This is a genomic window from Shewanella saliphila, from assembly GCF_014648295.1.
GTDB lineage: Bacteria > Pseudomonadota > Gammaproteobacteria > Enterobacterales > Shewanellaceae > Shewanella > Shewanella saliphila.
This window is the reverse complement of sequence record NZ_BMQV01000001.1, coordinates 115,344-230,686: the sequence shown is the minus strand read 5'-3', so window position 1 is coordinate 230,686 and position 115,343 is coordinate 115,344. Positions and strand designations below refer to the sequence as shown.

At 42.2% G+C, this 115,343-nt stretch carries 83 protein-coding genes, 7 tRNA genes and 1 riboswitch (1 of these 91 only partly in view); of the genes, 49 read left to right on the top strand and 41 right to left on the bottom strand.

Annotated features, from left to right (window positions below; all coding sequences use genetic code 11):
• The 3 genes from IEY48_RS00940 to IEY48_RS00930 all read right to left on the bottom strand — a co-directional run.
• Positions 1-1,643, bottom strand: the 5' portion of a protein-coding gene (locus IEY48_RS00940) for an MlaD family protein (RefSeq protein WP_188916457.1). 1,000 nt of this gene lie to the left of the window's left edge; 1,643 of the gene's 2,643 nt are visible here — the first part of the coding sequence; the start codon lies at positions 1,641-1,643; its stop codon lies beyond the left edge, outside the window.
• Positions 1,630-2,247 (bottom strand): paraquat-inducible protein A, encoded by a 618-nt coding sequence (locus IEY48_RS00935; RefSeq protein ID WP_188916612.1) that lies wholly within the window; start codon positions 2,245-2,247, stop codon positions 1,630-1,632. The genes IEY48_RS00940 and IEY48_RS00935 overlap by 14 nt, the downstream gene beginning before the upstream one ends.
• A 64-nt stretch (positions 2,248-2,311) precedes the next feature.
• Entirely contained in the window at positions 2,312-2,941 is a 630-nt protein-coding gene (locus IEY48_RS00930) for a paraquat-inducible protein A (RefSeq protein WP_188916610.1), read from the bottom strand.
• 212 nt (positions 2,942-3,153) lie between these two features.
• Between IEY48_RS00930 and IEY48_RS00925 the strand changes: the two genes are divergently transcribed.
• The 14 genes from IEY48_RS00925 to IEY48_RS00860 all read left to right on the top strand — a co-directional run bounded on the left by IEY48_RS00925 (position 3,154) and on the right by IEY48_RS00860 (position 27,004).
• Entirely contained in the window at positions 3,154-3,447 is a 294-nt protein-coding gene (locus IEY48_RS00925; protein ID WP_188916456.1) for a YebG family protein, read from the top strand.
• Between the two features lie 50 nt (positions 3,448-3,497).
• A complete protein-coding gene (msrC, locus tag IEY48_RS00920; RefSeq protein ID WP_188916455.1) occupies positions 3,498-3,956 on the top strand; it encodes a free L-methionine (R)-S-oxide reductase MsrC in 459 nt (152 codons plus the stop codon).
• A 275-nt stretch (positions 3,957-4,231) separates the two neighbouring features.
• Entirely contained in the window at positions 4,232-4,852 is a 621-nt protein-coding gene (gene proQ, locus IEY48_RS00915; protein WP_188916454.1) for an RNA chaperone ProQ, read from the top strand.
• Positions 4,853-4,873: 21 nt separating this feature from the next.
• A complete protein-coding gene (prc, locus tag IEY48_RS00910) occupies positions 4,874-6,925 on the top strand; it encodes a carboxy terminal-processing peptidase (protein ID WP_188916453.1) in 2,052 nt (683 codons plus the stop codon).
• 122 nt (positions 6,926-7,047) lie between these two features.
• Positions 7,048-9,609: an aminopeptidase N gene (gene pepN / locus IEY48_RS00905; RefSeq protein WP_188916452.1), complete on the top strand. Its 2,562-nt coding sequence runs from the start codon at positions 7,048-7,050 to the stop codon at positions 9,607-9,609.
• A 92-nt stretch (positions 9,610-9,701) separates the two neighbouring features.
• Positions 9,702-9,917, top strand: coding sequence for a DUF2835 domain-containing protein (locus IEY48_RS00900; protein ID WP_188916451.1), 216 nt, complete (start codon positions 9,702-9,704; stop codon positions 9,915-9,917).
• A gap of 316 nt (positions 9,918-10,233) precedes the next feature.
• On the top strand, positions 10,234-12,282 hold the full coding sequence (locus IEY48_RS00895) for a DUF1302 domain-containing protein (protein ID WP_188916450.1): 2,049 nt from the start codon (positions 10,234-10,236) through the stop codon (positions 12,280-12,282).
• A 13-nt stretch (positions 12,283-12,295) separates the two neighbouring features.
• A complete protein-coding gene (locus IEY48_RS00890) occupies positions 12,296-13,660 on the top strand; it encodes a DUF1329 domain-containing protein (protein WP_188916449.1) in 1,365 nt (454 codons plus the stop codon).
• 49 nt (positions 13,661-13,709) lie between these two features.
• Positions 13,710-14,720 (top strand): WD40/YVTN/BNR-like repeat-containing protein, encoded by a 1,011-nt coding sequence (locus IEY48_RS00885; RefSeq protein WP_188916448.1) that lies wholly within the window; start codon positions 13,710-13,712, stop codon positions 14,718-14,720.
• 49 nt (positions 14,721-14,769) lie between these two features.
• On the top strand, positions 14,770-17,076 hold the full coding sequence (locus tag IEY48_RS00880) for an efflux RND transporter permease subunit (protein WP_188916447.1): 2,307 nt from the start codon (positions 14,770-14,772) through the stop codon (positions 17,074-17,076).
• 328 nt (positions 17,077-17,404) lie between these two features.
• Positions 17,405-22,249, top strand: a complete 4,845-nt coding sequence (locus IEY48_RS00875; RefSeq protein ID WP_188916446.1) for an NAD-glutamate dehydrogenase — start codon at positions 17,405-17,407, stop codon at positions 22,247-22,249.
• Positions 22,250-22,572: 323 nt separating this feature from the next.
• Positions 22,573-23,592: a quinone-dependent dihydroorotate dehydrogenase gene (pyrD, locus tag IEY48_RS00870; protein ID WP_188916445.1), complete on the top strand. Its 1,020-nt coding sequence runs from the start codon at positions 22,573-22,575 to the stop codon at positions 23,590-23,592.
• A 171-nt stretch (positions 23,593-23,763) separates the two neighbouring features.
• Positions 23,764-24,297 carry a cell division protein ZapC gene (locus IEY48_RS00865; RefSeq protein ID WP_188916444.1) on the top strand — a complete coding sequence of 178 codons (534 nt, stop codon included), beginning with the start codon at positions 23,764-23,766 and terminating at the stop codon, positions 24,295-24,297.
• Positions 24,298-24,682: 385 nt separating this feature from the next.
• Complete coding sequence (locus tag IEY48_RS00860) at positions 24,683-27,004, top strand: putative bifunctional diguanylate cyclase/phosphodiesterase (RefSeq protein WP_229786277.1); 2,322 nt, start codon at positions 24,683-24,685, stop codon at positions 27,002-27,004.
• Positions 27,005-27,120: 116 nt separating this feature from the next.
• Here IEY48_RS00860 and IEY48_RS00855 read toward each other — a convergent pair whose 3' ends face one another.
• The 5 genes from IEY48_RS00855 to IEY48_RS00835 form a co-directional block, all read right to left on the bottom strand.
• Entirely contained in the window at positions 27,121-27,870 is a 750-nt protein-coding gene (locus IEY48_RS00855; RefSeq protein WP_188916443.1) for an SDR family oxidoreductase, read from the bottom strand.
• 74 nt (positions 27,871-27,944) lie between these two features.
• Entirely contained in the window at positions 27,945-28,646 is a 702-nt protein-coding gene (locus tag IEY48_RS00850; protein ID WP_188916442.1) for a histidine phosphatase family protein, read from the bottom strand.
• A 2-nt stretch (positions 28,647-28,648) separates the two neighbouring features.
• Entirely contained in the window at positions 28,649-29,716 is a 1,068-nt protein-coding gene (locus IEY48_RS00845; RefSeq protein WP_188916441.1) for a phosphotransferase family protein, read from the bottom strand.
• Positions 29,716-30,543, bottom strand: coding sequence for an SDR family oxidoreductase (locus IEY48_RS00840; protein WP_188916440.1), 828 nt, complete (start codon positions 30,541-30,543; stop codon positions 29,716-29,718). The genes IEY48_RS00845 and IEY48_RS00840 overlap by 1 nt, the downstream gene beginning before the upstream one ends.
• Positions 30,544-30,552: 9 nt before the next feature.
• On the bottom strand, positions 30,553-31,773 hold the full coding sequence (locus IEY48_RS00835) for an acyl-CoA dehydrogenase family protein (protein ID WP_188916439.1): 1,221 nt from the start codon (positions 31,771-31,773) through the stop codon (positions 30,553-30,555).
• A gap of 173 nt (positions 31,774-31,946) precedes the next feature.
• On the opposite strand from IEY48_RS00835, the gene IEY48_RS00830 reads away from it, so the two are divergent.
• Both IEY48_RS00830 and IEY48_RS00825 read left to right on the top strand, forming a co-directional pair.
• A complete protein-coding gene (locus tag IEY48_RS00830) occupies positions 31,947-32,882 on the top strand; it encodes a LysR family transcriptional regulator (RefSeq protein ID WP_188916438.1) in 936 nt (311 codons plus the stop codon).
• Between the two features lie 51 nt (positions 32,883-32,933).
• Positions 32,934-34,067 (top strand): sensor domain-containing diguanylate cyclase, encoded by a 1,134-nt coding sequence (locus tag IEY48_RS00825; protein WP_188916437.1) that lies wholly within the window; start codon positions 32,934-32,936, stop codon positions 34,065-34,067.
• 142 nt (positions 34,068-34,209) lie between these two features.
• Here the strand turns inward: IEY48_RS00825 and IEY48_RS00820 are convergent, their stop codons facing one another.
• A complete protein-coding gene (locus IEY48_RS00820) occupies positions 34,210-34,524 on the bottom strand; it encodes a hypothetical protein (RefSeq protein ID WP_188916436.1) in 315 nt (104 codons plus the stop codon).
• 201 nt (positions 34,525-34,725) lie between these two features.
• On the opposite strand from IEY48_RS00820, the gene IEY48_RS00815 reads away from it, so the two are divergent.
• Both IEY48_RS00815 and IEY48_RS00810 read left to right on the top strand, forming a co-directional pair.
• On the top strand, positions 34,726-35,220 hold the full coding sequence (locus IEY48_RS00815) for a putative 4-hydroxy-4-methyl-2-oxoglutarate aldolase (protein ID WP_188916435.1): 495 nt from the start codon (positions 34,726-34,728) through the stop codon (positions 35,218-35,220).
• A gap of 25 nt (positions 35,221-35,245) precedes the next feature.
• Positions 35,246-37,090, top strand: coding sequence for an AsmA family protein (locus IEY48_RS00810; RefSeq protein ID WP_188916434.1), 1,845 nt, complete (start codon positions 35,246-35,248; stop codon positions 37,088-37,090).
• 72 nt (positions 37,091-37,162) lie between these two features.
• Here IEY48_RS00810 and IEY48_RS00805 read toward each other — a convergent pair whose 3' ends face one another.
• Positions 37,163-38,716 carry a lytic transglycosylase gene (locus tag IEY48_RS00805; RefSeq protein ID WP_188916433.1) on the bottom strand — a complete coding sequence of 518 codons (1,554 nt, stop codon included), beginning with the start codon at positions 38,714-38,716 and terminating at the stop codon, positions 37,163-37,165.
• 149 nt (positions 38,717-38,865) lie between these two features.
• A complete protein-coding gene (gene gloB / locus IEY48_RS00800; RefSeq protein ID WP_188916432.1) occupies positions 38,866-39,645 on the bottom strand; it encodes a hydroxyacylglutathione hydrolase in 780 nt (259 codons plus the stop codon).
• A gap of 98 nt (positions 39,646-39,743) precedes the next feature.
• Between gloB and IEY48_RS00795 the strand changes: the two genes are divergently transcribed.
• Positions 39,744-40,475 carry a class I SAM-dependent methyltransferase gene (locus IEY48_RS00795; protein WP_188916431.1) on the top strand — a complete coding sequence of 244 codons (732 nt, stop codon included), beginning with the start codon at positions 39,744-39,746 and terminating at the stop codon, positions 40,473-40,475.
• 54 nt (positions 40,476-40,529) lie between these two features.
• On the opposite strand, the gene rnhA is transcribed toward IEY48_RS00795, so the two are convergent.
• Positions 40,530-41,003, bottom strand: coding sequence for a ribonuclease HI (rnhA, locus tag IEY48_RS00790; RefSeq protein WP_188916430.1), 474 nt, complete (start codon positions 41,001-41,003; stop codon positions 40,530-40,532).
• A gap of 77 nt (positions 41,004-41,080) precedes the next feature.
• Here rnhA and dnaQ point away from each other — a divergent pair, with 77 nt between their 5' ends.
• The 4 genes from dnaQ to IEY48_RS00770 all read left to right on the top strand — a co-directional run bounded on the left by dnaQ (position 41,081) and on the right by IEY48_RS00770 (position 43,547).
• Entirely contained in the window at positions 41,081-41,809 is a 729-nt protein-coding gene (dnaQ, locus tag IEY48_RS00785; RefSeq protein ID WP_188916429.1) for a DNA polymerase III subunit epsilon, read from the top strand.
• Positions 41,810-41,819: 10 nt separating this feature from the next.
• Entirely contained in the window at positions 41,820-43,154 is a 1,335-nt protein-coding gene (locus tag IEY48_RS00780; RefSeq protein ID WP_188916428.1) for a TIGR03503 family protein, read from the top strand.
• A gap of 151 nt (positions 43,155-43,305) precedes the next feature.
• Positions 43,306-43,382, top strand: a tRNA-Asp gene (locus IEY48_RS00775).
• An 88-nt stretch (positions 43,383-43,470) separates the two neighbouring features.
• Positions 43,471-43,547 (top strand) — tRNA-Asp (locus IEY48_RS00770).
• A 299-nt stretch (positions 43,548-43,846) separates the two neighbouring features.
• Here IEY48_RS00770 and IEY48_RS00765 read toward each other — a convergent pair.
• On the bottom strand, positions 43,847-45,913 hold the full coding sequence (locus IEY48_RS00765) for a TonB-dependent receptor plug domain-containing protein (protein ID WP_373293681.1): 2,067 nt from the start codon (positions 45,911-45,913) through the stop codon (positions 43,847-43,849).
• 297 nt (positions 45,914-46,210) lie between these two features.
• Positions 46,211-46,310, top strand: a riboswitch (TPP riboswitch).
• A 218-nt stretch (positions 46,311-46,528) separates the two neighbouring features.
• On the opposite strand from IEY48_RS00765, the gene thiC reads away from it, so the two are divergent.
• The 8 genes from thiC to IEY48_RS00725 all read left to right on the top strand — a co-directional run bounded on the left by thiC (position 46,529) and on the right by IEY48_RS00725 (position 54,958).
• The gene (gene thiC, locus IEY48_RS00760; RefSeq protein ID WP_188916427.1) at positions 46,529-48,493 is read left to right on the top strand and encodes a phosphomethylpyrimidine synthase ThiC; all 1,965 of its coding nucleotides are present in this window, start codon (positions 46,529-46,531) and stop codon (positions 48,491-48,493) included.
• Positions 48,493-50,151: a thiamine phosphate synthase gene (thiE, locus tag IEY48_RS00755; protein WP_188916426.1), complete on the top strand. Its 1,659-nt coding sequence runs from the start codon at positions 48,493-48,495 to the stop codon at positions 50,149-50,151. The genes thiC and thiE overlap by 1 nt, the downstream gene beginning before the upstream one ends.
• On the top strand, positions 50,148-50,975 hold the full coding sequence (locus tag IEY48_RS00750; protein ID WP_188916425.1) for a HesA/MoeB/ThiF family protein: 828 nt from the start codon (positions 50,148-50,150) through the stop codon (positions 50,973-50,975). Before thiE ends, IEY48_RS00750 begins: the two co-directional genes overlap by 4 nt.
• Positions 50,962-51,210: a sulfur carrier protein ThiS gene (gene thiS / locus IEY48_RS00745; protein ID WP_188916424.1), complete on the top strand. Its 249-nt coding sequence runs from the start codon at positions 50,962-50,964 to the stop codon at positions 51,208-51,210. Before IEY48_RS00750 ends, thiS begins: the two co-directional genes overlap by 14 nt.
• A 3-nt stretch (positions 51,211-51,213) precedes the next feature.
• A complete protein-coding gene (locus IEY48_RS00740) occupies positions 51,214-51,984 on the top strand; it encodes a thiazole synthase (protein WP_188916423.1) in 771 nt (256 codons plus the stop codon).
• The gene (gene thiH / locus IEY48_RS00735) at positions 51,981-53,099 is read left to right on the top strand and encodes a 2-iminoacetate synthase ThiH (protein ID WP_188916422.1); all 1,119 of its coding nucleotides are present in this window, start codon (positions 51,981-51,983) and stop codon (positions 53,097-53,099) included. The genes IEY48_RS00740 and thiH overlap by 4 nt, the downstream gene beginning before the upstream one ends.
• Before the next feature lie 147 nt (positions 53,100-53,246).
• Entirely contained in the window at positions 53,247-53,531 is a 285-nt protein-coding gene (locus tag IEY48_RS00730; RefSeq protein WP_188916421.1) for a chemotaxis protein, read from the top strand.
• A gap of 2 nt (positions 53,532-53,533) precedes the next feature.
• On the top strand, positions 53,534-54,958 hold the full coding sequence (locus IEY48_RS00725) for a putative metalloprotease CJM1_0395 family protein (RefSeq protein WP_188916420.1): 1,425 nt from the start codon (positions 53,534-53,536) through the stop codon (positions 54,956-54,958).
• 76 nt (positions 54,959-55,034) lie between these two features.
• Here the strand turns inward: IEY48_RS00725 and IEY48_RS00720 are convergent, their stop codons facing one another.
• The 8 genes from IEY48_RS00720 to cmoA all read right to left on the bottom strand — a co-directional run bounded on the left by IEY48_RS00720 (position 55,035) and on the right by cmoA (position 63,917).
• Positions 55,035-55,925 carry a LysR family transcriptional regulator gene (locus IEY48_RS00720; RefSeq protein WP_188916419.1) on the bottom strand — a complete coding sequence of 297 codons (891 nt, stop codon included), beginning with the start codon at positions 55,923-55,925 and terminating at the stop codon, positions 55,035-55,037.
• A 162-nt stretch (positions 55,926-56,087) separates the two neighbouring features.
• Positions 56,088-57,218, bottom strand: coding sequence for a DUF3541 domain-containing protein (locus tag IEY48_RS00715; RefSeq protein WP_188916418.1), 1,131 nt, complete (start codon positions 57,216-57,218; stop codon positions 56,088-56,090).
• Complete coding sequence (locus IEY48_RS00710; protein ID WP_188916417.1) at positions 57,196-58,962, bottom strand: hypothetical protein; 1,767 nt, start codon at positions 58,960-58,962, stop codon at positions 57,196-57,198. The genes IEY48_RS00715 and IEY48_RS00710 overlap by 23 nt, the downstream gene beginning before the upstream one ends.
• The gene (locus IEY48_RS00705; protein ID WP_188916416.1) at positions 58,925-59,881 is read right to left on the bottom strand and encodes an alpha-L-glutamate ligase-like protein; all 957 of its coding nucleotides are present in this window, start codon (positions 59,879-59,881) and stop codon (positions 58,925-58,927) included. Before IEY48_RS00705 ends, IEY48_RS00710 begins: the two co-directional genes overlap by 38 nt.
• Positions 59,881-61,389, bottom strand: a complete 1,509-nt coding sequence (locus tag IEY48_RS00700; RefSeq protein WP_188916415.1) for a UUP1 family membrane protein — start codon at positions 61,387-61,389, stop codon at positions 59,881-59,883. The genes IEY48_RS00705 and IEY48_RS00700 overlap by 1 nt, the downstream gene beginning before the upstream one ends.
• A gap of 8 nt (positions 61,390-61,397) precedes the next feature.
• A complete protein-coding gene (locus tag IEY48_RS00695; protein ID WP_188916414.1) occupies positions 61,398-62,171 on the bottom strand; it encodes an ATP-dependent zinc protease family protein in 774 nt (257 codons plus the stop codon).
• A 25-nt stretch (positions 62,172-62,196) separates the two neighbouring features.
• Positions 62,197-63,189, bottom strand: coding sequence for a tRNA 5-methoxyuridine(34)/uridine 5-oxyacetic acid(34) synthase CmoB (cmoB, locus tag IEY48_RS00690; protein ID WP_188916413.1), 993 nt, complete (start codon positions 63,187-63,189; stop codon positions 62,197-62,199).
• Positions 63,186-63,917: a carboxy-S-adenosyl-L-methionine synthase CmoA gene (gene cmoA / locus IEY48_RS00685; protein WP_188916412.1), complete on the bottom strand. Its 732-nt coding sequence runs from the start codon at positions 63,915-63,917 to the stop codon at positions 63,186-63,188. The genes cmoB and cmoA overlap by 4 nt, the downstream gene beginning before the upstream one ends.
• Before the next feature lie 449 nt (positions 63,918-64,366).
• Here cmoA and IEY48_RS00680 point away from each other — a divergent pair, with 449 nt between their 5' ends.
• The 6 genes from IEY48_RS00680 (at position 64,367) to ruvB (ending at position 72,163) form a co-directional block, all read left to right on the top strand.
• The gene (locus IEY48_RS00680; protein ID WP_229786276.1) at positions 64,367-67,189 is read left to right on the top strand and encodes a transporter substrate-binding domain-containing protein; all 2,823 of its coding nucleotides are present in this window, start codon (positions 64,367-64,369) and stop codon (positions 67,187-67,189) included.
• Positions 67,190-67,358: 169 nt separating this feature from the next.
• Positions 67,359-69,134: an aspartate--tRNA ligase gene (aspS, locus tag IEY48_RS00675; protein WP_188916411.1), complete on the top strand. Its 1,776-nt coding sequence runs from the start codon at positions 67,359-67,361 to the stop codon at positions 69,132-69,134.
• A 110-nt stretch (positions 69,135-69,244) separates the two neighbouring features.
• Positions 69,245-69,997, top strand: a complete 753-nt coding sequence (locus IEY48_RS00670; RefSeq protein ID WP_188916410.1) for a YebC/PmpR family DNA-binding transcriptional regulator — start codon at positions 69,245-69,247, stop codon at positions 69,995-69,997.
• On the top strand, positions 69,994-70,512 hold the full coding sequence (ruvC, locus tag IEY48_RS00665; protein WP_188916409.1) for a crossover junction endodeoxyribonuclease RuvC: 519 nt from the start codon (positions 69,994-69,996) through the stop codon (positions 70,510-70,512). The genes IEY48_RS00670 and ruvC overlap by 4 nt, the downstream gene beginning before the upstream one ends.
• Positions 70,509-71,126, top strand: a complete 618-nt coding sequence (gene ruvA / locus IEY48_RS00660) for a Holliday junction branch migration protein RuvA (RefSeq protein ID WP_188916408.1) — start codon at positions 70,509-70,511, stop codon at positions 71,124-71,126. Before ruvC ends, ruvA begins: the two co-directional genes overlap by 4 nt.
• 32 nt (positions 71,127-71,158) lie before the next feature.
• The gene (gene ruvB / locus IEY48_RS00655; protein WP_188916407.1) at positions 71,159-72,163 is read left to right on the top strand and encodes a Holliday junction branch migration DNA helicase RuvB; all 1,005 of its coding nucleotides are present in this window, start codon (positions 71,159-71,161) and stop codon (positions 72,161-72,163) included.
• Positions 72,164-72,231: 68 nt separating this feature from the next.
• Here ruvB and gloA read toward each other — a convergent pair whose 3' ends face one another.
• From gloA to IEY48_RS00585, 14 genes are all read right to left on the bottom strand, one after another.
• Positions 72,232-72,642: a lactoylglutathione lyase gene (gene gloA, locus IEY48_RS00650; RefSeq protein WP_188916406.1), complete on the bottom strand. Its 411-nt coding sequence runs from the start codon at positions 72,640-72,642 to the stop codon at positions 72,232-72,234.
• Between the two features lie 441 nt (positions 72,643-73,083).
• A complete protein-coding gene (nth, locus tag IEY48_RS00645; RefSeq protein WP_188916405.1) occupies positions 73,084-73,725 on the bottom strand; it encodes an endonuclease III in 642 nt (213 codons plus the stop codon).
• 10 nt (positions 73,726-73,735) lie between these two features.
• A complete protein-coding gene (locus IEY48_RS00640) occupies positions 73,736-74,431 on the bottom strand; it encodes an electron transport complex subunit E (RefSeq protein ID WP_188916404.1) in 696 nt (231 codons plus the stop codon).
• Complete coding sequence (gene rsxG / locus IEY48_RS00635) at positions 74,424-75,068, bottom strand: electron transport complex subunit RsxG (protein WP_487250739.1); 645 nt, start codon at positions 75,066-75,068, stop codon at positions 74,424-74,426. The genes IEY48_RS00640 and rsxG overlap by 8 nt, the downstream gene beginning before the upstream one ends.
• 2 nt (positions 75,069-75,070) lie before the next feature.
• Entirely contained in the window at positions 75,071-76,123 is a 1,053-nt protein-coding gene (gene rsxD, locus IEY48_RS00630; RefSeq protein WP_188916403.1) for an electron transport complex subunit RsxD, read from the bottom strand.
• A 2-nt stretch (positions 76,124-76,125) separates the two neighbouring features.
• A complete protein-coding gene (gene rsxC / locus IEY48_RS00625) occupies positions 76,126-78,711 on the bottom strand; it encodes an electron transport complex subunit RsxC (protein ID WP_188916402.1) in 2,586 nt (861 codons plus the stop codon).
• Positions 78,705-79,283 carry an electron transport complex subunit RsxB gene (gene rsxB, locus IEY48_RS00620; RefSeq protein WP_188916401.1) on the bottom strand — a complete coding sequence of 193 codons (579 nt, stop codon included), beginning with the start codon at positions 79,281-79,283 and terminating at the stop codon, positions 78,705-78,707. The genes rsxC and rsxB overlap by 7 nt, the downstream gene beginning before the upstream one ends.
• A 1-nt stretch (position 79,284) precedes the next feature.
• Positions 79,285-79,863, bottom strand: a complete 579-nt coding sequence (gene rsxA / locus IEY48_RS00615; RefSeq protein WP_188916400.1) for an electron transport complex subunit RsxA — start codon at positions 79,861-79,863, stop codon at positions 79,285-79,287.
• 139 nt (positions 79,864-80,002) lie between these two features.
• The gene (locus IEY48_RS00610; RefSeq protein ID WP_188916399.1) at positions 80,003-81,901 is read right to left on the bottom strand and encodes an EAL domain-containing protein; all 1,899 of its coding nucleotides are present in this window, start codon (positions 81,899-81,901) and stop codon (positions 80,003-80,005) included.
• 416 nt (positions 81,902-82,317) lie between these two features.
• Positions 82,318-82,393, bottom strand: a tRNA-Asn gene (locus IEY48_RS00605).
• A 29-nt stretch (positions 82,394-82,422) separates the two neighbouring features.
• Positions 82,423-82,498, bottom strand: a tRNA-Asn gene (locus IEY48_RS00600).
• A gap of 28 nt (positions 82,499-82,526) precedes the next feature.
• A tRNA-Asn gene (locus IEY48_RS00595) sits at positions 82,527-82,602 on the bottom strand.
• A 21-nt stretch (positions 82,603-82,623) separates the two neighbouring features.
• Positions 82,624-82,699, bottom strand: a tRNA-Asn gene (locus IEY48_RS00590).
• A gap of 32 nt (positions 82,700-82,731) precedes the next feature.
• Positions 82,732-82,807: transfer RNA gene (locus IEY48_RS00585), tRNA-Asn, on the bottom strand.
• 1,712 nt (positions 82,808-84,519) lie between these two features.
• Between IEY48_RS00585 and uvrB the strand changes: the two genes are divergently transcribed.
• Together uvrB and IEY48_RS00575 are read left to right on the top strand one after the other, a co-directional pair.
• Complete coding sequence (uvrB, locus tag IEY48_RS00580; protein ID WP_188916398.1) at positions 84,520-86,541, top strand: excinuclease ABC subunit UvrB; 2,022 nt, start codon at positions 84,520-84,522, stop codon at positions 86,539-86,541.
• A 96-nt stretch (positions 86,542-86,637) separates the two neighbouring features.
• Positions 86,638-87,411 carry an EAL domain-containing protein gene (locus IEY48_RS00575; RefSeq protein WP_188916397.1) on the top strand — a complete coding sequence of 258 codons (774 nt, stop codon included), beginning with the start codon at positions 86,638-86,640 and terminating at the stop codon, positions 87,409-87,411.
• 65 nt (positions 87,412-87,476) lie between these two features.
• On the opposite strand, the gene asnS is transcribed toward IEY48_RS00575, so the two are convergent.
• A complete protein-coding gene (gene asnS / locus IEY48_RS00570; RefSeq protein ID WP_188916396.1) occupies positions 87,477-88,877 on the bottom strand; it encodes an asparagine--tRNA ligase in 1,401 nt (466 codons plus the stop codon).
• 300 nt (positions 88,878-89,177) lie between these two features.
• Here asnS and IEY48_RS00565 point away from each other — a divergent pair, with 300 nt between their 5' ends.
• The gene (locus tag IEY48_RS00565; RefSeq protein WP_188916395.1) at positions 89,178-89,513 is read left to right on the top strand and encodes a hypothetical protein; all 336 of its coding nucleotides are present in this window, start codon (positions 89,178-89,180) and stop codon (positions 89,511-89,513) included.
• A 14-nt stretch (positions 89,514-89,527) separates the two neighbouring features.
• Here IEY48_RS00565 and IEY48_RS00560 read toward each other — a convergent pair whose 3' ends face one another.
• Positions 89,528-90,103, bottom strand: a complete 576-nt coding sequence (locus IEY48_RS00560) for a CoA pyrophosphatase (RefSeq protein ID WP_188916394.1) — start codon at positions 90,101-90,103, stop codon at positions 89,528-89,530.
• Positions 90,104-90,523: 420 nt separating this feature from the next.
• Between IEY48_RS00560 and malQ the strand changes: the two genes are divergently transcribed.
• The 6 genes from malQ to IEY48_RS00530 all read left to right on the top strand — a co-directional run bounded on the left by malQ (position 90,524) and on the right by IEY48_RS00530 (position 102,714).
• On the top strand, positions 90,524-92,713 hold the full coding sequence (malQ, locus tag IEY48_RS00555; RefSeq protein WP_188916393.1) for a 4-alpha-glucanotransferase: 2,190 nt from the start codon (positions 90,524-90,526) through the stop codon (positions 92,711-92,713).
• Positions 92,714-92,726: 13 nt separating this feature from the next.
• Positions 92,727-94,952: a 1,4-alpha-glucan branching protein GlgB gene (gene glgB, locus IEY48_RS00550; RefSeq protein WP_188916392.1), complete on the top strand. Its 2,226-nt coding sequence runs from the start codon at positions 92,727-92,729 to the stop codon at positions 94,950-94,952.
• Positions 94,953-95,000: 48 nt separating this feature from the next.
• Positions 95,001-97,100 (top strand): glycogen debranching protein GlgX, encoded by a 2,100-nt coding sequence (gene glgX, locus IEY48_RS00545; protein WP_188916391.1) that lies wholly within the window; start codon positions 95,001-95,003, stop codon positions 97,098-97,100.
• Between the two features lie 3 nt (positions 97,101-97,103).
• Complete coding sequence (locus IEY48_RS00540) at positions 97,104-99,638, top strand: glycogen/starch/alpha-glucan phosphorylase (protein WP_188916390.1); 2,535 nt, start codon at positions 97,104-97,106, stop codon at positions 99,636-99,638.
• Between the two features lie 102 nt (positions 99,639-99,740).
• Complete coding sequence (gene glgC, locus IEY48_RS00535) at positions 99,741-101,000, top strand: glucose-1-phosphate adenylyltransferase (RefSeq protein WP_188916389.1); 1,260 nt, start codon at positions 99,741-99,743, stop codon at positions 100,998-101,000.
• A gap of 13 nt (positions 101,001-101,013) precedes the next feature.
• Positions 101,014-102,714 carry a glycogen synthase gene (locus tag IEY48_RS00530; protein ID WP_188916388.1) on the top strand — a complete coding sequence of 567 codons (1,701 nt, stop codon included), beginning with the start codon at positions 101,014-101,016 and terminating at the stop codon, positions 102,712-102,714.
• Positions 102,715-103,075: 361 nt separating this feature from the next.
• Here the strand turns inward: IEY48_RS00530 and IEY48_RS00525 are convergent, their stop codons facing one another.
• From IEY48_RS00525 to IEY48_RS00515, 3 genes are all read right to left on the bottom strand, one after another.
• Entirely contained in the window at positions 103,076-105,469 is a 2,394-nt protein-coding gene (locus IEY48_RS00525; protein WP_188916387.1) for a TonB-dependent receptor plug domain-containing protein, read from the bottom strand.
• 242 nt (positions 105,470-105,711) lie between these two features.
• Complete coding sequence (locus IEY48_RS00520) at positions 105,712-107,433, bottom strand: phospho-sugar mutase (protein ID WP_188916386.1); 1,722 nt, start codon at positions 107,431-107,433, stop codon at positions 105,712-105,714.
• A gap of 497 nt (positions 107,434-107,930) precedes the next feature.
• Entirely contained in the window at positions 107,931-108,608 is a 678-nt protein-coding gene (locus tag IEY48_RS00515) for a glutathione S-transferase family protein (protein WP_188916385.1), read from the bottom strand.
• Between the two features lie 207 nt (positions 108,609-108,815).
• Here IEY48_RS00515 and IEY48_RS00510 point away from each other — a divergent pair, with 207 nt between their 5' ends.
• Entirely contained in the window at positions 108,816-109,442 is a 627-nt protein-coding gene (locus tag IEY48_RS00510; RefSeq protein ID WP_188916384.1) for an HD domain-containing protein, read from the top strand.
• 25 nt (positions 109,443-109,467) lie between these two features.
• Here IEY48_RS00510 and pabB read toward each other — a convergent pair whose 3' ends face one another.
• Positions 109,468-110,901: an aminodeoxychorismate synthase component I gene (gene pabB / locus IEY48_RS00505; RefSeq protein ID WP_188916383.1), complete on the bottom strand. Its 1,434-nt coding sequence runs from the start codon at positions 110,899-110,901 to the stop codon at positions 109,468-109,470.
• 198 nt (positions 110,902-111,099) lie between these two features.
• Between pabB and IEY48_RS00500 the strand changes: the two genes are divergently transcribed.
• A complete protein-coding gene (locus tag IEY48_RS00500; RefSeq protein WP_188916382.1) occupies positions 111,100-112,656 on the top strand; it encodes a fumarate hydratase in 1,557 nt (518 codons plus the stop codon).
• A 197-nt stretch (positions 112,657-112,853) separates the two neighbouring features.
• Positions 112,854-114,905 carry a dipeptidyl-peptidase 5 gene (locus tag IEY48_RS00495; RefSeq protein WP_188916381.1) on the top strand — a complete coding sequence of 684 codons (2,052 nt, stop codon included), beginning with the start codon at positions 112,854-112,856 and terminating at the stop codon, positions 114,903-114,905.
• Positions 114,906-115,343 lie beyond the last annotated feature (438 nt).

Sequence of the window (115,343 nt, the reverse complement as noted above, 5' to 3'; positions counted from 1 at the left end):
GCCTGCCAATTGACTTTACTGACGGCGCCAATTTGCATTTTTTTATAGTAAATAGGTGAGCCTTCAGCTAAGTCTGCGCCATCGATACTGGTTAATGTCATTGTGCGCATTTGTTGCTTAGCAAACATGCTTTTCGCCGCTTCAATTGACTCATATAAGGTTAATGTGTCATTGGCCGTCACTAATGTTTTACTTTTAGCTGGCACTAAACTGATAGCCCCTTCAAGCATGGTGGTGAGATCGCGTGTGGCGACACTCACACCATCAAGTGACGCGTTAATGGCGAGGGCGCTTTCTGGTACAAAAAAGCTTCCTTGAGTCACTAAACGGGTGAACTCAGGCAAGATTTCGATTTGATATTCAACCTTAGCAAAGTCTTCACTGAGGTTAACGTTAATGATTTGACCAATCGGCAATTGTTTATAGCGCACTTGTGCACCATTACTGACGCCGGTATGAGTATTTGCCTCAACGGTCAATGCTAATTTGTCTGCAGTGAGTAAATCCGGTGCTTGCGGGGCTATCTCAAATTGCATTGACTCAGTGGCAATTTGGCTACCGGGTAATACACTGATGACACTGCCGGTAACTAATCGGCCGATATTTTTCATCGCTTTAAGTGAAAGCTCAGCCCCACTTAACCAAAAACGGCTGTCAGGGGTGATTAAGTCTTTGTATTTATGATTAACTTGTGCGGTAAATTGAACACCATCATCAGTTAATTGTTTACTATCTACCTGACCAATTTTAATGCCGCGATACTCGAGCGCAGTTCCTTCACTGATATCATCAGCATTGGCGGCCGTTAAGGTGACGTTAATCCCTCCAATGGCCGATTGCTCGTCATGAAATAACGGATAACTATCGCCATTTTTAGCGAGCTCGGTTTCTGAACCACTATCGAAGCTAATTCCGCCGGCTAGAATTGAGGCAATACTTTCAGTGTTGATTTTAACGCCACTTAATGAAGCATCTATTTTTAACCCTGAGACATTCCAAAAACGCGAATCTTTATGCACTAAATGGGTGTATTGTTCTTGGACAAATGCACTGATAATAATTTGTTTTTTACCGTCTAAACGGTAACTCACGACACTGCCGACAGGTACTTGGCGGAAAAAAACCGGAGACCCAACATCAATTGATCCGAGTTTAGGTGCTTTAAGTTCTACCATAATCCCTTCGCTACCAGGCAAAATTGCTGGTGCTTCACGCTGCGCTTCAAACTCTGTGGTCGAGCGGCCTTCGCCGGGTTGAATCGCAATATAGTTACCAGAGAAGAGAGTGTCTAAGCCTTCAACACCAGTGATACTGGCTTTGGGTTTCACTAACCAAAATAGGGTGTTTTGGTTTAAAAATGGGTCTGCGCGATAATCCATAATCACTTTGACGTTAACCCCTTTAAGATCATCGTCAATGCCAATATCAGACACTTTACCCACAGTTAGCCCTTGGTATTTCACGAGGGTTTTTCCAATGTCGATACCGGCAGCACTAGGAAAGTGGATCATAATTTCGATACCAGATTCTTTGATACTTTTTACCCCAAGCCAAGCGCCTAAAATCAACGCGACTACAGGCAATAACCAAATTGGCGAGAATAATTTTTTCTTCACAACTTTAGGTGATTCAATTTGTGTCATGTGTTTTTTCCAAGCGGTCCCAGAGTAAACGAGTATCAAGCACTTTGGCGGCTAATTGAGTGAGTAAAATCACCAAGGCAAAAGCCGTCGCTGCAGGTGCGGGTTTAGCGTCAAGTAATTGCCCCATATTAACCAGGGCAACCGTCAACGAAATAACAAATAAATCAAGCATCGACCAGCGACCAATCCATTCAATGACATGGAAGCCCACCATGAGTTTTCTTTTTGATATGGGTAAATTAAAACTAATCGCTGCCAAATAAGTCGCGAGGCCAAAAATCTTTAACCATGGCACTAAAATACTGGCGGTGAATACAATAATGGCAATCGGGAACATGCCTGTTTGCACCAAGTGGCTAATGCCACTAAAAATGGTGTCGTTAGTCACGACCCCGCGATTGGTGAGTAGGGTAATAGGATACACATTAGCCAAAACTAATAAAATAGTTGCCGTGACCAATAAAGCCCAGCTTTGTTGCACACTGGCATAATTGCGAGTAGCTAATTTACTGTAGCAACGTCGGCAATTACTGTTTGTAGTTCGATTGAGTTTTTTACACACAGGGCATAAGCATAAGCCCATTTGGTTTCCCTGGATATGCACAGGGGCTGCATCAGTATGGCTTAGCACAGGGGGTAGGTTGCTGATAATGTCCTCGGTAGTGTGTTTAGTTGTCATCAACAAAACTCCACATATGTTCGAGATTATATTCGCGCTGTAAAAATAAAATAATCACAAATAACATCGTAAAACTGAATGTGCCCATACCAAAGTAAACGTCTGAGAAATCAGAAAGTTGAAATGCAGACACTAAAAAACTAATCACATATATTTCTAACATGGTCATTTGAGCAATTAGTCCCTGGTTTTTAAGTAAGGTTGTATAAGTGCGTTGCCAAAACGATTGTTGCAGCTTTAATTTTACAATTAAGACTTGTGTCAAAATTGATAAAATCAATACTGCTGGGGCAATCACTGCCGCTACCATTACAGCCAGTCCAACAACCCAATAACCTTGTGCCCACACCGCAATGGCCGCCTCAAAAACAGTGGTGGTTCTAATGCTGCCTAAAAAATGAATTTCAAGAACGGGTAATAAATTGGCAGGAATAAAAATAATCAATGCGGCTACACACAGCGCCAGCATGCCATTAATAGAACAATAAGGTGCATCATATAATGCGGTATCGCAACGAGGACAGAGCGCTCGTGCACTAGAAGGAAGCGCACGTTTTCTTACTGCCAAATCACATGAACGGCATAAAATTATTGAATCATGATCATCAAGTTCATGCATCAAAAGTGGTTTAATCCATATCAAAAGCGCTGAGTAAAAATAAGGCTATAACGGCTGCCTTGTTATCTGTTTGCTTGAATAATTGTCGTTAATACTCACCTGACAAAAATTCCAATGCTGCTTGATAATATCAGAATAATCAGAACACTTGCATCATAAGTTAACTCTGTGAGATTCTATGCACTGTATATAAAAACAGTGAGGATTATATCATGGCAGTGATTACCCAATTTGTCGTGGTCAGAGAAGGGGTGGAAAAGATGACATTCACATCGAAGAAGGAGGCCGATGCCTACGATAAGATGCTTGATATTGCCGACAATCTGCTACCTTTTTTAGCCCAAGCAGACATCGAACTTGATGAAAATAAGTGCGAACAGCTCGCATTTTACATGGCAAACAATAAAGATGAGCTTTCTAACTTGCTAAAAGGCACAGTAAAGGTTAAAACCCCTCCTGCAGCCAAAGTCAAAAAGACCGCTGCGAAAAATACGCCAACAGAATAACGACGTTAATTCTATCAGCCAGCATTAACGTCAGTGTCAAAGGAACGAAAATGAAAACCGAATTTTACCAAACATTAAATCGTCAAGCCCAAGCATTACTTGAAGGTGAGGACGACTTAATTGCGGCAATGGCTAACTTTTCAGCATTACTCAATGATAACCTTGCTGATTTAAACTGGGCTGGCTTTTACATTAAACGTGGTGATCAATTAGTATTAGGCCCGTTTCAAGGTAAAGTTGCGTGTACTCGAATTGCTATGGGCAAAGGTGTATGTGGCACGGCTGCCGCATTAAATACAACTCAACGTGTCGCTGATGTACATGCATTCGATGGTCACATTGCATGCGATTCGGCCAGTAATTCTGAAATAGTTATCCCAGTTCGCCAAGGTGAAGAAGTGGTTGCCGTTTTAGACATTGACAGTCCTTTATTGAATCGTTTTGATGAAGATGATCAAATTGGCCTAGAAATGATGGTAAAAAGTTTCGAATCTGGCTTATTTGCTTAAATAGCGAACAAATAAGGCTAAATCATAGTCGCATTCGCTGCTGTGAGCTTTATAATACGCAGCAATACGCATTTGTACTGGATTTCAGTGTCAGCGATGATTTAAGCTGATTACAAGTTTGGTTAAATTGTTAAGGTTTGTTTCAATGACTTTAGCAAACAGGCGGATAGTGATAATTTGTACGTTAAGCTTTAAATACAAAGCTTAGCGAAAGATGAACGACTGTATGGCATACTCTGCCGTAGAACAGTCCCTTTATTAACGTGGAAGTAAAAATGGAATCAACAGACAAGTTGACCGACACCAACGCAATATTAGCGTATTTATATGAAACCTTTCCTTTATGCTTTATTGCTGAAGGTGAAACTAAACCATTAAAAATTGGTCTATTTCAAGACTTGGCTGAACGGTTAGCTGATGATTCTAAAGTCAGTAAGACACAATTACGTGTTGCACTACGTCGTTACACAAGCAGCTGGCGCTACCTTAAAGGTGTTAAAGCCGGTGCCCAGCGTATCGATCTTGATGGCAATGAATGCGGTGAATTAGAGCAAGAGCACATTGATCACGCTCAAGTAACGTTAAAAGAAAGCCAAGAAAAGGCTAAAGCTAAACGTCAAGCTCAGGCACCAAAAAATGCAGCTAAAAAGCCTGCAAAGAAAGCCGCACCTAAACGTGCACCAGTGAAAAAAGAACGTCCAGCACCTGTCGCTGCGCCTGTTGTTAAATTAGAGCCTGCAAAGCTTGAAGAGTTAAAACAAAAGCAACGAGTCAATGTTAAATTAGGCGCCACACCAGTACCGGGTGTCGTTACCGACATTAACAAAGAAGATGTGCTTGTTCAGTTAGACACTGGCTTGACCATCAAAGTACGTGTAGAGCACATACTATTATAGAAATTTAAGGAGTACTTGTTGATGCGAAAACTTACCTTGGCCGTGTCGATTGCCAGCTTATTTGTCGGCTTTTCGGCGTGGGCAATATCACCAACGATTCAAATCAGCGAGTTACCCAAGCTAGCACAAGAGCCGCAACACAAAGTGGCTAGCAAGCGAGTAACCACATTGTTTACTCGCTCGCACTATCATCGCTTTAACCTAGATGATGCCTTCTCAGAGCAAATCTACTCACGTTTTCTTGAGCAATTAGACTATCGCCGTAATGTGCTAACCGCAGAAGACATTGCCAGCTTTGATCAGTATAAAAATCAATTTGATGACATGGTGACCAGTGGCGATATTAGCCCAGCGTTTACTATGTATGATTTAGTACAAAAGCGCCGTTATGAACGTTTTGCTTATGCGTTAACTTTACTCGACAAAGAGTTTGATTTCACCAAAGCCGGTGATGCCTACGAGTTCGACCGCGAAGATGCCGTATGGCCAAAAGATCTTGCTGAAGTTAACGAGTTATGGCGACAACGCGTTAAATACGATGCGTTAAACCTTAAGTTAACCGGTAAAAAATGGCCTGAAATTGTTGAAGTGTTAGAGAAACGCTACAACAACGCCATTAAACGTTTAAGCCAAACCCAAAGCGAAGATGTGTTTCAAAGCGTCATGAACGCTTTTGCCCGCAGCGTTGAACCACACACCAGTTATTTGTCGCCACGTAATGCAGAACGTTTCCAAATGGAGATGAACCTAAGCCTTGAGGGTATTGGTGCTGTGTTGCAAATGGACGATGATTATACCGTGATTAAAAGCCTGGTTGCTGGAGGCCCAGCGGCTAACAGCGAAAAGTTATCGCCAGAAGATAAAATCGTCGGTGTAGGACAAAAAGACAATGACATTGTCGATGTTATTGGCTGGCGTTTAGACGATGTTGTTGATTTGATTAAAGGGCCAAAAGGCAGTGAAGTTGTACTGCAAATTTTGCCTAAAAAAGGTGGCGCTAACGCAAAAACGTTTGAAGTGACCATCACTCGTGACAAAATTCGTTTAGAAGACAGAGCCGCAACTTCAAAAGTGGTTGAGCCAACAGAAGGCCAATACGCTAACCGTAAAGTCGGTGTGATTCAAATTCCTGGTTTTTATATGAATTTGTCACAAGACGTTGCTAAAGAAATTACTAAGCTTGAACAAGATAACGTTGAAGGGATTATTATCGACCTTCGTGGTAATGGCGGCGGGGCATTAACTGAAGCAACCTTGTTAACAGGCTTATTTATTGATATGGGCCCAGTTGTACAAATACGCGATGCCAATGGCGGGGTTAATGAAAACCGTGATAACGACGGCAAGAGTGCATACACCGGTCCATTAACCGTCATGGTTGACCGTTACAGTGCTTCGGCCTCGGAGATTTTTGCAGCGGCCTTACAAGACTACGACCGTGCGTTAATTGTTGGTGAGTCAACCTTTGGTAAAGGTACCGTGCAGCAACATAAAAGCTTAGGTCGAATTTATGACATGTACGAAAAGCCTATTGGCCATGTACAGTACACGATTGCTAAGTTTTACCGCATCAATGGCGGCAGTACCCAGTTAAAAGGTGTCACTCCAGATTTGCGTTTCCCAAGTGCTTTAGAGCCAGGTGAATACGGCGAGTCTGAAGAGAAAAACGCACTACCTTGGGATAAAGTACCTGTGGCGCAATACAACACGCTAGGTAATATCAGCCCAAGTTTAATCAGTAATCTTGATGCAAAACACAAAGCGCGTATTAGCACTGATACTGAGTTCAGTTATATTTACGAAGACATTAATGAGTTTAAAAAGCATCACAAAGATAAGACCATTTCATTGGTTGAAAGTGAGCGTGTTGCATCTAGCGAGTCAGATGATAAACGTGCCCTAGACCGTGCCAATGCACGTCGAGTGCAACAAGGTCTTGAAGTGGTTAAATCACTTGATGACATTGAAACCACTGACGACAGCAAATTACCTGATGCATTTTTAGATGAAACCGCCTATATCACTCTTGATATGGCAGATGCAGAAAAAATGGCGAAAGCTACTGCTAAGTAAGCAGTAATATGACAAAAAAAACGCGCTTAAGGCGCGTTTTTTCTTAATATTATCAAGATGCTAAGTTATATTGACAATCAATGTTACTAAGTAAAAATGAGTTTGTTTGAAAAGGATCGAGTATGAGTCAAGCACAAGAAAAACATTTAAAAGATTACGCAAAGCCTGCCTTCACGATTACCCATGTTGATTTAAATGTCATCTTAGATGGCAAAAACACCAAAGTGACGACTACCAGTAAAGTGATCCGTAATGGTGAGCACCAACACGAACTTGTGTTAGATGGCGAGCAAATATCGTTAGGTTCAGTCAAGCTTAATGGCAGTTCAGCTGATTATCGTCAACATGACAATCAATTATTCATTGCCACAGAACTTAATGAATTTGATTTAGAAGTAGTGAGCTTGCTCGACCCAGAAGCAAACTCTAGTCTTGAAGGCTTATACATGTCAGACGGAGCCTACTGTACACAATGTGAGGCAGAAGGTTTTCGCCGTATTACCTACTTTTTAGACCGTCCAGATGTACTGGCCATTTATACCGTTCGTATTGAAGCCGATAAAGCGGCATTTCCATTTTTATTAAGTAACGGTAACTTAATCGATAAAGGTGAAATGCCACGTTCAGGCCGTCATTTTGTTAAATGGCATGACCCATTCCCAAAACCGAGCTATTTATTTGCGCTAGTCGCGGGCGATTTTGATTTACTTAACGACAGCTTTACCACGCAATCAGGCCGCCAAGTTAAACTGCAAGTGTTTGTCGATAAAGGCAACTTGCATAAAGCCGATCATGCGATGGCCTCATTGAAAAAATCAATGAAATGGGATGAAACCCGCTTTGGTTTAGAGTACGACTTAGATATTTATATGATCGTCGCTGTCGACTTTTTCAATATGGGTGCGATGGAGAACAAAGGCTTAAACGTCTTTAACACTAAATACGTATTAGCGGACAAAGCCAGTGCCACAGATGATGACTATCACGGTATTGAGTCGGTAGTAGGGCATGAGTACTTCCATAACTGGACCGGTAACCGTGTCACTTGTCGTGACTGGTTTCAATTAAGCTTAAAAGAAGGCTTAACCGTTTTTCGAGATCAAGAATTTAGCTCAGACGTTGGCTCTCGCGCCGTTAATCGTATTCAAGCGATCCGCGTGATGAAAAACCAACAGTTTGCTGAAGATGCAGGGCCAATGTCGCATCCGATCCGTCCTGAAAGCGTAATAGAAATGAACAACTTCTACACAGTGACCGTTTATGACAAAGGCGCTGAAGTCATCCGTATGATGCACACCATCTTGGGTGAGGAAGGCTTTCAGGCTGGAATGAAGTGTTACTTTGAACGTCATGACGGTCAAGCGGTGACCTGTGATGATTTTGTCAATGCGATGCAAGATGCCAGTGGCAAAGATTTAACTTTGTTCCGTCGTTGGTACAGCCAGGCTGGTACCCCTGTTGTGACCGTCACAGATAAGTATGATGCCGACAATGGCGAGTATCACTTAACGGTGAGTCAGCAAGTTGTCTCTAAAGGCGTTAAGGGGCAAACCTTACATATTCCGTTCAGTCTTGAACTACTGGACAATGCCGGAGAATCGATAGTCAATAAAGTACTTGATGTCACGAAAGCGAGTCAAACCTTTGTATTTGATGGCCTTAGCAGTGCCCCAACGGCTTCGTTGTTACAAGACTTTTCAGCTCCAGTAAAATTGGTTTATGATTTCTCTATCGATCAGCTGGTTCACTTAATGCGTCATGCCTCGAGCGAAGTCGCGCGCTGGGAAGCTTCAGTGCAATTAATTAGTCAAACCATTTGGCACAACATCGCTCAATTGCAACAGCAACAAGTGATGACCGTTGACAGCCGCGTCATTGAAGCTTTCAGAGGTATCATACTTGATGTCAATCTTGACCAAGCATTGGTAGCTGAGATCTTGTCTATTCCATCAGCCTCGGCATTGATCGAACAGGTTGATAGCGTTGATTTAGATGCTTTAGCAAAAGCCAGAGAGTTTGTGGTTGAAGAATTAGCCAGTGCTTGTGAAGATGAGTTACTCGCTCGTTATCGTGAGCTCAGTACTCTTGATGCTGCAGGAGCGCGTGCATTTAAAAATATCGCGTTAAGTTTGCTATGCCAGGTGTCTGATGTCCATGAGAGTGTTGTTGAGAAACAATACTACAATGCGCAAAATATGACAGATTGTCTTGGTGCATTAAAAGCGGCCACAAGCGCACAATTAACTTGTTTACCGGCATTATTGAGTGACTTTGAATCTAAGTGGCATTCAACACCTTTAGTTATGGATAAGTGGCTAACATTGCAGGCGTTGATCAATACAGATGATGTGATTGAGCAAATTAAACAGTTAACTAAACATAACAGCTTTAGTTTTTCAAACCCCAACAGAGTGCGCTCATTAATTGGGGCATTTGCTTCGGCAAACACATATCAGTTCCACCGTGCTGATGGTGAAGGTTATCGCTACTTAACTCAAATTTTGATTAAGTTAAACAAGAGTAACCCACAAGTGGCTTCGCGGATGATTACCCCATTAATTCAATTTGCGAAATTTGATGCCTCTCGCCAACAATTAATGAAGCAGTGTTTGCAAGAGCTGCAAAACCTACCCGATTTATCAAAAGATTTATACGAAAAAGTCACAAAATCATTGGCCGAATAATCGTATTGTCATGGCCACTTTTTTAGCAAAATAAAGTGGTCGTGTTAACAGGTAAAAAGGAGAGCTTGCTCTCCTTTTTTGTGGAGAATACTGTGGAATTATTTTTTTCATTAAATGTCAGTTATGAGGCTTTTTTACCTTACTACCAAGGAGTTGCAGAAAAAGTCCAAGTGCGTGATCAATATGCAAGGGTGTTACACATCAATGGTAAATATTTTAGACCATTTTTAACCTCTCAAGGTATACAAGGAAAGTTTAAATTGGTGTTAAATCCCGATGGTAGTTTCAAATCTCTCAATAAATTATAGAGTATTTACTTCAAACGTTTGATTGATTAATGTAACAGTAAAGTTAACAAGATGAAAATCTATAAGTGCATGAAAATAAACTTTTTTCGATAATAGTTCGTTTTTGGGATGGTTGTTCTTAGAATTAATTCAAATATCACTGTAAAAAATTCCTATCTTTTTCGTTAGACATCGTTAATTTTCTTAAACATTTTCTGTTTTTTGACCTTGCTCAATATAGTTAAATGCTGTAACAATGGTGTTGCCTGTGGGCTAACAAGATGTTGGTTTTAATTCCTATAACAACTAATCCAACAGGTTACGGAGATTAACTAAAATGAATATTGTTAACAAAAGATTTAACAAATCGGCACTCGCTTTGGGGGTGGTGTCGGCACTATGTTTCGGTATGAGCGCTCCTGCATCAGCGGTGTCATTTGATTGGGGTGAAGTACGAGGCACATTCGATTCTACATGGACAGCAGGTGCTAGCTGGCGCGTGTCTGACCGTGACTGGGATGGTCAAATTGGTAAGGTGAATCAGCCACAATTTGATTGGTCTGGTTACTCAGCGTTTGGCGGCGCATTTGGCTCAACTAAATACACTTCGGCTGAGATTTGGGAACAGCCGGGTTCTTACTCAAGTAACAATGACTTGAGTAATTTATTGTATGCCAAAGGTGATACCACATCTGAAATCGTCAAAGGTTTGCATGAGCTGTCATTAAAATACAAAAATTACGGTTTATTTTTGCGTGGTATGTATTTTTACGACCGCAAATTAAACGACGCTGATTATGATTTTAATGATCCACTCACTGGTCAAGAATTTGATCCTTGTGAAGACAGCAAAGCGTCTGAAGTGCAGTGTAAAGATATCCGTTTACTTGACGCATTCGTTTATGCCAACTGGGATTTAAACGATGGCGCGAACCCATTAAGCGTTCGTGTCGGTAATCAAGTTGTGTCATGGGGTGAAAGCGCACTTATCTCTCATGGTATTGCGGTAATTAACGCTGTAGATTTAAATATTCTAAACGCACCAGGTGCTGAACTTAAAGAAGCATTTCGTCCTCAGGGCATGGTGTGGGCTTCTTTAGGGTTAACAGATAACCTTAACGTTGAAGCGTTTTACCAATATGATTGGCAAGAAATTTGGGTACCTACGCCAGGTTCTAACTTTGCAACCAATGACTTTGCCGGTTATGGCGGGTATAACCAGAATGCTCAGTTAGGCTTTAACGCTAACCCAGATATCAATCAAGACTTCTTAATTTCAGAATACTCACGTTTATATGAAGCTGCTGCTGCGAGTGGTTTTGACCCCGCTTATGCTGCGTACATGACGGCATATTCTACTAAAGTGGCCTTAACTCAAGATTCAGCAAAAGCTAGTGATGATGGCCAGTATGGTATTAAGCTCGGTTATTACTCACCAGAGTTGGGTGAAACTGAATTTGGCTTTTACTATATGAACTACCATAGCCGCCGTCCAATTATCAGTGGTACAGCGTCTAATTTTACCTCTGAAGCCATTGGCCGTGATTATGGCCGATTAGCAGCAAGTGGCGGGAATATTGACCGTGATTTATTGCTAAGCATGGAAACCTTCACTAAAGCGCAAATTGTGTATCCTGAAGACATCCAATTATATGGTTTCAGTTTTAACACCTTAGTCGGTGACACATCTGTTGCGGGTGAAATTGCTCACCGTGTAGATGAGCCTTTACAGATCGATGATGTCGAATTACTGTTTGCCGCAATGCCTCAGCAGTTAGCCAATGCAGGCCTTCGCCCAGATCTTGATGGCATTTCACAAATGGATGTTTACGATCCAGGTGAAACGGTTGACGGGTATATCACCCGTGATACCACTCAGGCGCAAATGACATTCACTCATTTATTTGGCCCAACGTTAGGCTTAGATAACTTAACCATGCTTGCTGAAGTGGGTGGTGTTTGGATCCACGATATGCCTGGTTTTGATGAATTACGTCTAAGCGGTCCTGGCACAGCACGTTCTGGTGGTAATCCAGATATGCCAGGGATCATTGAAGCATTACACAATGGTCCAGAAACGAATCCATTCCCAACAGATTTTGCATGGGGATATCGTATCGTTGCTAAAGCTGACTTCAACAACGTGTTTGCTGGGGTGAACATGTATCCGCGAGTCATTTTCTCACACGACGTTGATGGTATTACACCTGATCCAATGTTCTTATTTACTGAGGGCAGAAAATCGGTTGCGATTGGTTTGAACTTTGATTATCAAAGTCGTTGGGGCGCGGACCTTTCTTACAACAACTTTTTTGGTGGTGTAGGAACAACAAATGCTATGGCTGACAGAGATTATGTCTCTTTCAACGTCAAGTATTCGATCTAAAAGGATAATTATAATGAAGAAACTGACGATATTATCGGCAGCAGTGATTATGGCACTTGGTGCACCTGCTGCGCTGGCGAAAGTATCACAAGCTGACGCTGACAAATTAGGTACAAGCTTAACCCCATTAGGAGCTGAAAAAGCGGCTAATGCCGATGGTTCTATTCCTGCATGGGATGGTGGTATCACTGAACCTGTTGCCGGCTACACTAAGGGAATGCATCACCCTGATCCGTTTCCAGAAGATAAAGTATTATTTACCATTACCAATGCAAATAAAGCGCAGTACGCTGAGTTTTTAACGCCAGGGCAAAACAAGTTATTTGAGCTTTACCCAGACAGTTACAAAATGAACGTGTATCAAACTCGTCGAAGTGCATCAGTCCCTCAGTACGTATACGATGCAACGAAGAGCAATGCGCTCAATGCAGATTTAGTTTCTCAAGGAAACGGTATTACGGGTGCAACAATAGGCACACCTTTCCCTATTCCTGCTTCTGGTTTAGAAGTGATTTGGAACCACATTTTACGCTATCGTGGTGTTGATGTAGAAACTTATCGTAGCCAGGCTGCACCAACGTCTGGAGGGTCATATACCTTAGTTGAAAATGCTGAAGAGATCCGTTTCGAATATACTCGCCCAGAGATCACTTTAGACAAACTGAAAGAAACAAATACATTATTTTACTTTAAGCAGGTTGTTACGCAGCCAGCTCGATTAGCAGGTACAGCACTGTTAGTAAAAGAAACCATGGACCAAGAGGCTTTGCCTCGCCAAGCATGGACTTATAACACTGGACAGCGCCGCGTTCGTAAAGCGCCTAACGTCGCATTTGATACGCCAGGCACAGTATCTGATGGCTTAAGAACCACAGATGACTTTGACATGTTCAACGGTTCGCCTTCGCGCTATAACTGGGAACTTGTTGGTAAAAAAGAAGTTTATATTCCTTACAATGATTACAAGCTGCATTCAGACCAGTTAAAGTATGACCAAATTTTGCAACCTGGTCATATTAACCCTGAATATGCTCGTTATGAAAAACATCGCGTATGGGAAGTGAAAGCGACGTTGAAAGACGGCATGCGTCACATCTATAAAACCCGTGTTTTCTATATTGACGAAGATTCATGGCAGGTATCATTAACGGATATGTACGACAACCGTGACGAGTTATATCGCGTTGGTGTTGCACATACCATTAACTACTATGATGTATTAACAAATTGGAGTACGTTAGAAGTATTCCATGACTTACAATCACGTCGTTACTTGGCAATGGGATTAGACAACGAAGGCCGCATGTATAACTTTGATGCGTCACTTTCAGAATCTAACTTTACGCCTGATGCATTAAGACGTGCAGGTATTCGTTAATAGCCATAAATGGGGCGCTTAGCGCCCCTTCATTGTTAAGGAAGTTTGTATGACGTTTAGCATGCTTCGCAGTGCAGTGGCGATTGGGATTAGTGCATGTTTATATACTGCTTCAGTAGATGCCCAACTCGATCCACTTACTGTTCAAATTCAACCTTTAGCTCAATCCTCTTTATTGCTTGATATTGCTAATGCCGGTGACAATCTGGTTGCTGTAGGGCAGCGTGGTAATGTTTTACTTTATAAAAACGAGCAATGGCAACAAGTCGCGACACCGGTAATAACACATCTCACCAAGGTGTTCTTTTTTGATGACTTAAATGGCTGGGCCGTTGGTCATGATGCCACCATTATTCACACAAAAGATGGCGGTGAAACCTGGTCAGTGCAAATGCAATCGACAAAAATAGAAAAGCCATTTATGGATATTCGTTTTTATAGCGAAAATGACGGTATTGCGGTTGGGGCTTATGGATTGTTTTATCGCACCGCTGATGGTGGGAAAACCTGGACTGATGAATTTCATCAAGAGTTACTATTTGAAGAAGATATCGGTTATCTAAACGACTTAAAAGCGGAAGATGAAGCACTTTATTTGTCTGAGCGCGCTGCATTATTACCACACTTTAATCGCTTAATCCGTCTTGCTGATAGCCGTCTACTGTTGGTCGGCGAATTAGGTATGGTTGCCGTATCTGATGATAATGGCCAAACATTTACTAAAGTGGATTTTGGCTATGAGGGGTCGATGTTTAATGCGATTCAAGTTGCTGACGACATCTATGTCATGGGGTTACGTGGTAATGTATTTAAGTCAGATTTAAGTTTATCCGATTGGCAACAGGTCGATTTACCTGTTGAATCATCAATCAATGGTGCATTGGTAACACAAAATAATGATCTTTACCTTGTGGGGAATGCTGGGGTTGTATTGTCTGTTGATGATACCAAGGCAGAAATTATTACCCGACGTCAAGGTGAAAACATTGTGGCAGTTGCTAAGGACAGTAAAGGCCAGTTATGGTTTGCCGGTTCTAAAGGACTGTTCCAGCTTAACTAACCTTAAGGTTAGATTGGATAATTAAAACAACAATAATAGGGCCGATAAGATGTTAGAAAAACTGGTCAATGGATTTGAATCTCATTTATTCCGCAATCGGAAGTGGGTCATCATTTCGTTTATTTTTATTACGATTTTTTTAGGCTATCAAGCTAGCCAATTAAAAATGGATGCGGCATTTAGTAAAAATATCCCGCTTAATCATTCGTATATGCAAACCTACACCAAACACCAAAAAGACTTTGGTGGTGCGAACAGCATCATGGTGGCGGTAGAAGACACGAGCGGCAATATTTTTAACCCGGTATTTTTTGACGCACTGAAAAATGTGCATGATCAATTATTTTTTATTCCTGGTGTTGAACGCTCACAAGTTAAATCTTTGTTTTCACCTTCAACTCGGTTTACCGAGGTGGTCGAAGATGGCTTTGCCGGTGGCCCCGTTATTCCGGCAGACTTTCGCAACGATGATTACAGTTTGCAGATTGTGCGCGATAACATCGAAAAAGCAGGTATCGTAGGGCGGTTAATTGGCAACGATTACACCTCAGCGATGGTCTCTGCACAGTTAATGGAGTTTGACCCGCAAACCGGTAAACCAATTGATACTATTGCGTTTGCTAATCAGTTAGAGCAAGAGCTTCGCGGGAAGTTTGAAAACGATAAGATTAAGATTCATATTATCGGCTTTGCCAAAATGGCAGGTGATGTTGCAGAAGGCGCTAAAGGCGTATTGCTGTTTTTCTTAATCGCGATAGCTATTACTGCAGTCATGGTTTATCTGTTTTCTAAATCCATTATGTTAACCATTTTGCCGTTAACTTGCAGCTTAGTGGCTGTATGTTGGCAACTGGGTTTATTGACCGTTGTTGGCTTTGGCTTAGACCCTATGTCTATTTTGGTGCCATTTTTGGTGTTCGCCATCGGCGTGAGTCACGGGGTACAGATGATTAACGCTGTGCGCCGTCGTGTACTTGATGGACAAACCACCAAAGCGGCTTCGGCTTCAGCATTTCGCAGTTTATTAGTTCCTGGTGGTGTGGCGCTATTGTCTGACACGGTAGGGTTTTTAACCTTGCTAGCCATTGATATTGGGATTATTCGTGAACTGGCTATTTCAGCTTCGCTGGGTGTAGCGGTCATTATTCTCACTAACCTTATCTTGTTACCTTTGGTTATTTCATATTTTGAATTACCTAAAAAACCGGATAACCCACAAAAAACGCAGCAAATTGAAAATCTATGGCGTTGGCTCTCTAATTTTGCGACGCCAAAATATGCCATAATTGTATTAATTTCAACGGCAGTGCTTTATGGGATCGGATTTCAACAGTCTTCTAAGATGAAAATTGGTGACTTACAGGGTGGGGCGCCGGCATTACATCAAGACTCACGTTATAACCAAGATACGTTCTTTATTACTGATCATTTCTCTATCACAACCGATGTGATGACAGTGATTGTTGAAGCAACGCCTGAAGCCTGTACTTACCATTCGGTATTAACGCAAATTGACCAATTTGAGTGGATGGTGGCAAATACTCCGGGTGTTGAGTCAACGGCGAGTCTTGCCTCGGTGGCTAAAAAAGTGAATGCAGGCTTTAACGAGGGTAATCCACGTTGGGAAATTCTACCGCGCACGACAGCCAGTTTAGTCCAAGCGGTAGGACAGGTGCCAACTACTTCCGGCTTGCTCAACGGTAACTGTTCAGTGATGCCTGTGTATTTGTTCTTAAAAGATCACAAAGCAGAAACCATTGAAGTGGTTGTCAAAAAAGTGAAAGCTGTGGCCGCTCAATTAAACAGTGACAGTTTGCAGTTTAAACTGGCTTCAGGTCCTGTAGGTGTAATGGCCGCGACGAACGAAGCAGTAAGTGAAGCACAGTTACCTATGATGCTTTACGTGTATGGAGCAGTGTTTGTATTGTGTTTAATTAGCTTTAAATCACTTAAAGCGACTGTTGCTGTGATTATTCCTTTATATGTGGTGTCAACATTAGCCCAGGCATTAATGACATTACTGGATATTGGCCTTGCTGTAAGCACGTTGCCAGTAATTGCATTAGGTGTAGGGATTGGTGTCGATTATGGTATTTATATCTTATCGACCATGTCTAATAAGCTGACGAACGGTATGCCAGTGCAGCAAGCCTACTTTGAAGCATTGGTTGAGCGCGGAAGTGCGGTTATCTTTACCGGGTTAACATTAGCCATTGGGGTGAGTACTTGGTTTTTCTCAGACCTTAAATTCCAAATGGACATGGGAATTTTGCTTACCTTTATGTTTTTAGTGAATATGTTAGGTGCAATTATTATTCTGCCTGCACTGTCGGCGATGTTTTGGCGTAAAAAGTAACTAAAACAGAGCATTAAATAAAAAAGGGAGCTTAGCTCCCTTTTTTATTTTGCATAGTTAGTCTCTACAAACGATTTTATTGTCATTTAAAACGAAAAACTATACGTTGAGCGACATTCTTACAGGGTCTACCACTAAAATTTTCCTCGATATAGCAGCAATTTAGTAATAAACTTTGCTGCAGATCTCAAATATGAGTTTCTATTGTTAAACATAAAACAGTTGTATACGTGATAATTAAAAAATGACTCGGACCGACTGAATCAACAAGCCGAAGCATCCATATAATGATAAGAGCGCTGCCATAGACGCTTAAGGAATCTGCAACATGGCCTTGAAAGATGCAATGCCTTCAGTACTACTTGAAAATGTAGTTAGCCTAATTCACACCAAAATCCCTCATTCTCAAGCCAAACAAGTTGAGCAACTCGCTAATTGTCTCTACACCCATATGTCAAAAGACGATCTTAATGCTCGTAATGACAGCGATTTATATGGTGCTGTAGTAAGCCTTTGGAATGCGCTTAATAAAACTGCACCGGATGACACCCACATTCGCGTGTTTAACCCAAGCCAGGCAAAACATGGTTGGCAGTCAACTCACAGTATTATCGAGATTATTCAACCCGATATGCCGTTTTTAGTTGACTCTTTATCCATGGCGTTAAATCGGATGGGTATTACAGCTCATGTGATGTTACATACGCCGTTGGCTGTAAGCCGTGAAAGCAATATTGTTTCTGGCGTGTCTTTTTTAAATGACGCGACTGAGGACAGTGGCAGTATTGCCGTATTTTTGATTGAAATTGATAAGCAAAATAGCGATGCCGACATTAAAACGATAGAAAAAGAAATACAGTCGGTACTTGCAGATGTTGCCGCGTCGGTTCACGACTGGCAATTAATGACAGACAGATTAACGGATACTATCGCACAATTACCTTCACGCCCTTTTCCTGGTGCAAAAGCTGAATTACAAGAGTCTGTTGATTTTTTAAATTACTTAAACGCACATCACTTCACGTTATTAGGTTACCGTTACTACGAACTTAAGCGTGTAGAAGGCGATGTTGAACTTGTGCCCGATCTTGAATCAAGCCTTGGGTTAATGAACCGTTCTAAACACTCGCATTCAGAGCGTGGGTTATTATTATCGACGTTATCCGATACCGCCCGTAAAGAAGCGTTAAATGATAGCCTATTAGTATTAACCAAAAGTTCTGCTAAAAGCCGCGTACATCGTCCGGCTTATGTCGATTACGTGGGCGTTAAGCGTTTTGACAAAAAAGGCAACGTGATTGGTGAAGATCGCTTTATTGGTTTATATGCATCGAATCTTTATAACCGTAGCCCACGCGAAATACCGCTATTAGGTGAAAAGGTTCAACGTATCCTTGATAACTCTGGGTTAACACCGCGCTCGCACGATTACAAAGCGTTAATGAATATTCTTGAAAACTTGCCTCGCGATGAGTTAATTCAAGCCAAAGATCATGAGCTGGCTGCTATGGCTCATGGCGTTTTGGAAATGCAAGACCGTGATAAATTAAAACTATTTGTTCGCAAAGATGGTTTTGGTCGTTTCTTATCGTGTTTAGTTTATGTGTCGAAAGATCGTTACAACACTAAGTTGCGTCAAGATACCCAACGCATTTTGGCTCAACATTTCAATAGTAATGAAGACGTTGAGTTCACAACCTACTTTTCTGAGTCAACGTTGGCTCGAACTCATTACATTATCAAAGTTGATAATAACAATATGGATGTTGATGTGGCTGCAATTGAAAAAAATCTCATCGAAGCCGCTCGCTCATGGGAAGACAAGTTACACACAGCGTTAAATAATGAAGTGGGTGAGCAAGCGGGTACCGGGTTAACTAAACGCTATTTAAATGCGTTCCCGCAAAGCTATAAAGACGATGTACTGCCAAGTTCTGCCGTAGTCGATATGCAACACTTAGAAGCATTAGACGACGGCCATAAACTGGGTATGTTGTTCTATCAGCCACAAGAAACAACGTTAAACGACAATAAAGTCCGCTTAAAGCTATTCCATAAAGATGAACCGATCCATTTGTCTGACGTGTTACCTATGCTTGAAAACTTTGGTTTGCGCGTAATTAACGAACGTCCGTACGAAGTAAAAACCAATGACGGTGCGACGTTCTGGATTTTAGATTTCTTAATGACAGTGCAAGGTGCAGCCACAGAGAATCTTGCAGACAGCCAAGATCGTTTCCAAACCGCATTACTACAAGTGTGGCAAAAGAAACTTGAAGATGATGGTTTTAACCGCATGGTGTTGTCTACTGGATTAAGCGGTCGTGAAGTGTCTATTTTACGCGCCTATGCCAAGTATATGCGTCAAATTGATGCAACCTTCAGTCAGTCTTATATCGAAGAAACGTTCAGCCGTTATCCTAAATTGGCTGATTTACTGGTGAAAATGTTCATCCGTAAGTTTAATCCTAAGCTTAAAACGCGCACGTTGAGTAAGTTTCTAGAACAAATCGATATTCAACTCGATGACGTGTCAAGTCTTGATGATGACCGTATTATTCGTCGCTACCTCGATTTAATTAACGCGACCTTACGGACTAACTTCTATCAAACTGCTGTTGGCGGGTTAGCAAAAGATTATATTTCATTTAAGTTTGCGCCAGGTTTAATCCCTGAAATGCCTAAGCCATTGCCTAAATTTGAAATTTTCGTGTATTCACCGCGTGTTGAAGGTGTACATTTACGCGGCGGAAAAGTGGCTCGTGGTGGTTTACGTTGGTCAGATCGTCGCGAAGACTTCCGTACAGAAGTATTAGGTTTAGTAAAAGCACAACAAGTTAAAAACACCGTGATTGTGCCTGTTGGTGCAAAAGGTGGTTTTGTGTGTAAACAACTGCCAACAGAAGGCGGACGCGAAGCATTTTTCACTGAAGGGCAAGAATGTTACCGCATCTTTATCCGTGCGTTATTAGATATTTCTGACAATATTATTAATGGTGAAGTCGTTCCTCCTGTTGATGTGGTGCGTCACGATGAAGACGATGCCTACCTTGTTGTTGCCGCAGATAAAGGTACCGCAACGTTCTCTGACATTGCCAACGCCATTGCGATTGAATACAACTTCTGGTTAGGTGATGCGTTTGCCTCTGGTGGCAGTAACGGTTATGACCACAAGAAGATGGGGATCACGGCGCGCGGTGCATGGGAATCAGTTAAACGTCATTTCCGTGAAATTGGTGTAGATTGTCAAACAAGCCCCTTTACTGCTTTAGCCATTGGTGACATGGCCGGAGACGTATTTGGTAATGGTATGTTGTTATCTGAGCAAACTCAGTTAGTGGCAGCCTTTAACCATATGCATATCTTTATTGATCCCACGCCAAATATTGAACAAAGTTATATTGAGCGTCAGCGTTTATTTGCATTACCTCGTTCAAGTTGGGAAGACTACAATGCCAAACTGATTTCTAAAGGCGGCGGCATTTTCTTGCGTTCTGCTAAGTCAATTAAATTGACGCCAGAAATTAAAAAGATGCTGGCAACTGAAAAAGACAGCATGAATCCAACAGAGCTGTTAAAAGAGCTACTGAAAATGCCAGTGGATCTCATTTGGAACGGTGGTATTGGTACTTATGTTAAGTCGAGCAAAGAAACTCATGCCGAAGTGGGTGACCGTGCAAACGACGCATTACGTGTTAACGGCAAAGAAGTTCGCGCTAAAATCATCGGCGAAGGTGGCAACCTAGGTTGTACCCAGTTAGGCCGTATTGAATACTGTGCTAACGGTGGCCGCATGAACACAGATTTCGTCGATAACGTCGGCGGGGTTGATTGTTCTGATAACGAAGTAAACATCAAGATTTTCTTGAACACGCTAGTCGCTGAAGGCGAGTTAACGGTTAAACAACGTAACCGTTTACTTGAAGATATGACCGATGAAGTAAGCGACATTGTCATTCAAGACTGTAAAGACCAAACTCGCACCATTTCGGTAACGCAAGTACATGGTGTTTCACAGCTTAAAGAGCAAATCCGCTTTATTCAGTACCTTGAAAAAGATGGAAAACTAGACCGTGCCCTCGAGTTTTTACCAAACGATGATGACTTAGCTGAACGTTTAGCGAATGGCCGTGCATTAACGCGTCCAGAACTGTCAGTATTAGTGGCTTACGCTAAGATGGTACTTAAAGAGCAATTAGTGACGCCAGAAATCACTGAAGATGCATTTTTAAGTAAATTGTTAGTGGCTTATTTCCCGAAAAAGTTACAAGCCAAATATGCCGATAGAATGACTGCACATCCACTGCGTGGTGAAATTATTGCCACTTCATTAGCTAATGAGTTAGTGAATGATATGGGCTTTAATTTTGTACAACGTATGCAAGATGAGACCGGTGCAACAGTTGCCGAAGCCGCAATTTGTTATACTATGGCTCGAGAAGTGTTTGGACTTGATGAGTTAACCACTTCAATTACGGATTTAAATGGTGTCGTACCTGCCCATGTGCAAGGTGAAATGTTACACCAATTGCGCCGTAATATGCGCCGTGCATGTCGCTGGTTTATTCGTCACCGTAATCGTGCCCATGATATTGAGCAAACCGTCGCATTCTTTAAGCCTGTATTTGAACAGCTTAAAGCTAACGTTGAACAGTACATGATTGAAGCCGAAGTGACTGCCATTTCTGCTGAGATTACTGCACTAACCAACGAAAATGTACCAGAGTCAGTAGCGCAAATTGTCTCAAAAATGAGCACGTTATTCTCTGCGTTAGACATTGCCCAAATCGCGCAACTTGAAGACAAAACGCTTGAGTTAGTGTCTGAAACATACTTTAAACTCGGCGCCAAAGTTGAACTGCATTGGTTCTTAGAACAAATCAGTGCGCAACCGGTTGCGAATCATTGGCAAGCGCTTGCCCGTGCAGCATTTAGAGAAGAGTTAGATTGGCAACAACGTGCGTTAAGTTCTGCTGTATTACGTACGTGTTCTGATAACTGCGATGCAGACAGTGTCATTAATGAATGGATAACACTCAATAAGCCATTGCTGGAGCGTTGGTATCATATGCTTGCTGATTTTAAAGTTTCTCAAAATCATGAATTTGCTAAGTTCTCAGTCGCCCTAAGAGAACTGAACTTACTGATTTTACATTGCGAAGGTCAGAAGTAATTGATACCCAAACAACCTGAAGATGTTAGATTTCAGCAAGAATTTACACACGTTTAGGCAAGGCATTGATTGCGGGTAATGGTTATTCCCTTTCCAAAATCAATAACGCAGCATAAACGCGTGTAAAACTTGCCCCTTGGGAGTTTCACCGTGTTTCCACTACGTTGTTGCGTTAATTTATAAGGTACCTACATTACCGCATTAACGCGCCTAGTATTGAAAACACGGTGAAGCTCTGAAACACGTATCTTCAAGTAGTTTGGGTATATAATGTAAACAAGCCCTGGCGATTGCCGGGGCTTTTTTTAGGTCTAGGAGAAACCATGTTTTACACACTCGCACAAAAAGTCATGTTTCAGATGGACCCAGAGCTAGCGCATAACGTCGCGATTGGCAGCTTGAAAATGACCGGAAACACACCGTTAAACTGTTTTTATCGTCAACACGTTAAATCCGCACCTGTAACGTGCATGGGGCTAACATTTCCTAATCCTGTTGGGCTTGCTGCCGGTATGGACAAAGATGGCGAGTCGATGGATGCGTTTCACGCGATGGGATTTGGCCATATTGAAGTCGGTACAGTAACGCCTCGTCCACAGCCTGGTAATGACCAACCTCGTTTGTTTAGATTAAAGCCAGCGAAAGGCATTATTAATCGCATGGGCTTTAACAATAAAGGCGTAGATAATTTAGTGCGCAATCTGATGGCAAAAAAATCAGATATTATGGTGGGAGTTAATATTGGTAAAAATAAAGACACGCCTGTAGAGCAGGGTAAAGATGACTACCTTATTTGCATGGAAAAAGTGTATCAATACGCCAGTTATATCGCAGTGAATATTTCATCGCCCAATACGCCTGGTTTACGTGCAATGCAATACGGTGAATTATTAGATGATTTACTGAGTTCAATTAAACATAAACAAAAAGAATTAGCCGACAAACACGGCAAATATGTCCCTGTAGCGTTAAAAATTGCCCCTGATTTAACTGGTGATGAAATCCAAGCCATTGCTGACTCGTTAATTAATAATCAAATTGATGGCGTTATTGCAACCAATACCACATTAAATCGTGATGCTGTAACAGGATTGTTGCATGCTGAAGAAACTGGCGGCTTAAGCGGTAAACCTTTGACTGATTTATCGACTCAAGTGATCAAACAATTGTCGATCTGTTTGCAAGGTAAGATCCCGATCATTGGTGTCGGTGGGATCAATAGTGCTGAAGATGCACTGGCTAAATTTGATGCTGGCTCTACGATGGTACAAATTTACTCTGGTTTTATTTACCAGGGTCCCAAATTAATTGATCAGATCGTTAATGCCTATTGTGCGAAATAGCATCTAAATTGCTAAGTCATTGATCAAAAATCATGCCGCGATCGAACTTTTGATCGTTCGATCGCGCTAACATCCTGATACTTATGTTATAATTTATAATTAAATTTTGATATTGCGTGAAAATTCATCTATTATGCTCTGGTGTTCATTTTTATTTAGGTGCAGACGGCCATGTTATTAATGCCAAATAAGGACTGGCATTGGGAATACAATGAGACTTGCAAGCAGCTGAGTATTTCATTGGGTTCCGAGATGGAGTTCTTAACCCCATACAAATCAAAAATCCTCATTCCAGATGCATTAAGTGCAGCTGAATTCAGCATAGAACACGCAAAATTTTATATTAAAATGCTCGAAACTCTGCCTAAAGTTCTGCATGTCTCTGATGCGGGTATTGTGCAAACAGCGTTAAATGCCACAGCCGCCCATTTTTTATTACAATCACAAATGCCTAAATCTTGGTTTTTTGATGAAAGTGATGAATGCGTATTTTGCGACGTCGGCAAATTATTTCAGTTAAAGTGCGGTTATTCTAAAGTGTTAGCGCTTGTAATCGATAATGGTTTACAGGCTGCCACCGTGATGATTTTATCTCAGCAATGCCAGTTATCAGACAGTAAATCATTATCTCAGTTTGATACCATTAAAGTGATGCATAATCGTTTACATCCATTACGTAAAGCCCGGCAAGTTGTTGCAGCATAGCGGATAATTGACGACCACAATTGACCATTTTGACTTAACACCACCCTGAAATGCTGAACATTAAGTTCAGCATTTTTGTATTCTGTTGCATAACGACTAAGCTTCACAACACTTTAATCAATTTAGTTAACCTGAGCTCAGGTTAGTTAATGTACGAGTTGATGTATTCGTTGTACAAGTTTGTACCGACTTTATCCCTTTTGGACTATGGTTAATAGACGAATATATGTGATAAAACAACTTGACTACATTACAGAAGTATTTGTATAACATAGTAAATTATAACATTTAGTTGAAAAATGTTAACTCGGTACAAGTATGTTTTTTCATATGTGCTAATGTAGCATATTTAGTTGTTTGGACTCTCGTGGGACGCCCTTCAAATATGACCGTGAAAATGGAAAACCGCTCGATAGAAGAAAAAATATTACTTGGTGTGACCGCAGCAGCAATATTCATTCTATCGCCATTTTTGATTAAAAGTATATTAGAACACAATAAGTTACGGATTCTTGTTGATCTTGTTGCTGTAGGCGGCATTTCCATCATTTTTATTGGTGTCTGGTTTACCAGCAAAGTTAAACTCTTTAGCGGCCTTTTTGCCATTATTGCTTATGTAAATATTTTATTCGGTATTTATATTGTGGGCAGCGATTTAATTTTTTGGCTGTTTCCTATTATTATCGCAAGTTTTTATTTATTACCGACAGTAATCGCATGTGTGCTTAATGGCTTATTAATCTCCATTGCTGGAGTATTAACTTACCAACATTTTGAGCATTTTTCCTTGCCTCTCATCATGGCGTCGTTTGTGGTTACCGGGATTTTTTCATTAATCTTTTCGATATTTATGCAGCGTAAAAACCGCCAACTTTTAGAAAAAGATAAAATAAACCAACTTCGTAATAATATTTTGGAATTAATAGCCAGTTCGAGCAAATTATCTAAAGTGTTATCCGCTGTGGTGGAAGGCATTGAAAATGAACTGCCAGGGACAATGTGCAGTATTTCTTTAATGGACGATAAAGGCTCACAATTACGTTTAGCTGCCGCTCCCAGTTTGCCTGAATTTTATATAGAGGCTGTAGACGTTATTCCCATCGCAACGGGAGTCGGTTCGTGCGGGGAGGCGGCATCGCTCGGAAAAAGAGTCCTTGTAACCGATATTGCAACACACCCTAACTGGGCACCGTGGGCAAACTTAGCCCATAAAGCTCAACTGGTGTCGTGTTGGTCAGAACCGATTATTAGCCATCATGGCACTATCATAGGCACAATTGCGATCTATTTTAAAACGCTAGCGACTCCCACCGAAAATGAATTTGATTTGGTTGAACAATTTGTCAATCTGACTCGCATAGCCATAGAACGTGACAAAGCGGATACCATTATTTGGCATCAGGCTAACTTTGATAATTTAACCAAATTACCTAATCGACATTTATTACATGAACACTTATCTATCGCGATTGATAATGCCGAGCGTGACAAAAAACAATTGGTAATAGCGATGCTTGATTTGGATAATTTTAAAGATGTGAATGATTCTTTAGGTCATACTGCCGGCGATAGCGTGCTTATTGAGTGCGCTAGCCGAATTAAAAACAGCATCCGAAAAAACGATATTGTCGCACGTTTAGGTGGTGATGAATTTATCATCGCTTTTGTGGGGACAACGTCAGCAGAAGATATCGATAAAATTGGCCAAAAATTGTTAACCACACTGGCACAACCTTATGTAATAGAACATAAAAACTTTTATTGCACAGCCAGTATAGGTCTGGCTTGTTACCCTAATGATGGTTTAACCATTGACGCTTTAATGACTAACGCAGACCAAGCGATGTATCGAGCCAAAACACGTGGTCGTAATAGCATTCATTATTTTACCGAAAATATGAGTACTGACTTTCTAAAAAGAATGGCGCTCATCGACGATTTACGCATCGCGGTTGAACAAAAACAATTTCATTTGGTTTACCAGCCTATTGTTGATTTACATACTCATCGTATTGCAAAAGCTGAAGCATTAATCCGTTGGCAACACCCACAAAAAGGGTTGATTTCTCCGATGGAGTTTATTCCGATAGCTGAAGAGATTGGCCTTATTGTAGAGATCAGTGAATGGATATTCACCCAGGTGTCACAACAGGTGCATGAGTGGCGTCAGCGGTATTGTGCAGATTTATCCATCAGTATTAACACTTCTCCAGTGCAATACCGAAATGATGGCAAACTGGTTAAAGCTTGGGCTGACTCTCTACTTGCACAAGGGATACCCTATGAAGCCATATCGATTGAAATTACCGAACATTTGCTCATGGATAATCAGGTTGAAGTGGTCGAAGCGCTTGAAACATTACGCCAACAGGGGATAACCATATCGATCGATGACTTTGGTACAGGATATTGTTCTTTTTCTTATTTAAAGAATTTTGCCTTTGATTACTTAAAAATTGATCAAAGTTTTGTGCAAAATATGTCTATCGATAATAAAGATGCAGCACTGTGCGAAGCGATTATTGTCATGGCGGGTAAGCTTAATATGCAAGTCATTGCCGAGGGGATTGAAACTGAAGAGCAAAAACAATTACTTATTGATGCTGGTTGCACACTAGGCCAAGGTTACTTGTTAGCAAAACCACTTTCTGTAAGTGATTTTGAGCAACTTCTCATTAAACAAAATCAATCAGACTCTACGACATAAAAACTACCGCAGGCTCACTCACCATTTTTACTCCATTGAATGACGCTTATTACATCGATATGTTTAAGATGTAATAAGCGTTTTGCCATTCATTAACCTTATAACTTATCGTGCGGTTAACTCATTTTACGAATGGTGCTTATTGGTGCAATACGTAATACCCAATGTAACAGGGCCCATGGATAACTAGGGACATAGGCGGTCGCTTTTTCTTTTTGAATTGCGCTGACCATCGCTTTACACCCCGTTTCGGTATCGACAATAAACGGAACCGTTTTCACTTTTTCATTAATTTCGGTACGAATAAAGCCTGGGTGAATACAACTGACTTTAATGGGGGTTCCCATCACATCAATACGGATACCTTCTGTGAGTGATGTTAACGCAGCCTTTGTTGCGGCATAGACTGTCATTGCGCGTCTAAAGCCACGGACGGCACTGATTGAAGAAATGGTGACTAGGTGACCGTTGTTTTGTTCACGAAAAATAGCCATTGCGGCTTCACATTGGGCTATCGCGGCGATAAAGTTAGTTTGCGCTGTTTGTAGGTTAGCCTCAAAATACCCGGTGCCAATCGAAGCCCCTTTGCCCATGCCCGCATTAACAATGACGCGATCTAACTGACCAAACTCTTGTTTAAATTGGCTGAACACGTCAAAAACTTGTGGGTGGTCGTTAACGTCTAGTGCTTTAATTAACACAGTGATATTAGGGTTTACGCTAAGTAACTCTTGTTTTAATTCTTCTAAGCGATCTATACGACGCGCGCACAATGCTAAATTATGGTTTTGTTTAGCAAACTCAATCGCCATGCCACGCCCTAAACCCGAACTTGCTCCAGTTATTAGTATGTTTGTCCGTTTCATATTATGCTCTTTTTTATTGTTTTGATTGGATTATTTATCATGACTTATGCATTGTTGGCAGTATCTTTTATTGCCTACAGTAAACTGTATAAATGACGGTTATCACCGTCAAAATAACCATGTTCGTTCATGGTAATCACACTTAAACGTTGATGTTTAACTTGTAATTGAGTGACGCTAGCATTAACCACTTGTTTGTTAATGTTGAAAAACTGGCTTTCAGGTATCGATAATATTTGCATTATTACCGTGCTAATGACACCGCCTGAAGTAAATACAAATAAGGTTTTACCATTATCAGCTTGTTGCACCAACTGGGTTAATCCTTGGCTAACGCGTTGGCTAAAATGCAGCCAAGATTCGGTGTATTGGGCAATATTATCAGTGTGCTGCCATTGTTGAATCGCTTGGCTAAACAGAGTAATAAAGGCCTTAGCAGGTGAAGGTTGCTGGCTTAGGTAGTGTTTCATCGCTTCTGGATTCGCTAAATCTGGGCGGTAAACGGCAATCACTTGTTCGTGATCAAATTCATTCCATGCACGGTTTATTTGCATGTCACGATGAATTAAAGGTGGCGACAAGCTGGCTAAACACGCATCCCGGGTTTGTTGATGACGTGCCATATCACCACAAATAATCTGATCGGGGCGAATATTACGTTGATTAAAATGCTTAGCCAAATGTTGCGCTTGGCTTTGACCTAATGGCGACAAGTTATCGTAATTGTCACTGCCAAAACTTGCCTGACCGTGGCGGATTAAATAGATGTTTGCCATGGTTATCCTTGTTGTTTCATCGCGCGGTGACAGCGCCACATTAAGTAATGCGAAAAAATCCAAAACTGTTTAAAAGCTGGGTTTCGGGTTTGCTTATGGTGATAACGATAATATATTTGTTGCACAATCCCTGCTAAGCGGAATAAACCGAAGACTTCGTAAAATCGAAAATCATCAATGGTGATATTCATTTTATTGCAATAATATTCAACCACTTGTTTACGCGTTAACATGCCTTGTAAGTGGGTAGGTTGGCGACGAGTCATTTGCGCAAGAAAGTCATCATCAGCTTCAACCCAGTAGGCAAGGGTGTTACCTAAATCCATTAATGGATTACCTAAGGTCGCCAGCTCCCAATCAAGTACGCCATTCACTTTGCTGATGTTATCAGGGTCGAGTACTACGTTATCAAATCTAAAGTCATTGTGAGTTAAGCAAATGGTTTCTTGTTCGGGCTTATGTTGCTGCAACCAAGCCATAACTTTTTTACCCGAGGGCACATTCCAGGTTTTAGCCTGGGTGTAACGTTGGCTCCATCCATCGATTTGGCGTTGTGTGTAACCTTCACCTTTGCCGATGTGATTGAGGTTGGCGGCATCTACGTCTACTTTGTGTAACTCTATTAAACAATCAATGACATTGGTACACAGTGTTTGAGCTTGTTGTTTATCAACGTTTAAGCCTTTGGGTAGATTTTGTCTTGGAATGATGCCATTCAATTTTTCCATCACATAAAATTCAGTACCTAACACCGTCTCGTCTTCGCAATGAGCAAGCATAGCTGGTACATAAGGATAAACAGGCTTGAGTGCTTGCTGTAAACGATACTCTCGCCCCATATCGTGGGCGCCTTTGGCTTTAGTCCCCATTGGCGCTCGGCGCAATATAAGCTCACAATTGTCATAAGTGAGGCAATAAGTCCAGTTTGAAGCCCCACCGGTGTATTGGGTTATTGTTAGCTCGCCTTCAAGCCCGCCGATATGTTGTTTTAACCATGGGTTGATTATGTCTGGGTCAAGCTCTTCACCAGAGCGAACAGACTTGGCTTTATCTAAATATTGTTGGTTCATTAAGCTTGCTCCTCCCTTAGCAATTGGCGTAAGCGCAATGTTTGCTTTAGGACAATAGTAAAGTACCAGCGTAGTGGTAACAATCGCTTGAGTTGGTATAAACGTTTGCCTTGTTGATGGGTTAGCAGCAAAAATTGTTTATTGGCCTCACCTTGGTAAGCAATATTAGCCACTTGGGTGGCATCGATTGGCGACTTATCAAACAATTTGCCTAAGAGCTTTTCCATTGTCGGTAATTGAGTGCGTAAACTTGTGCCGAGGTTGGTTTTAAAAAAGCCGGGGCACAATACACTCACATTAATATTGTCGTCAGCGAGTTCAAGCCTGAGAGTTTCAGATAACGACACTACCGCGGCTTTTGAAGCGTTATAACTGGCCATAAATGGAATAGGGGTTAAGCCCGCTTGTGATGCCACGTTAACAATACTGCCGAAACCTTGCTGCTGAAAAATAGGCACAAATTGTTGGCACATATTCACGATACCAAACAGATTGATTTCCATTACCCAGTGCCATTGCGAAATAGGTTCGGCGGCAATTTTATCTGCAGATGCCACGCCGGCATTATTAATTAATAAATCAATTTGCGGCCAACGAGATTGCAGGTCATGCGTCAATGCTTTGATACTGGTGGGGTCGGTGATATCGCATGCGCTAAAAAATGCCTTACCGCCTTGGGCAATAATTTGCTCGCACACTTGCTCACCCGCTTGCTGATTAATATCGGCAACACACACTTCAGCATTCATAGCTGACCATTTGAGAGCTAATGCTTTACCTAAGCCAGAAGCGGCACCGGTAATCACCACATGTTGTTTCGATTTCATTGGTTTACCTTATTTGTATTTAGCCAACTCAAGACGAGATACCATCGCCATGTGCACTTCATCTGGACCGTCTGCTAGGCGTAAGCTACGCGCCATTGTGGCAAAACCGGCTAATGGCGTATCGTGATTCATGCCCGCACCACCATACAATTGAATAGCCATATCAACCACTTGAGTTAACATGTTAGGCACTGCAACCTTAATCGCAGAAATATCAGTCATAGCATGCTTAACACCAAGGTTATCGATTTTCCATGCAGCATTGAGGGTTAACAGTCTTGCTTGTTCGATAGCTATTCTCGCTTGTGCTATACGCTCAAGGTTACCACCGAGTTTGATAATAGGTTGACCAAATGCAACCCGTGATTGGCCACGTTCAATGGCCAACGACAACGCCCGTTCAGCAGCGCCGATAGCTCGCATACAATGGTGAATACGACCAGGCCCTAAGCGACCTTGGGCAATTTCAAACCCTTTGCCGAGCCCCATAATGACATTCCCCTTAGGCACTCGTACATTAACGAGCTCCATTTCACCATGGCCATAAGGTGCATCGTAGTCACCATAAGCGGTTAACATGCGCGTGATATTGACACCTGGTGTATCAAGCGGCACTAATACCATGCTGTGACGTTGATGTTTTGCTGCATCAAGGTGAGACAACCCCATAAATATCATGACCTTACAGTTTGGATGGCCTAAACCCGTAGACCACCATTTACGGCCATTAACGATGACATCATCTCCGTCTTCAATAATGGTGGCTTGCATGTTAGTGGCATCTGATGAAGCGACATCAGGCTCTGTCATGGCAAACACAGAGCGGATATCACCAGAAAGGAGTGGTGAAAGCCATTGGGCCTTTTGTTGTTCATTGCCAAAATGATAGAGCACTTCCATGTTGCCGGTATCAGGTGCATTACAATTAAAAATCTCTGGAGCCAGGATTGAGCGGCCCATTTCTTCTGCTAAACAAGCGTATTCAACACACGTTAAGCCTTGAGCTAGAGTGGCATCAGGCAAAAACAAATTCCATAATCCGTCGGCTTTAGCTTGTGCTTTAAGGGCTTCTATTTGTTGTGATAATTGCCATTGAGTCCAATCACTGCTGTGATTAAGCCGTCTATTTTCAGCGAGAATATCGGCTTCGATAGGTAGAATGTGTTGATCAATAAACGATTTTACTCTGGTTAAATATTGTTGTGATTTTTCTGTGGTGTAAATGTTCATTCGATCGTCCTGTGTGATCTAAAGTGTAAAAAGCTGAATAACGTGATCAAAGCCTGTTTATGTTGTCAGCATAACGTAGTATTCTAAGTGAACGAAATGAAATAACTTGCTAGCAATTAATGAATGTAATTCATAGTTGTTTAAGCGCAGTTAAGCTGCACATTGAGAGAAGCATGGCCGATACCAAAGCAATTCAGCAACTTGACTTAAATTTATTAAAAATTTTTGAAGCCTTGTATTTTGAACAAAATATGACGTTAGCAGCAAAGTCGTTATTTATTACGCCTTCGGCGGTCAGTCATGCCATAAAACGACTTCGTTTAGTGTTAAATGACCCACTATTTGTGCGTCAAGGTCAGCAAATGCAAGCCACTGCCGCGTGTCAACGTATGGCGCCACAATTGATTAATGCCCTCAATCGTATTAGGCAAGTATTGCAACAGTGTGGTGAGTTTGACCCACTCACCACCGAACAAACCTTCAACATTGCCATTCATGAAGCATTAGAAAGTCAGTTGATGCCTGCGTTGATCACTCACGTAGCAAAATTGATCCCACATGCTAAAATTTGCAGTATGGCTTTATCTCGTGAACATATATCGCGTCAACTTTCTAATGGGGAGGTTGATTTAGCGATTGATGTGGCAAGGGCCGTCAATGCGCCTTTAATGCATATGCCGCTTTTATCGGATCCATTTTGTGTGTTGATTGATGCAAGTCAGCAACCTGAGCTTGCCAACAACTTTAACCAACAGGCTTATTTATCGGCAGAGCATGTTGCTGTTTCTAGTCGGCCTATTGGGCGGGTTATGGAGGATTTATTGTTGCAGCAGCAAGGGATAAATCGGTTAATAAAATACCGTTGCCAAAGTTATCAAACAGCGGCCAAGATGGTGCTAGGTTCTCGATTGATACTGACACTGCCTCGCTCAATTGCTGAACAATTTATTGATCCCAATTTATTGGTTTGTGCAATGCCATTTAGCTTAACTGACATCGATACGCACCTTTATTGGCACAGTAACACAGAAACTGATCAAGCCTTAAGCTGGCTTAGGCAGCAAGTTGTCCGTGTCGTGCAAATTAATCAAACTAAGATGACAGATTGATGTTGTCTTTCAACAAGACAGTAATAGCCGCATTCGCATATTGAGGTGATTTTGAATATCAAGCCATTAATAGCAGCAACACCGTTTACTCAATTACGTTTTAGGCATTATCAAATTCACCATTTGCTACTGCCTTATGCACTATACACTTTGAGCGTTATACCTATTTATTTGTTTTTCATTGTGTCCGATTTTCATCATATTGACGTAGATTTATGGTTGGTTATCACGGTGAAAATTTTATTGTCGCTGGGTTGTGTATTGATATTGTTGTTATTGCGTAATCGCGCGCCACAGTATTTAGAGCTTGGTGAATTTGTATTGGTATTTAGTGTTTTTGCATCACTGACCTATGTTGCCCAGTTGGCAATGATTTTTGGTGATGAGCATTATCAATCAGCAGGCTTGCTGGCATTAGTGTATGTCGGCTCATTGTCGCGCATGGCCTTTAACAAGGCATTTATGTTGTTAACATTAATGTTATTGACCCATCTTGCGTTGATTTCATCTGTAAAATTGAGTCAGGATTTTGCCAATGCGGTTGATAATTTAACCCTATTTATTGCTGTGTATTTTGTGGCTGTTATAGGGTGTTTACGGCGTTGGTCAGAGTCACAAAAAAGTTTTTTAAAATTTACAAAAATACGTAACCAACAGTTAGCGTTACGTAAAAACCAACAATTCTTATCAAAACAAAATCAAACCGATCCGCTAACGGGCCTTAAAAACCGGTTATTTTTATCAGCAAACTTAGAGCGGATATCTTCATCAGCCAACACCTTAACCGTTTTAATGATCGACATTGATAACTTTAAACAGATTAATGATACCTATGGGCATCCATTCGGTGACGAAGTCATTTTAAGAGTTGCTGACACAATTGGCCAATATTGTCATGGGCGTAATAAAATTGCTGTGCGCTACGGCGGTGAAGAGTTTTTGTGTTTAGTGATTGATGAAACCGCAAATAACACAGCAGAATTAGCTGAAACGATTTGTCATGCAATAACTCAAATAACATGGCCAATTAAACAACTCATCGTTACCGTATCGATTGGTGTCTCGACAAATACCTTACATAAATCGGGTGATTTTAAATTAATTGAGCAAGCTGACGAAGCATTATATCAAGCAAAAAATGACGGCAAAAATAGGGTTGTAGTGTATCCACGACAACAGTTGTAGGGGATCCTTTCCCTATAACAATGATGTAATAGCTAAAGCAGGTGAGTGGTGTTTTCTGTGCTTATTTAAGATTAATGGGCAATGTAAATGACATCGTTAATAAAACCCACAATATGATTAAATTTAAATGATTAACCCAAGCTTATTTGCGTAGTTGTACCATAATATTAATGACATCTTGGTAAGCGATATTATATTGGCGAGATAAATTAATAATTTTAGTTTTGTATGTTTGAATATGTTCCTGTTTTACAAGGTCGAGTTGCTTTTCTTCTACTATGCTATTAATCGAATCTTGTAAGATGAGTAAGCGACGTAAACTGAAATCCAGTGACGTAATATAAGCTGTCATCTGTTGTTTATTACGGGCATTTTCAAGGTTTGTTGTAGTGCGTTGCTCAAAGTCTAACTCATCAAACGCATTCATCATTTGTTGTAAATTTAAATCGTTGCTCATAAGTGTGGTGTTCTAGATTATTTTCTAAAATTATATTCAAAATTAAAGGGTAAGTCACCTTTTAACGTGTTGATGATTATTAATGTAAAAAGTTTGAGTCTTTTGGGTGTTGAAAATAGCAATAGATGATCTATCGTTAACAAAACTTGTTGAATTGTTTCATTATTAGTAATCTAAGATTTTGATTCCCAAGGAGGGCTTATGTTAGATCTATTACCAGACCTATTTGATCATTACCCCGAAAAATTGACCTTGTTAACCAATCCATGGCGCAGCTTTGGTGCAAAGTCGATATTTTTTGGCGAAGTCGTCACCGTGAAATGTTTTGAAGATAATTCGATGGTGAAATCTGAGTTAGCCAAACCGGGACAAGGTAAAGTATTAGTTGTCGATGGTGGTGGCTCAAGCCGTCGTGCATTACTGGGCGATATGATAGCACTCAATGCTTATGAAAATGGTTGGGAAGGCATCATTATCAATGGTTGTGTTCGTGATGTGGGTACCATTAATGAAATTCAAATTGGTGTGCAGGCCTTAGGAAGCAACCCGATAAAAACAGAAAAAAAAGACGTAGGTGAAGTGAACATAAATATCGACATCGCAGGGGTTAATATTGTTCCCGGCATGATGATTTATGCTGATTTAAATGGGATTGCAGTCAGTAAACACCCCTTAGACCTGTCTATTTTACAATAGAAAAAATACAGACAAGGAAGCAACAATGAAAGCAGTAAAGTGGTTCTTAGCAATTGTGCTCATCCTCATAGTAGGCATTACTGTCTATTTAACGATGTTTTTTGACTTAAATAATTTTAAGCCGCAAATTGTCGATGCTGTTAAAAAGCAAACTGGGCGAGACTTACAAATTAAAGATGATTTGAGCTGGAGTGTTTTTCCTTCTATCGGCATTAAGCTGGGCGGGATATCGCTGTCTAACCCTGAAAACTTTTCACCGGCATCAATGTTAGATGTTAATGAAGCCGTGGCCAATGTGGCGTTAATGCCGCTGTTTAGCCAACAAATTGAAGTTGATTTATTAAAACTCGATGGATTAACCCTAAATTTAGTCACACAAAAAAATGGTAAAACCAGTTTTGATGGCTTATCGGGTGAGGGCGTTTCAGAGCCTGCTGGCGATACGGCAACAGAATCTAACAGTGGTGATAGCAAAATGTCACTGCAAACGTTAGATATTGGCGGGATTGAACTCACCAATACCAATATTAACTTAATCGATATGGCAACGGATACCAGCCAAACCTTTAGCTTAAAAAGCTTTACGCTAGGTCAATTTAGCTTAGGTAAGTTTGCTGATTTTGCTTACGAGTTTGCAGCGACTTTACCGGATATGCAATTAGCATCGTCAGGACAAGGTAAAATACAAGTTGACCAAGCCCTAAAGCATATCACCATTAATGACTTTACCATGAGCCACAATGCTCAAGGTGACAGCCTACCTAAAAAGTCAGTCACGGTAGATATGACCACCCAGTTGCAAATGGCCTTAGATGCGCAAACAATTGAACTGCAATTGACAAAATTGTCAGCTATGGACATCGCCGCTACAGGTAAAGTGGATGTTAATTATGGCAATTCAGTACCTAAAATAGCCATGACTTTAGATGTTGGTGATATTGATGTAGATGCGTTGTTACCTCAAGAAACGGCAACTGAAGACACTGCCATAAATGAAGCGCCAGAGGCTACAGCGTCAGCGACAAGTAGCGAACCCGATTTATCAGCACTTAAGACAGTTGATTTAACGGTTAACCTTAGCGCTAAGTCAATTAAAGTTAGCAATATGCTCACTCAAAATTGGCAAATGAACATGGCGATCAAAAATGGTATATTAACGTTATCGTCATTAACTGCAGACTTATATGAAGGTAAATTAGCGCTTAGTGCTAAACTTGATGGCCGCCAAGCCGTACCAACTTATCAGTTTGATAAAACACTGACTGGCGTGAATATTCGTCCACTATTAATTGATGCTGCCGAGGTTGATTTACTTTCAGGCCAAGCTAGTTTTCAAGTTAAGGGCAGTGGCTCAAGTTTAATTCCTGAGAAACTGAAAAAGAATCTTGATGCTGTAGGTCAGTTTGAAGTGGCTGATGGTTCATTATACGGAGTGAATATCCCGCAAATGATCCGCAGTGCACAGCAAAAATTAACAGGTGATTTATCTTCAGCCGATAAAGAAGAGTTAAAAACCGACTTTACCAGTTTAACGGGCAGCTTTACGGTGAAAGAGGCCGTAGTGACCAACCCTGATCTTGCAATGGCTTCGCCTTTATTGCGGATCAAAGGCGAAGGTACAGCCAATATTGCTTCAGAAGCGTTAAATTATAACTTAACGACCAGTGTTGTAGGGTCGCTTTCAGGTCAGAGTGATGCTACTGATGAGTCGTTAAAAGGCATTGATGTGCCGTTAACCATTAAAGGTACTTTCCAAGAGCCTAAGTTTGGTATAGATACTAAAGCGTTACTCGAAGGACAGTTTAAAGAAGAAGCCGATAAAGCCAAAGAAAAGCTTAAAGATGGTTTGTTTAAAAAGTTAGGCATTTAATCAACAAAGCGTAATACAAACAAAAACGGACAAGCATAGCTTGTCCGTTTTTATATGAGCGAAGCGGTTATGTTAACTGTTGGTCACGATTAATTTTAATATTTGACCAGGTTGAATGTACTTACTTTTTTGTAAACTGTTCCATTCGATTAACTCATCAACGGTGACGTTATACTTAGTGGCAATTCGCGCTAATGAATCGCCAGATTGCACACGGTAGTTTACCGTTTTCTCTTTGCTGCTGTTACTTGCAGTCACTTCGTTAGGGTAAATCACTAGGTTTTTGCCAACAGACAGGGTTGATTGTTGTTTAAGGTTATTCCAACGCATTAATTGAGCAACAGTAACCTGTTGAGTTTGCGCTATCTTCCATAAAGAATCACCGGACTTAACCGTATATGTTTGCTTGTTTGGACTAGACTTAATGACTTTTTGACGCGCTAATACTTGATCGGCTGTCATGGTGGCTAAATCAGGATCTTTAGCTGCAACCGGAATAATTAAGAATTTTCCGGCAATAATATTATTGCCTTTGATCCCGTTACTGCTACGAATTAACGTCGCCGTGGTTTCAAATTGGTCTGCTATTTCACTGATACTGTCACCAGACTTAATTTTATAGCGTACCCAGTTTATGCGAGAGTTTGGTTCAATAGCGGCTAATGCACGTTTAAAGTTTGCTGCTTTGTCGCTAGGTACCACCAATTGATGTGGCCCTTGTGGGGCCGTTGCCCAACGCTTTAAACCTGGATTAATCGCTTTTAAATCATCAATATTAACTTGCGCTAAATCTGCCGCTAATGTGATATCTAGTTGACTCTCAATGTTCACGACTTCAATTTGAGCAGCGTTATCGATTGGCGTTAATGTGATGCCATATTTATCGGCATGTTTTATCACATCTGCTAAGGCCAATAATTGTGGGACATAATGCGCTGTTTCTCTTGGTAATTTTAGTGACCAAAAATCGGTTGGTTTTCCTTTTGCCTGATTATTTTTAACTGCATTTAAAACCCGGCCTTCACCAGAATTGTACGCCGCTATGGTGTAATTCCAATTTTGATCCATTTTAGGGTACAAATACTCGAGTAAATCTAAGGCTGCTTTGGTTGAGGAGGCTACATCTTGACGACCATCAAACCACCAGTTAGTTTTAACCCCAAAAGATAATGCTGTTGGTGGTGTTAATTGCCATAAACCAGAAGCATGACTTCCTGAATAGGCTAGGGGATCAAAGCCACTTTCTACGATGGGTAATAATGCCAGCTCAATTGGCATGTTACGTTGCTCAAGTTGCTCGACAATATAATATAAAAATGGGGTAGCACGCTGAGTGACGATTTCTAAATGCTTAGGGTTGTCTATATACCATTGACGATATTGAGCAACTAAGGCGTTGTCGGGGATTGGAAATGCCATTTTATTGCTGATCAGCAACCACAAGTTATTAATCTCTGCGACTTGCTCTTCTATTTCTTCAATGGTGACGGTGGAAGATTTTTTCGATTTGGCACTTACCGCAACAGTTTGTTGCTCGCTATCTGTTTGCGGCACAGTGGTTTGGAGCGTTTGGCACCCCGTCACTGCCAGGATACTGCCGGCAATAATAAATAAATTTGCTTTCATTTGAAGATACACTTCCTCAAGTTCTCTAGGGCTAAAAAAGGGTAGAACATACCAAATGCCTATGAGACTCTTTTGGTCATGCTTTAGTTCAGTTTGGCATTGTAGATTAAAATTTTTAGCTTGTCTTATTAAACTGTTTTCATGTTGATTTAAAAACTATTCTTCCACTGCCTAAGCAGTGTAAAGGTTTGAATTTCATCAATATTAACTATGTTGAATTGTGCTGATATTGCGACCTGAATCGCATTTTTATGACAACGTAAAAAAGGGTTTATGGCTTTTTCTATGGCGATTGTGCTAGGTATGGAAGGGATGTTTTTTGCGCGTAATTTGTCCACCTTTGCCGAATATGTAATCAAATCAGGGTTGGTTGCATCGACATGCAAGGCAAAGTCAAGATTGGCGCGGGTGTATTCATGTGCGCAATAGACTAGAGTGTCGTCAGGTAATAGGGCTAGCATGCTTAATGATTGCAACATTTGCTCTGGGGTGCCCTCAAATAAACGCCCACAACCGCCACTAAATAATGTATCGCCGCAAAACAATTTATTCTCAATATAATAGGCAATATGACCTAATGTATGACCGGGCACCGCCATGACTTGTATCTGGCCTAATGAGGGGATGACAATCGTGTCTTGGCTGGCAATGGTTAATGGCTGTGTAATGCCTTTAATGTGTTCATTACTTGGGCCGTATACCGCTAAGGTGTGATTAAAGTGCTGTTGTAGTTGCTCAATACCACCAGTGTGATCAGCATGATGGTGAGTGATCAGTATGCCAACTAAATTTAAGTTTGTTGTGGCCAAATAATCAATCACAGTCTGAGCACAGCCAGGATCAACAATATAAGCATCTTGGCTTGTCGATTGGTGGACTAACCACAGATAATTATCATTAAATGCTGGAATGGTATGAACGTTAAGCATAATCTGGCTCGAGTGATGATTGATAATCTGTTAGGGTAACGATAAGACTAAATGACATCAAGCAAAGCGGTTTATTTTAACAGTTTGAGGAGTAAAACGTGGCAAGCTCGAGGTTAACACCACAGCACTGGGATGACTTACCATTTGGTGAAGTATTACAAGCTGAAATAGAAACCACGTTAGCCCCATGGTGGCCGCGTATATTTGGCTATCACTTACTGAAAGTGGGTAGCTTAAGCAGCCAAATAAATAGCTTACAGTGTAATATTAATCGTCATTTTTCGTTATTTGATGGTGAGGGAGGCAATATACAAGCTGACCCTCATTACTTACCGTTGCAACAAAATAGTATTGATGCCGTTGTTAGCTGTTTTTTATTAGATTTTGAGCAAGACCCATACCAGATATTACGTGAATTTGACCGCGTACTGATCAACAGTGGTTATGTGTTTATTGTAGGCTTTAATCCGGTCAGTCCGGCTTTTGTGGGCAAAATCTTACCCAAGTACCAAGATAAGCTCCCTTGGAGTGGGCAATTTTTTATGCCTTCTAGAGTTAAAGATTGGTTGGGTTTATTAGGTTATCAGGTATTAGCCGACGAACGCTTAATGCATCACTCTTTGCTAGGGCCAGTGGGTAGTAATAATCAAACGCCCTGGTGGCAAAAAACCTTGGCTAACTGGTTACCAAGCACCGGCAGTGTTTATGTGATTGTGGCGCGTAAAATGACCGTTCCATTAACCCCAATAAAAGATAAAGCTAAAGTGAGCGCCCCCAATTGGTCTACTGCGCCAAGTGCTGGACGTACAGGTTTATCTAAAACCCAATAGTATACAAGGGTTAACGTGCATGCATTAGTGCTACATGACATTAAGCTGATATCATTATTCTGCCTGATACCCCACATCCGCTTGTTTAGGTTTAGCTTCAGCAGCTTGTCTCGCTAGGGTGTCACAACGTTCGTTTTCAATGTGGCCAGCATGACCTTTAACCCAGCGCCAATCAATTTTATGTTTTTGACTTACCGTATCTAAACGTTTCCACAAATCTACGTTTTTAACGGGTTGCTTAGTGGATGTGAGCCAACCTTTTTTTTTCCAGCCATGGATCCAAGATGTTATCCCTTGACGCATATACTGGCTGTCGCTGGTTAAAATAATATTACACGGTTCATACAGTGCTTCGAGGGCAATGATAGGGGCAAGAAGCTCCATGCGATTATTAGTAGTGAGAGCAAATCCATCGGCAATTTCATGGGTTTGATTTTTGTATTTCATCACGACACCATAGCCGCCAGGACCAGGGTTGCCTAAACAAGAACCATCAGTAAAAATATACAGCTGTTTGAGTTCGGCCATCAAGTTGTTACCATAGCAAAATATTCGCGCCAGTATACTCAATTTAGGTAGTGGCGAGGGCTTAAAGAGTAAAAATTATGAACATTATTTCAAGTACGAGTCGTCAAGTTATTCTTGATACCGAAACTACAGGTATGAACCAAGCAGGTGGACCGGTATATATTGGCCACAGGATCATTGAAATCGGCTGTGTAGAAGTGATTAACCGCCGTTTAACAGGCCGGACTTATCACCAATACATTAATCCTGGTCAAGCTATTGATCCCGAGGCCATCGAGGTTCACGGCATTACCAATGAACGTGTTGCAAATGAACCACGTTTTCATCAAATAGCACAAGAATTTATCGATTTTATTGATGGCGCAGAGATTGTTGCACATAACGCAAACTTTGACGTGAGCTTTATGGACCATGAGTTTTCAAAACTCAATCCTCTCGGGCCGAAAACGAAAGATATTTGCAGTATTTTAGACAGTTTAGCCATCGCCAAACGATTACATCCAGGGCAAAAGAATAACCTTGATGCCTTATGCCGTCGTTATGGGATTGATAACGGCCGTCGGACCTACCATGGCGCGTTACTCGATGCTGAAATCCTAGCTGACGTTTACTTAATTATGACCGGCGGACAAATTAAGTTTAATTTGTCTAATGAAAAAGCCGGCCAAGAGGGCGGTGGGATAAAAAAAATAGACACATCAGCGTTTAATCTTAAAGTCGTGGGCGCATCGGCCGATGAAATATTACTACACGAACAACGACTTGACTTAGTTGCCAAGTCTGGAAAATGTCTTTGGAGAGGGTAATTTTACCTTTATGACTGCTAGCCGCTTGCGCCGTTTGATCATTATTTGCCTTCTTCTGTTGAGTCCTATTGGGACTTGGCAGCCTTTCGTTCACGCTGAAACAATAAAAGCATCACAGGCAGCCGAACTTAAAAACCGCTTTAGAATCGATTATATGGTCGACAAGCTAACCCTCGTTATCCAGCGTAGTTACGGTTCTGCACCTGTGGTTGTCGTATTGCCTGATGGCAGTAAGTGGTATTCAAATCGTCATCCTCAAACAGTCAAATGGGTGGATGGTCTGGCTGCTGATATGATTTATATCGAAAAACCTATGCCTGGCCCTTGGCAGCTATTAGGTGACATTACCGAAGGTTCAACGATTCAAAAAATCTCTGAACTTGATATTGATGTTGAGCCTTTTCCCCAACCGTTATTTCAAGGAGAAAGACTTAAAGTTACTGCCAGGCTGCTTGGTGATAACTTAACCATGAGAATGCCAGGTCTTGATTTTATGGTGGAATGGACTGCGAAGTTTTCAAGTCAACATATTAATGGCGAGGATAACTTTGTTACCGGAACTATTATTGTTGGTGCATACAAAGACAATGGTGAAGATTTAGATGAAGTGCCTGACGATGGGGTATTTACCGGTGCGAAAAATCTTGATCAACCGACAGGTCACTATACGTTAAACGTCACGGCGCGCAATAACCTGTTTGAACGCGAATATGTCATGCCGTTTGTATTATCAGAGCAGCCAATCACGGTTGAAATGGTACCCAATAACGACCCATTAAAAGGCATTTGGCAAATTCAGACGTCAATAGACGACACGCAAGTGTTACTTGATCAAACCCATTTTTTGTTTGAGTTAGTTGGGCCTGCCGGTTTACAAATGCCTATCACACTGCAAGATCTCACCAGTGTTGATCAAATCTTGTATTTACCTAAAGTCAGTGATTTCGGCAGCTACAGGGTGAAAGGAACCGCGGTATCGACCACCATTGATGGCCGAGAGATTGTATTAAATCTACCGGAGATGTTTTTTAACTTAATTGAGCCACCAACACCAGGGCCAACAGTTGAAGAGTTAGCTTTACAAGCGGCTGAACAAGCAAAGGTAGAAGAGCAACAAGCAAAAGATGATGCCATATTTTGGATTGTTACCGTGAATCTGACGTTATTATTGCTCGGAATTGTTGGGTTAGTGGTATGGCGCAAAAGACAAACATTAGCTAAAGCGATGGCCGCAGCTGAAAAAAGGTTAAAAGAAAACCCGGCAGTAGAAGAAAGCGCAACAGATCAACAACCTGAGAGTATCGATTTGGATGACATCGATTTGACCATGCCAGACGAAAAATAGCTGCTAGCTTAAATGTGCTTATTGGTAATATTACTGCTTGAATTTTGTACTTAAAATGAATAATTGCACATTTTTTAGCTAAACGCGTTAAAACAGTTAAAAAACAGTTGACGATTAATTATCACAACTTTATTATTCATCGCACTTGAGTGGAGCGGTAGTTCAGTTGGTTAGAATACCGGCCTGTCACGCCGGGGGTCGCGGGTTCGAGTCCCGTCCGCTCCGCCAATCAAGTGCCTGTTTGTACTTAATAAAATATTTACCATGCTTATATTTTATCATGTTGTTATTTTATTAAGTGTAAACAAACCGTTTTGGAGCGGTAGTTCAGTTGGTTAGAATACCGGCCTGTCACGCCGGGGGTCGCGGGTTCGAGTCCCGTCCGCTCCGCCAAATAAACAAGCCCTTACAGCAATGTAAGGGCTTTTTTATTGGTTTTAAATCTTCAACATCTTCAACATCTTCAACATCTTCAACATCTTCAACATCTTCAACATCTTCAAAACCTCAAAACCTCAAACACCTTCAACAACTTCTAAATCTCCAACAACTTCTAAATCTCCAACAACTTCTACATTTGACCTCGACACTAGTCGCGTGTTTGCTCATTCAAGCGGAGTGGTCGCTCTGCTAAATAATAAAGCCCTGACTACTAAGAAAGGGCTTTATGGTGAATGTTTATCGCAACAAGGCTAAAAAGAATAATTAACGCTCAGTTCGAGTGAACGTCCAGCTCCTGCTATTTGCTCAAAGCCATGACTATTATCTGCTTTATATTCTGCAATACTGACACCACCCAGAGGGAGTTGATAGTATTCATCAAGTAGGTTCTTTACAGCGACCGTTATAGTCGCTTGTTGCCAAGTGATACTACTGCTTAAATTTAACAATGAATAACTGTCTGTGGTGTTTTCGAGGCGAGTGTTGTCCACACGATCCTTTTCTGCCACCCATTGCCATATCACACTGTTTTGCCAGTAGCCACGTTGATGGTGTAGACCTAGCTCCGTTTGTAGCGGTTTGATTTGATAAAGGGGTTGGTGAGTATCATCTCGTTCACCGTGTGTGGCACTCACATTGGCGGTTACTGACCACTTACCAGTCGTTTGTTGTGCAAATTGATACTCCGCATCAATTTTAGCGCCGTATAGTGTGGCGTCTACATTAGTGAATTGTAAAATATTGCGGCTGTTACCGTCGAGTCCACTACTATTGAAACTCCCCACCACATTGGCGTCAATGTAATCATTGATATCGCTATACCAAGCGGTGGTAGTCAGTGAAAAGTTATCATTGATTTGCTTATATGCTGCACTCAATGTGTGGGCGGTTTCTTGATTAAGATCGGGGTTGCCAATGTAGCCATTACCGTCGCCATACCAACCAATCATGGTGGTTGCCATGGTGCTTTGCCCCCAACTATAACGCTCGTACAGATTCGGAGCTCGGCCTTTACGTGCTAATCCTAGCTCAAGGGTTTCGGTATCACTGAGTTGGTAACGCGCTAATAGGGTGGCATCAATAATATGGTCATCGCGTTGCCGCTCAAGGGCGTTAAATGCCTCGGCCGCAGCAGCATTTACATTGGTCATCCCCATCATGCTCATGGTGTTATAGGGTTGTACTTCATCAGCATCGGTGGAGACATATTCATAGCGTAAGCCTGCTGACAACCACCAGCGACTGTTGAGCGTTTGTTGCCATTCAGCAAATACTGCAGCACGTTTTCGCTCACCATTGTTGATATTGATATAGTCATTTGGGCTCATCATAGTTGAGCCTGTCACCGCTGGCCAGCTATCGTCAAGTTGATATAAATAGTACTCTTGGCCAAGTAAAAGTATGGCATCTTTATTGATGGGTAATTGCCAATGAAGTTGATAACTTAAATCTTGTCCCGTGGTTTCCATTGGCATCTTGCCGGTTTTTTCTTCACTAAAGAATCCCATTTCATGTTCAACTCTGTGCCAGTTCATTTGGGCACTAAATAAACCGTCATTGTCGAGGTCCAATTGATAGCGCACGATTGCACCAAAGCTATCATTATTGGTCATATCCATATATTGGTTAGCAAAGCCTTGAAAGGGAATATGTTGGTGAGTGAGTTTTACTGCCAGTTGCTGTGTCTCATCTTGCCAGGCGGCCATTAAGGAATGTTTTTGTGATTGATATAAGGTGTCGAGTACTTTATCGCCATGGCCATCAACATAGCTATTAGCATCTTCGTATGAACCTTGATAACTAAAACTTAATGTTTTACTCGCTACGGTAGCATTGACCGCCGCGAGAGTGGCGTCGCTAACACTTTTGTATCCGCCAGACACATTGCCACTTTGCCAAATTACATCGTCACTTTGATTAAATACGGGCTGTAAACTGTTCACCTTTATCACGCCCGCAATGTTATCACCGCCAGCACTGACAGGTGATACGCCGGCGACAACTTGCGTAGATACAATTTGATTTGCAGATATATATGAGAGTGGTGGATTCATTTGATTGGCGCAAGAGGCGGTAATATCACTGCCATCTATCGATACTTTAATTCTATCGCCCATCATGCCATTTAATATGGGTAATGCTGACACACCACCAGCTTGCGAAAAATCGACCCCTTGTTGCGTCAATAATGCTTCAGCAGAACCTATTAAATCCTTATTATTGGATTGCTGACCATGTACTTCCAGCCGCTCAATGTTGTCAGTGTTAACAGTATTGAGTGGTATAGCTGCCACTTGTGATGAAATGGCAAATGATATGACTAATGATATTGATGAAAGTTTATGAAGAGAATTAATATTTAAAATAGATGTTTGTGTGTTATGTGTTGTCAATGTTATCACCTGATATTATTTTTATAGTGAATTAATTTCACTGCATTTGTTATCAGATAAATTATATCCTGCTAATGAACACTCGGTATGCGACATAATGTCGCAGCACTGGGGATTTGTCGTATATAAAAGACCCTCGCCACGCTTTTCTCGCTGACATTAAACCTAACATTCATTTTTTTAAGGGCTTGTTATTTGCCATCAAGCTTGCTTATACTGCGTGACATCTTGTCGGAGTGCCATTATGGCTGAGACCGTTTATTCGGGATCCGTTGAACCTGATCAGGCTAGAACCTGCGAAGGAAACAAGCGTAATAATGTATATTTTACGGTGTTAATTTAGTTGTATTATTGATTGTGTTATTGATCGAGCTAGGCTGGTTTTTTAATCATAACAGTCTGTTCTAACTGTTGATTCAATCAAGATTACCCCATTGTAAAAGAGCCATTATTGATGTCGCAAATAGCCCATATTTGCGCCGCAGCGTTACTCAACACCTCTCCTGACAAGCAACTTAACTCTTATTAATGAGGTTGCTAATGTCAACACTACACCGTCGTCAAACTCGCGCCAATGCGCAACAATTTATTGATACCTTAACGCCTTTACAACACCCAAATTCTGAAAAAGTCTATTTAGTTGGCAGTCGCCCCGACATCCGTGTTGCGATGCGTCAAATCCGCCAAAGCGATACTCTTATTGGTGGCAGCAATACTGATCCCATAACCCAAGTTAATCCACCAGTGATGGTATATGACTGCGCCGGTGCATACTCTGATCCTAACGCTGAGATTGATGTACGCCGCGGCCTAAATAAATTTCGCCAAGCTTGGATTGAAGAGCGACAAGACAGTGAACAACTCAGCCACGTCAGTTCTGGTTTTACCCAACAACGGTTAGCCGATGATGGATTAGATCATTTGCGCTTTGATGCGGTTAATGCCCCAAGGCGGGCAAAACCGGGTCGAAGAGTCACGCAAATGCACTATGCCCGCCAGGGAATCATTACTCCAGAAATGGAATACATTGCGATACGTGAAAATATGGCACGTGAGCAGGTAACGGATGCGGTTCTTACTCAGCAAGCCGCTGGCGAAGCATTTGGCGCTCAAATAGGTCAGTTAATCACGCCTGAATTTGTTCGCGATGAAGTAGCACGTGGCCGCGCGATTATCCCGCTTAATATCAACCACCCTGAAGCCGAACCGATGATTATTGGACGTAACTTTTTGGTTAAAGTGAATGCCAATATTGGTAATTCGGCAGTCACGTCATCAATTGAAGAAGAGGTTGAAAAATTAGTGTGGTCAACCCGGTGGGGCGCCGATACTGTCATGGATTTATCCACTGGGCGTTATATCCATGAAACCCGTGAGTGGATTATTCGTAATTCACCGGTGCCAATTGGCACAGTGCCCATATACCAGGCACTTGAGAAAGTTAATGGCGTAGCTGAAGACCTAAGCTGGGAAGTGTTTAAAGACACGTTAATTGAGCAAGCTGAGCAAGGCGTTGATTACTTTACCATCCATGCAGGTGTGTTATTACGTTATGTGCCGATGACGGCCAAGCGTGTAACTGGCATTGTTTCTCGCGGTGGTTCAATCATGGCAAAGTGGTGTTTAAGCCATCACAAAGAGAGCTTTTTATACCAACACTTTGAAGAAATTTGTCAGATTTGTGCTCAGTATGATGTGTCGCTGTCGTTAGGTGATGGCATGCGCCCCGGCTCGATTGCCGATGCTAACGATGAAGCGCAGTTTGCAGAGCTGGCCACTTTAGGTGAATTAGTCAAAGTGGCGTGGCGGTATGATGTACAAACCATCATAGAAGGCCCTGGGCATGTGCCAATGCAGTTGATTAAAATTAACATGGAAAAGCAACTTGCTCATTGTGATGAAGCACCATTTTATACATTAGGTCCACAAACCACGGATATCGCACCAGGGTATGATCATTTTACCTCAGGCATTGGCGCTGCAATGATGGCCTGGTATGGCGTCGCAATGCTGTGCTATGTCACACCTAAGGAACACCTTGGTTTACCCAATAAAGAAGATGTTAAACAAGGTCTTATTGCTTATAAGATTGCCGCTCATGCTGCCGATGTAGCAAAAGGGCACCCAGGAGCACAGGTTCGCGACAATGCATTGTCTAAAGCCCGTTTTGAGTTTCGTTGGGAAGACCAATATAACCTGGGGTTAGATCCCGACACCGCTCGTGCTTATCATGATGAGTCTTTACCACAAGAGTCTGCAAAAGTGGCCCATTTTTGTTCTATGTGTGGCCCTAAGTTTTGCTCTATGAAAATCAGCCAAGAAGTACGTGATTACGCACAAACGTTAATTCATTCAGACAAACATTCCTCAGGACAAGCGATTGAACTCACCGAGGCGAATACTTATCAAACATTAGCCATGGCGCAAAAGTCAGCCGAATTTAAAGCTTCTGGTTCAGCGCTTTATCATGAAGTTAATGCAACCAATGAAGAGGTTGAATCATAATGAATCAACCTCAAAATCCTACCAGCACTAATGTCAGTCCCCGCCCAATTGTATGGACCATTGCGGGTTCTGATAGTGGCGGCGGCGCGGGAATACAAGCCGATTTACTGACCATGAATGACTTAGAATGTCACGGCTGCTGTGTGATGAGTGCGATTACAGCACAAAACTCACTGTGCGTTAATCTGGTCGAACCCGTATCTGCCAGTATGTTATTAGCGCAGCTTGATACCTTATGGTCAGATTTGCCCGCTAAAGTGATTAAAATTGGCCTTATCGCCAACCAACAACAGTTAGGATTAATTGCTGAGTGGTTAAGGCGGTTGCAACAACAATCACAGTTGCCTTTTGTGGTACTCGATCCGGTGCTAGTGGCCAGTAGTGGCGATTATTTAAGTGATAGTCGTATCGACTTTAGCCCGCTTGCGGGGGTAGTTAGCTTAATAACGCCTAATTATCATGAGCTTTACCACCTAAGTACAAATTTACTGCCAGCGTGTGAGCCGCCTACGCAGAAACACAGTCAACAACACAACATGATATTAGCCGCGCAAAGTTTGGCTGAACATTTTAATTGTCATGTGGTTGCCAAAGGTGGAGATGCCAGTTGGCAGCAACAGCGTGCGATTGATGTATATGTCAGCAAGCAAGTGCAGGGGGCAAGTACGCTTTATGATAATCAGGTGTTTTTATTAAGCAGCGCCCGAGTCGATACCACTAATCATCATGGTAGTGGTTGTACATTATCGTCGGCAATTGCAAGCTTTGTCGCCCATGATTACGTGGTGCATGATGCCATCGTGTTGGCTAAGGCTTATGTCACTAATGGATTAATCCATAGCCGTGCTGTAGGCAACGGACCTGGTGTATTAGCGCGCACAGGCTGGCCAGATAATTTGCTGTTAATGCCGCAAATCAGTGGCGTTAATGCTCAGCATTGCCACAATAATGTTAATCCCATAAAAGCGCCTCGAGTTGCACCGTTAGGGGTTTACCCCGTGCTAGATTGCTTAAGTCAATTAACACAGGTACTGGTTGCAGGCTGTAAAACCGTGCAATTTAGAGCGAAACTCATTGATGAAGATGATCCAATACAACAGCAACAGTTAGAGGCCGATATTTGTGAAGTGATTAAGATTGGTAAAGCATTTAAGGCCCAGATATTTATTAATGACCATTGGCAACTCGCGATCAAACATCATGCTTTTGGCGTGCATTTAGGCCAAGAAGATTTAGCTTGTGCCAATATAGAAGCCATACAACAAGCTGGACTGGCTCTTGGCATTTCAAGTCACAGTTATTTTGAAATCTTAATCGCGCATCAATGTTCACCGACTTACATTGCTCTTGGGCATATTTACCCAACCACCACCAAACAAATGCCCTCAGCGCCACAAGGGTTAGCCAAGCTAGGTCGTTATGTCAGTTTAGTGGCTAAGCATTACCCAACCGTGGCCATAGGCGGCATAAATCTAGATCGTCTTGCAGATGTTGCTAACTCAGGCGTGGCTGATGTTGCCGTCGTCAGGGCGATATCACACGCTAGCGATGTGGCAGAGGCCTATCGCCAATTACACCAAGCATGGCTTCAGCTCACAAGGACTCGTAAATATCTCACTGTTCATCAGCGCAACAACGACGATCAGGAGGCAATATGAAAAGCTTAACTGACAGAGAGTACTTGCAGTATTCTCGGACAATGTTGCTCAGTGATATTGGTGAAGCGGGACAAATAGCGATAATGAATAGTCAGGTCGCTATTATTGGAATGGGCGGTTTAGGTCAGCTGGTGGCCCAGTATCTTGCTGCGGCGGGTGTTAAGCATCTGCTCTTTATTGATCATGATGTTGTGGATATTTCAAATCTACCAAGGCAGATACTTTATACACCAACCGATATTGGCAAGCCAAAGGTGGCAGCGGCAAAGCGCACATTAAGTCGTATACACAGCGATATTCACATTGATGCTGTGAATATCAAACTCACCGATGACACGATTAAAGCCAACCTTCAGCTAATCACTAACAAACTCGCAGCAGTTGATGTGGTATTTGATTGCACCGATAACTTGCCCAGTCGGCATGTGATTAATCAATTATGTGTACAGCATCAGTTAATGTTAGTCAGCGGCGCCATTAGCGGTTACCTAGGGCAAGTATTTTGCCTCAACTTTGCAGACCACACTTCAGCGGCATTGTCTGGCTGTTATCGCTGTTTATACCCCAGTCAGACTCATATTGAACAAAACTGCACTCAGCAAGGCGTCCTTGGTCCTGCTGTGGGCGTGATAGCGAGTATGCAAGCCTTGATGGGATTGCAGCATATTAGCTCTACGCTCAACCAATATGGGGTATTGCATTGCTTTAATGCGAAATCTTTTTTATGGCAGCAAGCTCAAATGAGTCGAGATCATCAATGCCAGGTTTGTAAGCCATTGAACATTAGCGCGCAAGATCAGGGAGCAGAATATGTCACTAATTAACGCAACACCGTCTATAACCGTTACAACAGATTTGATTAGTCTAGAGCTCAATGGCACAACCGTGATGCTTGAGCCAGACTTATGTTTGTCAGGGCTATTGGCCGCTAACAATATTGATCTCGCGAGTGTGGCCATTGTGGTTAATGACACTGTGATCCCCCGCAGTGGTTGGCAACACATTCAATGTAAGGCAAATGATCGTATTAACGTATTTTCAGCCGTGGCAGGAGGTTAAACCATGTTGACGATAGCCAACCATCAATTTAGTTCTCGCCTGTTCACCGGCACCGGTAAGTTTAGCGATCAGCAAACCATGCTGGCAGCCATCGCTGCGTCTCAATCACAGCTGGTGACCTTGGCAATGAAGCGCATCAATTTACACAGTAAACATGATGATTTATTAGCGCCACTGCAATCAATGGGCGTTAAGTTATTGCCTAATACTGCAGGGGCTCGCAACGCCAAAGAAGCTATATTTGCTGCACATCTTGGCCGAGAAATGTTAGCCACAAACTGGATTAAATTAGAAATACACCCTGACCCTAAATATCTGATGCCTGATCCTGTTGAAACCTTATTGGCCGCTAAGCAACTGTGTGATGAAGGGTTTATTGTGCTGCCTTATGTGCACGCTGACCCCGTATTATGTCGACGCTTAGCTGATGTAGGTTGTGCTGCAGTGATGCCATTAGGTAGCCCTATCGGCAGTAATCAAGGCCTAGCTAGCGAGCCATTTTTAAAGATTATTATTGAGCAAGCAACGGTGCCTGTGATTATCGATGCCGGTATTGGCGCACCTTCTCAAGCCTGTCGGGCCATGGAGATGGGGGCCGATGCCGTATTGGTTAATACTGCCATTGCCAGTAGCGCTGAGCCTATCAAAATGGCACGATGCTTTGCTCAAGCCGTTGAAACCGGAAGGTTAGCCTATGAAGCTGGGCTTGGACAGATTAATCGACAGGCTTATGCAACCAGCCCATTAACCGGATTTTTAGGCGGTGGACTATGACCACGTTTGCTGAGCAATTTAAGCAGATATCGATAAGTAATATGTCATTAACAATGAAAAGCTGTACTGCCAGTGATGTAGAGCGGGCGTTACAAAATCCTACCGCTAACTTAAACAGCTTAATGACATTATTATCGCCAGCTGCGATGGCATATTTAGAACCCATGGCTCAACAAGCTGCAGCTTTAACGCGACAACGTTTTGGCGCCAATATCGGCTTATATTTACCCCTTTATTTGTCTAACTTATGTGCTAATGAGTGTGATTATTGTGGTTTTAGCATGAGCAATAAACTTAAGCGTAAAACCTTGTCACCATTAGAACTTGAGCAAGAAATCGCCATTATCAAACAACGTGGCTTTGATTCGGTATTGCTGGTTTCTGGTGAACATGAAACCAAAGTCGGCATGAAATATTTTGAATCAATGTTGCCTCAAGTGAAAGCTGCATTTAGTCAGGTTGCGATGGAGGTGCAACCGCTTAACACATCTGAGTATCAGCGTTTAAGACAATTAGGGCTTGATGCTGTGATGATATATCAAGAGACATACCATCCGCAGACTTATGCAAAACACCACACAAGAGGCAATAAGCAAGACTTCAGTTATCGGCTCACCACACCGGACAGAGTGGCGCAAGCGGGAGTTGATAAAATAGGCTTAGGGGTATTACTTGGGTTAGATGATTGGCGAGTAGATGCGTTATTGATGGGCCACCATTTAGCCTATCTAGAAAACACTTACTGGCGCACTCGTTACAGCATTTCTTTACCCCGTTTACGGCCTTGTACAGGTGGGATAAGCCCAAAAGTGACGTTGTCGGATGCGGGTCTTGTGCAATTGATTTGTGCCTTTAGGTTATTTAACCCTCAGTTAGAAATCAGTTTGTCGACCCGTGAATCACCCAGTTTGCGCGATAATTTACTGCCCTTGGGGATCACTCATTTAAGCGCGGGGAGTTCAACCCAACCTGGGGGGTATCAAAACCCAAGCAGTGAGTTAGACCAATTTGACATTAGCGATGAGCGCACGGTCGAGCAAGTTGTGACACAACTAAAACATCGTGGCTTCAACCCTTTATGGAAAGATTGGGAGATGGGTTGGATAAGTGACTAATATCAGCGTCGCGCAGCGCCTAAAAACTGTACATTTATGTCGATTTAGGCCATACTAAATCGACTTTTAGGCTAGTTTAACGCTCGCATTCTAGCTGCTTGTCTAAATCTTAATATCACGTTTATAAACGCTATCAGGAGCAAAAATATGCAAGTTCAATCAGCGTATGCATCAGGAATGCAGGGATTGCAAAGTGCACAACAAGGTTTAGCGCAAGCTACCACCGCAGTTGCCATTCCTGATCAGCAAAAACCAGCTGTATCTGCTTCGACTCAAGATACGGTTACATTGAGCTCACAAGCGGTGAGTCAAAGCGATCAAACTTCAGCACTCATTGATGCTACGCAGTCGGTTAATCAAGCTCAAGCTTCAACTAAAGTCATTGAAGCTGCTTCAGAAACCGTCGGTAGCTTGATTGATATCGAAGTGTAAATATGTCTTCAGCCATGAGTGCTGTTTCGGTGGGGGGAGCGAGTGTTGCTCCCCATAAGCTTGATGCAAGCAAGCATTCTTCCGCTGGCCTCACACAATCTACAGCCTCTTCATCTACTGTCACTTTATCTACTGCTTCGGTATCAACAAGCGTTCAAACCTCATTAGCTCAACCTAGTCATTCATCTGTTTCTGCGGTGCTATCTTCATCTCGTAATCTACATGTTGCAACGGCTAAAGCCGAAGTTCATAGCAATGTCACTTCTACAGCGTTACCGCCGTCAATAAACCGTGAAGTAGCACAACCATTGAGCGGGAGTTACAGTCTTAAAAGTGGCCCTAAAACAGTTGCTGCAGTATTACAGCAAGCCACTTCAAGTGGGTCCACTGAGCCTGTTACTACGAGGTATGGCAGTTTTAGTGCTCAAACAAGCGATGCAAATACTCAGATCCCTTATCAACCCAGCCTTACACAGCAAGCCAATACTGCTGCTCAAACGCCTGTTAATATCTTTGCCGCCGAAACCAATAATCCAGCAACGGCAGATGAAGCCAAAGTTGACGAGCAAGCTCAAACAGATGCTATTGAAACAATGCCAAGCTCACAAGCATCATCAGCAGATCCCAGCACGCAAGTAGAAGACGAAACATCTGAGCAAAGTGCAAAACAGCAAGAAATCGACAAACAGATAGAACAAAAGCAGCAACAAATAGAGCTCGCAGAAGCTGCACAGATAGCAGAGCTTGCTAAGCGAGACGTAGAGGTTAAAACTCATGAGCAAGCCCATGCTGCGGTGGGTGGTAGCTTGGCACAAAGCCCAAGTTATGAATATGAAAAGGGACCCGATGGTCGTCGATATGCTGTTGACGGCGAAGTCAGTATTGATGTGTCAACGGTTGCGGGCGATCCACAAGCGACCTTGACTAAAATGCAAAAAGTATATGCTGCGGCAATGGCACCAGTTCAGCCATCAATGGCAGATATTAGGGTTGCGGCGCAGGCGTTACAAAATATTAGCGAAGCCAAACAAGCATTAGCCGTAGAGCGTCAACAGTCGGTCATGACCACGGAAGAAAGCCAAAAAATAATCGAATTAGGTGATGTTTTTGCCGACTCTGATGCGGAAGACCCTTTAGCCCCGTTTATGAATAAAACCACTGAAGCTTCAAGTGTAATAGATAACCTTGCCAACAATATAACCAATGAAGCGGCGACAAAGATAACTCAAGTGACCTCCTCACAGTCAACCCTTACGGCCAATGCTCAATCAGATGTTGTAAGTCCTTCACAAACTGATTTATCGGACTCTGGTGACTTTGAATCAGCAGCGCAGTCTCATAATGCTGGCCAGCATCGTGGTTATCAAAACGCGATAGCCGCTAATGATCAGTACACTTCTTACACAAGCATTGCTTTTTACGTCTAGGTTTTTTAGTTTCCATCATTACATCCGTTTTAGCTCATGTTAATAACGCTATGGCCTAGTCACTACAAGCACAGACTTAATGTTCATTATGTTGCTGTAAAATCAAACTTTCTAATAGCTTACATGCAGGCCCTTGATTGTCCCGGTCAGGGATCAGTAGATTCATAATGATTTTTCGCTGTGAGCTGCCACGTAAACGTAGGCGGATTAATTGTTTGCTGGCTAATTCTTGTTGTACAACAAAGTTTGGGATCCAACAAAAACCAATATTACTGGCCAGAATGGTTTTTGCTTCGTGAAAGTTAGATACCGTCCATCGCTGCTCGGCTTTTAGCCAGCCAATATCGTTTGCTGTATTGGTTGCTGTATCTTTAATCACAATTTGCAAGTGTTGAGCTAATTGTTTGTCATCCTCTATGTAACCTACTTGTGCAAGGGGATGATTAGGATGACACACTAGTTCAAATTTGGCTTCACAGAGGGGCTCGCTAATATGGCCTTTAGGGGGGGTGGTACAAATAGCAATATCGACTTGTTTGTTATTAATTAACTCATGGGTTCCGGAGATTACTGAATCGATAATGGTCACTCGTGTGCCGCGGCTTTGTGGCAAAAATACCTTGAGAGCTTCTACGAGTGTTTCCATTGGGTAGATAAGTTCACGGGCAATGGTTAGGTTGGGCTCCCAGCCTTGACCTAAATTTGTGGCCAGTTGCTCCAGTTCATCTACGGATTGGGTTAAGTGACGAGACCGACGTAATAAGACTTCACCTTGTTCAGTTAAATATGCTTTACGACCTTTGACTTCGAGTAAATTAATACCAAGTTGATGCTGCAATTTAGCTACTGCATGATTAAGCGAAGATTGACTCTTATTAAGCTTTTCAGCGGCTTGGGCGTATCCGCCAAAATCAACCACCGCTTGCACTATACGCCATTGTTCTAACGTTGATTTTGCTCGGCTCATGCTTTGTTCCAAATCTAATGTTTAAAATGCTTATTTTGGCATATAAAAAAGGCAAATGCAGTGCATTTGCCTTTGCTCAGTTACTGTGACTCATACCGCTTAGCAGTGGGGATGAACCATTAACTGTGATGAGCAATCATCGCTAATGAAAACACGATTATTTTAGTGTGTTATTGATTTGCCAAGTGTCGGTTTGGGTGTCACTAACTTGGGCAAATGTTTTTTGGTGCTTGAAATATTATTCAGATAAGGCCCTTGATGTAAGGTTTCAGGCCAATCTAATAGCATCATCGCCAGTACGTTTCTGTGCTCTCCCGAAGACAAAATAGCATCGCCATGTGGTGATGGGATCATGTTTACTTTCGGATCGTACGCTGCGATGACATGCTGTTTTACCTTGTTTACAACCGGGTTGTTTGGGTTACCTGTAATTAAAAAGCTAATGCCCACTTCTGTAATAATGTCTTCTGTGGTGTCAGTCAAAATACGATCGATGTTTTTTTCAAAATAATCCAGAATCCATTGGTATTCTTTTGGGTCAACAGGGTACTGGTAGTATTCACTGGCAGCAAAAATAAAATGTGTCATGCCATATATTTTATTTTTGTATTGGCTATTGCTAAGTCTAGCGTCTTGATCATTTGGGTAAGTTGCGATAAAGGCTGCTTTATAAGCGTCATAATAGTCTCCTAGACCAATTTGTTTAGCCCAGAATACATAGTTAATTAATTGTGCCGCCCACGCCTTGATCATCTGCTTGTCGGTTAACGCTGGGGTTAAATCAGCCTTCTTTAACGTAGTGATTAATAAATCATGGCAAGGTCCGGTAAAACCAAACTCATCAATACGGCTGGCATAACGCAATAGCACATTGCTGTACATCATAAACTCAGGGTAGGGCGCGATGGCTAATTTGCGTGCATCACCACGGATCCCAGGTTTGAGTTTATTCACTTCAATTTGCGATTCTGTTTTGATAAAACCGGGCTTGTCCAAATTACATGCATAGTAAGCTTGGCGCTCTGCAATGGTGAGTAAGTCAATTAATGAGCCATTGGCATACTTGTTTTCACCTGTCATACGATATTGACGGATGGCATAGTGCCCTTGAACTCGAGGTGGCAGTGAATACAGGTTAGTTTCTAATGTGGTTTTGATACCCTGGTACACTTGTTCAGCGGTTAACTGATGAGCAATGTCTTCTGTTGGCTGTTTCGCCAGCGCCACACTACTTAATAAGCTAGCTGATAAAAATAAGTACGAGAGTGTTTTACTCTTGCATCGTTCCAGCATGTTTAAATCTCCAAATAAGTGAATGTGGGTCAATTGGCGCGCCAATAAGCTGCTCAAGTTGATCGTGTAGGGGTGAATAGGTTTCATTAATCATTAACAAATCAAAAATAGCTGAGTTTGACAGTCGGTCGTTACCTTGTTGGGTAATGAGTTGCATTAATGCCTGTTGCCACAATGGAAGATAATCGCTAATTCCTTGATTAGCAATAGCTTGATAACTATATATTACATCTGTTGCCTGCGGCCAAGGTTGACCAAAGCTGTTGGCAAATTCGGCAGATAATTTGGCGTTATGACTTAACCATTCTGTATTATCAATATCGCCAGTAAATTGGTAAAAGTGTAGAGCCACCTTTGTTCTAAAGACTCGCATTTGGGTTTGATAATGTAATGCTAATTGTGCACGGCTAGAAAGAGGTGCAAAGTGCAGGCTTGAGCGTAAATATTGACTCAACCATAAGCTGGCGATGGCATATTGCTGACTGTTTTGGGTCTTATTGGCGAGTAAATAATATTGACTGCCTTGTGCTAGCGAGACAATGGCCTGGCTTAACGCTTCAATCAATTTTTGTTGTTGTTTTTGGCTGTTTAAGGTTTTAGGGTATGTGATTGAATATTGGCCAAACTGATGGCCGATAACCGATTGTTTTATCAGCTGGGCATTGATCCTCTTAGACAATGCATCTTGTGCAAGCGGATATGTATACAGTTCTCCAAGTAACCTTTGTTTATGCCAAAGTCGAATAATACTAATGGTAGGCGCGTCATCGGTTGATTGTTTATTAGTTTGTTGTTCCGCTGTAGTCTTGTCTGCTAGCAGTTCAACACGTAGCCCAAGTGGGGCAAGGTTACTGAGTAATTGCAGTAAATAGGCTTGGGCAGAAACCGCCTCTATTGCTTCTGGTTTTGCTGTTTGCGATAGGGCGCGCGCAATATTCCAAGGGGCAATATCAAGTTGTTCGGTTTGGTCGTTTAAAAACTGAGAAAGTAAGTCAGCATTAAGTCCATGTGTTGCCAATACATATTCAGCAGTATTTTGGTAACCTAGGGTTAATGCTCGTTGTTGCTGTAATTGCTGAATATAGGAAATCGCAGATTTTATTTTATGTTTGGCACGCGTTTGATAAGCAAACCAAGCTTGTTTACGGCAGTTTTCATCGTTTTGTTTAATCAGGTATTGAGCAATGTGAATATCGATATTGTTTGTATCTGTTTGCGGTGTGGCTTGCGGCAATACACATTGTTCATCATTGAATTGCATTTGTAACTGACGCTGTGACAATGCTTGGTTTACCGAAGCCTGAGCACTATGCAGTTTGGATTTTTGCTCGATATCCCATTGGTTTTGTTTGACGGTTAACAGCCGTTCACTTAATTGTTTGTAAGGAGCTGGTTCGGTTTGTAATACATCGATAAGTGCTTGGGTTTGTGTTGCTTGAGTGAGCATATATAGTTCATCAGCAAGGTGCAATTGACACCACAATAAACCTTGCTTGCTTAGGCTGTCAGTGGCAAAAGGACGGTAGTATTGTATCCGATCATTTATGTTGTTTAATGCGAGCGTGTTTTTTTCAAACTCAACAGCTTGGTGAGCCGGAGATAAGCTATCATTCTGCGACAAAGACGTGAGTTTTGGTTGATATTGAAGGCACTGCTCTACAAACAGTGCCAACGGATTAGCCACAGCATTTGCTGTGGCCAATAAACTAAAACTTAGGATTACTAGAGAAATGCTTTTTAGCATAAGCCACACGTTCTTCAACTGACATCGCAGGGCCTTTCATGGCTTCAACGTGTTTGAGTCGAGGTAAAATGCCTCTACCATTGGCAATTTGAATGGTTAACCCTGGACGGGCGTTCAATTCAAGTAGCAATGGGCCTTTGTTTTTATCCAATACCATGTCGGTTCCAAGGTATCCCAGCTCACACATTTCATAGGCACTTGATGCCGTATGTAATAAGGTTTCCCAGTGTGGTACAGACATGTTATTCAATGGAAAATGAGTGTCTGGGTGTTTATCAACTGGCAAGTCAAACTGCACCGCATGTAAACTTTTACCGGTAGCAATGTCTAAACCTACGCCCACAGCGCCCTGGTGCAAGTTAGCTTTACCGTCGGATGCAGCTGTTGATAAACGCAACATCCCCATGACTGGAAAACCTTTAAACACAATCAAGCGAATGTCTGGTACGCCTTCATAACTGAAGCCTTCAAATACCGGGTCGAACTCAATTAACCCTTCAACAATGGCCACGTCAGGCTTGCCGCCCAGAGAAAACAAACCACTGAGTATGTTAGATACATGTCGGTAAATTTCATTGTGAGTCACTTCATGACCATTTGGCTTGTAATAACAGCCATTGTTCACTTTAGTGATCACCATAATGCCTTTACCGCCAGAACCTTTGGCTGGTTTGATAACAAAACCAGTACGGTCGCTGACCATGGCTGGAATTTCTTGAATTTTATGTTGTTCGTGGACAACACCAATCAGGTCTGGAACCGCAATGTTATTAGCAAGCGCAAGTTGCTTAGTGATCAACTTATCATCAACGCGTTTATAAAATTTACGCTGATTATAACGACCAATATAGCTAATATTGCGCCTGTTCATATTCAGTACACCGCTACGGCTCAACTCCCAAGGCCAGGCGTACTTCATTATTTCTCTCCAACCAATGGTTTAAAGCGTTTTAACTCTGTTAAGCGGTATCCTGTGTATTGGCCCATCACTAACACAAGCGCCAAAATAACCAGGTGAATACCTAAGAAGTTAAATACCCAATGTTGCACTAGGTCATTGTCCATTGCTAAGTAGGCTAGGGTGGCTACAAATAAACTGCCGCCGCCTGAAACGAATACTTTTTTAGGGCCTTCTTCTTCCCATAGTATAGACATACGTTCGATGGTCCATGCCAGAATGATCATCGGGAAGAACGTCACTGTTAAGCCTTCACTTAAGCCTAATTTAAACGAAATAAGTGTGAATAACCCAATAATGAAAATAACCACAATAATCACCGCTGATATTCGGGATATAAGCAGTAAGTTGAGGGTAGACAAATACGAGCGGATCATTAATCCAAAGGCCACAATCAATAAGAAACCGATTAAGCCAGTTAATAATGTCGTTTGAATAAACGCTAAGGCAATTAACACAGGCATAAAGGTGCCCGAAGTTTTAATGCCGACGATGACGCGTAAAAATACCACCACTAAAACCCCGATAGGGATCAGTAAAATACCTTTAAACAAGCTTTGTTCTTCTAGCGGTAGTTGATAAAGCGAGAAGTCTAATGCATCGTCATTCATCATCATGTCTATAGAGGTGGCCAATGCTGAACGGGTATCTTGCAGCATTGAGAAATTAACTTGTGAGTTAATTCCGCCCATGACATCTAAGACTGAATGGCCGGAGTATTCCCATAACACTAAGGTATTATCACGGCCTTTTTTGTTATTGGGTATATCAAATAACACCCACTCGCCATTGTTATACACCTGCACATACGGGGTGAGTTGCTGACGGCGACGTTGATCTTCTAACTGTAAACCATTGACTATCCGAGCAGGTACACCTTTAGAGTGCAGCATCTGCACAAACAGGTTGGTTGACGTGTTAGCCGACAATAACAGCGCCATATTTTGGCTTTGTTCTGTGTCATTGATAAGATTCATCAATTGTTGTGCAAACGATAAATTGGTTGCACTGCGGCCCCAAACATCTTCAATCACTTGATCTGCAGCTGATTTCTCGGTGGCAGGCCATAAATACGGCTCAGGAGCCAATGGTGTTTCTGTTGTTTGAATATCAAGTTTACCGGTAGGCACCAAGGTCACGCGGTAGTATAACGCTTGTGGTCCCGTGGCTTCACGAATTGACCATACCGCACGGCGATTGGCAACATCGTTAGAAATGCTTAACCCATAACCTGGTGATGTGGCATTTTCGACCAACACGTCAAATGCAGGGTCATTAGGTAAAGAAAAGTTCACTTCGGCAGGTTGGTTACTGCCCATAAAACTCACTTTTGCATCTACAGCCCAGCTTTGAACTTGTTCGCCTGGTAAAAAGGGCACGCTGTGTTCAACCCCACGATAAATACTCGTGCTGATGCCGATGATAAAGAGCAGTGCAACAAAAATGTAAAACGGTTTACGAGAATGCATTACTGATCCTACTTATTTAATGTTGTGATTTGTTTTTTTGCTTTACCGTGGATATAGATTTGGCCTACATCAACAATTGCAATATCTTTCATAAACTTGCGACCAAGTAGTAACGGGTAATCTAGGTGGCTACGGTCGACAAGGTTTAAATCGGTTTCGGCTGAATATTTACCTATTTTTAAATGCGCATGAATAACTGGGCGACGATCATCATCTGATTCGGCATCTTGTTTAATTCGCACAAACTTAACCACTTTTGTTTCAAAGGTGTTTGCGGGTTGATCAATGCCGTTAGACATCACGTCATAGCGCACCCATTGCACACCATCACGCTCAAATAACACAATATTACGTGCATCAAGTGATGATGATTCAGCACCGGTATCAATACGGGTTGCAAACATGGCTTTGACTTCATCAACGAAGACACTTTCAACTTCGCCTAATAAAAACTTTTCACCTATCATGGCTTCAGGGCATTGCTCTGGCACGGCAACAGGTTTTGGCATTGGCGGTGCTGGCATCACGATTGTTTTAGGTCTTTCAGCCATGGCGGTACTAACTTGAGTTTTTAACTTCCTCATTTCCGCTGATAATTCGCTCATTTCAGCAGTCTGATCAATACAACTGCTTTTTATGGCGTCAATTACTGCTGTTTGTGTATTCAGCAAACTGCTATTCAAATCAGCATTGGTTAGCGGAGGTGTCGTTGGTTTTTCTGTAGTGGTACAACCTACTAATAAAGCCGTCGCAATGGATAGAGCAATTACCTGCTTTAACATGTCAATTCCTGTTGAATAGTATTCGTTAAACTAAATCGTGATTCGGTTGATTCTTAGTAGCAATAATGATGGCCCGTTTTGGTGCGGGGTAACCTTCTACCGTTAAGGTTGCATCATTTGGATCGAGATAATCGACTAGTGATTCATTTTTCATCCAGTTTGTACTACGTTGCTCTGCAAGTGAAGTCGTATCGATATCAACACAACGTATATCGGTAAACTCACATTTTTTTAACCATAACATCAGTGCGGCCACAGACGGTATAAACCACACATTGTTCATTTTTCCGTAACGATCTTGTGGCACTAACACTGCGTTTTCATCGCCATCAATCACTAAGGTTTCAAGCACCAACTCACCGCCCATACGCAGTTGATCGCGTAATTGCAGCAAATGGTCTATCGGCGAACGACGGTGGTACAACACCCCCATCGAAAACACGGTGTCAAATGCATCAAGAGGGGGTAACTCTTGAATACCTAAAGGCAACAAATGTATTGGGTGTTGATTGCCCGCGAGGCGTTTTATCGCTTCAAACTGGCATAAAAATAATGGCGAAGGGTCAACCCCGACTACGCGAGATGCACCTTCACCTAACATTCGCCACATATGATAACCACTGCCACAACCCACATCTAACACAGTACGATTTTTAAGCGGAGAAATATGGCCTTTTACTCTATCCCATTTCCAGTCGCTGCGCCATTCAGTATCTATTTCAATACCATGGACAGTAAATGGGCCTTTACGCCAGGGTTGAAACATGCCGAGCAAATTAGTGAGCTTTTCTACCTGACCGGGCGTTAATTGATCACCGCTGCCAATGGTAACGCTTGACGTCAGTTCTATGGTATCGGGTTGCGGGTAATTAAACTTATTAAGGACTTTTTCCCACTTAGGTAAGTTGCCATGTTTATGGTCACGTTGCCATTGGCCTAATATAGAGGGCAATGTTTCTAACCAGTGTTGCAGGTTAGAGTCGGCAATGTCTTTGTAAAAAGAGCTAAAACTTATCATTTAATCGCTACCATAGATGCAAAATTAAAGCATTGGAACCACACTGAGAAGTGTGAAAAACCATTATCATTCAGACGTTGTTGGTGAGTCGTTAGGCTGTCTGGACGCATTACGTTTTCAAGCGCACTACGTTTTTGGCTTATCTCGAGTTCACTGTAGCCATTGGCGCGTTTAAAATCTAAATGCTGTTCATCCAAAAGGGTTTGGATTTGATTGTCTTCAAAAAACAGCTTTTCAGAAATAACCAATACGCCGCCAGGCAACAAACCATCATAAATACGTTTAATTAACGCATTACGATCGTTTACCGGCAAAAATTGTAAAGTAAAGTTGAGTACTACCATTGAGGCATTCTCAATCTCGATCTCTCGTATATCGGCACACAATAAGTTTACTTGGGTATCACTAACATAAGCTGATAAATTTTCTTTGCAGCGGTCAATCATGGATTGACTATTATCAACAGCAAAAATTTGGCAATCGCGTCCTTCAATTTGACGTCGAATACTTAATGTCGCAGAGCCTAAAGAACTGCCAAGGTCATAAATATTACTGTTGGGAATAACAAAGCGGTGAGCAAAATCACCCAATGTATTGATAATTTGCGCGTAACCTGGGACAGAACGACGGATCATGTCATTAAATACGCCCGCAACACGTTGATCAAATTGAAAATCTGTTATTTGATCTGCGGCATTTGCGTAAATTTTATCTTGTTGAGAGTTCATGAGCTGTAATGTGGTAAAAATTCAGCATGTATTTTAGCTAATCATGGTTAAGTGCAGCAAGTATCCTACTGGTAATTTGTGTGTTTTTTTTAAAATAGTTCGCCATAGTGTTAATACTTTTGGTTCTGCATGGGTTTTATTGCTGTTAATATTAACAAGAATTAATCCTTGCTGGATGTTTAGTCGTTATTTGCGATTATTGAATTCTATTATCAACCTTTTTGTTTGCTTTGCTTATAAAAGCGGGGAATGACAGCAAAATTTGACAAAACATACATTAACTCAGTCTAAATAATGATATTATTTGTGAAACAGCTACAAATTGATAACAAATTGTGCATTACAGTGGTGCTTAACGATATATGTATCACGGTATAATATTGCTGCAGCTTGTCTTAATAACGATAAAAACGACGTAATCATCAAAATAAAAGTATTAGGGAAAAAACTTGAAATTGATATCTTGGGTGCTGGCATCGCTTCTGTGGATGCTCATTTTGCCCGCATACGGCTTTCATAATGACGATAATGCCTTAGAACCAGCATCGCCGCTAATTATCGTCATGGGTGAAGATACATATCCGTTTGAATATTTGGATGATAAAGGAAATCCAGCGGGTATTTTAGTGGATTTATGGCGCGAGTGGTCAATCGTCAGTGACACTAAAATTCGCTTTGTAACTCGTCATTGGCAGCAATCATTAGATCAACTCGAGCAACATAATGCCGATGTTCATATTGGTATGACGATAACTGAAGCTCGTGCTAAAAAATTCGATTTTGCTACGCCATTTACGTCATTAAATACATACCTCTATCTACACAAATCACTCAATAGCAAAAAACAGATCAGTGATTTAATTCCATATCAGATCGGCATAGTTGATGGTTCTTCTCACGAGGCAATGCTGCGTTCAATAGAACCTCGTTTAAGTTTTAAACGTTTTACAAATCGAGAGCAATTACTGCAAGCGGCGGCGAAGGACGAGCTGTTGGTGTTTGCTGGGATTGAAGGTTATCAACGTAACCTTGCCCTAGAGCAAGATATTGCCGCTAACTTTTACAGTTCTTCGCGTATCCTCATCAAAAAGGTTCAGTTAGTTCCTGCCGTGGTAAAAGGTAATCAAGCTTTGGTCGATAACATTAACCATGGCTTTGGATTAATTTCACCTCAAACGATTAAGCATATCGAACGCCGCTGGCTCGGTTATCATAAACAAACATCTGGGGTCATTATTGCCATGCAAACGGGTGTTGAGCCCTATGCCGATCTTGGTGTTGACGGTTTACCTACAGGGATGCTGGTTGATTTATGGAAATTGTGGTCTAAAAAAACCGGTATTAATATCGACTTTGCCACTGGCGACATGAACAGCACTATTGACGATGTAAAACGTGGTGTGGCTGATGTACATATTGGTTACCCTGAAAGCCAAGATATGCGTAGCGGGTTAAAACAGGCTTGGCATATTACATCAGTTAAAAGTCGCTTTTTTAGTGGCAAACAAAATATTAAAGACATTCAGAAAAGCGCAATACGTATTGGGGTATTTCCTACCGCACCTTATATTAGTCAAGTTAAGTCTGCATTTCCTGAAGCACAATTGCGTTTTTATCACACACTCGATGAGATGGTTAAAGCGGCTCATAATGACGAAATTAGCGGGTTTATTTCTTCTGCTGCGATGACATCGCATTATCTGTTAGCAAATAAACTCTGGGCTGAATTTCGGCAATATTTCGATATTGAATTTACGACCGACATGTATGCGTTAACCCGTATTGACGACAGTGGCCTCGCAGATCGTATTCAAGCTGGTTTTAATTTGATTTCGGTAGAAGAGCAAATCCAAATTGAACGTAAGTGGTTGATTAACCCGGACGATCGTTTCTTCACGGGCAGTGGCAGTAAAATAAAATTAACCACCCAGCAAAAGCAATATATCAGTAGTTTAGGTGCCATTAAGATGGGCTACCTTAAAAATTGGGCGCCGATGGAATTTCAAGGTAAAAATGGCCAGTTTTTAGGGGTTAATGCTGATATTAAAAATCTACTCGTTAAACAGCTAAACCTGACGATTATTCCAGTGTCTTATGATGATTTTGGTAAAATGGTCAATGATTTGATTAAAGGCGAAATTCATCTGGTGGCCAGTATGGCGCAAACCAATGAACGTGAAAACGCCTTGGCTTTTTCGGCTCCTTACTGGCCCTCACCTTGGGCAATCGTGACTTCGTTAACTCAACCACCCATCTTTAATATCTCACAAGTTGTCGGTAAACGGCTGGCGGTGGTTGATGGTTACCACATTATCGACCAATTAAGGCAGCAATACCCTGGTATTGATTTGGTGATAGTTGCTGATACTGAACAGGGTATCAATGCTGTCATCAATGGCAGTGCAGATATGTTTGTTGATCAAGTTGCAACATTAGCGACAACACTAAAAAGTGGTCAATATCCGAGTCTTAAAATGTCACTTGTGGCGGAATTAACCGAGCAGCATAGCCGTATAGGACTGTTCCCAGGAGTGAAAGACTTAGTGCCGTTAATCGACAGAGTCATAGCGACAATCGATGAAACAGAGCAACAAAACATGTACCAAAAGTGGGTTTCATTAGACGTTAATAGTGATACTTTGCGGTACCAACGCTGGTTACAAATATTAATCGTGAGTTTGCTGGTATTGTCATTCATCGCATTGATGATATATATGTCAAATCGTCGTTTGAATGTTGAAATACAAAAGCGAATTAAAGCTGAAGAAAACCTTAAATTTATGGCAAATCACGACAATGTGACAGGCTTACCCAACCGCAGTTTACTAGACGACAGATTAAGCCAAGCTGTCATGACTCATCAGCGAGATAAATCTCGTTTTGCAGTATTGTTTGTCGACCTTGATGGCTTTAAAGCGGTCAATGATATGCACGGTCATCATATAGGTGATAAATTATTACACCGGGTAGGGTTAATGTTGTCTAAATGTGTCCGTGAATCAGACACAGTAGCCCGATTCGGCGGTGATGAGTTTGTATTATTACTTCAACATATCGACAGCAAAGAAAATACTCGTCAAGTTGCTGATAATATTTTGCTGGCATTAAAAAGAATTACCGTCATTGACGGTCGCCAGGTGAATATTTCAGCCAGTATCGGTATTGCCATGTTTAATGAAGATGCCGACACACCGGCAACATTACTTAAAACGGCCGACCAATTAATGTATCAAGCTAAGAAGATTGGCGGTCATCAATATAAAATGAATTAATGCTTGTAGATTTTTCCGTCAATCAACCATGTTTATCAACCACAACTATGGTCAATTGACGCAAACTGACTGATACTGCAATGCATAAGTGCGAGTCACGGTATATAATGCCGTTTTTATCGTTTTCGATTTCCAAAAATACCGCTTTGTGGATAAAGGATAGAGTTCAATGCGCAGTCATTATTGTGGAGACATTAATCAGTCTCATCTTGGTCAAGAAGTTACTTTAGTCGGTTGGGTTAACCGTAGTCGTGATTTAGGCGGAGTTGTGTTTTTAGACTTACGCGACAGAGAAGGGCTAGTACAGGTTGTTTATGATCCAGACTTAAAAGAAGTCTTTGACGTTGCCAGCACATTGCGCAGTGAATTTTGTGTTCAAGTGACCGGCGTTGTCCGTGCACGGCCTGACAGCCAAGTTAATGCACAAATGAAAACCGGCGAAATTGAAATTCTAGGTAAGCAACTGAACATCATCAATGTGGCAGCACCACTGCCATTGAGCATGGATAATTATCAAAACAATAGCGAAGAGCAACGTCTTAAATACCGCTACTTAGATTTACGTCGTCCAGAAATGGCTGAGCGTTTAATCTTCCGCGCTAAAGTGACCAGTGCTGTGCGCCGTTTCTTAGATGCTAATGGCTTTTTAGACATTGAAACGCCAATTTTAACCAAAGCGACGCCAGAAGGTGCACGTGACTATTTAGTGCCTAGCCGTACTTATAAAGGTCAATTCTTTGCGTTACCACAATCACCACAGTTATTTAAACAGTTACTGATGATGTCGGGTTTTGACCGTTACTATCAAATTGTTAAATGTTTCCGTGATGAAGATTTACGTGCTGACCGTCAACCTGAATTTACTCAAATCGATATCGAAACCTCATTCATGAGCGCCGAGCAAGTGATGGAAAAAACTGAGCAAATGATGCGTGGTTTGTTCCAAGACTTACTCAATGTTGATTTAGGTGAGTTTCCACGTATGTCATACGCAGAAGCCATGCAGCGTTACGGTTCTGATAAACCAGACTTACGTAACCCTCTTGAGTTAGTCGATATTGCCGACTTAGTAAAAGATGTAGAGTTTGCGGTATTTAATGGCCCAGCAAATGATGCAGATGGCCGCGTTGCCGCACTTCGCATTCCAACGGGTGCATCGTTGTCTCGTAAGCAAATTGACGACTACACCAAATATGCCGGCATTTATGGTGCTAAAGGCTTAGCGTGGATGAAGATTAACGATTTAGATGCGGGTATAGACGGTATTCAGTCTCCTGTACTTAAGTTTTTATCTGAAGACATCGCTAAAAACATTATTAGCCGCACAGGTGCACAAACTGGTGACATCATTTTATTTGGTGCAGACAAAGCTAACGTGGTTGCTGAAGCCATGGGCGCATTGCGCTTAAAAGCCGGTGAAGACTTTGATTTACTTGAAGGCGAATGGCGCCCAATGTGGGTTGTTGATTTCCCAATGTTTGAGAAAATCAATGGCAGTTTCCATGCCGTTCACCATCCGTTTACCGCACCGCGCGGCATCAGCCCTGAAGAATTAGCTGCCGATCCCGGCGCTGCGATCTCAGATGCGTATGACATGGTACTGAACGGTTGTGAATTAGGCGGCGGTTCTGTGCGTATCCATAATGCTGAAATGCAAAGCGCAGTGTTTAATATTTTAGGTATTGAAGCAGAAGAAGCAAAAGAGAAATTTGGCTTCTTACTTGAAGCCTTACGTTATGGCACACCACCGCATGCTGGTTTAGCGTTTGGTTTAGACCGTATTATCATGCTAATGACGGGGGCAACGTCAATTCGTGATGTAATGGCATTCCCTAAAACAACAACTGCAGCGTGTCCGCTAACGAACGCGCCAGGTTTCGCTAATCCAGTACAATTAACTGAACTCGGTATTGCGGTTATTGAAAAGCCAAAAACTGAAGAATAATTTATACCGTTCAGCATAACTCGCTCTAAATGAGCAACACATACCGAGGCTGATGCCTCGGTCTGTTTTTGACAAGTAGCGTTTCTACTTGAATGAAAAAGGAGCTTAATGTGGCAGGACACAGTAAATGGGCCAATATTAAACACCGTAAAGCGGCGCAAGACGCCAAGCGCGGTAAGTTGTTTACCAAATTCATCCGTGAACTTACCGTCGCCGCAAGAGAAGGCGGATCCGATCCAGATTCCAATCCCCGTCTTCGCGCAGCAATAGATAAAGCCCTATCAAATAACATGACTCGTGACACCGTTGAGCGTGCAATTAAACGTGGTGCCGGTGAACTTGATGGTCAGCAACTTGAAACCATTATCTATGAAGGCTACGGGCCAGGTGGCACAGCTGTTATGGTCGAAACCATGACAGATAATCGCAATCGTACTGTATCAGGTGTACGTAATGCGTTTAATAAATCGGGCGGTAATTTAGGCACCGACGGCTCTGTAGCGTACCTCTTTACCAAATCAGGGGTGATTTCATACGACAGTGACACTGACGAAGACACCTTAATGGAGTTAGCACTAGAGGCCGGTGCCGATGACGTGGTCACCCACGATGATGGTTCAATGGATGTGTTTACCAGCCCAGATGCTTTTGGCCAAGTTAAAGATGCACTTGACAGCGGTGAACTTGAATCTGTCAACGCAGAGGTCACTATGGTAGCCTCAACTAAAGCCGAATTAGATGCTGATACCGCTGAAAAATTCTTACGCTTAATTGATAATTTAGAAGATCACGATGATGTACAAGAGGTATATCATAACGCTGACATTTCCGATGACGTCATGGAAGCATTAGATAATCTATGATCATATTAGGGGTCGATCCCGGCTCGCGTATTACTGGCTATGGTGTGATCCAATGCCAAGGTAGACAACAAATATACTTAGGCAGCGGTTGTATTCGCACTTCAGCCGATGATTTACCCCAGCGTTTGCAGCAAATCTATGCCGGTTTAACTGAAATTATTACTCAGTATCAACCCAATGAATTTGCAATCGAGCGTGTGTTTATGGCAAAAAATGCTGACTCAGCACTTAAACTTGGCCAAGCCCGTGGGGCAGCCATTGTGGCGGCAACCTGTGCTAACTTACCTGTAGCCGAATACAGTGCCACCCAAATCAAAAGTGCTGTGGTTGGTACCGGCAGAGCGCAAAAAACACAAGTACAGCATATGATTAAACAACTGCTCAAATTGCCCGCCGCGCCGCAAGCCGACGCCGCAGATGCCCTTGGCGTGGCAGTTTGTCATTTTCATACTTATCAAAGCCTTATTGCTATGGGCGGCAAAGCCAACAGCAGAACTTACGGAAGATACAAATGATTGGTCGTCTCAGTGGTACATTAATAGAAAAACAAGCACCTGAAATTGTGCTTGACGTGAGTGGTGTGGGTTATGAGTTACAAGTACCGATGACCAGTTTTTATGAGTTACCTGAACTCAACCAACATGCCAGTTTGTTCACCCATTTTGTGGTGCGTGAAGACGCGCAGTTGTTATATGGCTTTATCACCAAGCAAGAACGCGCCTTATTTAGATTGCTAATTAAAACCAATGGCGTAGGCCCTAAACTGGCGTTAACGATTTTATCGGGCATGACCGCCAGTGAATTTGTCTCTTGTGTTGAACGTGATGATATTGTCACTTTGGTCAAATTACCGGGTGTGGGAAAGAAAACAGCCGAGCGCTTAGTCATTGAAATGCGTGACAAACTTAAAAGCCTACTTGAGGCATCAGTGGGCTCCGAGCGAGAATTTGTACTGCAAAGTAACTATAAACCTGCTGCGATTGTTGACAGCGCAGAAGAGGATGCTATTTCTGCTTTATTGTCATTAGGTTATAAGCCTGCACAGGCGAGTAAAGCTGTGTCAGCTGCATTTACGGAAGGCATGAGTTCAGAAACCCTAATTAAAGCTGCGTTAAAGTCAATGCTATAACTCGATGAACATCATGACTAAGGTATGTAAAAATGATTGAAGCAGATCGCCTGATCCAACCGCAAGTACAAGGTCAAGATGAATTGATTGACCGGGCTATGCGGCCAAAAATGTTGGATGAGTATACCGGCCAAGATGATACTCGTGCACAATTAAAGGTCTTTATTCAAGCCGCTATTAATCGTGGTGAAGCATTAGACCATATGCTGATTTTTGGTCCTCCTGGTTTAGGTAAAACCACGCTTGCGATGATTGTGGCCAATGAGATGGGCGTAAATATTAAATCCACCTCAGGCCCAGTACTTGAAAAAGCAGGTGATTTAGCAGCATTACTGACAAACCTTGAACAAGGTGACGTCCTTTTTATTGATGAAATTCATCGTTTGAGCCCAGTTGTTGAAGAAATCCTTTATCCTGCTATGGAAGACTATCAGCTCGATATTATGATTGGTGAAGGCCCAGCTGCACGTTCAATTAAACTCGACTTACCGCCTTTTACCTTAGTGGGTGCCACCACAAGAGCTGGTGCGTTAACCTCACCACTGCGGGCTCGTTTTGGTATTCCTCTGCGATTAGAGTTTTATAACGTCAAAGACCTTACTACGATTGTAACGCGTTCAGCCAAAGTGATGGAATTAGAAATTGATGAGCAAGGTGCGATAGAAATTGCCACTCGTTCACGCGGAACACCACGAATTGCCAATCGCTTATTACGCCGTGTTCGCGACTACGCAGAAGTGAAACACGATGGTAAAGTGACCCAGAAAGTAGCAGAGTATGCGCTCGATTTACTTGACGTTGATATGCAAGGCTTTGATTACTTAGACCGCAAACTCTTGTTAGCGATTATTGATAAGTTTATGGGCGGGCCTGTGGGCTTAGATAACGTTGCTGCGGCCATTGGTGAAGACAGAGAGACTATTGAAGATGTGCTTGAGCCATTTTTAATTCAACAAGGTTTTATTCAGCGCACCCCAAGAGGGCGTATCGCGACCCAACGTGCTTATGACCATTTTAGTTTGGTCAAGCCAGAATAAATAACCTAAGTTCAGAATAAATAACAAAGCCAGCATTTAGCTGGCTTTGTTTTAGATTCATGTTGTGATTAACCTAGAGCAGCAGTCGCTGACTTCTTCTGGATCAATTCAATTTTATATCCATCAGGATCTTCAACAAAAGCAATTTCTGTTGTACCGCCTGCAACTGGCCCTGGTGCACGCGTGACTTTACCGCCTGCAGCCGTAATGGCATCACAACGGGCGTAAATGTCTTCTTCGCCAATGGCTAAGTGACCAAAACCATTGCCTAGGTCGTAGCTGTCTACGCCCCAGTTATAGGTTAATTCGATTACGGCTTGACCAGTGGTTTCTTCACCAAAACCCACGAAGGCAAGGGTATACTTATATTCAGTATTTTCTGATTTTCGCAGTAACTTCATACCCATAATGTCAGTATAAAAAGCAATGCTGCGGTCCAAATCGCCAACGCGGATCATCGTGTGTAGTAATTGCGACATGTTTTACTCTCTTATTTAAAATAAACCTGACTGTAACAAGCTCAGATGACAATGAAAAGATTAGTGCGACCACATGAATACATCACAGACAAATACGTTCTGCTATAAATGCATATTTTTTTTGCATTAGCTCACATTTGTGATGATATTTTTTGGGTTCATAAGCAAAAGGCGTTATTCTTGTTTCATACCCACATGGAGGCAGCACAATGACTACAGAATTAAAAATGGCCTTAGGCACTACCCTTGTAATCGCAATTTGTTTTAGCGCATTTTTTGTTGCAATGTATTAAGCAACAATAAGCTCCATTGCTAGCGCTACATGTTGTTAGATGTAGCAAAAAATATTAGTTTATTGCACGTTAGTTGATGAGTTAACCTACAATAAATTACTTAATAAAGACCAAAGCATCATAGGTGTTTTGGTCTTTATTGTTTCAGCTAATCCTCAGGATAGACTTTTTCTTTAAACTCACATAAATCTTCGATCATACAGCTGCCGCAGCGTGGTTTACGCGCTAAACACGTGTAGCGACCATGTAAGATAAACCAATGATGTACATCCACTTTAAATTCTGCAGGCACGACCTTTAGCATTTTTTGCTCTACTTGGTCGACATTTTTACCTGAGGCAAATTTAGTTCGGTTCGCCATACGAAAAATATGCGTATCAACTGCAATTGTGGGCCAGCCAAAAGCGGTGTTGAGCACCACATTAGCCGTTTTACGGCCAACGCCCGGTAAGGCTTCTAATGCTTCACGGTTTTCTGGGACTTCGCCACCGTGTAAATCAATCAGCATTTTACAGGCGTTAATGACATTGATGGCTTTATTGTTATACAAACCAATGGTTTTAATATACTGCTTTAAGCCGTCTATCCCTAAGTCATAAATAGCTTGGGCTGTGTTGGCCACCGGAAATAACTTATCGGTGGCTTTGTTTACGCTGACATCGGTGGCTTGCGCGGATAGGGTAACTGCCACTAACAATTCAAATGGGCTGGAAAAATTCAACTCAGTTTCAGGCTTTGGATTGTTATCTCGTAATCGCGTTAAGATCTGAATGCGTTTTTCTTTATTCATAATATTTGTATTAACTTACCTTGGTGATCCGTGCACGGGTTACGCCAACTGATTCCGCTTTCGGTTGTCTGGCTTTTATGTTGCTGTCGATGACATTTTTTAAGGCAATTAATAGCCCCATGCCAATAAATGCCCCCGGTGGCAGCATGGCGAGTAAAAATGGAGTATCGACTTGCCATACATGAATGGTCAATACGCTTGCCCATTCGCCTAATAATAAATCGGCGCCATCAAATAATGTGCCTTGGCCTAATAGTTCACGTGTCGCGCCTAATACCATCAATACCGCCGTAAATCCAAGGCCCATCATCAACCCATCAAAGGCTGAGTGTGCTAATGAATTTCGCGATGCAAAGGCTTCTGCTCGGCCGATAATCACACAGTTAGTGACAATCAGCGGCAAGAAGATCCCTAATGAAAGGTACAAATTGTAAGCATAGGCATTAATCAATAATTGCACGCAGGTCACAAGTGCAGCAATGATCATCACAAACACAGGTATGCGGATTTCTTTGGGAACATAATCACGCACTAATGACACTAAAATGTTTGAACCGACTAATACTAGTAAGGTTGCAACCCCAAGCCCTAAAGCATTGGCTACCGTTGCTGTCACCGCTAATAAAGGACATAAACCGAGTAACTGAACTAAGCCTGGGTTGTTCTTCCATAATCCTTGGGTGGCAATATCGCGATAATTACTCATGATTACCCTCACATTTTACATGACTTTGGTACAAGGCTTTGCGGTTTTGCTCAACAAAGGTTAGTGCCTTACTGATGGCGTTAACATACGCCCGTGGCGTAATGGTTGCCCCTGTAAATTGGTCAAATTGACCGCCGTCTTTTTTGACTTTCCATAAATTGGTATTGTCTTTAAAAAACAGACCACTAAAGTGTGTAACCCAATCAGATTTTCGTAAATCGATTTTATCCCCAAGCCCTGGGGTTTCTTGATGAGACAGCGTTCGTACACCTAAAACCTGGCTGTTATTATCAACACCAATAATAAGCTTAATTTCGCCGTTATACCCATCGGGTGCAATCGCTTCAATGGCAATGGCTACAGGTTGCTGGTTTTTGTATGCTAAATACGCTGGTAAGGCTTTTTTACTGCCTAATAACTCAGGGGAGTGCACCAAAATACATTGGTCAAATAGGGCATTATCATGCAGTTCATTAGGAATAACCTGAGTAAGCGTTTCTGTTAACTGCTTTTGTTGTTGCATGGCAATGGTGTCATAAGTGAGGGCGTTGACTAACGCCACTAAACCCGTACAGCATAAAGCAAACAAGCCTAGTAATAAGCCATTTTTGAGCATCGGGTTATCAGTAATAGACATAATTAGTTTCCTGTACGATGACCGTAACTGCGTGGTCGCACATAATAATCAATAAAGGGGGCGCACATGTTGGCAAGTAATACTGCAAAGGCTACCGCATCAGGATAGCCACCAAAGGTACGAATTAAATAAATTAGCACGCCTATCATGGCGCCAAATATTAACCTGCCTCTAGGGCTCGTTGCGGCTGTGACCGGATCTGTGGCAATAAAAAATGCCGCTAACATAGTACCGCCACTGAATAGGTGCATTAACGGGCTAACAAAGGTATCTGGGCTGACTAAAAAACCAAAACTGGCACACAGGAATAAACTGGCAATGATTGCAACACTGATATGCCAACGGATCACCTTTAGCTTTAGCATAACTAAACCGCCGACAAGATAGGCTAAGTTGACCCAAAACCAGCCTTCAGCGCCCATGCCAGTGAAAATCGGTTTTGCCAGGCTTTCAGTGGTGGTTAAGCCCATTGATAAATCGGTTTTTAACGTATCAAGCGGGGTTGCCATTGCGATGCCATCAACGCCTAAACGAAAATATTCAGCTGTAAAAGATGGATTAATTTCAAAAATGGTTTGCACACTGGTGAGCATAGATGCCGGATTAATCGCAATGGTTTGCGGTGCAACCCATGATGTCATTTGAACCGGAAATGAAATAAGCAGTAATACATAAGCAGCCATAGCCGGATTGAAAACATTGTTACCTAAACCGCCATAAAGCTGTTTAACGATAACGATGGCAAATAAAGTGCCTATAACGATTAACCACCAGGGGGCCAACGGCGGAATGGCCACGGCTAATAAACAAGCGGTAACTAATGCGCTGTTGTCGCTTAAGGTGGCTTTGATGTTTTTGTTACGCAGTTTCATCACCGCGGCTTCGGCTAAATAGGCCACACTGACGGCTAACAAAATTTGCACCAGTGTGCCAAAACCAAAGTAATAACTTTGCACAGCAATACCCGGAATAAGACACAAAGCGACCCGTTTCATCACGGTATTGGTGTGTAAACTGGTGCTCACATGGGGTGATGAGGCAATTTTAAATGCCATGATTATTGTTCCTCTTGCTCAGCACGTTTGGCGAGCTGTTTCGCTTTTGCTTTGGCTACTGCCGCAGCGACTTTGGCTTTTTTGACTTGCTCTGGAGACAAATCTGCTGAGTCAGACGCGTCAGTTAATGCAACATCTGGTTTTATATTGACAGTAGACTCGACATCAACTGTAGGTTGAGACGCAGCTTCGTCGATATCGGGCTGACTGGCTTGAGCCAGTTTTTTTGCCTTGGCTTTAGCGACGGCTGCGGCAACGCGGGCTTTTTTGTCGTCAACCACATCTACTGAAGGTGCTGCCTCAATTACAGTGTCATCAGTTTGATTAGCTTGAGCCAGTTTTTTTGCCTTGGCTTTAGCGACGGCTGCGGCAACGCGGGCTTTTTTGTCGTCAACCACATCTACTGAAGGTGCTGCCTCAATTACAGTGTCGTCAGTTTGATTAGCTTGAGCCAGTTTTTTTGCCTTAGCCTTGGCGACAGCTGCTGCAACGCGGGCTTTTTTGTCATCAACTGCGTCTGTTGTCGGTTCTGCTTCAATTACTGTGTCGTCAGTTTGATTAGCTTGAGCCAATTTTTTTGCCTTGGCTTTGGCGACTGCTGCGGCAACACGGGCTTTTTTGTCGTCAACTGCGTCTGTTGTCGGTTCTGCTTCAATTACTGTGTCGTCAGTTTGATTAGCTTGAGCCAATTTTTTTGCCTTGGCTTTGGCGACTGCTGCTGCAACGCGGGCTTTTTTATCGTCAACTGCGTCTGCTGAAGGTTCAGTTCCTGCGACTGTCGTCTCAACTGAGTTGGGTGTTTGAGCCGTTGATTCAGAATTTGCTTGTGCGGCTTTCTTAGCTTTGGCGCGTGCAACGGCGGCGGCAATTTTAGCTTGCTTGTCGTCGACATTCTCGTCAGCAGTACTGGTGACGAGCTCATCATCACGACTCACAGTATTCGCCTGAGTCGCTTTTTTGGCCTTAGCACGTTCAATGGCTGCATTAATGGCGGCCTTTTTCGGGTCCACTGTACTTTGCGGTGCTTCAGGTGTGGTAGTAGCTGATGTCGCTTGGGCTTTTTTCGCTGCAATGCGCGCCATGGCGGCCGCTACGGCATCTTTATCTGTTGATTTCATGCTAGCTTGACGTTTAGCTGCAGCTTCTTTAGCTTTGGCTTCCCGTGCATTTTTTTCATCTTCTAAACGCTGTAAACGCGCTTCAAAACGAATTTTAGCTTGTTCAGCTTGGTGTTTTTCTTCAGCTTCAATTTTTAATGCTGACTTTGCTACACGATAATATTCAACTAGGGGGATATCGCTAGGACAGACATAACTGCAACAACCACATTCAATGCAATCTTTTAAATTAAAGCTGGCCGCTTTGTCATATTCTTCAGCTTTTGCATGCCAAAATAGCTGTTGTGGCAGTAATAATGCAGGGCAAGCAATGGCACATTCACCACAACGGATACAGGCTTTTTCATCAACATCTGGGGCAATTTCATTGTGGCTTGGTGCTAATAAACAGTTTGTCCCTTTCAATATCGGCACATCTAAATCTGCGAGAGCGTAACCCATCATTGGGCCGCCTACGATGACCTTTTGAGCGTTTGATTGACTAAAGTTCACAGCGCTTAAGGCATCTGTAATGGTTGTGCCAATAGGCAACCAATAATTGCCAGGTTGGCCAATTTGTTCACCCGTTAAAGTGACAACTCGTTCAATCAAGGGTTTACCCTGATATATCGCCTCTTGAATTGCGTAAGCGGTGCCGACATTGTGGACCACTATGCCCAGTTGTGCAGGGATATGACCGCTGGGCACTTCTTTGCCGGTAATAATTTGGATAAGTTGCTTTTCACCACCTGATGGGTATTTGGTCGGGATAACCGTAACCCGTACTACTCCTGTAGGTAATGTACTGCGTTGCACAGCATCTTGCATGGCCTTTGCGGCTTCAGGCTTATTATCTTCAATGGCGATGATGATCCGCTGCGGATTAAGTAAGTGATGTATTACTCCAATTCCTTTTAAGATTTCATCACTGTAATCGCGCATTAACCGGTCATCTGAACTGATGTAAGGTTCGCATTCAACACCATTAATAATCACTAAATCGATTTCACTGGCTGGGTTTAGTTTTACATGGCTTGGAAAAGCCGCGCCGCCCATACCCGCAATACCTGCGTATTTTATCTTGTCTAATATTTGGTTTTTGGATAATTGTTCGAGTGAGTGCGGTATCAGTTCGCACCAAGCGTCTTGGCCATCGGCTTCAATGATACAGCTTAATGTCGGTAATGAAGAAGGGTGATTGGTTGCGTGTTGCTCTATCGCGATTACACGGCCAGAGGTGGGTGAGTGCACAGGTAAATAAATAAAGCCTGTGCCTTCAGTCAACATTTGGCCTTTGAGTACCTGATCGCCCACTGCAACAGTCAAAATGGCTTGCTCACCAACTAAGGGCACGGGTACAACAAAGCGCTGTGCTAGTGGTAAACGAGCAATGGTTGATTGATTCGATAATGTCTTTAATTGGGGAGGGTGGATCCCACCAGGAGATTGCCACAAAGTTCCTTTATCGAGTTGTTCTAATAACGTTAGCACGTTTGTTCCTCTTGCTCTGGTTGGATCACCTTGACTGGGATGCTATTTAATTTCCAATCCCAGTTTTGCAGCGTTGTTTCAACAGGGATCATATCAATACAGTCAACAGGACAAGGTTCAACACACAAGTCACAGCCAGTACAGTCTTTGGCAATGACGGTATGCATTAGCTTACCCGCGCCTAAAATGGCATCGACAGGGCAGGCTTGAATACACTTAGTGCAACCAATGCATTCATCTTCACGAATATAAGCCACTTTTTTTACACTAGATTGAGCTTCGGCATTTAACGGTTCTTGTTCAACGCCCATTAACTCAGCTATTTTTTCCATGGTGGCTGTGCCGCCAGGCGGGCACTTATTGATATGATCGCCATTGGCAATCGCTTCAGCGTAAGGTCTACAACCTGGGTAGCCACACTGGCCACATTGAGTTTGTGGTAATAAGGCTTCAACTTGGTCGATGACAGGGTTACCTTCAACTTTAAACTTTTTAGACGCAAAGCCTAAAATCACCCCAAACACTAATGCCAATATACTTAATACCGCAACGGCAATAAAAATACTCGTCATGCTAATTAACCAGCCCCGCAAATCCCATAAATGCTAACGACATTAATCCGGCGGTGATCATGGCGATTGCGCCGCCTTTAAAGGGGACAGGCACATCCGCCGCAGCTAAACGTTCACGCATTGCCGAAAATAAAATTAATACTAATGAAAAACCCACCGCAGCTCCAAAACCGTAAATGGCCGACTGAATAAAGTTATGGTCTTCGTTGACGTTTAATAATGCTACGCCTAATACTGCACAATTAGTGGTGATTAACGGTAGATAAATACCTAAAGCGCGATGTAAAGATGCACTGGTTTTTTGTACGACCATTTCAGTAAACTGAACCACCACGGCAATGACCAAAATAAAGCTCATGGTGCGCAAGTAGCTCAGGTCAAAGGGCTGCAACAAAAACTCATTGGTGAGATAGCTAAGAATAGATGCAAGGGTTAATACAAAGGTGGTTGCCATAGACATGCCAATAGCAGACGCTAATTTGCTCGACACCCCCATAAAAGGGCATAGACCTAAGAATTTCACTAGGACGAAGTTATTAACCAGTACAGTGCCGATTAATAAGAGAAGATACTCTGTCATTGCTACATTTTTTTGACCAATAGATCTGGGTATTATCTAAGGTTTAGCGTTGAGAAACAACGGATAAAAAATAAGGTTAAACATAAAATGCTTAACCTCAGAATAAAATCGTGTTTTTTACGTCTTATTAACCCCAAAGTTACTGTTTTTTGACCAGTGTTTCAGGTTTGGCAATATAATATCCCTGCAGGCCATCCACTAATAATTTTTCTAAGGTTAATTTTTCATCTTGTTTTTCAACACCTGTGGCGATAACCCGAATACTAATCCGCTTGGCGATATCAACAATCATCCGTACAAAGAACTTATTGTTGTTATCTTGTTCAATATTATCACTGTAGCTACTGTCTAATTTAATGAAGTCTGGACGCACTTCGCGGAAAAACTTAAACGACGTAAACCCTAAACCAAAGCGTTCAATGGCGACTTTAGCGCCGACCTTGTGCATTTGACTGACAAATTGCCGGCTAGATAAAAGATTCGCTTGCATGCCGGCTTCGTTGAGTTCAAACACCAAACGGGAAGCTATTTGACGATGCTTGGACAATAAATCTTTAAGCCAACTGGTAAAATTATCCTGCAATGCAGATGAGGCGCTAATATTAACCCCCATATTACCTGTTAAGTTGGGATTTTTACTCAGCACCTCAATCGTTTGAATCACAATCATTTGGTCTAATTCGACATTAAGCCCATAGCGTTCAGCCATGGCAATCACCGTTGTAGTAGGCAAATACTTACCATCTGAATTGGTGAAGCGAGCGAGCAATTCGCGATACACATCAGTTTGATTGTTACAGGGTTGGATTGGTTGCTGATAAAAATGAATACTGCGGCGTTTAATTAAGTCATTAATGGTCAGTTTCCAGTGGTCATCGCCATGTTGCTCATCACCAGAGAGTTTTTCGAGTTGATAATAACGGTTAGGTCCTAAGGTTTGCGCGACACTGACAGCGGTGTCAGCTAATGACATTAACGCCAATGGTTCACTGCCTTCTTTATAGGGCACCATACCGGCGTGGGCAATAGAGTCACTGCGAGCGCTTTGTGCATATTCATCGAGTTGAACTTTGAGTTGCTCTAAACATTTTTCGCCTTCTTTTAAGGTAATATTGTCGATGAATACAGCAAAATCGCCACTAGATACCCTAAAGCACTCAGTAACACCAAAACTTGCAACTGATTTACGAATGCAGGTCGCTAACTTTGCGAGATAATCATCACCCGCTGCACGCCCATGTAATTGGTTTATACTGGCAAGTTCTGCCGCCTTAACCATCATTAGCACACCATATTGTTGTTTATCTGATTTGTTTAAGGCATCTAAATGTTGAGTGAAACGTTGTCGAGTTGAAAAACCGCTAACAGGATCTTGGTAAGCGGCTTTAGTCAGCTGCTCATTTTCTTTTCGTACTCTGTCGAGACTGAGCTTTAACTGATTACGACAGGCTTCTAATGCATTACCTAATGGGCGTAACACCCCAGGGAATCGAGAACGCTCTAATGCTAAAAATGACAGTTCCGGGATATGGTTAATGTATTCTGCCGCGTATTTAATACGAGAGCGATGTAATTGCACTAACAAGGCAAATAACACCATCAACAATAGATATGCACCAATTAAAAGTATGGCAGTTTGCTCTAAGTCGGCAAAACTAGAGGAGAGTACACTTGCGGTGTCTAAACGAACTTGTAAACGAGCATCACCAAGGGTCTGAATATGGCCTAATTGGATGTTAAATATTTTACTTGGAAAATCATCGCTTGGGCGCTTTAAACTACCGTGTGTGTAGTTAAGGTTACTGTCTGTATTGTGTATAAATTGAAAAAACTGAAAGGTAAAATCTTGAGTCATTTTTTGGTATAACGCTTCACCGCTACCTTCCCAGTGTCGGTAAGTTTGTACATATTGCTGATAATGCTCCTGAGCAACTTGTCCTTGCTCTTGCACTTCACTATTTTCAACGCTATAGATCCTGAAGATCAATAAGCCGAAAACAATAAACAACACCATCTGAAAGGATTTTGATAAGCCCATAAAACTTCCATTCCCTACGAGTTTACAATAATAAGTCAGTTTGATTTTGATTCACTATCAGCATGAGTGGTTGCTGATGATGTTCTGCTTAAGGTTATGATGTTAATGATAGTTTATATTTATGGTTATTGAAGCTTGCGCCATTAACTGCCTTTAACAAAATATTCAGCATGACATTGTGCGTTCCCATTCGGGATTGGCATAATGTTGATGGCTGAAATGCTCGCAATTCAATCAATGTGTTTTATTTTTGAACAGAGGTATCATAGCAGATTTTAGATTAATATATGATTAACCTAAAGCACTATTTTTATGAGAGAAAACGAAAACAAACAATGAAGTATAAAATGTAAGTTAAGATTGTGCGAAAATGGGAAAGTTACAGATAAGCAGGACGGGATAACGTGATTAAATAATGGCTCCCCAAACTGGACTCGAACCAGTGACATACGGATTAACAGTCCGCCGTTCTACCAACTGAACTATTGGGGAATTGATCATTATTAACTATTATATTGAAATGGCTCCCCAAACTGGACTCGAACCAGTGACATACGGATTAACAGTCCGCCGTTCTACCAACTGAACTATTGGGGAATTGGGCATTTCAAATTTGTTATCTCGATGGCTCCCCAAACTGGACTCGAACCAGTGACATACGGATTAACAGTCCGCCGTTCTACCAACTGAACTATTGGGGAATTCTCGATAACATTAAACGTTGGCTCCCCAAACTGGACTCGAACCAGTGACATACGGATTAACAGTCCGCCGTTCTACCAACTGAACTATTGGGGAATTACGCTTATATTCTCACTTACTGACTAAATTGGCTCCCCAGACTGGACTCGAACCAGTGACATACGGATTAACAGTCCGGCGTTCTACCAACTGAACTACTGGGGAAACGTTTTTAGCAATGTATTGCTGAGAACGGAGCGCATAGTAAAACGCTCTGGTAACTGAGTCAACTCGAGTTATAAAAAAAAACGCAATTATGTGACTAATTGGTTACCAATTACACATCGTGCACGACTTTTGGGCATTTATGCCGATTTTTGAACAATGAATATAAAATGAATCACTTACCTACTCGCTATGTGAATTCGCTCGGTCGGTTCAAATATCCATTTCATGGACACATCAAAAGAGTGTTGAGTGACATTGGCTTGCTATGACGGTGATCAACTCGATGCTTATATTGTTTACACCATTGCGAGAGCAAAATCTCACACTGCCATTATAAAGTGGAATGGCATAATAATGTGTCTATACCCAAACAACCTGAAGATGCTCGATTTCAGCAAGAATTTACACGCGTTTAGACAAGGCATTGATTGCGGGTAATGGTTATTCCCTTTCCAAAATCAATAACGCAGCATAAACGCGTGTAAAACTTGCCCTTTGGGAGTTTCACCGTGCTTCCCTGATTATTAAATCAAGAGCGTTGTTACGTTAACTTATAAGGTACCTACATTACCGCATTAACGCGCCTAGTATTGAAAACACGGTGAAGCTCTGAAACACGGATCTTCAAGTTGATTGGGTATATAGAAAAAGAGTGACTAATAAACCGCGTTAATGAATTTGCTAAGCAGCCATCAATAGGGTTTGTTTGTCATACATACCGAAACGTCGTTGGTGCAAAAGCATTACGACAATGTCATTTCAGAAATGCATTAAAGATTGGCACTAACACAGTAGGCATTAGCAAGAACGTTTAGGCATGAGTTGTTAACGGCTGTGTAGGTTAAGTTGTTGCTCAATCAGTTAATCAGAGCTTGTTAATCAAAGTCAGTTAATGCTAGCAGAGTAAGTAGCACCATCCGATCTTCATACAATAACAAGTATCGCATCTTATCCCATTGACAGAACGGTGGTCATTGCTTAAAAGTCGCTATACCGTCCAAATTAGTGCATTTTACTGAATAAATAAGTCTTAACGCTTAATTTAACCCGATCTCAGGTTAACTTATGCACTATTTTGATCATCACCTTATCTATCTCGCTTATTGCCGTGTAAAGGTAAATCTATAATATCTAAAACTAATTAAGTAACTCGCTTGATCCAATTGTCTTACCATTGCGTATTTACCTACAAATGTAATTAAATTACATCAACATTATCTTACGGATTTATGAATTGGCGATGTGCTCGACCCCGCATTCGTATTGGGCTTTAGTGACTTATCCACTAAATCTGTGGATAAACATGTGGACTTCTGCTGTAAATACGCTGCTAACCCTTGCTGAGCATGGATTGGACTTAAAATGTACTTTTTAATTAGTGATATATAAAGTTATTTACTTTCAATATGATATAAAAATCAACTGTTTTATTTTCCTACTGTTCTGTCAACAGCAAAATTGTAATCACTTTGCATGACAGATTGTGCATTAAATTGCATTCAAGCTTGGTTTTTCAGCGGATTTCAGGGGGTTTTTCCATGATTTATGAATTTGTTTGCCACTTTCACATTATGTTAGTCATTTTGTCATAAATAAAGTGTAGACCCTGTAATGATCTTATTTATACGGGGTAAATTGAGCATTAGATATCGCCAATACTCCGTGTTTAGGTATATTATGTCGGGTTCTATTTATAAGGGATGTACGTTGTGTCAGAGTCTGTTTTTACCTTAGAGTCCAAATTTGAACCTGCGGGCGATCAGCCCACTGCAATTAACCAACTTGTCGATGGTTTACAGTCTGGCATTGCCAGCCAAACCTTACTCGGTGTGACAGGATCTGGTAAAACGTACACCATTGCCAATGTGATTAAACAAATGGGGCGGCCAACCATAATTATGGCCCCTAATAAAACCCTCGCTGCCCAGCTTTATGGCGAAATGAAAGAGTTTTTTCCTCACAATGCGGTTGAATACTTTGTCTCTTATTATGACTATTATCAACCTGAAGCTTATGTGCCTGCCTCTAATACTTTTATCGAAAAAGACGCATCTGTTAATGCTCATATAGAACAAATGCGACTGTCAGCAACCAAAGCGCTGTTAGAACGTAAAGACGTAGTACTGATTGCCTCAGTGTCAGCTATTTATGGTCTGGGCGATCCTGACTCGTATATGAAGATGCTGTTGCACCTTCGTCAAGGCGACTTTATGGGGCAGCGTGACATACTTATTCGCTTAAGTGAGCTGCAATATACCCGTAATGACATTGAACTGCAGCGAGGCACTTACCGTGTGCGCGGCGAGGTGATTGATATCTTTCCTGCTGAATCTGAACGTGAAGCCATTCGGATAGAATTGTTTGATGACGAGATTGAACGTTTAAGCGAATTTGACCCACTCACAGGGCAAATTAATAAGCGCATCGTTAGAACCACTATTTACCCTAAAACGCATTATGTCACGCCTCGTGAAAAAATCTTAGCAGCAACGGAAGAGATTAAAGAAGAGTTGCGTGAACGCCGGCAATTTTTGCTCGACAATAATAAATTGATAGAAGCACAACGGATCACTGAACGCGTACAGTACGACGTTGAAATGATGGTTGAGTTAGGCTATTGCTCAGGTATCGAAAACTACTCACGTTACTTGTCAGGGCGCAGCACCGGAGAAGGGCCGCCAACATTATTGGATTATCTCCCTGCAGACGGTTTGTTAATTATTGACGAGTCTCATGTGACCGTTCCGCAAATTGGTGCCATGTACAAAGGCGATCGTAGCCGTAAAATGAATCTAGTTGAATATGGATTTCGCTTACCATCCGCGTTAGACAATCGACCGTTAATGTTCGAAGAATTCGAGCGCTTAATGCCACAAACCATTTTTGTGTCAGCGACACCAAGCCAGTACGAACTTGATAAAAGTGACGGCGAAGTTGCCGAGCAGGTGGTGCGGCCAACCGGATTACTTGACCCCGTATTAGAAGTGCGCCCCGTGGCGATTCAGGTTGATGACTTATTATCTGAGATTCATAAACGCGTAGCAGTGAATGAACGGGTATTAGTCACTACGTTAACCAAACGTATGTCAGAAGATTTGACCGAATACCTAGACGAACACGGTGTTAAAGTACGCTATTTGCATTCTGATATCGATACCGTTGAACGTATCGAAATTATTCGCGATCTTCGCTTAGGTCACTTTGATGTATTAGTTGGGATTAACTTATTACGTGAAGGGTTAGATTTACCTGAAGTCTCGTTGGTGTGTATTCTCGACGCGGATAAAGAAGGCTTTTTACGATCAGAACGTTCACTTATTCAGACAATTGGCCGCGCTGCACGTAACGTTAACGGTAAAGTGATCCTTTATGCAGACAGAATTACAAATTCAATGGCTAAAGCCATGGGAGAAACTGAACGTCGACGCGAAAAACAACACCAGCATAATCTTAAACTCGGAATTGTGCCACGCGGTGTGGTGAAGAGCATTACTGATGTAATGGATGTCGGTGAAGTGAAACAAGCTAAAGGCCAACGCAACCAATCTGGTAAATATGCTGAGGTGGCAGATAAACGTGCAACTTATGCCAGTGTTGCCGATCTTAGTCATCAAATAGATGCCCTAGAAAAACAAATGCACGAACATGCCAAAAACCTCGAGTTTGAACAAGCTGCTGCACTGCGTGATGAAGTGAAACATCTGCGCGAACAAATTATCTTAAACAGTTAATTTATTTTAGTAGACAACATTTTATATAACGTACTTTAATTGAATGACTTGTGACGTATTGATGCGAAAAACACAGAGAATAAACGGGTAAAAAATATGAAATCCGACGATATAAATTGCGACAAAGTGGTGTGTATTCAATGTATCGATGCCAATGAACTCGATTTTGACTTTACCATGGCATTTCAGCCCATTATTAATTGCCAAACTCGACAGGTGTTTGGCTACGAAGCCTTAGTTCGCGGGCTCAATAATGAGTCGGCTTACTCTATCATTTCTCAAGTGAATGACGATAACCGATACCTATTTGATCAGCTTTGTCGAATTAAAGCTATCGCCCTAGCGGCTAAACTGGGCATCACCTCAATGTTGAGTATTAATTTTTTACCTAATGCTATCTATAAGCCAGAAAGGTGCATTCGTACCACGCTCGAGGCGGCTAAACAGTATCAGTTTCCCACCCAGCAGATTATGTTTGAGTTTACCGAGGTTGAAAAAATAGAAGACAGTGAACACATCAAAAGAATCGTTAATTATTATCAAGCATTAGGTTTTAAAACGGCAACCGATGATTTTGGTTCTGGGTTTTCTGGGTTAAATTTACTCGCAGATTTTCAAACTGATATTATTAAACTCGACATGGGGCTTATCCGCAATATTGACTTAAATAGTACTCGTCAGGTCATCGTCAACCACTGCTTGAATATGATGCAAGAACTCAATATCACGGTTTTAGCCGAAGGGATAGAAACTATGGATGAGTATCTTTGGTTAAAAAATGCCGGAATCGAACTGATGCAAGGTTATCTTTTTGCTAAGCCCGGTTTTGAATCTTTGCCCGAAATTGATTTTACATTGCTCAAGGCATAATCAAATAATGAAAAACGCGCCATCAAGGCGCGTTTTAACATCTATTTGCCTATGGTATTAGCGTATTAGAAGTTAGCCGAACGTGGTGCACGTGGGAACGGAATAACATCGCGGATGTTGTTCACGCCAGTCACGTAAGACACTAAACGTTCAAACCCTAAACCAAATCCTGAATGAGGCACTGTGCCATAACGGCGCAGATCACGGTACCACCAGTAATCTTCCTGGCTTAATTCCATTTCAGCTAGACGGGCATCTAATACATCTAAACGCTCTTCACGCTGCGCACCGCCAATGATTTCACCGATACCCGGTGCTAGTACATCCATTGCAGCAACGGTTTTACCGTCATCGTTTAAACGCATGTAGAAGGCTTTAATGTCTTTCGGGTAGTTTTTCACAACAACCGGTGCTTTAAAGTGTTCTTCTGCTAGGTAACGCTCATGTTCAGACTGTAAATCGATACCCCATTCAACTGGGAATTCAAAAGTCTTACCACAGTTTTTCAGGATTTCAACCGCGTCAGTGTAATCAACCTGAGCAAAATCGCTACTCACAAACGACTGCAAACGCTCAACCACGGTGTTATCTACACGTTGGTTAAAGAAGTTCAAATCGTCCATACGTTCTTCAAGCACGGCGTTGAATGCAAATTTAAGCATTTTTTCAGCGAGTTCAGCTGCATCATCTAATGTCGCGAATGCCACTTCTGGCTCAACCATCCAGAATTCAGCAAGGTGACGCGTGGTGTTTGAGTTTTCAGCACGGAAGGTTGGGCCAAAGGTATATACTTTAGACAATGCACAAGCGTAGGTTTCAGCGTTTAACTGACCAGAGACCGTTAAGAACGATTCTTTACCAAAAAAGTCTTTATCGTAGTCCACTTTACCAGCGTCAGTGCGCGGCAGGTTTTCCATGTCTAATGTTGATACACGGAACATTTCGCCAGCACCTTCACAGTCAGATGCGGTGATCAATGGGGTTGATACCCAAATGAAACCTTCTTGGTGATAGAAGCGGTGAATTGCTTGTGATAAACAGTTACGAACGCGAGCCACAGCACCAATAATGTTAGTACGTGGGCGCAAATGGGCAAGTTCACGTAAATGCTCAATAGAGTGGCGCTTAGCTGACATTGGGTAGGTATCTGGGTCATCAACAAAACCGGTGACAACCACTTCACTCACTTGTAGCTCAAATGCCTGGCCAGCACCTGGAGAAGCCACAACTTCACCGGTCATGACGACAGAACAGCCGGCAGTCAATTTCAATACATCGTCATTGTAATTGGCTAGGCTATTTGGCACGACACCTTGAATTGGGTCGAAACATGAACCGTCATAAACGGCCAAGAATGAGATACCAGCTTTAGAATCACGACGAGTTCTAACCCAGCCACGAACCGTGACTTGCGAACCGATGGCGTGTTCACCTTTAAATACAGAAGCGACAGATGTAATGCTCATTGTTGCTTAATTCTCCAACGTATCGAATTATGAATATAAATTTGGGGTTTATCTTACCTTGCTGGTGGCTTTTCTCAAGCTGAAAACGCTTTTCTAATGCGATTAATGTGTTACTTTTAAATAAGTCGGTTAAATATTTGGCAAATGAGTGGGTTAAGCCAAAGCTTATTCGCTGATTTAGCCGATATAATGAGAAAAGACACTCAATAGTGAGTACTCAATTTATCACTGGCATATAAAACGGTTACACACTGTTTGTTTTGTATGCACAAATATGTGGTATTAACCAAGGAACAGGACATGTCTCGATTAGGCGTATTGCAAGTCATATTAACCGTGTTGTCGCTGTTAGGCTGGAGTTTAGCCATTTATGCTCTGATTATTTACGGTGAGGCTAGGCCAGATCGCGCCGTCGGTTACTTTTTAAGTAAAGGTGTGTCTGTGCGTTTGTATTGGGATCCGGACTTAACCATTAAGTTGGAATATTTGATTTGGTGTTGCGCTGCGGTGAGTTTTTTAAATTTACTGGTCAATTTTTATGCTAAAACCACCACTAGAATGGGTTTTTGGGTCAATATTCCTCTGTTGTTAGTCGTGTCATTGTCTGCCGGGTTATATATCCGCTATGTCGTGTGATGGCGACTATGCGGTTATTCGTGAGTCACATGACGGCATAATAAATCAATAATGGCAGCAGTAACGCCCCAAATAAAGCGGTCTTCAAATGGCATAAAATGGACACGGTATCGTTTACCATGACGGTAATGAAACACCTCATGCCGGTTGTCTTTTTCAATAAAAAAACTCAAAGGTACGGTAAAGCAATCTGCAACTTCCCCAGGATCAATCATTAACTCAAAGGGCTGTTTAACTAAGCCCACTACAGGGGTGATTTCAAAGCCAGTAAAGGTTTTGTGCGCCGGGAATATCCCTAACACATCCACATTATCTGCTAATAAACCAATTTCTTCATTGGCTTCCCTTAAAGCTGTGTGGATCAAATTAACGTCTGTCGGCTCTGCTTTACCACCGGGGAAACTAATTTGCCCAGGGTGATGACGTAAATGAAGTGGTCGCTGCGTTAATATCAATTGCAGTTGTTGATCGATTTCAATAATTGGGATTAACACGGCAGCTTGACGGCCTAAATACGAGGTAGGTGCAGACACAATTGCTGCACTGAGCTGATGTAAATTATAGCGTATTGTAAACTCGTATTTATTCAAGAGGCATTAATTCCCGTGACAATTGTCTGATTTTATTATCATAACAGGACGAAGCTCACAGACAAGGCCTGATAAGCAGGTATAAGGTGTTGAAATATAGCTTTCGATGCTCTGTAACTCTTTGGAAACTTGCATAATCTTGTCCAATATTGGCTGCGCTTTTTTATTGCAATATCATCCTTTTTCTGGTTGTTTATTGCACTACCTTTGTTTGTTATGCGCTGTTATAGTGCAATGATATGGTCTAAAACACATGTATTAAATAGTTGTTTAAAACCTGGGTTGTTTATTTAACCAATTGATTTGATGAAAATTGTTTCTGTCATTTATCTGCCATTAATCTGTCGCTATATTGTTACGATTAACTGGCATGGTAACTGCTGGAATTAATGCAGTTAATAATCGCGAGGGAAGACAAATATGGGACTGGAGAAGTTGCTGTATTTGCAAGGCGTTGGCGCAGAGTTTATCGATTGTGTCGGTAAACTGGTTCACATACCTGCTAAGGATAGGCAGGGCATATTAACCACGATGTTAATACCCACATCATTCAATCAACATCAATGTGATCCGTCCGAATATCCACATTTACTGAATGAACATAAAATGGCTCAACGTATTGAGCAGTTAGATATCGATCCTTGGTTGGTGCCATTACACCGTTTTCAATGGTGTGAAATCGACAAACCACACATTGATGTGCAATTACCCGACAATTATCCTTTTGCGTTTAAAGTCACTATATATGGTGAAGGTATAGACACATTAACGGTGACCGCTTACTGCCAAGATTGTGCTGTCGTCGGTGAGTACTATTATGGTGGGCAACGTTATTGTCAGTATCGTTTAGTGTTAGACAAACCCAATTTACACTTAGGTTACCATCATATTAGCTTGGCGTTTATTGGGGATTCTACTCGGGTAAATACCTTATACGGTCAAATTATGCTGGCACCACAAACCGCATATCAAGGACGACTTACAGCGCATTCTGAAACACAAAAGCAGCCTTGGGGCTTAAATGCACAATTGTATGCAATGCGTAGCGATCAACAATGGGGAGTGGGTGATTTCGGCAACCTCGCTGAACTTATTGACTATGCCGCCCATGCTGGAGCCGATTTTATTCTGCTTAACCCACTGCACGCGTTAGACATCAGTCAGCCAGAAAACCCGAGTCCATATAGTCCTACCGATCGCCGCCGTTTAAATCCTTTGTATATTCAAATCGAAGCGGTTTATGAATACAAAGCAGTGCAAAAAGAGCTCTCGACTCAACAGTGGCAACAAAAAAAACATGCGTTAAATCAAGCGCAATTGATTAATTATGAAGAAGTGCAACTACTCAAATACACAGCGTTTGAAAAGTTGTATCAAATATTTTGTCAGCAACATGTAAAGAATGAAACCACCAGATATCATGCTTACTTGCATTTTGTTGAACAGGATAAAGTTGCATTGATGCAGTTTGTTCATAAAGAGATTGAGTTGGCTTCAAAATATTTCACTCAGGAAGAAGGCTTTTATTTGTACTTGCAATTTGTTGCAAGTGAACAATTAGAAGCATGTCAGCTTAACGCAAAACAATGCGGTATGAGCATTGGCCTTATACGTGATTTAGCCGTAGGTGCAGTGAGCCATGGTGCTGAAGTGAGTGCCAATTTATCGTTTTTTTGTGATAACGCCAGTATCGGTGCACCGCCAGACCCTTTTGCTGAGCAAGGGCAAAATTGGGGGTTAACGCCATTTGACCCAGTAAAATTAAAGCAACATGATTTTAGCCATTTTATCCAATTGGTGCGCAGTAATATGCAACATTGCGGTGCATTACGCATCGATCATGTCATGGGCTTATTACGTTTATGGTGGTGGCCACTTAATCGCGAGTTAGGCGAGGGGAGTTACGTGTATTACCCAGTCGAAACCTTATTAGCGATTGTGTGTCTTGAAAGCCAACGTGCTCGCTGTGTTGTCATTGGTGAGGATCTTGGCATTGTACCGCCAGAAATTGTATCGCGCTTAGCACAAGCAGGGGTGTTCTCTAATGAGCTATTTTATTTCTGCAAAGACTACGACCGCTTTAAATCACCAAAAGATTACAAACATCAAAGTTTAATGATGCTGGCTAATCATGATGTGCCCACCATTAAAGCGTGGTGGACGGGTGATGATCTTAAATTACGACGACAGCTGCAGTTAATTGATAACGACGAACGATTACTTCAGGTTTTGCATACTCGTCAGCTTGAAAAACAACAGTTAATTCAATTATTGGTTGAGCAGGAGGCGATTGATCCTGTCGCTGATGACAATATTGATCAAGTTGATTTTGAGGTGTTATTACTGGCGTGGATGTCGGTAGCAGCTAGAGGCAATGCACAATTATTCAGTGTGCAATTAAGTGATTTAGTCGCAGATAAGCACGGGGTTAATATTCCTGGTACATGGAAAGAGTTTCCAAACTGGCAACGTCGTTTGCCATTGAGCATTCAACAAATGTCACAAAGCGTTAAAGTACAGCAAAGGTTGAATGCGATTAAACAATCAAGACAAGCTAGCAGCCATCAATTTGCTGCCAATATGTCTTCATCCAACAATTCAGAACAATAATGGATCATTGTATATGACTGTAGCAACTGCATATTTTCATCAAGGTAGCGATATCGCGTTATTAAATGGTGATTACACAGATGTGTTTTCATTGCTTGGCATGCACAGAAGTAATGACGGCAAAGGATTAATTGTTCGTTGTTATTTACCCGGTGCGATATCCATTGATGTCATTAGTTTTAAAGATGGCCGTAAAGTAGCGAGCCTTGAACAGCTTAATGATCAGGGATTATTTGCCGGCAAAATGGGCCGCAGAGTGAAACCTTTTACTTATCAACTGCGGGTACAATTTCCACTTTGTGAGCAACTAATCAGTGACCCATATCAATACGACAGTTTATTAGACCCACAAGATGTGTATTTATTTGGTGAAGGAAGCCAGTTACAGACATACCGTTTTCAAGGCGCTAACTGGCGTGAACATGAAGGTGTCACTGGTGTGCATTTTTGTGTGTGGGCGCCAAATGCTAAAAAAGTCGCATTAATAGGCGATTTTAACGCATGGGATCAAAAACGACATATTCTGCGTTTTCATCCAGGGAGTGGTTTGTGGGATATCTTTATCGTTGAAGTCGAAGCCGATCAGCATTACAAATTTGCGATTACCGATGAGCATGGTCATGTGGTCGTAAAGTCAGATCCTTATGCCGTATCGATGCAACCATCGCCACATAACGCCTCTAAAATTCCTTCACCTGCATTATATCAATGGCAAGACGAGCAATGGCTTAAGGATCGTAGCCAAAGCCATAATCATAATCAGCCAATGTCGATTTATGAGGTGCATTTAGCGTCTTGGCGCAGAACAGGCGATGAAGGCCAAGAATACACAGATTATGTGCAGTTAATTAATGAGTTGGTGCCCTATGTAAAAGAAATGGGGTTTACCCATTTACAATTGATGCCTATTAGCGAGTTTCCCTTTGACGGTTCATGGGGGTATCAACCCGTTGGCCTATATGCACCAACGTATCGTTTTGGTGATGCAAACGGCCTTAAAGCGTTTATTGATGCTTGCCATCAACAAGATATTGCCGTGTTACTCGACTGGGTACCGGCGCATTTTCCTCGCGATCCCCATGGTCTAGTGCGTTTTGATGGCAGTTGTTTGTACGAGCATCAAGATCCACGTAAAGGTGAACACCCTGATTGGGACACGTTAATTTATAACTATGGCCGCGCTGAAGTGCGCAGCTTTTTATACAGTAATGCCCATTATTGGCTCGATGAATTCCATTTTGATGGTCTACGTTTAGATGCGGTGTCATCGATGTTATACCTTGATTACAGCCGTAATGCTGATCAATGGGTACCCAATGAGTTTGGCGGGCGTGAAAACCTGCAAGCCATTCAATTTTTGCAAGAGTTGAATGCGCGTATGTACCAGTGTTTTCCGGGTATCAATATGATTGCAGAAGAATCAACAGCATGGCCGGGTGTCACTCAAGCAACTGACCAAAATGGTTTAGGTTTTGGGTTTAAGTGGAACATGGGCTGGATGAATGACACGTTACGTTATATCAGTTGTGATCCACTTTACCGTCGTTTTCACCATGGTGAGCTCACATTTAGCTTAGTGTATGCCTTTACCGAACAATTCATTTTATCGTTAAGCCATGATGAAGTGGTGCACGGCAAAGGGTCTTTACTGCACAAAATTCCAGGTGATGATTGGCAAAAATTTGCCACATTACGCGCATATTATGGCTATATGTGGTCACATCCAGGAAAAAAACTGCTGTTTATGGGCAATGAGTTTGCTCAACGTAATGAATGGAATCATAACCAAAGCCTGGATTGGCATTTACTCGAATTTGCACCTCATCAAGGCATGCAAGATTGGGTTCGTGACCTTAATCAGCTTTACCAACAAACCCCCGCGTTATACGAATGTGACCATCAAAGTGACGGGTTTGCTTGGTTTGATTGCAACAATGCTGACAACAACATTTTGGTTTACTGCCGTTACGCTAAAGACAAACAACAACACGCGATAATTGTAGTGAATATGTCTCCGCAAGTGCATCAGGGTTTCCGTCTTGGGCTACCCAGTGCAGGGCAATATACCGAAGCACTCAACAGCGATCACCACTATTACGGTGGCAGTCATGTGATTAATGAAGGCCCATTGGAAACACAAACCACGCCATGGCAGGGTATGGATAACAGTATCGTGATTACTGTTCCCCCTCTAGGTTGTACTATTTTTGTGCCAGAAGCACTCGAACCCGCTGAGTAATATTAGCGCTAAACAGTCTTTAGGCTTATTTACATGTAGGGATTCAGTATGGATATGACCAGTGGTTACCCCTATCCTTTAGGGGCAACAATTGATGACTATGGAGTCAACTTTTCGTTGTTTTCAGCCCACGCAACCAAGGTGGTGTTATGTCTATTTGACCCTAGCGGACAAGTTGAAGTTGCACAGTATATTATGCGAGACAGTACCCGCCAAATTTGGCATTGCCATCTTGCGGATGCTAAAGCGGGCTTGTTATATGGTTATCGTGTGTTTGGCCCGTATCAGCCTGAGCTCGGGCATCGATTTAATCATCATAAATTACTGCTCGACCCTTACGCAAAAAAACTGGTAGGTGAGGTAATCCAACATCCCGCGTTATATGGTTATGATGTTGATGATCCAACAGAAGATTTATCGTTTGATACTCAGGACAGCGCGGCATATATGCCTAAATGCCAAGTGATTAATCACGATTTTGTTGATGATATACCTATTGCGCCTTTACAGACTCCACTTTACAAAAGTGTGTTATTTGAAACCCATGTTAAGGGTTTTACTAAGCAACATCCATTAGTCGACACAGCAAAACAAGGCACTTTTGCAGGGCTTTCGAGCCAGGCGGTTATTGATTATTTGCAAGAGCTTGGCGTGACGGGAGTGGAATTGCTCCCAGTACACGGATTTTTTGATGAGCCGTTTTTAACAGAAAAAGGCCTGAATAATTATTGGGGTTACAATAGCATTGCATTTATGGCGCCACACAGTGGATATTTAGCCAATAAAAACGGTGATATTGCCGAATTTAGACACATGGTTTCGCGGCTACATCAAGCTGGGATTGAAGTGATACTCGATGTGGTGTTTAACCACACTGCAGAAGGAAACCATCTTGGCCCCACTTACAGTTTTCGCGGCATAGACAACGCCAGCTATTATCGATTATTGCCTAATGATAAGCGCTTTAACATTAACGATACTGGCTGTGGTAACACATTTAACCTCAACCACCCACAAACACTCATGCTAGTCATGGACTCATTACGATACTGGGTTGAAGTGATGGGCGTTGATGGTTTCCGTTTCGATCTTGCCAGTTGCCTTGGCCGCGAAGTGTATGGTTTTGACCCAGGTAGTGGTTTTTTTGATGCCATTACCCAAGACCCCGTATTGTGTAAAGTCAAACTGATTGCAGAGCCGTGGGATATTGGCCCAGGCGGTTATCAACTCGGTAACTATCCTGTTGCCTTTAGTGAATGGAATGACCGCTACCGTGATGCTATGCGCCGTTTTTGGCGCGGTGACAGTGGCATGCTTCCAGAGTTTGCCAAACGTTTTCATGGTTCAAGTGACTTTTTTGAGCACAATGGCCGTGGTCCTTCTGCCAGTATTAACTTTATCACTAGTCATGACGGCTTTACCTTGCATGATTTAGTGAGTTATCAGCAACGACATAATCTTGCCAATGGTGAAGAAAATCGCGACGGACACCAAGAAAATTGCAGTGATAATTACGGTGTTGAAGGTGAAACCAATGACCAAGAAATTAACGCCATTCGTGAACGCCAAAAACGCAATTTACTCACCTGTCTATTGCTATCCCAAGGGGTTCCTATGCTGCTTGCCGGTGATGAATCTGGCCAAAGTCAACAAGGAAACAATAACGCCTACTGTCAGGACAACCCACTTGGATGGTTTGATTGGGATGTGATTGACTGGTCATTGGTGAGCTACACTGCAAAGCTGATTAGCTTACGTAAACGCTTTCCTATGTTATGTCATCAGGCGTTTATTCATAAACCTGAAGCCCTCTTTGACAATGGCTTAGCCTGGTTTAATCGCCAAGGTGAAGTGATGACCAAATCTCATTGGTGCGAACACCATACTCGCACACTCAGTGTCATTATTACCGGTAATTTAGGCCATGCAGATATCGGTGCAGGGCCTGAAAGTACCGAAGCATTATTGTTACTCATCAATGTAGATTATCAATCTCATACGTTCACATTACCGCAACTCGCTCACCTTAAGCATTGGCACTGTTTAATACATACCCAATCCTCTGAGCCTGCCGTTGATAACAATCAACAAGTGAAGCTAATCGATCGCAGTTTAATGTTATTTCATACCGAATTTACCAAGGAGTGATGGATGACCACAGCTAAAGAAAGTGCCAATGAAAAGAAAGCCTCTACGCCACGCAAAAAACCAGTTAAAAAGACCAAGGTAAAAGCGGATCCTATTGTGGAGCCTGCGGTCCCTGCAGACACGTGTGAACCATGTGATACCTTAGGTGCATCACTTGCGCGGCATATTCGTTACGGTTTATGCCGTGATGATCATGATCCTGAAGAACTATTTACCGCAGTGGGTAAAAGTGTAAAAGAACAAATGTTAGATGACTGGCGACAAACTCGGATTAAAGACAACCAATACCAGCAAAAGCAAGTGGCCTATTTATCGCTTGAGTTTTTAATGGGCCGAGCGTTAGGCAATGCGTTATTGAGTTTAAATTTAACCGACGAAGCTAAAGCCGTATTAACCGATTACGCAACAACCCTAGAAGATATTGAGCAAGTCGAACATGATGCTGGTTTAGGTAATGGTGGCTTAGGGCGTTTGGCCGCTTGCTTTTTAGACAGTTGTGCCAGCTTGGATTTATCGGTAACAGGTTATGGTATTCGCTATCAATATGGCATGTTTATGCAAAAAATTGTCGACGGTTATCAAATTGAGCAACCCGATCGTTGGTTACGTCATGGTAATCCATGGGAAGTCAGGATTGCCCATAAAATTGTCACGGTGCCTTTCTTTGGTCATACCGAAAACTATGTGGATAAACACGGACGCCGGCATCATGTATGGACAGACACCCAAAATGTGTTAGCAGTACCTTACGACGTGCCCATTCCAGGTTTTAATAATGGCCGGATCAATACGCTACGGTTATGGAAAGCAGAAGCAAACGATGAGTTTGACTTAGCCGAGTTTAATGAAGGTGATTACGCTGAAGCGGTAGCCACCAAAAATTTGGCCGAGCAAATCACCATGGTACTGTATCCAAATGACGCCAGTGTGAATGGTAAAGAGCTAAGATTAAGACAGCAGTATTTTTTATCGTCAGCCAGTTTACAAGATTTGTTAGCGCGTTATGTTGCCCATTATGGCAAAGATTTCAGCCAATTTAGCCAGCATAATGTTTTGCAACTTAACGATACACACCCAAGTATTGCGGTGCCTGAGCTGATGCGCCTACTACTTGACCAATACGAACTCACATGGGATGAAGCCTGGGCTATTACCAGTGAATCAATGGCCTACACTAACCACACACTACTACCTGAAGCGTTAGAGCGATGGTCAGTGCCGATGATGAAATACATGTTGCCACGTATTGTTGAAATCATTTTTGAAATCAACTCTCGTTATCTTGAACAAGTAGCACATCACTGGCCAGGAAACATTGAAAAATTGACGAGTATGTCAATTATCGAAGAAGGACCAGAGCAACACATCAGAATGGCCTACTTGGCCATCGTCGCGAGTTTTTCTGTCAATGGCGTTGCCGGTTTACATACGCAATTATTAAAAGACGGTCTATTTAGTGATTTTTACCAATTATGGCCAGAGAAATTTAATAATAAAACCAATGGTGTTACTCCAAGGCGTTGGCTTGCTTATTGTAATCCGAAGTTGGCTGGTTTAATTACTCGTCGCTTAGGCAAAGAGTGGATCACTGATTTATCACGCCTTGCTGCATTAAATGCCTTTACCAGCGATAAAGCCTTTGTGAAGGAGTGGGCCGAAATTAAGCTCGCAAATAAACAAGCGTTAAGTGAATTTGTTGAACAAGAATGCGGAGTTAAATTTGACCCAAGCATGATGTTTGATGTGCAGGTTAAGCGCATACACGAATACAAGCGCCAACTATTAAATATTTTGCATGTGATTCATTTGTACCGTCGTATTTTAAATGGTGATACCGAAGGCATGGTACCGCGTTGTGTGTTAATTGGCGGTAAAGCTGCGCCGGGTTATGCCATGGCGAAACAAATCATCAAATTAGCTAACAGTGTTGCCCATATGGTCAACTCAGACCCATTAGTGACGCCTTATCTGCGGATGGCATTTTTACCAAACTATAATGTCAGTGCAATGGAAAAAATTTGTCCTGGTACCGATTTGTCTGAACAAATTTCTACCGCAGGGAAAGAAGCCTCGGGCACGGGCAATATGAAGTTTATGATGAACGGTGCATTAACCATTGGTACGTTAGATGGCGCAAACATTGAAATGTTAGAAGAGGTGGGGCACGAAAACTTCTTCCTGTTTGGTTTAGACGCTGCTCAAGTAGCACAAGCCAAAGTGAATTATCAACCACAACACATTATTGCTCAATCTGAAGCCCTCAGTGGGGTAATGAGTATGCTTAAAAGTGGTCACTTTAATTTGGTTGAGCCGGGTATCTTTGATCATATTATTGCCTCAATTATCGACCCATACGATCAATGGATGACCGCCGCAGATTTTGAGAGCTATCGCATTGCACAAGAAAAAGTCGCGCAAACCTATTTAGACCAGGACACCTGGCAACAAATCAGTATCAGAAACAGCGCCGCCAGTGGCCGTTTCTCTAGTGATAACACCATAGCGGGCTACCGCGACGATATCTGGATGAAAAAGTAAACTGAAAAACCGGCGGTGTTCGCACCGCTACATAAACACAGTGAACGTGGATAGATGCTTAATAATCGTGGCTTTTGATTAAAAGCCGAATGGAGTCTGTTTATGAGTAATGTTCGTTATATTAGTAATTTAACCCGTGATACCTATGCAATTATTCTTGCTGGTGGCCGTGGTTCGCGTTTGTATGAGTTAACCGATTGGCGTGCAAAGCCTGCGTTGTACTTTGGGGGTAAATTTCGAATTATCGATTTTCCGCTATCAAACTGTATTAACTCAGGTATTCGTCGTGTGGGTGTGGTGACACAATACAAGTCTCACTCACTGATACGACATGTTACACGTGGTTGGGGCCACTTTAAAAAAGAACTGGGTGAATCGGTTGAGATTTTACCGGCGTCGCAACAAACGTCAGGTAATTGGTATCAAGGAACTGCCGATGCCGTGTTTCAAAATATCGATATTATTCGTCATGAAATCCCAAAATACGTGATGATTTTATCCGGCGATCATGTGTATCGTATGGATTATGCCGGTTTATTGGCTGCACATGCCGAGTCGGGTGCCGATATGACGGTATGTTGTTTAGAAACACCCATACCTGAAGCCGCTGGGGCATTTGGTGTCATGGAAGTTGATGAAAATATGCGAGTGATTGGCTTTCAAGAAAAACCTGAGCACCCTAAACCTACGCCTAATGATCCTGAAAAGTGTTTGGCATCGATGGGTAATTATGTCTTTAATACCAAGTTTTTGTTTGATCAATTAAAAAAAGATGCCGACAACGTCGCCTCTGATCGCGATTTTGGTAAAGACATTATTCCGTCCATCATTGAACAATTTAATGTTTACGCTTTTCCATTTACCAGCGCGGTACCAGAGCAACCAGCATACTGGCGAGATGTGGGTACCCTTGACTCATTTTTCCAGGCGAATATGGAGCTATTGTCACCTACGCCACAGCTGAACTTATATGATGCTAAATGGCCTATTTGGACTTATCAGGAGCAATTGCCACCGGCAAAATTTGTCTTTGATGATGACGATCGCCGCGGGATGGCCGTAGACTCAATCGTGTCAGGCGGTTGTATTATCTCTGGTGCCAAAGTCAAACGCAGCGTATTGTTTGACGAAGTCCGAGTGTGTTCTTACTCATCGGTTAAAGACTCGGTACTGCTTCCTGATGTCGTGGTATTAAAAAATTGTAATATTCAAAATGCAATTATTGACCGAGGTTGTATCATTCCTGAAGGCACGTTCATTGGGCACAGCAAAGAGCATGATATCGCTCGAGGATTTAGAGTGTCAGAGAAGGGGGTCACCTTGGTGACCCGTAAAATGCTCGGTTTACCCGAAGGTTACTAATAAGGAACCCTGAATGACCCAAGAAAATGTCAACCGCGTTTTGCTGGTGGCAGCAGAAAACGATGCATTGTATGGGGCGAAAGTTGGCGGGATGGCGGATGTAATCCGTGATCTACCGCCTGCATTAGCACAATGTGGAGTCATTGCTGATGTCGCAATGCCAAATTATGGTTTTTTGGCTGAACACTACCATGCTAAGCATTTTGCTAATATTTCGTTAGATTTTGCAGGCTCAAAACACACCGTTAAAGTGTTTTGCATGCCAAGACCCACACATAAAACGGATGCCTCTGCCATCAGCAGGATGTCAGAGGCAGATTTACAGCCCCAACAGCTGCAAACTAATCCGCCGATGGTGTATTTATTTGACCATCCATTATTTAATCATAATGGCCAAGTGTATTGTAATGGTGCCCATGACCGCCCATTTGCAGAAGATGCAACCAAGTTTGCTTTGTTTTCACTCAGTGTTGCTACGTGTTTAGTCGACAATATTTTACCGCGTTACGATGTACTTCATTTGCATGATTGGCATGCTGCCATGGTGGCAATGCTCAGAAAATGCGTCGATTATTTTGATAGCCTCAATTCCATGGAGTGTATTTACACCATTCATAATTTAGCCCTGCAAGGTGTACGGCCTTTTAGTGGCGATCATTCATCGTTTCAAGCTTGGTTTCCGCAATATGCGAGTCAGCTTAAGCCTGTCGCTAACCAAAGTATTTATGACCCGCGTTATTCCAATTGCATTAATCCAATGCGAATGGGGATTGTACTAAGTGATAAAGTGCATTTAGTGTCACCGACTTATGCCCAAGAAGTGTTATTGCCGTCCGATCATCAAAAGGGCTTTTTTGGCGGTGAAGGTTTAGAAGCCGATTTAGCGCTTAAAGCCGAACATCAACAATTAATCGGCATTATAAATGGTTGCATGTATGACGACAGTTCACAGACGCAAACATCAACTGCAGATAATACCGTGTTGGACTTACTCACGTTAGCTGAAAATGCCGTTTTATCTTGGCAAACAAAAGTAGAGCATGTGTCGGCGTTAGACAGCATTGCATTATCACGCATATCACAATTAAAACTGGCAATGAGTCTGGCTGAAAAAGGTGCTCAAACACCATTTTTATTAACCTCTGTCGGCCGATTAACAGAGCAAAAAGTGCTGCTATTGCTACAACCTTATGACAGCCCCAATGGCCAGTCTGATATCACCGTACTCGAAGCATTGCTGCAAGCGTTTAAGCAACTGCAACCTAATGGGGTATTATTGTTGTTAGGCAGTGGTGATGATCAAATTGCCAAGGATTTGCAAACGGTCGCGGCGCGATTTGATAATCTGGTCTTTATGCATGGTTATGATGAGTTATTGTCTGACCGTTTATATCAACAAGGTGATTTGTTTTTAATGCCTAGCTCATTTGAGCCTTGTGGTATTAGCCAAATGCTGGCGATGCGGGAAGGGCAGCCATGTTTAGTGCATGCTGTGGGTGGACTCAAAGATACCATTGAAGACAATGTCAGTGGTTGGGCATTTACGGGTGCATCTTTACCAGAGCAAAGTGAAGCATTGGTTGAGCGCTTTAGACAAGTGCTGGCTTTGTACGGTACACCGACATGGCGAAAGGTAGCTAAAAATGCGGCTAAACAACGTTTCACCTGGGACAGTGTGGCGAAAGACTATATTGAAAAACTCTATCGGCTCTAGTTTATAAGCCATTACTGAAACATAACCTTTATACCCAATCAACTTGAAGATACGTGTTTCAGAGCTTCACCGTGTTTTCAATACTAGGCGCGTTAATGCTGTAATGTGGGTACCTTATAAATTAACGCAACAACGTAGTGGGAACACGGTGAAACTCCCAAAGGGCAAGTTTTATACGCGTTTATGCTGTGTTATTGATTTTGGAAAGGGAACAACCATTACTCGCAATCAATGCCTTGCCTAAACGCGTGTAAATTCTTGCTGAAATCGAGCATCTTCAGGTTGTTTGGGTATAATACAGTTAAATAAAAAGCACCGACGCATCGGTGCTTTTTCGTTTTGACCTAATCTCAAAGTGAGTTTAGTAAGTGTAACGTAGATCTAAGTAGTAATATCCACCGTTAAATCCAAATGGTGTATTGGTTAATGGGTAAACAAAAATACCATTGAAGTTATTGTCTTCAGGACGTTTCTCTGGGTAGGTATCAAACAAGTTTTGTACACCGAGTGTTACCGCTAATGAATCAGTTGCTTGGTAACGCGTGCTGATGTCTGTTACCCATTTTGCGTCATATTCTACTTCACTTGACGAATAGCCTACGGTGTATTTGCCGAAATAGCTAAAACGTAAGTTAGTGGTGAAGTCATCATAACGATGAGTAAAGCCAATATTACCGGTGTTTTTAGGCGTCGCTTCAGTCATACGGATAACTTCAATACGATCAAATAGCTCATCTTCTAACCCATCAAGAATAGACGGTAAGTTAATTGATTCAATTTTGGTTTTTTTGTATGAATAAGCAAGGTTTGCACTCACATCACCAAATTGGCCAAGATCAAACTCCTGGGTCATGACCAAATCAACCCCTTGAGTTTCAGTATCAACTGCGTTCATAAAGAAACGCGCTGAGTCGGCATTGGTACCGGCTAAGGCTTCAGCAATCACAGGTGAACTTTCTTGGTCTACCGAACCCGATAAAATAATACGGTCATCAACGTTAATTTGATACGCATCTAAAGTCGCCGTAAAGCCATTACCACCGTTATACACTAAACCCGCACTGAATGAGTGCGAGACCTCAGCTTTAAGATCTGGAATATCTAATGCATCTTTGATTGGCGATAACTGGTTAAAGGTGCCTGATTCGCGTGGTACAAACTCACCGGTTACTGGGTCAGGGTCAAAGAAAGTCGATACGTTGGTAAAGTAAAGCTGCTGTACACTTGGTGCCCGGAAACCCGTATCTGTAGTTAAACGTAGTGCAACATTGTCAGTAATGTCATAACGGCCAGACAACTTCCAGCTGGTGTTACTGCCAAAATCTGAATAGTCTTCATAACGCACTGCAGCAGCCCAATAAAAATCATTGGTTAGCTGGTTTTCAAGTTCGATGTATATACCGGTATTGGTACGGTCTTCATCCACTTCTGATTCTTCAGTAAAACCACCAAAACCCTGGCTTCCACCCGCTTTATCTTCGTAATCCCCTTGAATGTATGATTCTTCTTGGCCTGCTTCAATTTCATAGCCACTTTCGCGGAAAGTAAAACCGGTTGCGACCATGATTTCTGAATCATTGTAAAAATCATAATAAGTAGACGCATCAAGATTGAGGTTTAACTCACTATTAGACAGGGTGCCAGCATAAAAATCAGTTGGACTGGTTGGGCCTAAAGAGGCGTTAATGGTGTTTTCAACATGGTATTCAAAGCTGTTGCTACCGTAACCGGCTGAGGCATCAATGTTCCAATCACCTAATTCAGCGTCATAACCCATAACAAATGAGTAATCGAGGATCTCAGGGCTAATTTGCGGTAAATAACCGTCTGGGTATACTTCAATAATATTACGTGAATCTAATGCGCGACGGTAAAAAGCACCAGAGGTAGATTCGCGTTGGCTAACGCCACCAAAAGCATACACTTTACTGGTGTCATTAATGGCTTGTTCAGCATTAACAAATAAACCATAGTTTTCATATTCGCTGTCGCCAACGTGGTGGTTTTGACGATCAAAGGTTTCTTCGCGTGGATCTAAGCTACCATCTGCTAACGTTGGGTATTGTTGACGGCTATCAAGACCTGCACGGTTGGTGGCATTTTTTTGATGCGCTTCTAAAGACACATTCACAAAGCCATCATCGCTAAAGCTAAAGCCTTGGTTAACACCTACACGGACTTGCTCACCGTCACCTTCGTAGGTTTGGCCGATTTGGGTTGAAATGCTACCGCCTTCGGCGCTGTCTTTTAGTACAACGTTAATCACACCGGCAATGGCGTCTGAGCCATATAAAGCAGAAGCACCATCACGCAGAATTTCAATGCGTTTAATCGCAGTCATCGGAATGGCGTTTAAGTCTACGTTTGACGACCCTTTGCCCACAGTACCTGATAAATGCACTAGGGCAGAACCGTGACGGCGCTTACCGTTCACTAACACTAAAGTGTGGTCTGGCGACATGCCTCGTAAACTTGCCGGACGTACTGCATCGCTACCATCAGTAATGGATGAAAACGGCACACTATAGCTTGGCGCGGCAAACTGAAGGGCTTTAGCGGTTTCAGTAATACCCGTCGCTTCAAGTTGCTCAGAGGTAATAATATCAACTGGCGTAGGGCTGTCAGTTGCTGTGCGCAGGGCAATACGTGAACCAATTACTTCAATGCGCTCTACATTTTCACCTTGTTCAGCAGCAAATGCTGTCGGTGCGGTAATACTGGCAATAACTGCCAAACTGACGAGACTTTTATACATTTAGTCATCCTGCTTTAACGTTACGGTAATTTTTATAACATTATAGAGCACTTTTATCGTTTAATAGATCAGTTTCATCTAGTGTCAATTAGTTTAAAGATGCATAACTAATGACACACAGTTATAGTGAAATTTACTCATACTTACAGGATGTTAATAAGATGTTTAAAACAAATAAAAACGCCCGTTTTGTTAACGGGCGTTTAACATTAATGCTTTAGTGATGGATTATTTCAACTAAGCTAGCTTGGCAAACTTGCTTGATGAGCTTGAATAAATTGCGACATTGCTTGTTTAGCACGTTGTTGTGCGCTTTCCCAGGTATCAGTCACGTTCATGGTTTCTACTACTTCGTAATAGCACTTAATTTTAGGCTCTGTTCCCGAGGGCCTAACAATGACGCGAGCGCCATTCTCCAGACAATAAATTAATACATCGCTTTTGGGTAAATCAATAACGGCAGTCGTACCATTAGCAAAAGTACGAAGCGACTGGCTTAAATCATCACATGACAGCACAGCATAATCAGCAATTGCTGTTGGCGGTTGTTGGCGTAAAAACTCACCGATATTGGGTGTGTCGGGTTTAAGGGCAATACTCACTTGCGCATTAAGGTGAAAGCCATGCTGGCGATAAATTTGTTCTAACTTATCCCAAACGGTTCGACCTTTTTCGGCTAATTCAGCACAAAGTTGGGCAAATGCCACTAATGCAGACAAACCGTCTTTGTCCCACACCATGCTGCCTACGGTATAACCAAGTGCTTCTTCATAAGCGAACAAGAATTGGTTATCAGCCTCGCATTTGTTAATCCCAACATTCATTAACCATTTAAAGCCAGTAAGGGTGGTGTAACAGCTTGCATGTAATGACTGAGCCACCTTAGACAATAAGCTCGAAGACACAATTGTGGTGCCCACTAACCGTTGGTGTGCTGGCGCATGAGATAATAAATACTCACCAAATAACACGCCAACTTGATCGCCAGTTAGCATTTTATAGTCGTTGTCTGCCGTGCGAACGGCTACAGCAAAGCGATCGGCATCAGGATCGTTCGCGCATGCAAGCATGGCTTGATGCTTTTTCGCCTCAGCAATGACTAAATCCATCGCGCCTTTTTCTTCCGGGTTAGGGAAGTTCACCGTAGGGAAGTCACCGTCTGGTTCGCGCTGCGCCGTAACAGAATACACTTGCTTAAAGCCTGCATCGTGTAACACAGCTTCAGCCATATTAGCTCCAACGCCATGCATGGCGGTATAGGCTAGACTGACACCTTTGGGGTCTGCATGTTGTTGTAACTCACTGGCGCTGTGAACGCCTTGACGATACGTCTGATAAAAATCATCTTTAAGCCAAATGAGTTTATCTTGTGCTTTGGCGGCACTGAGTTCCATAAATGGAATAGTTTGGTTTGCAGCCTGTGTAATTCTGGCTGCAATACCTGAGTCGTGCGGTGGAATAATCTGTGCGCCATTTTCCCAATACACTTTATAACCATTATATTGTGGCGGGTTGTGGCTAGCAGTAACCACAATACCTGCCGCAGCATTAAAGTGTTTTACGCCAAACGCCACAAGTGGCGTTGCTGCTACCTGTGTGGTTAAACGAACGGTAATTCCCATTGCGGTGAGCACGCTGGCAGCATCATGAGCAAAAACATAGGAGTCATGACGGCCGTCATAACCGATAATGACACCGCGCGTTGCAACATGACTAATTTGAGATAACAAATATGCGCCTAAACCTGCGGTTGTTTGCCTTACGACTAAACGATTCATGGCCATTGGCCCTGGGCCTACTACACCCCGCAGTCCGGCAGTACCAAATGCTAGCCGGCCAGAAAACATTGCTGTTAATGCTGCTTCATCTTGGTTGTCGACTAGGGTTTGTAATGCTTGTTGGGTTTTAGGATCTGGGTCTTGTTGTAACCATTGGTTAACTTGATGTTGTAAGTGAGTATTCATGATCAACCTCATTGATAATCATTTTCAAACGCTATACTAACAGTAGAAAAATTACCTGATAAGAACAAGTTAAATCGTACTATATCAATAGTAAATAATCACAACCTAGCATATTGAATACCTCACTCATTGCGTTGTGGTCTTTATGGTAAAATTGGCCAAATAAAAACGCGTAGTGCAGGGCATTACGCGTTTTTGATTACTTGAGCTGCTTAAACTAGATATTGGTTTTGCTAGTGCTTGTTTATCTTTGTGGATAAATTATGCAGTCTGCAATTTTTCTGTTAGACAATCGCTAATTTAGCGCCATTTGCCCCGCTAAAAAAGTGAATTTGTCAAAATAGCTCTGCTAGTCGGGTTGAGGCTAAAATGGCTTTATGCCGCGTTGAATAATCTCGACGTAGGATAACTATGTCCGTAACTATGCCAGCCATTATCCGCTTTGCCTTAAGCCATTTTATCTCTCAACATAAAAAATAAACAAAGATTAACAGGCTCTAGGTTTTAGGGAAATTCTGTGGGAAGAAAGCGCGTTTTGCTTCATCATCAAATTCACCTTTAAAGGCGATATCTTTACCAAGGTTACGTGCAGATTCAATTGCAGGTCGTGCACTTACGCTGTCAAACCAACGTTGTAGATTTGGATAAGGTGCTAAACCTTCTTCTCCTAACACAACTGTTGCTTTATCAATCCAGCCCCAGGCTGATACATCTGCAATGGTGTATTCATCACCGACAAGGTATTCACGACCCGCTAAATGGTCGTTTAGTACTTCATAATGGCGCTGTGCTTCACGTAAATAACGGTTGGTTGCATAAGTCATTTCTTCTGGTGCAAAGTGTCTAAAGTGAACTGATTGACCAGAAAAAGGACCCAAACCAGTAGCGATAAACATTAACCATGACAGTAATTCACCACGATCTTCTGCTTTACCTAAAAGCTGGTCATGTTTATCTGCAAGGTAGAGTAATATTGCGTTTGAGTCGAATACTCTTACGCCATTGTCATCAATAGCAGGGGTCTTAGCGTTTGGATTAATCGCCTTAAATTCAGCAGTATGTTGCTCACCTTTAAGGGTATCAACCGGTACCAGTTCAAATGGTAAACCGGTTTCAGCAAGAAACAACGCGACTTTCATTGGATTAGGGCCTGGATGGAAATAAAACTTAATCATGGGTCACTCCTTTTCTGTTAATGATGATATTGAAACAAATTTTGAGTGAATGCTCAAGATGTTTTTGAGCGAATGGTCAATTAGGTTCTGAGATTGCGTTTTAAGCTATTCAATAAATGTTAAATCGTAAATGGTGTTATTGTGATGTGTTTGCCAACTTAAGGTATGCTAAACCACGCTAATAATAGATTCACTAAGAGGGTGTAAATGGTTGAAATGTATGAGACCCATTTAATTGGGTTTATTAATGCACAAATGCAACAAGACTTGGCGCATGATCTTAATCATGTATACAGAGTGGTTAACACCGCTAAAGCATTGTGTTTGAGTGAAGGTGGTATGGCCGAAGTAGTGCTGCCAGCAGCTTATTTACACGATTGTTTCTCGTTTGCTAAAAATCATCCCGACCGTGCTCAAAGCTCACGTTATGCGGCAGATAAAGCCATCGCATTTTTACAGAATATTGATTATCCAATTCAATTTTTACCTGCCATTCACCATGCGATAGTTGCGCATAGCTTTAGCGCCAATGTTGCGCCACAAAGTGTCGAAGCGAAAATTGTTCAAGATGCCGACAGGTTAGATGCATTAGGCGCCATCGGGATTGCAAGGTGTCTTCAAGTTAGCACCAGCCTTGATGTGAGCTTATATGATGTTGATGATCCATTTTGCATAAACAGACAAGCTAATGATCGTCTTTATGCGATTGACCACTTCTACACAAAATTATTTAAGCTTGCTGACACTATGCACACCCCATCTGCAAAAATAGAAGCTAGCAAAAGGATTGAGTATATGAAAAGCTTTTTGGCTCAATTAAATACTGAGATTTAACGCGCTAGCAAATATCAGCGTATTATTATTTGTTAAGATTCTCTAGTAAGGGTAAGATTTTACTGACTTTATCAAAGCTTTCTTGATATTCCGCTTTCGCATCAGAATCCGCCACAATACCGCCACCAGCCCAACAATAAATGCGGTTTTGCTCGGTCACTAAGGTGCGAATAGTAATGCTGGTGTCCATATTGCCGTCCTGGCTGATGTACCCAATACTGCCACAATAAAGATTACGTCTTGATGGTTCTAACTCTTCAATAATTTGCATAGCGCGTATTTTGGGCGCGCCAGTAATAGAACCGCCAGGAAAAGCGGCCTGGAGTAAATCAAAGGCATTATGATCGGCTGCCAAAGTAGCGGTTACCGTGCTCACCAAATGGTGCACCGCAGGAAAGCTTTCAATCGCGAATAATGTCGGCACTTTAACACTGCCAGGCGCTGCAACTTTACCTATATCGTTACGCAGTAAATCCACAATCATGACATTTTCAGCGCGATCTTTTTCAGATGTACTCAATGTATCGGCGGCAAGTTGGTCAAGAGCGGGGTCAAGACTGCGCGGCAAGGTGCCTTTAATGGGTTTGGTTTCAATATGTTTTTGCTGTAACCGAATAAAGCGCTCTGGCGATATCGATAACACACAATGCTCGGGTAAACGCATAAATGCTGAAAAGGGCGCTTGGTTAGCATGCGACAATGCACAATAAGCTTGCCATTCGTCACCTTGATAATGTGCTTCAAAACGCTGAGTTAAATTGATTTGATAGCAATCACCGCTGAGTAAATACTCATGTACCTGAGCAAATTTTTGCTGGTATTGCTGCTCAGTGAGTTGATTTTGCCATGCTGAGGTTAAAGTAAAATCTTGTGTGACCGCATGAGACGGTTTCTTGATGTTAGACTGAGATCTTATTTTTGATTGAATTAAATTCACTTCAGTTTCAAGCGCGGTCTTTCCGCTATAGTGATAAGCATACCAGCAGTTATCTTGATAGCTGTAAAGCAAGCAGAAATCGTAAAAACCGATATTCATCTCTTGTAAGTGAATATCTTTGTCGGCTGTTTGTGGCAGTTTTTCAATACTGCGGCCTAAATCATAACCCCATGCGCCGACTGCACCGACACTAAATGGGTGTTCACATGCTTGTTGAGTGGGATAAAGCAAAGTGTGAATGCGGGCTAAGTTTTCAAGAGGCGACAGCGCAGCTGAAGGCGTAATATTCAGTTGCCCAATATCGTGATGGATAGGGGTAAATTGGCACAGGCCATCATCGCTGGTTAAGGTCGCAATAGGGTTAAAGGCAATAATGTCAAACTTCGCATCAGGGTGCGCGGCATTGGCGGAGTCGAGTAATATGGCCCAGGGGGTATCACTAAATAATGCAAACAGTTGTTTAGTGTCAACTTTCCAATCTAATTTTTGCCCATAGAGTGCGTTTTTTACCCGCGCAAACATCGATTACCCTTATCTAAAAATGTGATGTAGCCCAAAAAGGATGGAAAGAGTATCATATTGGTCTAAATAGTTAACCTCGTTTGGTAGCCGTTTAATGACGCGTGATTGAGTCAGTTAATAATAACGAGATGGTTACCCAAACGTTTCTGTTGATAAAGATAATAATGTTAGGCCGCAATGGCTGCTGGAGCGCCCCATATGTCGAGCAATACCCCTACAACTACTTCCAATACTCCTGTTGTAATTAAACAGGCCGACTTTATTGAAAGTATTGCTGATTCACTGCAATACATTTCTTACTATCACCCAAAAGATTTTGTTGATGCGATGTTCAATGCTTACAAGCGTGAACAAAGTGCTGCAGCTAAAGATGCGATTGCGCAAATCTTAATTAACTCGCGCATGTCAGCAGAAGGCAAACGTCCGCTGTGTCAAGACACGGGTATTGTGACCACATTTGTTAAAATTGGTATGTCTGTACAGTGGGATAAAACAGACATGACAGTACAAGAAATGGTCGATGAAGGTGTACGCCGCGCTTATACTAATCCAGATAACCCACTGCGCGCATCGATTGTCGCAGATCCTGCTGGCACGCGTAAAAATACCAAAGACAACACCCCGTCGGTGGTACACATTGACATGGTTGCCGGTAATCAAGTTGAAGTGATGATTGCAGCAAAAGGTGGCGGTTCTGAAAACAAATCTAAAATGGCGATGTTAAACCCGTCTGATGACATTGCAGCCTGGGTTGAAAAAACCTTACCGACAATGGGCGCGGGTTGGTGTCCACCAGGCATGCTCGGCATAGGTATTGGCGGCACGGCTGAAAAAGCCGCGGTAATGGCAAAAGAGTCATTAATGGATCCGGTTGATATTCACGAGTTAATTGCGCGCGGCGCAGAAACAACTGAAGAGAAGTTACGTCTCGATATTTTTGAGCGTGCTAACAATTTAGGCATAGGCGCTCAAGGTTTAGGTGGTTTAACCACAGTGCTAGACATTAAAATCAAGTCAGCGCCAACCCATGCTGCCTCTAAGCCTGTGGTGATGATCCCAAATTGTGCTGCAACCCGTCATGTGCATTTTCATTTAGACGGTACAGGTCCAGTTGATTTAGCACCACCATCCTTATCTGATTGGCCTGAAATCACTCGTGAAGCGGGCGAGAACACTCACCGTGTTAACCTTGATAACATCACACAAGCTGAAATCGAAACCTGGAAGAGCGGTGATACCTTATTACTTAACGGTAAAATGTTAACCGGTCGTGATGCTGCGCATAAACGCATTCAATCGCTATTAGATTCTGGCGAAGGTCTACCTGAGGGTGTCGATTTTACCGGTAAGTTTATTTACTACGTTGGCCCAGTTGATCCTGTGCGTGAAGAAGTGGTTGGCCCAGCAGGCCCAACAACGGCAACCCGTATGGATAAATTTACCGACATGATGTTAGACAAAACAGGTCTAATGGGCATGATTGGTAAGTCTGAGCGTGGTCCTGAAACCGTCGCGTCAATTAAAAAGCACAAAGCTGTATATTTGATGGCAGTGGGCGGTGCGGCTTATTTAGTGTCTAAAGCCATTAAAAAAGCCCGTGTTGTGGCATTTGAAGACTTGGGAATGGAAGCTATTTACGAGTTTGAAGTACAAGATATGCCAGTGACCGTTGCCGTAGATTCTAATGGCGTTAATGCCCACGAGACTGGCCCTGCAATATGGAAAGTCAATATTGCCAATAGCAAAGCTAAGTAAGAGCAAGTTGCTAGAAAACATCGACAAGCTTGTTAAACAATAAGATGTCAATGTGATAAGACGCTCAGGTTTACAGCTTTTTACAAAAGGCCTGTTGCCTGAGCGTTTTGCTTTCGCTAGTCTGCAATACATATTTATCGTAAGCCATGCACAACACGGCTCACAATCACTACTAAAACAATTGAGACTCCATAACAATGAAAAAGTCCACTGTATTATTTGCACTGGTTGCCGCCGGAATGGCAACGTCAGCGCTTGCGGCTGAGCCGACCCCTTTTAATGTGCAACAATTAGTTAATTTAAATAAATTACATTCAGCCGCTGTGTCAAACGACGGTAAAAGCCTGGTTTATGGCGTTAAAGTGGTTGATGATCAAGGCGAAGCCAGCTCTGATCTGTATCTACTCGATTTAACCAATAAAAATGCGCAGCCAAAACAGATAACCGCTGCGGCAGGTACTGAACATGATGTGAGTTTTTCTGCCGATAATAAATCGATTTATTTCCTTGCCAGCCGCTCGGGCAGCAGCCAATTATATCAATTGGCGCTTAATGGCGGTGAAGCAATGGCGGTTACCGATTTACCATTAGATATCAATGGTTATAAATTGTCGCAGGATGGCAAGCAAGTTGTTTTGACCATGCGTGTGTTCCCTGAATGCAAAGACTTAGCTTGTTCTAAAGACAAGTTCACTGCCATTGATGAAAGCAAAACCTCTGGCCGTGAATATAAGCAGTTAATGGTTCGTCACTGGGATACTTGGGAAGACCATGCCCGTAATCATTTATTTGTTGGTCAATTAAACGGTAAAAAAATTACCGAGCCAACCAACGTTACTGCGAATCGCGATACAGAAACGCCGCCAAAGCCGTTTTCTGGCATGGAAGAAGTGACCTTTACCCCTGATGGTAAACACGTGGTGTATAGCGCAAAAGCGCCAAGTCTCGATCAAGCTTGGACCACTAACTACGATTTATGGCAAGTGCCTGTTACCGGCGGTGAAACCGTTAACTTAACCGAAGCAAACACCGCATGGGACTCACAGCCAACATTTTCAGCTGATGGCCGTTATTTAGCGTATTTAGCCATGACCAAGCCAGGTTATGAAGCAGACCGTTATCGCATTATGTTACGTGACAACGTGACTGGCCAAGAAAAAGAAGTTGCGCCACTGTGGGATCGCAGCCCTAGTTCTTTGACATTCAGTGCCGACGGCCGTACTTTGTACGTCACCGCACAAGATGTTGGTCAGGTGTCTATCTTTGAAGTGAACACCCAATTTGGTGATGTGCGTCCTATTTACAATCAAGGCAGTAACAGCTTAATCGCTGTAACAAACAATCAATTGATTTTCAAAAAATCATCTTTAGTTGAACCGGGTGATTTATTTAGCGTGACCTCAGAAGGTGAGCAGCTTACACAGCTAACTGACGTCAACAAAGACAAACTGGCTAATATCAAATTTGGTGAGTATGAGCAGTTTAACTTTAAAGGTTGGAATGATGAAACCGTACATGGTTACTGGATTAAACCGGCTAACTATGAAGAAGGTAAACAATACCCGATTGCGTATTTAGTACACGGTGGTCCGCAAGGTTCATTTGGTAACAGTTTTAGTGGTCGTTGGAACGCACAGCTTTGGGCCGGTGCTGGTTATGGCGTCGTGATGGTCGACTTCCACGGTTCTACAGGTTATGGCCAGGCGTTTACCGACTCTATTGGTAAAGATTGGGGTGGAAAACCGCTAGAAGATCTTAAAAAGGGCATGGCGTCAGTTACCGCACAACAACCTTGGTTAGATGCCAACAATGCATGTGCCTTAGGTGGTTCATACGGTGGTTACATGATGAACTGGTTCCAAGGTAATTGGAACGACGGCTTCCAGTGTCTTGTTAACCACGCAGGTTTATTTGATATGCGCTCAATGTACTACGTGACTGAAGAGCTCTGGTTCCCTGAATATGAATTTGGTGGATCGTACGACAAAAATAAAGAGCTGTTTGAGAAGTTTAACCCAGTGAACTATGTTGAAAACTGGAAAACGCCAATGTTAGTGATCCACGGTGAAAAAGATTACCGCGTACCATATGGTCAAGGCTTAGCGGCATACACTTACATGCAACGTAATGGTATTCCATCTGAATTGTTAGTGTTCCCAGATGAAAATCACTGGATTTTAAATCAAGACAATTTACAACAATGGTACAAAAATGTACTCGGTTGGATGGATCGCTGGACCGCAAAATAGTATTACCATGAGCTAAATCGATAACGTTAATACCACTTAAAACGGTATTACTGATTAAGTAAGAGATGTCACCTTAGGTGGCATCTCTTTTTTTATGCCTAAGTTTACCTTAACGTTAGTATTTTTCATCATGGTTGTTTTCTGTTCAATATTGTGAGGTATGACTGAAATGCATATTTGAAAGCGAGATTGACCTCAAACATGTCATTTCACGTAAATATCCAACATTATTGATCTGTTGAAGCCTTTAGAGTACATATTGAAAGCAGTTTATGAAATAAAATTACACCAAATTTCATCCACTAGATCATTGGAGTATCGCAATTATAATATTTTGCAGCAAATCGCATTAGCTTTTCTAAGGCAAAGTGGCATTAAAATAGCAAAAAATCTCATTATGTAAATCAACATGTTTCGGCTACATTAGCGCGCTCAGAA

Bases quoted from the DNA above. Each gene is read 5' to 3' on its own strand.
- IEY48_RS00930 (WP_188916610.1), bottom strand. From the start codon at position 2,941: ATGCATGAACTTGATGATCATGATTCAATAATTTTATGCCGTTCATGT.
- IEY48_RS00925 (WP_188916456.1), top strand. From the start codon at position 3,154: ATGGCAGTGATTACCCAATTTGTCGTGGTCAGAGAAGGGGTGGAAAAG.
- msrC (WP_188916455.1), top strand. From the start codon at position 3,498: ATGAAAACCGAATTTTACCAAACATTAAATCGTCAAGCCCAAGCATTA.
- proQ (WP_188916454.1), top strand. From the start codon at position 4,232: ATGGAATCAACAGACAAGTTGACCGACACCAACGCAATATTAGCGTAT.
- prc (WP_188916453.1), top strand. From the start codon at position 4,874: ATGCGAAAACTTACCTTGGCCGTGTCGATTGCCAGCTTATTTGTCGGC.
- pepN (WP_188916452.1), top strand. From the start codon at position 7,048: ATGAGTCAAGCACAAGAAAAACATTTAAAAGATTACGCAAAGCCTGCC.
- IEY48_RS00895 (WP_188916450.1), top strand. From the start codon at position 10,234: ATGAATATTGTTAACAAAAGATTTAACAAATCGGCACTCGCTTTGGGG.
- IEY48_RS00890 (WP_188916449.1), top strand. From the start codon at position 12,296: ATGAAGAAACTGACGATATTATCGGCAGCAGTGATTATGGCACTTGGT.
- IEY48_RS00885 (WP_188916448.1), top strand. From the start codon at position 13,710: ATGACGTTTAGCATGCTTCGCAGTGCAGTGGCGATTGGGATTAGTGCA.
- IEY48_RS00880 (WP_188916447.1), top strand. From the start codon at position 14,770: ATGTTAGAAAAACTGGTCAATGGATTTGAATCTCATTTATTCCGCAAT.
- IEY48_RS00875 (WP_188916446.1), top strand. From the start codon at position 17,405: ATGGCCTTGAAAGATGCAATGCCTTCAGTACTACTTGAAAATGTAGTT.
- pyrD (WP_188916445.1), top strand. From the start codon at position 22,573: ATGTTTTACACACTCGCACAAAAAGTCATGTTTCAGATGGACCCAGAG.
- IEY48_RS00865 (WP_188916444.1), top strand. From the start codon at position 23,764: ATGTTATTAATGCCAAATAAGGACTGGCATTGGGAATACAATGAGACT.
- IEY48_RS00860 (WP_229786277.1), top strand. From the start codon at position 24,683: ATGACCGTGAAAATGGAAAACCGCTCGATAGAAGAAAAAATATTACTT.
- IEY48_RS00855 (WP_188916443.1), bottom strand. From the start codon at position 27,870: ATGAAACGGACAAACATACTAATAACTGGAGCAAGTTCGGGTTTAGGG.
- IEY48_RS00850 (WP_188916442.1), bottom strand. From the start codon at position 28,646: ATGGCAAACATCTATTTAATCCGCCACGGTCAGGCAAGTTTTGGCAGT.
- IEY48_RS00845 (WP_188916441.1), bottom strand. From the start codon at position 29,716: ATGAACCAACAATATTTAGATAAAGCCAAGTCTGTTCGCTCTGGTGAA.
- IEY48_RS00840 (WP_188916440.1), bottom strand. From the start codon at position 30,543: ATGAAATCGAAACAACATGTGGTGATTACCGGTGCCGCTTCTGGCTTA.
- IEY48_RS00835 (WP_188916439.1), bottom strand. From the start codon at position 31,773: ATGAACATTTACACCACAGAAAAATCACAACAATATTTAACCAGAGTA.
- IEY48_RS00830 (WP_188916438.1), top strand. From the start codon at position 31,947: ATGGCCGATACCAAAGCAATTCAGCAACTTGACTTAAATTTATTAAAA.
- IEY48_RS00820 (WP_188916436.1), bottom strand. From the start codon at position 34,524: ATGAGCAACGATTTAAATTTACAACAAATGATGAATGCGTTTGATGAG.
- IEY48_RS00815 (WP_188916435.1), top strand. From the start codon at position 34,726: ATGTTAGATCTATTACCAGACCTATTTGATCATTACCCCGAAAAATTG.
- IEY48_RS00810 (WP_188916434.1), top strand. From the start codon at position 35,246: ATGAAAGCAGTAAAGTGGTTCTTAGCAATTGTGCTCATCCTCATAGTA.
- IEY48_RS00805 (WP_188916433.1), bottom strand. From the start codon at position 38,716: ATGAAAGCAAATTTATTTATTATTGCCGGCAGTATCCTGGCAGTGACG.
- gloB (WP_188916432.1), bottom strand. From the start codon at position 39,645: ATGCTTAACGTTCATACCATTCCAGCATTTAATGATAATTATCTGTGG.
- rnhA (WP_188916430.1), bottom strand. From the start codon at position 41,003: ATGGCCGAACTCAAACAGCTGTATATTTTTACTGATGGTTCTTGTTTA.
- dnaQ (WP_188916429.1), top strand. From the start codon at position 41,081: ATGAACATTATTTCAAGTACGAGTCGTCAAGTTATTCTTGATACCGAA.
- IEY48_RS00780 (WP_188916428.1), top strand. From the start codon at position 41,820: ATGACTGCTAGCCGCTTGCGCCGTTTGATCATTATTTGCCTTCTTCTG.
- thiC (WP_188916427.1), top strand. From the start codon at position 46,529: ATGTCAACACTACACCGTCGTCAAACTCGCGCCAATGCGCAACAATTT.
- thiE (WP_188916426.1), top strand. From the start codon at position 48,493: ATGAATCAACCTCAAAATCCTACCAGCACTAATGTCAGTCCCCGCCCA.
- IEY48_RS00750 (WP_188916425.1), top strand. From the start codon at position 50,148: ATGAAAAGCTTAACTGACAGAGAGTACTTGCAGTATTCTCGGACAATG.
- thiS (WP_188916424.1), top strand. From the start codon at position 50,962: ATGTCACTAATTAACGCAACACCGTCTATAACCGTTACAACAGATTTG.
- IEY48_RS00740 (WP_188916423.1), top strand. From the start codon at position 51,214: ATGTTGACGATAGCCAACCATCAATTTAGTTCTCGCCTGTTCACCGGC.
- thiH (WP_188916422.1), top strand. From the start codon at position 51,981: ATGACCACGTTTGCTGAGCAATTTAAGCAGATATCGATAAGTAATATG.
- IEY48_RS00730 (WP_188916421.1), top strand. From the start codon at position 53,247: ATGCAAGTTCAATCAGCGTATGCATCAGGAATGCAGGGATTGCAAAGT.
- IEY48_RS00725 (WP_188916420.1), top strand. From the start codon at position 53,534: ATGTCTTCAGCCATGAGTGCTGTTTCGGTGGGGGGAGCGAGTGTTGCT.
- IEY48_RS00720 (WP_188916419.1), bottom strand. From the start codon at position 55,925: ATGAGCCGAGCAAAATCAACGTTAGAACAATGGCGTATAGTGCAAGCG.
- IEY48_RS00715 (WP_188916418.1), bottom strand. From the start codon at position 57,218: ATGCTGGAACGATGCAAGAGTAAAACACTCTCGTACTTATTTTTATCA.
- IEY48_RS00710 (WP_188916417.1), bottom strand. From the start codon at position 58,962: ATGCTAAAAAGCATTTCTCTAGTAATCCTAAGTTTTAGTTTATTGGCC.
- IEY48_RS00705 (WP_188916416.1), bottom strand. From the start codon at position 59,881: ATGAAGTACGCCTGGCCTTGGGAGTTGAGCCGTAGCGGTGTACTGAAT.
- IEY48_RS00700 (WP_188916415.1), bottom strand. From the start codon at position 61,389: ATGCATTCTCGTAAACCGTTTTACATTTTTGTTGCACTGCTCTTTATC.
- IEY48_RS00695 (WP_188916414.1), bottom strand. From the start codon at position 62,171: ATGTTAAAGCAGGTAATTGCTCTATCCATTGCGACGGCTTTATTAGTA.
- cmoB (WP_188916413.1), bottom strand. From the start codon at position 63,189: ATGATAAGTTTTAGCTCTTTTTACAAAGACATTGCCGACTCTAACCTG.
- cmoA (WP_188916412.1), bottom strand. From the start codon at position 63,917: ATGAACTCTCAACAAGATAAAATTTACGCAAATGCCGCAGATCAAATA.
- aspS (WP_188916411.1), top strand. From the start codon at position 67,359: ATGCGCAGTCATTATTGTGGAGACATTAATCAGTCTCATCTTGGTCAA.
- ruvC (WP_188916409.1), top strand. From the start codon at position 69,994: ATGATCATATTAGGGGTCGATCCCGGCTCGCGTATTACTGGCTATGGT.
- ruvA (WP_188916408.1), top strand. From the start codon at position 70,509: ATGATTGGTCGTCTCAGTGGTACATTAATAGAAAAACAAGCACCTGAA.
- ruvB (WP_188916407.1), top strand. From the start codon at position 71,159: ATGATTGAAGCAGATCGCCTGATCCAACCGCAAGTACAAGGTCAAGAT.
- gloA (WP_188916406.1), bottom strand. From the start codon at position 72,642: ATGTCGCAATTACTACACACGATGATCCGCGTTGGCGATTTGGACCGC.
- nth (WP_188916405.1), bottom strand. From the start codon at position 73,725: ATGAATAAAGAAAAACGCATTCAGATCTTAACGCGATTACGAGATAAC.
- IEY48_RS00640 (WP_188916404.1), bottom strand. From the start codon at position 74,431: ATGAGTAATTATCGCGATATTGCCACCCAAGGATTATGGAAGAACAAC.
- rsxG (WP_487250739.1), bottom strand. From the start codon at position 75,068: ATGTCTATTACTGATAACCCGATGCTCAAAAATGGCTTATTACTAGGC.
- rsxD (WP_188916403.1), bottom strand. From the start codon at position 76,123: ATGGCATTTAAAATTGCCTCATCACCCCATGTGAGCACCAGTTTACAC.
- rsxB (WP_188916401.1), bottom strand. From the start codon at position 79,283: ATGACGAGTATTTTTATTGCCGTTGCGGTATTAAGTATATTGGCATTA.
- rsxA (WP_188916400.1), bottom strand. From the start codon at position 79,863: ATGACAGAGTATCTTCTCTTATTAATCGGCACTGTACTGGTTAATAAC.
- IEY48_RS00610 (WP_188916399.1), bottom strand. From the start codon at position 81,901: ATGGGCTTATCAAAATCCTTTCAGATGGTGTTGTTTATTGTTTTCGGC.
- IEY48_RS00575 (WP_188916397.1), top strand. From the start codon at position 86,638: ATGAAATCCGACGATATAAATTGCGACAAAGTGGTGTGTATTCAATGT.
- asnS (WP_188916396.1), bottom strand. From the start codon at position 88,877: ATGAGCATTACATCTGTCGCTTCTGTATTTAAAGGTGAACACGCCATC.
- IEY48_RS00565 (WP_188916395.1), top strand. From the start codon at position 89,178: ATGTCTCGATTAGGCGTATTGCAAGTCATATTAACCGTGTTGTCGCTG.
- malQ (WP_188916393.1), top strand. From the start codon at position 90,524: ATGGGACTGGAGAAGTTGCTGTATTTGCAAGGCGTTGGCGCAGAGTTT.
- glgB (WP_188916392.1), top strand. From the start codon at position 92,727: ATGACTGTAGCAACTGCATATTTTCATCAAGGTAGCGATATCGCGTTA.
- glgX (WP_188916391.1), top strand. From the start codon at position 95,001: ATGGATATGACCAGTGGTTACCCCTATCCTTTAGGGGCAACAATTGAT.
- IEY48_RS00540 (WP_188916390.1), top strand. From the start codon at position 97,104: ATGACCACAGCTAAAGAAAGTGCCAATGAAAAGAAAGCCTCTACGCCA.
- glgC (WP_188916389.1), top strand. From the start codon at position 99,741: ATGAGTAATGTTCGTTATATTAGTAATTTAACCCGTGATACCTATGCA.
- IEY48_RS00530 (WP_188916388.1), top strand. From the start codon at position 101,014: ATGACCCAAGAAAATGTCAACCGCGTTTTGCTGGTGGCAGCAGAAAAC.
- IEY48_RS00525 (WP_188916387.1), bottom strand. From the start codon at position 105,469: ATGTATAAAAGTCTCGTCAGTTTGGCAGTTATTGCCAGTATTACCGCA.
- IEY48_RS00520 (WP_188916386.1), bottom strand. From the start codon at position 107,433: ATGAATACTCACTTACAACATCAAGTTAACCAATGGTTACAACAAGAC.
- IEY48_RS00515 (WP_188916385.1), bottom strand. From the start codon at position 108,608: ATGATTAAGTTTTATTTCCATCCAGGCCCTAATCCAATGAAAGTCGCG.
- IEY48_RS00510 (WP_188916384.1), top strand. From the start codon at position 108,816: ATGGTTGAAATGTATGAGACCCATTTAATTGGGTTTATTAATGCACAA.
- pabB (WP_188916383.1), bottom strand. From the start codon at position 110,901: ATGTTTGCGCGGGTAAAAAACGCACTCTATGGGCAAAAATTAGATTGG.
- IEY48_RS00500 (WP_188916382.1), top strand. From the start codon at position 111,100: ATGTCGAGCAATACCCCTACAACTACTTCCAATACTCCTGTTGTAATT.
- IEY48_RS00495 (WP_188916381.1), top strand. From the start codon at position 112,854: ATGAAAAAGTCCACTGTATTATTTGCACTGGTTGCCGCCGGAATGGCA.